This window comes from Leisingera sp. S2M4 (genome assembly GCF_055398055.1).
Map to the genome: position 1 here is coordinate 1,560,036 of NZ_AP040861.1, position 112,019 is coordinate 1,672,054.

Annotated in this window: 105 protein-coding genes and 1 tRNA gene (2 of these 106 cut by a window edge); 44 read left to right on the plus strand and 62 right to left on the minus strand. The window is 63.3% G+C overall.

Annotated features, from left to right (window positions below):
- From galU to cysQ, 3 genes are all read right to left on the minus strand, one after another.
- Positions 1 to 187: the 5' end (the start) of a UTP--glucose-1-phosphate uridylyltransferase GalU gene (galU, locus tag ACZ52D_RS07620; RefSeq protein WP_464443040.1), read on the minus strand. Its footprint begins 707 nt before the window's first position; the window shows 187 of its 894 coding nt (coding positions 1-187); it begins with the start codon at positions 185 to 187; its stop codon lies beyond the left edge, outside the window.
- 178 nt (positions 188 to 365) lie between these two features.
- Positions 366 to 1,166 carry a 3-deoxy-manno-octulosonate cytidylyltransferase gene (kdsB, locus tag ACZ52D_RS07625; protein ID WP_369929817.1) on the minus strand — a complete coding sequence of 267 codons (801 nt, stop codon included), beginning with the start codon at positions 1,164 to 1,166 and terminating at the stop codon, positions 366 to 368.
- Complete coding sequence (gene cysQ, locus ACZ52D_RS07630; protein ID WP_464443041.1) at positions 1,166 to 1,963, minus strand: 3'(2'),5'-bisphosphate nucleotidase CysQ; 798 nt, start codon at positions 1,961 to 1,963, stop codon at positions 1,166 to 1,168. Before cysQ ends, kdsB begins: the two co-directional genes overlap by 1 nt.
- A 112-nt stretch (positions 1,964 to 2,075) precedes the next feature.
- Here cysQ and ACZ52D_RS07635 point away from each other — a divergent pair, with 112 nt between their 5' ends.
- Positions 2,076 to 2,897 carry an ABC transporter permease gene (locus ACZ52D_RS07635; RefSeq protein WP_222454435.1) on the plus strand — a complete coding sequence of 274 codons (822 nt, stop codon included), beginning with the start codon at positions 2,076 to 2,078 and terminating at the stop codon, positions 2,895 to 2,897.
- 33 nt (positions 2,898 to 2,930) lie between these two features.
- Here the strand turns inward: ACZ52D_RS07635 and ACZ52D_RS07640 are convergent, their stop codons facing one another.
- Positions 2,931 to 3,533, minus strand: a complete 603-nt coding sequence (locus tag ACZ52D_RS07640) for an alpha-ketoglutarate-dependent dioxygenase AlkB family protein (RefSeq protein ID WP_464443042.1) — start codon at positions 3,531 to 3,533, stop codon at positions 2,931 to 2,933.
- A gap of 215 nt (positions 3,534 to 3,748) precedes the next feature.
- On the opposite strand from ACZ52D_RS07640, the gene dnaK reads away from it, so the two are divergent.
- The 3 genes from dnaK (at position 3,749) to radC (ending at position 7,816) form a co-directional block, all read left to right on the plus strand.
- A complete protein-coding gene (dnaK, locus tag ACZ52D_RS07645; protein ID WP_222454433.1) occupies positions 3,749 to 5,674 on the plus strand; it encodes a molecular chaperone DnaK in 1,926 nt (641 codons plus the stop codon).
- A gap of 78 nt (positions 5,675 to 5,752) precedes the next feature.
- Positions 5,753 to 6,910 (plus strand): molecular chaperone DnaJ, encoded by a 1,158-nt coding sequence (gene dnaJ, locus ACZ52D_RS07650; protein ID WP_222454432.1) that lies wholly within the window; start codon positions 5,753 to 5,755, stop codon positions 6,908 to 6,910.
- Between the two features lie 141 nt (positions 6,911 to 7,051).
- Positions 7,052 to 7,816 (plus strand): RadC family protein, encoded by a 765-nt coding sequence (gene radC / locus ACZ52D_RS07655; RefSeq protein ID WP_464443043.1) that lies wholly within the window; start codon positions 7,052 to 7,054, stop codon positions 7,814 to 7,816.
- Between the two features lie 15 nt (positions 7,817 to 7,831).
- Here radC and ACZ52D_RS07660 read toward each other — a convergent pair whose 3' ends face one another.
- The 3 genes from ACZ52D_RS07660 to secA form a co-directional block, all read right to left on the minus strand.
- Positions 7,832 to 9,385 (minus strand): phosphate ABC transporter substrate-binding/OmpA family protein, encoded by a 1,554-nt coding sequence (locus ACZ52D_RS07660; RefSeq protein WP_464443044.1) that lies wholly within the window; start codon positions 9,383 to 9,385, stop codon positions 7,832 to 7,834.
- 24 nt (positions 9,386 to 9,409) lie between these two features.
- Complete coding sequence (locus ACZ52D_RS07665) at positions 9,410 to 10,330, minus strand: hypothetical protein (protein ID WP_464443045.1); 921 nt, start codon at positions 10,328 to 10,330, stop codon at positions 9,410 to 9,412.
- Between the two features lie 228 nt (positions 10,331 to 10,558).
- The gene (gene secA / locus ACZ52D_RS07670; RefSeq protein ID WP_464443046.1) at positions 10,559 to 13,267 is read right to left on the minus strand and encodes a preprotein translocase subunit SecA; all 2,709 of its coding nucleotides are present in this window, start codon (positions 13,265 to 13,267) and stop codon (positions 10,559 to 10,561) included.
- A gap of 177 nt (positions 13,268 to 13,444) precedes the next feature.
- On the opposite strand from secA, the gene ACZ52D_RS07675 reads away from it, so the two are divergent.
- Genes ACZ52D_RS07675 through mutT form a run of 3 tightly spaced genes read left to right on the plus strand, consistent with a single transcriptional unit; the run spans position 13,445 to position 15,920 of the window.
- The gene (locus ACZ52D_RS07675) at positions 13,445 to 14,296 is read left to right on the plus strand and encodes a foldase protein PrsA (protein ID WP_369929802.1); all 852 of its coding nucleotides are present in this window, start codon (positions 13,445 to 13,447) and stop codon (positions 14,294 to 14,296) included.
- Between the two features lie 2 nt (positions 14,297 to 14,298).
- Entirely contained in the window at positions 14,299 to 15,525 is a 1,227-nt protein-coding gene (gene argJ / locus ACZ52D_RS07680) for a bifunctional glutamate N-acetyltransferase/amino-acid acetyltransferase ArgJ (RefSeq protein ID WP_464443047.1), read from the plus strand.
- Positions 15,522 to 15,920 carry an 8-oxo-dGTP diphosphatase MutT gene (gene mutT / locus ACZ52D_RS07685; protein WP_464443048.1) on the plus strand — a complete coding sequence of 133 codons (399 nt, stop codon included), beginning with the start codon at positions 15,522 to 15,524 and terminating at the stop codon, positions 15,918 to 15,920. Before argJ ends, mutT begins: the two co-directional genes overlap by 4 nt.
- 482 nt (positions 15,921 to 16,402) lie before the next feature.
- On the opposite strand, the gene infB is transcribed toward mutT, so the two are convergent.
- The 6 genes from infB to pip all read right to left on the minus strand — a co-directional run bounded on the left by infB (position 16,403) and on the right by pip (position 23,744).
- A complete protein-coding gene (infB, locus tag ACZ52D_RS07690) occupies positions 16,403 to 18,877 on the minus strand; it encodes a translation initiation factor IF-2 (RefSeq protein WP_222454424.1) in 2,475 nt (824 codons plus the stop codon).
- 8 nt (positions 18,878 to 18,885) lie between these two features.
- Positions 18,886 to 19,506: an RNA-binding protein gene (locus ACZ52D_RS07695; RefSeq protein WP_222454423.1), complete on the minus strand. Its 621-nt coding sequence runs from the start codon at positions 19,504 to 19,506 to the stop codon at positions 18,886 to 18,888.
- Positions 19,507 to 19,530: 24 nt separating this feature from the next.
- On the minus strand, positions 19,531 to 21,150 hold the full coding sequence (gene nusA / locus ACZ52D_RS07700) for a transcription termination factor NusA (protein WP_464443049.1): 1,620 nt from the start codon (positions 21,148 to 21,150) through the stop codon (positions 19,531 to 19,533).
- Entirely contained in the window at positions 21,150 to 21,740 is a 591-nt protein-coding gene (gene rimP, locus ACZ52D_RS07705; RefSeq protein ID WP_222454421.1) for a ribosome maturation factor RimP, read from the minus strand. The genes nusA and rimP overlap by 1 nt, the downstream gene beginning before the upstream one ends.
- Positions 21,741 to 21,921: 181 nt before the next feature.
- Complete coding sequence (locus ACZ52D_RS07710) at positions 21,922 to 22,767, minus strand: ABC transporter substrate-binding protein (RefSeq protein WP_464443050.1); 846 nt, start codon at positions 22,765 to 22,767, stop codon at positions 21,922 to 21,924.
- A complete protein-coding gene (gene pip / locus ACZ52D_RS07715; RefSeq protein WP_464443051.1) occupies positions 22,764 to 23,744 on the minus strand; it encodes a prolyl aminopeptidase in 981 nt (326 codons plus the stop codon). The genes ACZ52D_RS07710 and pip overlap by 4 nt, the downstream gene beginning before the upstream one ends.
- Positions 23,745 to 23,794: 50 nt before the next feature.
- Between pip and ubiG the strand changes: the two genes are divergently transcribed.
- Positions 23,795 to 24,541: a bifunctional 2-polyprenyl-6-hydroxyphenol methylase/3-demethylubiquinol 3-O-methyltransferase UbiG gene (gene ubiG / locus ACZ52D_RS07720; RefSeq protein WP_464443052.1), complete on the plus strand. Its 747-nt coding sequence runs from the start codon at positions 23,795 to 23,797 to the stop codon at positions 24,539 to 24,541.
- Between the two features lie 314 nt (positions 24,542 to 24,855).
- Here ubiG and ACZ52D_RS07725 read toward each other — a convergent pair whose 3' ends face one another.
- The 4 genes from ACZ52D_RS07725 to ACZ52D_RS07740 form a co-directional block, all read right to left on the minus strand.
- Complete coding sequence (locus ACZ52D_RS07725; RefSeq protein ID WP_222454417.1) at positions 24,856 to 25,296, minus strand: MarR family winged helix-turn-helix transcriptional regulator; 441 nt, start codon at positions 25,294 to 25,296, stop codon at positions 24,856 to 24,858.
- Positions 25,296 to 26,126 carry a carbon-nitrogen hydrolase family protein gene (locus ACZ52D_RS07730; RefSeq protein WP_464443053.1) on the minus strand — a complete coding sequence of 277 codons (831 nt, stop codon included), beginning with the start codon at positions 26,124 to 26,126 and terminating at the stop codon, positions 25,296 to 25,298. Before ACZ52D_RS07730 ends, ACZ52D_RS07725 begins: the two co-directional genes overlap by 1 nt.
- A 16-nt stretch (positions 26,127 to 26,142) precedes the next feature.
- The gene (gene grxC / locus ACZ52D_RS07735; protein WP_464443054.1) at positions 26,143 to 26,400 is read right to left on the minus strand and encodes a glutaredoxin 3; all 258 of its coding nucleotides are present in this window, start codon (positions 26,398 to 26,400) and stop codon (positions 26,143 to 26,145) included.
- An 83-nt stretch (positions 26,401 to 26,483) separates the two neighbouring features.
- A complete protein-coding gene (locus tag ACZ52D_RS07740; RefSeq protein ID WP_464443055.1) occupies positions 26,484 to 27,212 on the minus strand; it encodes a double zinc ribbon domain-containing protein in 729 nt (242 codons plus the stop codon).
- 13 nt (positions 27,213 to 27,225) lie between these two features.
- On the opposite strand from ACZ52D_RS07740, the gene ACZ52D_RS07745 reads away from it, so the two are divergent.
- The 3 genes from ACZ52D_RS07745 to ACZ52D_RS07755 all read left to right on the plus strand — a co-directional run bounded on the left by ACZ52D_RS07745 (position 27,226) and on the right by ACZ52D_RS07755 (position 32,298).
- Positions 27,226 to 28,047: an SAM-dependent methyltransferase gene (locus tag ACZ52D_RS07745; protein ID WP_464443056.1), complete on the plus strand. Its 822-nt coding sequence runs from the start codon at positions 27,226 to 27,228 to the stop codon at positions 28,045 to 28,047.
- Positions 28,048 to 28,153: 106 nt separating this feature from the next.
- On the plus strand, positions 28,154 to 29,215 hold the full coding sequence (hemH, locus tag ACZ52D_RS07750; RefSeq protein ID WP_464443057.1) for a ferrochelatase: 1,062 nt from the start codon (positions 28,154 to 28,156) through the stop codon (positions 29,213 to 29,215).
- 74 nt (positions 29,216 to 29,289) lie between these two features.
- A complete protein-coding gene (locus tag ACZ52D_RS07755; protein WP_464443058.1) occupies positions 29,290 to 32,298 on the plus strand; it encodes an aminotransferase class III-fold pyridoxal phosphate-dependent enzyme in 3,009 nt (1,002 codons plus the stop codon).
- A 93-nt stretch (positions 32,299 to 32,391) separates the two neighbouring features.
- Here ACZ52D_RS07755 and ACZ52D_RS07760 read toward each other — a convergent pair whose 3' ends face one another.
- Both ACZ52D_RS07760 and ACZ52D_RS07765 read right to left on the minus strand, forming a co-directional pair.
- Complete coding sequence (locus ACZ52D_RS07760) at positions 32,392 to 32,574, minus strand: hypothetical protein (RefSeq protein ID WP_222454410.1); 183 nt, start codon at positions 32,572 to 32,574, stop codon at positions 32,392 to 32,394.
- 138 nt (positions 32,575 to 32,712) lie between these two features.
- Positions 32,713 to 33,324 carry a L,D-transpeptidase gene (locus ACZ52D_RS07765; RefSeq protein WP_464443059.1) on the minus strand — a complete coding sequence of 204 codons (612 nt, stop codon included), beginning with the start codon at positions 33,322 to 33,324 and terminating at the stop codon, positions 32,713 to 32,715.
- A 171-nt stretch (positions 33,325 to 33,495) separates the two neighbouring features.
- Between ACZ52D_RS07765 and dalA the strand changes: the two genes are divergently transcribed.
- Positions 33,496 to 33,978, plus strand: a complete 483-nt coding sequence (gene dalA, locus ACZ52D_RS07770; RefSeq protein ID WP_222454408.1) for a divisome-associated lipoprotein DalA — start codon at positions 33,496 to 33,498, stop codon at positions 33,976 to 33,978.
- A gap of 120 nt (positions 33,979 to 34,098) precedes the next feature.
- Here the strand turns inward: dalA and ACZ52D_RS07775 are convergent, their stop codons facing one another.
- The 8 genes from ACZ52D_RS07775 to hslO all read right to left on the minus strand — a co-directional run bounded on the left by ACZ52D_RS07775 (position 34,099) and on the right by hslO (position 43,441).
- Positions 34,099 to 34,626 carry a L,D-transpeptidase family protein gene (locus tag ACZ52D_RS07775; RefSeq protein ID WP_222454407.1) on the minus strand — a complete coding sequence of 176 codons (528 nt, stop codon included), beginning with the start codon at positions 34,624 to 34,626 and terminating at the stop codon, positions 34,099 to 34,101.
- A gap of 67 nt (positions 34,627 to 34,693) precedes the next feature.
- Complete coding sequence (locus ACZ52D_RS07780; RefSeq protein ID WP_464443060.1) at positions 34,694 to 35,503, minus strand: ion transporter; 810 nt, start codon at positions 35,501 to 35,503, stop codon at positions 34,694 to 34,696.
- Position 35,504: 1 nt separating this feature from the next.
- Complete coding sequence (locus tag ACZ52D_RS07785) at positions 35,505 to 36,752, minus strand: class I SAM-dependent RNA methyltransferase (protein WP_222454405.1); 1,248 nt, start codon at positions 36,750 to 36,752, stop codon at positions 35,505 to 35,507.
- A 55-nt stretch (positions 36,753 to 36,807) separates the two neighbouring features.
- Entirely contained in the window at positions 36,808 to 38,655 is a 1,848-nt protein-coding gene (locus tag ACZ52D_RS07790) for an ABC transporter ATP-binding protein (protein ID WP_464443061.1), read from the minus strand.
- A complete protein-coding gene (locus ACZ52D_RS07795; RefSeq protein ID WP_464443062.1) occupies positions 38,652 to 40,490 on the minus strand; it encodes an ABC transporter ATP-binding protein in 1,839 nt (612 codons plus the stop codon). The genes ACZ52D_RS07790 and ACZ52D_RS07795 overlap by 4 nt, the downstream gene beginning before the upstream one ends.
- A gap of 212 nt (positions 40,491 to 40,702) precedes the next feature.
- The gene (locus ACZ52D_RS07800; protein WP_464443123.1) at positions 40,703 to 41,854 is read right to left on the minus strand and encodes a CCA tRNA nucleotidyltransferase; all 1,152 of its coding nucleotides are present in this window, start codon (positions 41,852 to 41,854) and stop codon (positions 40,703 to 40,705) included.
- Between the two features lie 2 nt (positions 41,855 to 41,856).
- The gene (locus ACZ52D_RS07805) at positions 41,857 to 42,429 is read right to left on the minus strand and encodes a CoA pyrophosphatase (RefSeq protein WP_464443063.1); all 573 of its coding nucleotides are present in this window, start codon (positions 42,427 to 42,429) and stop codon (positions 41,857 to 41,859) included.
- 25 nt (positions 42,430 to 42,454) lie between these two features.
- Positions 42,455 to 43,441, minus strand: a complete 987-nt coding sequence (gene hslO / locus ACZ52D_RS07810; protein WP_222454400.1) for an Hsp33 family molecular chaperone HslO — start codon at positions 43,439 to 43,441, stop codon at positions 42,455 to 42,457.
- A 76-nt stretch (positions 43,442 to 43,517) separates the two neighbouring features.
- On the opposite strand from hslO, the gene ACZ52D_RS07815 reads away from it, so the two are divergent.
- The gene (locus ACZ52D_RS07815) at positions 43,518 to 43,961 is read left to right on the plus strand and encodes an NUDIX hydrolase (RefSeq protein WP_464443064.1); all 444 of its coding nucleotides are present in this window, start codon (positions 43,518 to 43,520) and stop codon (positions 43,959 to 43,961) included.
- Positions 43,962 to 43,976: 15 nt separating this feature from the next.
- Here ACZ52D_RS07815 and ACZ52D_RS07820 read toward each other — a convergent pair whose 3' ends face one another.
- Positions 43,977 to 45,248: a PP2C family protein-serine/threonine phosphatase gene (locus ACZ52D_RS07820; RefSeq protein ID WP_222454398.1), complete on the minus strand. Its 1,272-nt coding sequence runs from the start codon at positions 45,246 to 45,248 to the stop codon at positions 43,977 to 43,979.
- A 169-nt stretch (positions 45,249 to 45,417) separates the two neighbouring features.
- Between ACZ52D_RS07820 and ACZ52D_RS07825 the strand changes: the two genes are divergently transcribed.
- A complete protein-coding gene (locus tag ACZ52D_RS07825; RefSeq protein WP_222454397.1) occupies positions 45,418 to 45,741 on the plus strand; it encodes an Hpt domain-containing protein in 324 nt (107 codons plus the stop codon).
- Positions 45,742 to 45,756: 15 nt separating this feature from the next.
- On the opposite strand, the gene ilvA is transcribed toward ACZ52D_RS07825, so the two are convergent.
- Both ilvA and ACZ52D_RS07835 read right to left on the minus strand, forming a co-directional pair.
- Positions 45,757 to 46,983 (minus strand): threonine ammonia-lyase IlvA, encoded by a 1,227-nt coding sequence (ilvA, locus tag ACZ52D_RS07830; RefSeq protein ID WP_222454396.1) that lies wholly within the window; start codon positions 46,981 to 46,983, stop codon positions 45,757 to 45,759.
- An 84-nt stretch (positions 46,984 to 47,067) separates the two neighbouring features.
- The gene (locus ACZ52D_RS07835) at positions 47,068 to 47,979 is read right to left on the minus strand and encodes a hypothetical protein (protein ID WP_464443065.1); all 912 of its coding nucleotides are present in this window, start codon (positions 47,977 to 47,979) and stop codon (positions 47,068 to 47,070) included.
- On the opposite strand from ACZ52D_RS07835, the gene ACZ52D_RS07840 reads away from it, so the two are divergent.
- The 4 genes from ACZ52D_RS07840 (at position 47,978) to msrA (ending at position 50,799) form a co-directional block, all read left to right on the plus strand.
- Positions 47,978 to 49,204, plus strand: a complete 1,227-nt coding sequence (locus tag ACZ52D_RS07840) for an argininosuccinate synthase (protein WP_369929763.1) — start codon at positions 47,978 to 47,980, stop codon at positions 49,202 to 49,204. The genes ACZ52D_RS07835 and ACZ52D_RS07840 overlap by 2 nt on opposite strands.
- Complete coding sequence (locus ACZ52D_RS07845) at positions 49,201 to 49,665, plus strand: DUF1810 domain-containing protein (RefSeq protein WP_464443066.1); 465 nt, start codon at positions 49,201 to 49,203, stop codon at positions 49,663 to 49,665. Before ACZ52D_RS07840 ends, ACZ52D_RS07845 begins: the two co-directional genes overlap by 4 nt.
- A gap of 82 nt (positions 49,666 to 49,747) precedes the next feature.
- Positions 49,748 to 50,026, plus strand: a complete 279-nt coding sequence (locus ACZ52D_RS07850; RefSeq protein ID WP_369929759.1) for an SCP2 sterol-binding domain-containing protein — start codon at positions 49,748 to 49,750, stop codon at positions 50,024 to 50,026.
- A 107-nt stretch (positions 50,027 to 50,133) separates the two neighbouring features.
- Complete coding sequence (gene msrA, locus ACZ52D_RS07855; RefSeq protein ID WP_464443067.1) at positions 50,134 to 50,799, plus strand: peptide-methionine (S)-S-oxide reductase MsrA; 666 nt, start codon at positions 50,134 to 50,136, stop codon at positions 50,797 to 50,799.
- Positions 50,800 to 50,871: 72 nt separating this feature from the next.
- On the opposite strand, the gene ACZ52D_RS07860 is transcribed toward msrA, so the two are convergent.
- Together ACZ52D_RS07860 and ACZ52D_RS07865 are read right to left on the minus strand one after the other, a co-directional pair.
- Complete coding sequence (locus tag ACZ52D_RS07860; protein WP_464443068.1) at positions 50,872 to 51,744, minus strand: ribokinase; 873 nt, start codon at positions 51,742 to 51,744, stop codon at positions 50,872 to 50,874.
- Between the two features lie 6 nt (positions 51,745 to 51,750).
- On the minus strand, positions 51,751 to 54,006 hold the full coding sequence (locus tag ACZ52D_RS07865; protein ID WP_222454389.1) for an NADP-dependent malic enzyme: 2,256 nt from the start codon (positions 54,004 to 54,006) through the stop codon (positions 51,751 to 51,753).
- 263 nt (positions 54,007 to 54,269) lie between these two features.
- Here ACZ52D_RS07865 and mutS point away from each other — a divergent pair, with 263 nt between their 5' ends.
- A complete protein-coding gene (gene mutS, locus ACZ52D_RS07870) occupies positions 54,270 to 56,906 on the plus strand; it encodes a DNA mismatch repair protein MutS (RefSeq protein WP_464443069.1) in 2,637 nt (878 codons plus the stop codon).
- Between the two features lie 100 nt (positions 56,907 to 57,006).
- Here the strand turns inward: mutS and ACZ52D_RS07875 are convergent, their stop codons facing one another.
- Both ACZ52D_RS07875 and hrcA read right to left on the minus strand, forming a co-directional pair.
- A complete protein-coding gene (locus ACZ52D_RS07875) occupies positions 57,007 to 57,570 on the minus strand; it encodes a nucleotide exchange factor GrpE (protein WP_222454387.1) in 564 nt (187 codons plus the stop codon).
- A gap of 9 nt (positions 57,571 to 57,579) precedes the next feature.
- Positions 57,580 to 58,644, minus strand: a complete 1,065-nt coding sequence (gene hrcA, locus ACZ52D_RS07880) for a heat-inducible transcriptional repressor HrcA (protein ID WP_222454386.1) — start codon at positions 58,642 to 58,644, stop codon at positions 57,580 to 57,582.
- A 143-nt stretch (positions 58,645 to 58,787) separates the two neighbouring features.
- Here hrcA and rph point away from each other — a divergent pair, with 143 nt between their 5' ends.
- The 4 genes from rph to ACZ52D_RS07900 are packed head-to-tail and all read left to right on the plus strand — an operon-like array spanning position 58,788 to position 61,617.
- Positions 58,788 to 59,501 (plus strand): ribonuclease PH, encoded by a 714-nt coding sequence (gene rph, locus ACZ52D_RS07885; protein WP_222454385.1) that lies wholly within the window; start codon positions 58,788 to 58,790, stop codon positions 59,499 to 59,501.
- Complete coding sequence (gene rdgB, locus ACZ52D_RS07890) at positions 59,498 to 60,112, plus strand: RdgB/HAM1 family non-canonical purine NTP pyrophosphatase (RefSeq protein ID WP_222454384.1); 615 nt, start codon at positions 59,498 to 59,500, stop codon at positions 60,110 to 60,112. Before rph ends, rdgB begins: the two co-directional genes overlap by 4 nt.
- Positions 60,105 to 61,259, plus strand: a complete 1,155-nt coding sequence (hemW, locus tag ACZ52D_RS07895; protein WP_464443070.1) for a radical SAM family heme chaperone HemW — start codon at positions 60,105 to 60,107, stop codon at positions 61,257 to 61,259. The genes rdgB and hemW overlap by 8 nt, the downstream gene beginning before the upstream one ends.
- Positions 61,260 to 61,263: 4 nt before the next feature.
- Positions 61,264 to 61,617, plus strand: a complete 354-nt coding sequence (locus tag ACZ52D_RS07900) for a YbaN family protein (protein ID WP_417474477.1) — start codon at positions 61,264 to 61,266, stop codon at positions 61,615 to 61,617.
- On the opposite strand, the gene ACZ52D_RS07905 is transcribed toward ACZ52D_RS07900, so the two are convergent.
- The 7 genes from ACZ52D_RS07905 to ACZ52D_RS07935 form a co-directional block, all read right to left on the minus strand.
- Complete coding sequence (locus tag ACZ52D_RS07905) at positions 61,607 to 62,500, minus strand: ParB/RepB/Spo0J family partition protein (RefSeq protein ID WP_369929744.1); 894 nt, start codon at positions 62,498 to 62,500, stop codon at positions 61,607 to 61,609. The two genes, ACZ52D_RS07900 and ACZ52D_RS07905, sit on opposite strands and share 11 nt — an antisense overlap.
- A gap of 25 nt (positions 62,501 to 62,525) precedes the next feature.
- Complete coding sequence (locus ACZ52D_RS07910) at positions 62,526 to 63,335, minus strand: ParA family protein (RefSeq protein WP_464443071.1); 810 nt, start codon at positions 63,333 to 63,335, stop codon at positions 62,526 to 62,528.
- On the minus strand, positions 63,328 to 63,945 hold the full coding sequence (rsmG, locus tag ACZ52D_RS07915) for a 16S rRNA (guanine(527)-N(7))-methyltransferase RsmG (protein WP_464443072.1): 618 nt from the start codon (positions 63,943 to 63,945) through the stop codon (positions 63,328 to 63,330). The genes ACZ52D_RS07910 and rsmG overlap by 8 nt, the downstream gene beginning before the upstream one ends.
- Positions 63,942 to 65,816, minus strand: a complete 1,875-nt coding sequence (gene mnmG, locus ACZ52D_RS07920; RefSeq protein ID WP_464443073.1) for a tRNA uridine-5-carboxymethylaminomethyl(34) synthesis enzyme MnmG — start codon at positions 65,814 to 65,816, stop codon at positions 63,942 to 63,944. Before mnmG ends, rsmG begins: the two co-directional genes overlap by 4 nt.
- 13 nt (positions 65,817 to 65,829) lie before the next feature.
- Positions 65,830 to 67,116, minus strand: coding sequence for a tRNA uridine-5-carboxymethylaminomethyl(34) synthesis GTPase MnmE (gene mnmE, locus ACZ52D_RS07925; protein ID WP_464443074.1), 1,287 nt, complete (start codon positions 67,114 to 67,116; stop codon positions 65,830 to 65,832).
- A gap of 28 nt (positions 67,117 to 67,144) precedes the next feature.
- Entirely contained in the window at positions 67,145 to 68,416 is a 1,272-nt protein-coding gene (gene rho, locus ACZ52D_RS07930; protein ID WP_222454377.1) for a transcription termination factor Rho, read from the minus strand.
- A gap of 174 nt (positions 68,417 to 68,590) precedes the next feature.
- Positions 68,591 to 69,046, minus strand: a complete 456-nt coding sequence (locus ACZ52D_RS07935; protein WP_417474489.1) for a CopD family protein — start codon at positions 69,044 to 69,046, stop codon at positions 68,591 to 68,593.
- A 407-nt stretch (positions 69,047 to 69,453) separates the two neighbouring features.
- Here ACZ52D_RS07935 and ACZ52D_RS07940 point away from each other — a divergent pair, with 407 nt between their 5' ends.
- From ACZ52D_RS07940 to dnaQ, 4 genes are read left to right on the plus strand one after another with little or no spacing between them, the layout of a single operon-like run.
- Positions 69,454 to 70,053: a Maf family protein gene (locus ACZ52D_RS07940; protein ID WP_369929735.1), complete on the plus strand. Its 600-nt coding sequence runs from the start codon at positions 69,454 to 69,456 to the stop codon at positions 70,051 to 70,053.
- Positions 70,050 to 70,883 (plus strand): shikimate dehydrogenase, encoded by an 834-nt coding sequence (locus tag ACZ52D_RS07945; protein ID WP_464443075.1) that lies wholly within the window; start codon positions 70,050 to 70,052, stop codon positions 70,881 to 70,883. Before ACZ52D_RS07940 ends, ACZ52D_RS07945 begins: the two co-directional genes overlap by 4 nt.
- Positions 70,880 to 71,473: a dephospho-CoA kinase gene (coaE, locus tag ACZ52D_RS07950; RefSeq protein ID WP_464443076.1), complete on the plus strand. Its 594-nt coding sequence runs from the start codon at positions 70,880 to 70,882 to the stop codon at positions 71,471 to 71,473. Before ACZ52D_RS07945 ends, coaE begins: the two co-directional genes overlap by 4 nt.
- Complete coding sequence (dnaQ, locus tag ACZ52D_RS07955) at positions 71,466 to 72,194, plus strand: DNA polymerase III subunit epsilon (RefSeq protein WP_464443077.1); 729 nt, start codon at positions 71,466 to 71,468, stop codon at positions 72,192 to 72,194. Before coaE ends, dnaQ begins: the two co-directional genes overlap by 8 nt.
- Positions 72,195 to 72,314: 120 nt before the next feature.
- Here dnaQ and secB read toward each other — a convergent pair whose 3' ends face one another.
- Both secB and ACZ52D_RS07965 read right to left on the minus strand, forming a co-directional pair.
- Positions 72,315 to 72,803 carry a protein-export chaperone SecB gene (gene secB / locus ACZ52D_RS07960; RefSeq protein WP_222454371.1) on the minus strand — a complete coding sequence of 163 codons (489 nt, stop codon included), beginning with the start codon at positions 72,801 to 72,803 and terminating at the stop codon, positions 72,315 to 72,317.
- 58 nt (positions 72,804 to 72,861) lie between these two features.
- Complete coding sequence (locus ACZ52D_RS07965) at positions 72,862 to 73,371, minus strand: FxsA family protein (RefSeq protein WP_464443078.1); 510 nt, start codon at positions 73,369 to 73,371, stop codon at positions 72,862 to 72,864.
- Between the two features lie 114 nt (positions 73,372 to 73,485).
- Here ACZ52D_RS07965 and ACZ52D_RS07970 point away from each other — a divergent pair, with 114 nt between their 5' ends.
- Genes ACZ52D_RS07970 through ACZ52D_RS07980 form a run of 3 tightly spaced genes read left to right on the plus strand, consistent with a single transcriptional unit; the run spans position 73,486 to position 75,791 of the window.
- Positions 73,486 to 74,142 (plus strand): Tim44/TimA family putative adaptor protein, encoded by a 657-nt coding sequence (locus ACZ52D_RS07970; RefSeq protein ID WP_222454369.1) that lies wholly within the window; start codon positions 73,486 to 73,488, stop codon positions 74,140 to 74,142.
- Positions 74,139 to 75,191 carry a murein transglycosylase A gene (mltA, locus tag ACZ52D_RS07975; RefSeq protein WP_464443079.1) on the plus strand — a complete coding sequence of 351 codons (1,053 nt, stop codon included), beginning with the start codon at positions 74,139 to 74,141 and terminating at the stop codon, positions 75,189 to 75,191. The genes ACZ52D_RS07970 and mltA overlap by 4 nt, the downstream gene beginning before the upstream one ends.
- On the plus strand, positions 75,192 to 75,791 hold the full coding sequence (locus ACZ52D_RS07980; RefSeq protein WP_464443080.1) for a Smr/MutS family protein: 600 nt from the start codon (positions 75,192 to 75,194) through the stop codon (positions 75,789 to 75,791). It abuts the gene before it with no gap.
- A gap of 11 nt (positions 75,792 to 75,802) precedes the next feature.
- Here ACZ52D_RS07980 and ACZ52D_RS07985 read toward each other — a convergent pair whose 3' ends face one another.
- The 4 genes from ACZ52D_RS07985 to hslV form a co-directional block, all read right to left on the minus strand.
- Positions 75,803 to 76,915 (minus strand): alpha/beta hydrolase, encoded by a 1,113-nt coding sequence (locus tag ACZ52D_RS07985; RefSeq protein WP_369929722.1) that lies wholly within the window; start codon positions 76,913 to 76,915, stop codon positions 75,803 to 75,805.
- Between the two features lie 78 nt (positions 76,916 to 76,993).
- Positions 76,994 to 78,301, minus strand: coding sequence for an ATP-dependent protease ATPase subunit HslU (gene hslU, locus ACZ52D_RS07990; protein ID WP_222454365.1), 1,308 nt, complete (start codon positions 78,299 to 78,301; stop codon positions 76,994 to 76,996).
- Positions 78,302 to 78,314: 13 nt separating this feature from the next.
- The gene (locus ACZ52D_RS07995; RefSeq protein WP_464443081.1) at positions 78,315 to 79,385 is read right to left on the minus strand and encodes a hypothetical protein; all 1,071 of its coding nucleotides are present in this window, start codon (positions 79,383 to 79,385) and stop codon (positions 78,315 to 78,317) included.
- A gap of 1 nt (position 79,386) precedes the next feature.
- The gene (hslV, locus tag ACZ52D_RS08000; RefSeq protein ID WP_369929718.1) at positions 79,387 to 79,950 is read right to left on the minus strand and encodes an ATP-dependent protease subunit HslV; all 564 of its coding nucleotides are present in this window, start codon (positions 79,948 to 79,950) and stop codon (positions 79,387 to 79,389) included.
- Between the two features lie 231 nt (positions 79,951 to 80,181).
- Between hslV and ACZ52D_RS08005 the strand changes: the two genes are divergently transcribed.
- A complete protein-coding gene (locus ACZ52D_RS08005) occupies positions 80,182 to 80,373 on the plus strand; it encodes a DUF1127 domain-containing protein (protein ID WP_222454362.1) in 192 nt (63 codons plus the stop codon).
- A 167-nt stretch (positions 80,374 to 80,540) separates the two neighbouring features.
- On the opposite strand, the gene trxA is transcribed toward ACZ52D_RS08005, so the two are convergent.
- From trxA to regB, 8 genes are all read right to left on the minus strand, one after another.
- Positions 80,541 to 80,921: a thioredoxin gene (trxA, locus tag ACZ52D_RS08010; protein WP_222454692.1), complete on the minus strand. Its 381-nt coding sequence runs from the start codon at positions 80,919 to 80,921 to the stop codon at positions 80,541 to 80,543.
- A gap of 2 nt (positions 80,922 to 80,923) precedes the next feature.
- A complete protein-coding gene (gene addA / locus ACZ52D_RS08015; protein ID WP_464443082.1) occupies positions 80,924 to 84,277 on the minus strand; it encodes a double-strand break repair helicase AddA in 3,354 nt (1,117 codons plus the stop codon).
- Positions 84,274 to 87,204 carry a double-strand break repair protein AddB gene (gene addB / locus ACZ52D_RS08020; RefSeq protein WP_464443083.1) on the minus strand — a complete coding sequence of 977 codons (2,931 nt, stop codon included), beginning with the start codon at positions 87,202 to 87,204 and terminating at the stop codon, positions 84,274 to 84,276. Before addB ends, addA begins: the two co-directional genes overlap by 4 nt.
- Entirely contained in the window at positions 87,197 to 87,889 is a 693-nt protein-coding gene (locus ACZ52D_RS08025) for a nucleotidyltransferase family protein (RefSeq protein ID WP_464443084.1), read from the minus strand. Before ACZ52D_RS08025 ends, addB begins: the two co-directional genes overlap by 8 nt.
- Positions 87,889 to 88,887: an aminoglycoside phosphotransferase family protein gene (locus ACZ52D_RS08030; RefSeq protein ID WP_464443085.1), complete on the minus strand. Its 999-nt coding sequence runs from the start codon at positions 88,885 to 88,887 to the stop codon at positions 87,889 to 87,891. The genes ACZ52D_RS08025 and ACZ52D_RS08030 overlap by 1 nt, the downstream gene beginning before the upstream one ends.
- Positions 88,884 to 89,360, minus strand: a complete 477-nt coding sequence (gene tsaE / locus ACZ52D_RS08035; protein WP_464443086.1) for a tRNA (adenosine(37)-N6)-threonylcarbamoyltransferase complex ATPase subunit type 1 TsaE — start codon at positions 89,358 to 89,360, stop codon at positions 88,884 to 88,886. Before tsaE ends, ACZ52D_RS08030 begins: the two co-directional genes overlap by 4 nt.
- Positions 89,361 to 89,408: 48 nt before the next feature.
- Complete coding sequence (locus ACZ52D_RS08040; RefSeq protein ID WP_369929706.1) at positions 89,409 to 90,956, minus strand: PAS-domain containing protein; 1,548 nt, start codon at positions 90,954 to 90,956, stop codon at positions 89,409 to 89,411.
- Between the two features lie 89 nt (positions 90,957 to 91,045).
- Positions 91,046 to 92,428, minus strand: coding sequence for a sensor histidine kinase RegB (regB, locus tag ACZ52D_RS08045; protein ID WP_222454355.1), 1,383 nt, complete (start codon positions 92,426 to 92,428; stop codon positions 91,046 to 91,048).
- A gap of 116 nt (positions 92,429 to 92,544) precedes the next feature.
- Here regB and ACZ52D_RS08050 point away from each other — a divergent pair, with 116 nt between their 5' ends.
- Together ACZ52D_RS08050 and ACZ52D_RS08055 are read left to right on the plus strand one after the other, a co-directional pair.
- The gene (locus ACZ52D_RS08050) at positions 92,545 to 93,165 is read left to right on the plus strand and encodes an SCO family protein (RefSeq protein ID WP_464443087.1); all 621 of its coding nucleotides are present in this window, start codon (positions 92,545 to 92,547) and stop codon (positions 93,163 to 93,165) included.
- 77 nt (positions 93,166 to 93,242) lie between these two features.
- On the plus strand, positions 93,243 to 93,797 hold the full coding sequence (locus ACZ52D_RS08055) for an ActR/PrrA/RegA family redox response regulator transcription factor (protein ID WP_222454353.1): 555 nt from the start codon (positions 93,243 to 93,245) through the stop codon (positions 93,795 to 93,797).
- Between the two features lie 363 nt (positions 93,798 to 94,160).
- Here ACZ52D_RS08055 and ACZ52D_RS08060 read toward each other — a convergent pair whose 3' ends face one another.
- Positions 94,161 to 94,757: an HD domain-containing protein gene (locus ACZ52D_RS08060; protein WP_222454352.1), complete on the minus strand. Its 597-nt coding sequence runs from the start codon at positions 94,755 to 94,757 to the stop codon at positions 94,161 to 94,163.
- Positions 94,758 to 94,995: 238 nt separating this feature from the next.
- Between ACZ52D_RS08060 and ACZ52D_RS08065 the strand changes: the two genes are divergently transcribed.
- Both ACZ52D_RS08065 and ahcY read left to right on the plus strand, forming a co-directional pair.
- Positions 94,996 to 95,310 (plus strand): hypothetical protein, encoded by a 315-nt coding sequence (locus ACZ52D_RS08065; RefSeq protein ID WP_222454351.1) that lies wholly within the window; start codon positions 94,996 to 94,998, stop codon positions 95,308 to 95,310.
- Positions 95,311 to 95,507: 197 nt separating this feature from the next.
- Entirely contained in the window at positions 95,508 to 96,896 is a 1,389-nt protein-coding gene (ahcY, locus tag ACZ52D_RS08070) for an adenosylhomocysteinase (protein ID WP_222454350.1), read from the plus strand.
- 341 nt (positions 96,897 to 97,237) lie between these two features.
- On the opposite strand, the gene ACZ52D_RS08075 is transcribed toward ahcY, so the two are convergent.
- Genes ACZ52D_RS08075 through tsaD form a run of 5 tightly spaced genes read right to left on the minus strand, consistent with a single transcriptional unit; the run spans position 97,238 to position 100,433 of the window.
- Positions 97,238 to 97,633 (minus strand): DUF1761 domain-containing protein, encoded by a 396-nt coding sequence (locus tag ACZ52D_RS08075; protein ID WP_464443088.1) that lies wholly within the window; start codon positions 97,631 to 97,633, stop codon positions 97,238 to 97,240.
- A gap of 47 nt (positions 97,634 to 97,680) precedes the next feature.
- The gene (locus tag ACZ52D_RS08080; protein WP_464443089.1) at positions 97,681 to 98,103 is read right to left on the minus strand and encodes an EVE domain-containing protein; all 423 of its coding nucleotides are present in this window, start codon (positions 98,101 to 98,103) and stop codon (positions 97,681 to 97,683) included.
- Entirely contained in the window at positions 98,103 to 98,375 is a 273-nt protein-coding gene (locus ACZ52D_RS08085; protein WP_222454347.1) for a YciI family protein, read from the minus strand. Before ACZ52D_RS08085 ends, ACZ52D_RS08080 begins: the two co-directional genes overlap by 1 nt.
- A 1-nt stretch (position 98,376) precedes the next feature.
- Positions 98,377 to 99,339, minus strand: a complete 963-nt coding sequence (locus ACZ52D_RS08090) for an NAD(P)H-dependent glycerol-3-phosphate dehydrogenase (RefSeq protein ID WP_464443090.1) — start codon at positions 99,337 to 99,339, stop codon at positions 98,377 to 98,379.
- Positions 99,336 to 100,433, minus strand: coding sequence for a tRNA (adenosine(37)-N6)-threonylcarbamoyltransferase complex transferase subunit TsaD (tsaD, locus tag ACZ52D_RS08095; protein WP_464443091.1), 1,098 nt, complete (start codon positions 100,431 to 100,433; stop codon positions 99,336 to 99,338). The genes ACZ52D_RS08090 and tsaD overlap by 4 nt, the downstream gene beginning before the upstream one ends.
- A 90-nt stretch (positions 100,434 to 100,523) precedes the next feature.
- On the opposite strand from tsaD, the gene ACZ52D_RS08100 reads away from it, so the two are divergent.
- The 3 genes from ACZ52D_RS08100 to ACZ52D_RS08110 are packed head-to-tail and all read left to right on the plus strand — an operon-like array spanning position 100,524 to position 104,245.
- Positions 100,524 to 101,234, plus strand: coding sequence for a uroporphyrinogen-III synthase (locus tag ACZ52D_RS08100; RefSeq protein ID WP_464443092.1), 711 nt, complete (start codon positions 100,524 to 100,526; stop codon positions 101,232 to 101,234).
- A gap of 52 nt (positions 101,235 to 101,286) precedes the next feature.
- The gene (locus tag ACZ52D_RS08105) at positions 101,287 to 102,708 is read left to right on the plus strand and encodes a COG4223 family protein (protein ID WP_464443093.1); all 1,422 of its coding nucleotides are present in this window, start codon (positions 101,287 to 101,289) and stop codon (positions 102,706 to 102,708) included.
- A gap of 10 nt (positions 102,709 to 102,718) precedes the next feature.
- Positions 102,719 to 104,245 (plus strand): heme biosynthesis HemY N-terminal domain-containing protein, encoded by a 1,527-nt coding sequence (locus tag ACZ52D_RS08110; protein WP_464443094.1) that lies wholly within the window; start codon positions 102,719 to 102,721, stop codon positions 104,243 to 104,245.
- A gap of 145 nt (positions 104,246 to 104,390) precedes the next feature.
- On the opposite strand, the gene ACZ52D_RS08115 is transcribed toward ACZ52D_RS08110, so the two are convergent.
- Positions 104,391 to 104,477 (minus strand) — tRNA-Leu (locus ACZ52D_RS08115).
- A gap of 215 nt (positions 104,478 to 104,692) precedes the next feature.
- Here ACZ52D_RS08115 and hemN point away from each other — a divergent pair.
- The 6 genes from hemN to ACZ52D_RS08145 form a co-directional block, all read left to right on the plus strand.
- Positions 104,693 to 106,048, plus strand: a complete 1,356-nt coding sequence (gene hemN / locus ACZ52D_RS08120) for an oxygen-independent coproporphyrinogen III oxidase (RefSeq protein ID WP_464443095.1) — start codon at positions 104,693 to 104,695, stop codon at positions 106,046 to 106,048.
- Positions 106,049 to 106,153: 105 nt separating this feature from the next.
- On the plus strand, positions 106,154 to 106,990 hold the full coding sequence (locus ACZ52D_RS08125) for a flagellar motor protein MotB (protein WP_222454340.1): 837 nt from the start codon (positions 106,154 to 106,156) through the stop codon (positions 106,988 to 106,990).
- 123 nt (positions 106,991 to 107,113) lie between these two features.
- Positions 107,114 to 108,421, plus strand: a complete 1,308-nt coding sequence (locus tag ACZ52D_RS08130) for a flagellar hook protein FlgE (RefSeq protein ID WP_222454339.1) — start codon at positions 107,114 to 107,116, stop codon at positions 108,419 to 108,421.
- Between the two features lie 46 nt (positions 108,422 to 108,467).
- Complete coding sequence (gene flgK, locus ACZ52D_RS08135; protein WP_464443096.1) at positions 108,468 to 109,916, plus strand: flagellar hook-associated protein FlgK; 1,449 nt, start codon at positions 108,468 to 108,470, stop codon at positions 109,914 to 109,916.
- Between the two features lie 3 nt (positions 109,917 to 109,919).
- Positions 109,920 to 110,924, plus strand: coding sequence for a flagellin (locus ACZ52D_RS08140; RefSeq protein WP_222454337.1), 1,005 nt, complete (start codon positions 109,920 to 109,922; stop codon positions 110,922 to 110,924).
- Positions 110,924 to 112,019, plus strand: the 5' portion of a protein-coding gene (locus tag ACZ52D_RS08145) for a flagellar basal body P-ring protein FlgI (protein WP_222454336.1). The gene runs 11 nt beyond the window's last position; only the first 1,096 of its 1,107 coding nucleotides appear in the window; the start codon lies at positions 110,924 to 110,926; its stop codon lies off the right edge, out of view. Before ACZ52D_RS08140 ends, ACZ52D_RS08145 begins: the two co-directional genes overlap by 1 nt.

Consider the following 112,019-nt stretch of genomic DNA (forward strand, 5'->3'; position numbering starts at 1 on the left):
CCTTGCCGCGAGAGGTGACAAAGATGAATTCCTTGATCCCAGCGGCGCGCGCCTCGTCGATGGCATATTGCACCAGAGGCCGGTCAACCAAGGTCATGATTTCCTTGGGAACGGATTTGGTTGCTGGCAGAAACCTTGTACCCAGGCCTGCAACCGGGAAAATAGCCTTGGTTACTTTTTTACGCATGATCTTCTCTCAAATCCATGTTCCCGGACGGTTCTTTTGCTTACTCGCAATTTACGAAGCCTCGAACTTGTATTGTATCCGGCCAACTCCCAAAAAAACTTGAAGAGCAGGGCTGAAACGTAGCACGCATGCCGACATTTCTACCAACTTAAGCTCCATCCTCGATACCGATCTCCGGTCACTCATACCCCATTTTTTTCATCATGGCTTCCAGTCGCGGCACATCTTCCGGATTATTCAACTCCCAGAATTCACGTCCGCGGGCTTCCACCTCGACACACAGAACCTTGCGCCCGTTTTCCATGAACCGTAACTGTTCCAACCCTTCAAGCTGCTCCAGTGGTCCGGTCTTCCAATCAGGATATGCTGCCAGCGCCTCCGGGCGGTAGGCATATACACCGACATGGTGATACACCGGCGTTTTTTCGCCATCCGCGAAGCTATCTGCGCAAAACGGCAGCACCTCCTTTGAAAAATAGAGCGCACTATGGTCCGCGGCAAATACCGCTGTCGTACCACCGACGCGGCCAGCCTTGCGATCGGCCAGCAAGCTGTTCAACGTCTCGCCATTGCAACGCAGTACGGGGGTCGCCAGCCCCATGTTCGGCGCCGCGCGCAGCCCTGCCACCAGATCCTCGACGAACCAATGGGGCGTCAGGGGGGCGTCCCCCTGCAGGTTGACTACGATGTCATAGCCACCGCCCAGTTTGGCATGGGCTTCGGCGCAACGCTCAGTGCCGTTGGCGCAGCTCTCGGAGGTCATCACCACTTCGGCGCCGAACCCCTCGGCAGCCTGTTTGATGCGATCGTCATCCGTTGCAACAACAACGCGCTCCACGCCCTGCACGGAGCAGGCCGCCCGCCAGGAGCGCTCCACCAAGGTGCGTTGGACACCGGTTGCCCCGGTCAGCGGAACGAGCGGTTTGCCCGGATAACGGGTAGAGGCGTAGCGGGCGGGAATGACAATCAGAACGGACATCAGGCTTCTTTCAACTCCACGGCCGGAGCGTAAGCGATGAAAAACGGGTTGGCATAGCCCTCTTTACCGTAAACTAGGGGGGAATGATCGTCGAAGCGCACCACTTTTCCGCCGGCACCTGCCAGGACGGCGTGACCCGCCGCGGTGTCCCACTCCATCGTGCGGCCAACGCGCGGATAGAGATCGGCTTCACCGGTGGCGACGAGGCAGAATTTCAACGATGAGCCCGCGCTTTTCATGTCCCGCACGTTGTACTTGTTGATATAGTCGTCGGTTGCCTGATCGCGATGCGATTTCGAGGCCACAACCATCAAGGCGGAATTATCGCTGTCGGCGACCCGGATCGGGCGGGTGTCGCCGATGGTGTCCGGATCAAAGGCTCCGGTTTCCTCGACCGCGGTGCCATCTGCGAGGGTGAAGAACATGCGTTCGCGGGCCGGGGCATAGACCACACCGCGGGTCGGAACGCCGTTCTCGACCAGAGCAATGTTGACCGTGAAGTCGCCACGTCGGTGGATGAACTCCTTGGTGCCGTCCAGCGGGTCAACGATCAGGAAGGTATCGCCGCGCTCCTGGTGGGACTCAGCCTGTTCCTCGGTGACAAGCATCACGTCCGGGAAGGCCGCCCGCAGACCCGCGGAAATCAACGCATCCGCAGCTTCATCGGCTGCAGTCACCGGGCTTTCGTCCGATTTCACCTTAACGTCGAAGTCGTCGGAGTTGTAGATCTCCATGATCTTTGCACCAGCCTCGATGGCCAGACGGCGGATCACGGGCACCAGGTCTTCATAAGTCACGCAGCTCTCCCTGACACGGGTTTAATTGAAAATTTTCCTCTGCCCCCTTATGCTGCGGGGATAACCGAACGGCAAGCAGCCGCTTCATGTCCGAGCAGAGAATACAAACCCGATGTTCCAGCAGCGCACGCAGCAGTCCTCGCTCTCAGGCTTTCTGAGCTTCTGCGAAGTGGTCTTCCATTCCGTGGTGCGCAGCGTTCGTTCAAAGCACAATAACGCCTTGATCGCGCTTGCTTTGAACATCATGCAGGCGGTGATGTTCGTGGGCGCGTTCTACGTGATGTTCGCGGTGCTCGGCCTGCGTGGATCGGCCATTCGGGGCGATTTCCTGCTGTATGTGATGTCCGGCATTTTTCTGTTCATGGTTCACACCAAGACCGTGAGCGCCGTGGCCGGAGCCGAAGGGCCGAGCAGCCCGATGATGCAGCACGCGCCGATGAACACGATGGTGGCCATACTTTCCGCCGCCATTGGCGCGCTCTACGTGCAGGTTCTGTCCCTTCTGCTGATCCTCTTTGTCTACCACGTGGCCTTTACGCCGGTGGAGATCGAGCAACCGATCGCCGCCTTCGGCATGGTCCTCTTGGCATGGATCTGCGGTGTCGCCGTGGGTCTGATCTTTCTTGTGCTGAAGCCTTGGGCGCCCAGCATGGTCAGCATTCTGACGATGATCTATCAGCGCGCCAACATGATTGCATCGGGCAAGATGTTCCTGGCCAACACCTTGCCGAGCTTCATGTTGGCGATGTTCGACTGGAATCCGCTGTTTCACTGTATCGATCAGTCGCGCGGTTTTGTGTTCATCAACTACAACCCGCATTTCAGTTCCTGGCAATATGCCGGCTGGGTCGCGCTGGTGCTGATGGTGATCGGCTTGATGGGTGAGTTCTATACCCGCCACCGGGTCTCGATCAGCTGGAGCGCGCGGCGCTAGGCTGTCAGCGCAAAATCTGTGCGTCCCGGTGGCTCAGGTCACCACGCGCAAGGTCAGGTTGATCCGCCCACCCTTGGGCAGCAGCCGCGACGACTTGAACCGGATCCGGTCGACGCCGTGATAGGTCAGCCGCGCTTCTCCCCCCATCACCACCACATCGCCGGAATTCAGCCAGACCGACTCGGTCTTGCCGCCACGGGTCTGGTTGCCGATGCGGAACAGCCCGTCATCGCCAAGGGAAACGGACACAACCGGATAGGAAAAATCGGCCTCGTCCTTGTCCTGGTGCAGGCCCATCCGCGCGCCCTCGCCGTAATAGTTCAACAGGCAACACTCCGGCTCACGGTCCAGGCCGGTCAGATCCCGCCAGATCGTCAAAACCTGATCAGGAATCGCGGGCCAGTGCCGCCCCGAAGGATGGGCATCGGCGTAGCGATACCCTGTTTCATCAGCGTACCAGCCGAACTGCCCGGCCGAGGTCATCCGCACCGACATCTGCTTGCCGCCGCGCAGCTGCGGTGAAAACAGCGGCGCCGCTTTCAACACCGGCCGCAAGGTCTCGATCAGGGCGACCTGCCGGTCCAGCCCCAGGTATCCCTTGTGGATATCAAATCCGCGCACGCGCAGCAGCGTCATTGCACTTCACCCATTCTTAACCATAGCCCCTGCAAAAAAGCGCATTGATTCACGCTTTGGCGCGTCTCTCTGCGCTTGCAGGGGCGTTTTCTGCTCCCTATATACGCCGGGACGCGGCAAGGTGCAGACCTAACCGCAACTTCAATCGGGGCCGGGATGCCGCAACGGGTTCAGGCCTCGGGTAATCGCCTTGAGTAGTAATAAGGGATCGAAAAATGAGCAAAGTTATCGGCATCGACCTGGGTACCACCAACTCCTGCGTGGCCATCATGGACGGTTCGCAGCCCCGCGTGATCGAAAACGCCGAGGGCGCCCGCACCACCCCGTCGATCGTTGCCTTCACCGAAGACGAGCGCCTGGTCGGTCAGCCCGCCAAGCGTCAGGCCGTCACCAACCCCAACAACACCATCTTTGGCGTTAAGCGCCTGATCGGCCGCCGGTTCGACGATGCGGCCGTCGCCAAGGACAAAAAGATGGTGCCCTATTCCATCGTCGATGGTGGCAACGGCGACGCCTGGGTCGAAGCCCGTGGTGAGAAATACTCCCCGTCGCAAATCTCTGCGTTCACCCTCGGCAAGATGAAGGAAACCGCGGAATCCTACCTGGGCGAGGAAGTCACCCAGGCCGTGATCACCGTGCCTGCCTACTTCAACGACGCCCAACGTCAGGCCACCAAGGACGCCGGCAAGATCGCGGGCCTCGAAGTGCTGCGCATCATCAACGAGCCGACCGCGGCTGCGCTGGCCTATGGTCTCGACAAAGAAGACACCCAGACCATCGCGGTCTATGACCTCGGCGGCGGTACCTTCGACGTGACCATCCTGGAAATCGACGACGGCCTGTTCGAAGTGAAGTCGACCAACGGCGACACCTTCCTGGGTGGCGAAGACTTCGACATGCGCATCGTCAACTACCTGGCGGATGAGTTCAAAAAGGAAAACGGCGTCGATCTGTCCAAGGACAAGATGGCCCTGCAGCGCCTGAAAGAGGCCGCAGAGAAAGCCAAGATCGAACTGTCCTCGACCTCGCAGACCGAGATCAACCAGCCGTTCATTTCGATGGATCCGTCCTCGGGCCAGCCGCTGCACCTGGTGATGAAGCTGACCCGCGCCAAGCTGGAAAGCCTGGTTTCCGACCTGATCAAGCGTTCGATGGATCCGTGCAAGGCGGCCCTGAAAGACGCAGGCCTGTCCGCATCCGATGTGGACGAGGTGGTTCTGGTCGGCGGTATGACCCGCATGCCGAAGGTCATCGAAGAGGTGACCAAGTTCTTCGGCAAGGAGCCGCACAAGGGTGTGAACCCGGATGAAGTGGTTGCCATGGGTGCCGCCATCCAGGCCGGTGTTTTGCAGGGCGACGTCAAGGACGTGGTGCTGCTCGACGTGACCCCGCTGTCGCTGGGTATCGAGACCCTGGGCGGTGTCTTCACCCGCCTGATCGACCGCAACACCACCATTCCGACCAAGAAGAGCCAGGTGTTCTCGACCGCGGAAGACAACCAGAACGCCGTGACCATCCGCGTGTTCCAGGGTGAGCGTGAAATGGCTGCCGACAACAAGATGCTCGGCCAGTTCAACCTGGAAGACATCCCGCCGGCGCCGCGCGGCATGCCGCAGATCGAGGTGACCTTCGACATCGACGCCAACGGCATCGTTTCGGTGTCCGCCAAGGACAAGGGCACCGGCAAGGAGCAGAAGATCACCATCCAGGCCTCGGGCGGTCTGTCCGACGAGGACATCGAAAAGATGGTCAAGGAAGCCGAGGAAAACGCCGAGGCCGACAAGGAACGTCGCGAGCTGATCGAAGCCAAGAACCAGGCCGAATCGCTGATCCACTCCACCGAGAAGTCGGTCGAGGAGCATGGCGACAAGGTCGATCCGTCCACCATCGAGGTGATCGAACTGGCTGTTGCCGCGCTGAAGGACGATCTGGAAAACGAGAAATCGACTGCCGAGAAGATCAAATCCGGTATCCAGAACGTCACCGAAGCCGCCATGAAGCTGGGCGAAGCAATCTACAAGGCTCAGGCCGAAGAAGCGGGTGGCGACGACGAGCCCGCAGCTGCTGACGCCTCCACTGGTCCGGCCGACGACGACATCGTTGACGCGGAATTCGAAGACCTGGACAACGACAAGCGCTAACGGCTGACACGCAGGCCATAGCGGGCCGGTCCGGACACCGGGCCGGCCCATTTTCGTTGAGGCAGATGGGGATATCCGATGTCAAAACGCGACTATTACGACATTCTGGGTGTCGCCAAAGGCGCCACCGCAGAAGAAATCAAAAAGGGCTTTCGCAAGAAGGCCAAGGAACTGCATCCCGACCGGAACAAGGACAATCCGGACGCCGAAGCGCAGTTCAAGGAGGCCAACGAGGCCTATGACGTCCTGAAGGACCCCGAAAAGAAAGCTGCATACGACCGGTTTGGCCATGCGGCCTTTGAAAACGGGACGGGCGGCGGTCAACGCGGTGGCCATGGTCAGGGTTTCGGAGGCGGCGACTTCTCCTCGGCCTTCTCCGATGTCTTCGACGACCTGTTCGGCGACTTCATGGGGGGCCAGCGCGGCGGTGCCGGACGGCAACGAGCCTCGCGCGGGGCGGACTTGCGCTACAACCTGCGGGTCTCGCTGGAGGATGCCTTCAGCGGTCTCCACAAGACCATCAAGGTGCCCACCTCGGTATCCTGTAATGCCTGCGAAGGCACCGGTGCCGAAGGCGGTGTGGAACCGACCACATGCCCGACCTGTTCCGGCATGGGCAAGGTGCGGGCCCAGCAGGGTTTCTTTACCGTGGAACGCACCTGTCCGACATGTTCGGGCCTCGGGCAGATCATCAAGAACCCGTGCAAAGTCTGTCATGGCCACGGCCGGGTCGAGAAGGACCGTTCTCTGTCCGTCAACATCCCCGCAGGCGTGGAAACCGGCACCCGCATCCGGCTAGCCGGCGAAGGCGAAGCCGGGCTGCGCGGTGGTCCTCCGGGCGACCTCTATATCTTTGTCGAGGTCACTCCGCATGCCTTGTTCGAGCGCGATGGCAACAACCTGTATTGCCGGGTCCCGGTGAGCATGGCCAAGGCTGCGCTTGGCGGCTCCATTGAAGTGCCGACCATTGATGGTGGCCGCGGCAGGGTTCAGATCCCGGAAGGCAGCCAGTCCGGTCGCCAGATGCGTCTGCGCGGCAAGGGCATGCCTGCACTCCGTGGCGGCGCCACCGGGGACATGTTTATCGAGCTGGCCGTGGAAACACCGGTGAACCTCACCGCGCGGCAGAAAGAGCTGTTGCGCGAGTTCGAGGACATCTCCGAAGACGCCACCAACCCGGAATCCCGCAGCTTCTTCTCTTCGGTGAAGAGCTTCTGGGATGGTATGAAGGGCTGACATCGCCAGCCGGTCCAAGACCGCTTCGACAATTGAAAGCGCCCCACTCGGGGCGCTTTTTCATTGCCACTTAAGGTTGCAGCCCCAGCCGCAGCTTCACGCGTTAACATTTTGTAAACCATGGCGGCGCCACCATGGCGCATGAAACAGGATTCGGTTTTCCAAGATGTCTCGCTGCCGCTGTTTTCCAGCAGTGACGAAGCGCCGCCGGAACCGCTCACAGCCGGGCGATTGCCCTCCTACATCAAGGATCACCGCGCCCGTCTGCGTGAACGTTTCCGCGAGGGTGGCGCCGCTGCGATGCCGGACTACGAACTGCTCGAACTGCTGCTGTTTCGCTCGATCCCGCGCCGGGATGTGAAGGCTCTGGCGCGGCTTCTGCTGGAGACCTTCGGGGATTTCAACCGCGTGGTGACGGCCTCACCCCAGCGCCTGGCAGCCGTAAAAGGGGTTGGCGAGGCTGTGATCACCGATCTCAAGGTCCTGGAAGCCGCCGCCCACCGCATGGCCCGGGCCAAGGTTATGCAGCGGCAAGTCATTTCCAGCTGGGACGCGCTGCTCGACTATTGCCACACCACCATGGCGCACCGCGAAACGGAGCAATTTCGCATTCTGTTTCTGGATCGCAAAAACGTCCTGATCGCCGACGAGGAACAGGCGCGTGGCACTGTCGATCACGTACCCGTCTATCCAAGAGAAGTTGCCAAACGCGCGCTGGAACTGAATGCCAGCGCGATGATCCTGGTCCATAATCACCCTTCAGGTGACCCGACACCGTCGGACAGCGACATCGCGATGACCGACCAGATCCGGGCCGCCCTGACGGCGTTGGGCATCACCCTGCACGATCACCTCATCATCGGCAAATCCGCCGAGCTCAGCTTTCGCGCGCAAGGCTATCTGTAGGGCCGGACGGGCGGTTCACTTCAGCCAGACCTCGACGCGTCGATTGATCTGGCGCCCCCAGTCACTGTCGTCACAGGCCATCGGCAAGGCTTCTCCGAACCCTTCGGCACGCAGCTCCACCCGGCTGAAATCGGCGGTCTCTGCCGCTTCCACAACCGCATCCCGCACCGCCTCGGCTCGCTTCAACGCGATTCTCCGGTTTTCCTCCGCCCCGCCTACGCCGTCGGAAAAGCCGGCAAAGACCAGCTGCCTGGCGTCATATTCTCCTGCTTCCAGCGCACGGGCCAAATGTTCGATATTGCTGCGGGACTGGGCATCGGGACGCGCGGAGCCAGGCTCGAACCGGAAGGAGACGGTCAGCCGCCGCATCTCCCGCAACGTGCCGACCAGCCGTTGCAGTTCAGCCAGCCCTTCCGCGCCCTCAGCCGCTTGCACCGCATTGGCCAGCCGACTGCCCTGCTGGCTCACCGAAATCCGCTCCGGCGCCTGATCCACGAAACCCGCGCGGCGAATCACCGCTTGCGCGGCAGGCCCCCGCACGTAGGAGAGGAAATCGCGCGCCACTTTCGGCAGCCGCCGCGCCGGAAGATACAGGAACATGGGAACCGTCAGCGGGTAATCCTCCGTCTTTACCGCACGGCGACTGGCCTGCAGCGAAAACCCGCAAGGGCCGGTCAGGGCCAGCATTCGCGACGTGCCTCTCTCGGCGTAACTGGAAATGCCGATGGCGAAGGGATCGACCAGAACGCGCTGAACCAATGTCCTGCTGCGATCATGCCGTTGCACGCGGTCCGAGACCGCCGCACCGGCCGGAGCCATCAGCCGGTCTTCGACGGCCTGCGCCAAACCGGATTCAGCGACCGGCATATGTACCGAAATCGGCGCATCCGGCCCGCCCAGGCTCTTCCAGTTGGTGATCTCGCCAGAGAGCACGGCGGCCAGCTGTGGCACGGAAATATGCTGAACTGGATTGCCGGGCGATACGACCGGAACAAAGGCATCCAGAGCCAGAACCCGGCTGCGCCCCGGTTGGGTCAGGTCGCCAAGCCCGGCCGCCTGCGCGGCCTGCTGCTCATGCGGGCGGATCTCGCGCAGGGCCATTGCCACGTCGGCTTCATCCGCAATCAGAGCGTCAAACCCCGCGTCGGTGTTGCTCACCACGAAGGTAAACCGGGCCGCGGGATTCCGGCCGCGCAGCAGCACCTGGCTGAAATTCCCGTCAGGCAAGGTTTCGCGGCGCGTCTGATAGCCGTTTCGCAATGCAAACCCCTCAACCAGCGCAGGCAGCAACACCTCCGACATGGTGGCGGATCCCGCCAGGGTGATCTCGGCGACAAAACCCGACAGGCTGGGGCAGCCCGGCCCGTCGCAAGTCACGCCGGACCCATCGACCGTCAGTTCCCCGAACTGCGTCTCAACCCGGTAGAATTCACCGTCAAAGCCAAGCAGTGTGCCAGTGATTTCAACCGCGCCATCTGGCGAGGAAAGGGTGACGTCCTCGGCGGCGACACCGCGCGCCAGAGCCGCCAGAAAAAGTGCGGCGCAAACGGCCGCACGGAAAAAGGTCATGTGGATACCTGAAGTTACCGCAAATCAGTTGGAGGCGATTTTCAGGTCTTCCACCAGATTATTCAACACCAGAAAGCTCCCCTCTGCCGAGCAATCGGGCATTGCCATCACCAGGTCGCGGCTGCTGAGCCGCCCATCCCGCAGTTGCAACGCCTGGGCGGCAATGTCGCGCCCGCAATTGATGCCGGTAACCTCCGCCTCGGCCGTCATGGTCACGCTCCCCGCACGGTCCGAAGCCGCCCGAGGCAGGCTGTAGATCTCGGCAATGCGCGGTGCCAGCAGGCTGTCATCACCCAGCCGCATCAGGTGGCCCAATGCGGCCCCGGGCTCTGCGCCGTGCCACAGGTGGCCTGCGCTACCATAGGCAGCGCCAAACTCGCGCGCGTGGATTTCAAAGCCGCTGTTGCCAATCCACTGCAGGACAACCCTGTCGACACTGTCCAGATCATCCACTTGGGCAACCGCAACGGCACCAAGACCGGACCCCGCTTCCGCAATGAACACAGCCGTTTCAGCAAGGGCCGGGACCGACGACTGGAAACGGCCGGTTTCGTCCAACCGGGCCGAGAAACTGATGCCGCTGTGATGGATCGTCACCCGTTCACCAGCCTGGCAAGGCGCAGAGACCGTCAGCTCGACCATGGCCATGGGAGCCGCAACCGCATCCGCCACCATGGCACAGCGCGCCGCGGGCTCTTCCTCTGTCGTCCAAGGTTCTGCGGTCGGTTCAGCCGGTGCGGAGGTCAGCGTAATGTTCTCGATTTCGAGGCGAGTGGGGCCCGGCTCACCCGGCAGTTCCACCGCTGCGCTGATGACCGGCAAGGTCGTGTCCCGCTCCTGCTGGCCGACCTCGGGAGCTTGCACCGAAAACTGCATGTAGGCACCAATGCTCAGCGCGCATGCCAGCGTCAAAGCGGATGTCCGAATCACCTTTTTAGGCAGCATGGGGTCCTCCTGTACCACGGTGGTAAAGGAAGCCTGTCAGAAAATATCGGCCAGTTTGTGGCGGATTGCAGGAGGGTTTCCGGCAAATACGTCAATCTCGCCACTTTTGTTGCGCCCCTGGAAACAAGGGGAAGCAAGGGTGGCGGAGCCGGAGGGTACGGACCGCATCGCCGGGCGGGATCGGCGGCGGGCGGTGTCAGACCGCGCCGCCGCCGCAGGACAGATTCGTCAGGCCAGCTTCCCGTGGCAATGCTTGAACTTCTTGCCCGAACCGCAGGGGCATTTATCATTCCGGGACGGGTTGCCCCAGGTCGAAGGATCATCCTCGACAAAGCCGGCAACAGGCGCTTCCGCCGGTTCTGAAGCGGTGCGCGCTGCATCACCCTGGGCCGCGGCCTGTTGCATGGCAGCCTGCCGCGCCGCCATTTCCATCAACATCTGCTGCTGCTCTTCCTCGGTCATCGGGCGCACGCGGCTCAGCTGCTGGGTGACCTCTTCGCGCAGGGAATCGAGCATGGTTTCGAACAGCTGGAAGCTTTCGTTCTTGTACTCGTTCAGCGGGTCGCGCTGCGCGTAGCCACGGAAGCCTACGACCGAGCGCAGGTGCTCGAGCGTCAGCAGGTGTTCGCGCCACTTCTTGTCGATGGTCTGCAGCAGCACCTGTTTTTCGATGTTGCGCATGTTTTCCGGACCAAAGGCCTCGGCCTTCTCGGCCATCAGCTTGTCGGATGCTTCGACCAGACGCTCGCGAATCTGCTCGTCGTCGACACCTTCCTCAGCCGCCCATTCAGCAACGGGTGCATCGATGCCGAGCATCTCGCGCACCTGCTGTTGCAGCCCTTCCACATCCCACTGGTCGGCGTAGGTCTTGGGCGGCATGTGGACGTCGAGCAGATCGTCAATCACCTCGTGGCGCATGTCGTCGACGATCTCCGACAGATCCTCGGCGGCCATGATCTCACGACGCTGGTTGAAGATTACCTTGCGCTGGTCGTTCATCACGTCGTCGAACTTCAGCACGTTCTTGCGCATGTCGAAGTTGCGACCCTCGACCTTGGCCTGGGCGCGTTCCAGCGACTTGTTGACCCACGGGTGGATGATCGCCTCGCCTTCCTTCATGCCCAGCGACGACAACAGCTTGTCGAGCCGTTCAGAGCCAAAGATGCGCATCAGGTCATCTTCGAGGCTGAGGTAGAAGCGGGTGCGGCCCGGGTCGCCCTGACGACCGGAACGGCCGCGCAGCTGGTTGTCGATGCGGCGGCTCTCATGGCGTTCCGACGCCATCACGAACAGACCGCCCGCATCCAGAACCTTCTGCTTTTCTTCGGCGTGCTTGGCTTCCTCGGCCGCGCGCAGCTCGGCCGGATCCGCGTCCGGGTTAGCGGCCAGCGCTTCCAGGACCTTCATCTCGACGTTCCCGCCCAGCTGAATGTCGGTACCGCGACCGGCCATGTTGGTCGCGATGGTCACCGCGCCCAGGCGCCCTGCTTCGGCAACGATCTGCGCCTCCTGCTCGTGATGGCGGGCGTTCAGCACGTTGTGCGGAATGCCCTCCTTCTCCAGCATCTGGCTCAGCAGTTCGGATTTCTCGATCGAGGTCGTGCCCAGAAGGACCGGCTGGCCCTTCTCATGCGCCTTCTTGGCCTCGGCAATCATCGCCTCGTACTTTTCGCGCGCGGTGCGGTAGACCTGATCGTCCTCGTCGATCCGGGCAATCGGCCGGTTGGTCGGCACTTCGACCACGCCCAGCCCGTAGATTTCCTGGAATTCCTCAGCCTCGGTCATCGCCGTGCCGGTCATGCCCGACAGCTTGTCGTAGAGGCGGAAGTAGTTCTGGAAGGTCACCGAGGCCAGAGTGGTGTTCTCGGGCTGGATCTGAACCTCTTCCTTGGCCTCGATTGCCTGATGCAGCCCTTCCGACAGGCGGCGGCCCGGCATCATGCGGCCGGTGAATTCATCGATCAGCACCACTTCGCCGTCGCGCACGATGTAATCCTTGTCGCGCTGGAACAGCTTGTGCGCCCGCAGCGCCTGGTTCACGTGGTGAACGACGGTGGTGCTTTCCGGATCATACAGCGACGCGCCCTCTTCCAGCAGCCCATGGTCTCGCAGGGTCTGCTCAAGGTATTCGTTGCCTTCTTCGGTGAAGGTCACGCCGCGCGTCTTTTCATCGATCTCGTAGTGTTCCTCCGACAGCAGCGGAATCACCTTGTCGATGGTGGAATAGAGCTCCGAGCGGTCTTCGGCCGGGCCGGAGATGATCAGCGGGGTGCGGGCCTCGTCGATCAGGATCGAGTCGACCTCGTCAACGATCGCGAAATTGTGCTGCTTCTGGAACACCTGGTCCAGCGACGGCTTCATGTTGTCGCGCAGATAGTCAAAGCCCAGCTCGTTGTTAGTGGCATAGGTGACATCGCTGTTATAGGCCGCCATCTTCTCGGCGTCCGGCTGACCCGACCAGATCACGCCGGTGGTCATGCCAAGCTGGGCAAAGACCTTGCCCATCCACTCGCTGTCCCGCTTGGCGAGATACTCGTTGACGGTGACCACATGCACGCCCTTGCCGGTCAGCGCGTTCAGATAGGCCGGGAAGGTGGCGACCAGGGTCTTGCCCTCACCGGTCTTCATCTCGGAGATGTTACCCTGATGCAGGAACACCCCGCCCAGCAGCTGGGTGTCAAAGGCACGCAGGCCCAACGCCCGCTTGGCAGCCTCGCGCACGTTGGCAAACGCCTCCGGCAGCAGGGCATCGAGGCTTTCGCCCCCCAGCGCGCGCTTGCGCAGCTCGTCGGTCTTGGCGATCAAGCCCTCGTCGGTGAGTTTCGAGAACTCCTCCTCCAGCGCGTTGATTTTGGCAATCAGCGGCCGTGTCGCCTTGACTTTGCGGTCGTTCGGCGTGCCGAAAACCTTTTTGGCGATTGTTCCGAAACCCAGCATTTTTTCTCCAGCGATCCTATGTCCGGCCTTTGCATCCGGCAGGCTTGCCGCCCGTGTCCGCAACCCATAAAGAATGGTGGAAAGACGGTCCTGCCGATGGCCTCAAAGCGATGTAAGCGGCAGGGTATAGAGTGTCAACGCCGCGCCCCGCTGCGGCCAAGGAATAGGATGAATTCAATGCGCAAAGGTCTCACTTTTCTGCGGGGCATGACGCTGGCCGCCTCCATGGCGCTCCCCCTGCCCGCGCTTGCGGAACCGCATGCGAATACCGTGGTGGCAAGCGTCAACGGCGAAGACATCACCATTGGCCATATGGTCATGGCCCGCGAAAACCTGCCGACCCAGTACAAGCAACTGCCCGATGACGTGCTGTATAACGCCATCCTCGACCAGCTGGTGCAGCAGACCGCGCTGAAGCAGCAACTGCATGGCGCCGTGCCGAAATACGTGCAGCTGTCGCTCGACAACGAAGAGCGCGCGATGCTGGCCGCCGACGTCATCCAGATGATCATGGAAAAGGCCGTCACCGACGACAAGCTCCGCGCCGCCTATGACGCCAAATATGCGACCGGTGACGGGGGTGACGAATTCCATGCGGCCCATATCCTTGTCGAAAGCGAAGAAGACGCCATTGACGTCAAGAAAGAGCTGGATGCCGGCGCCGACTTCGCCACGCTTGCCAAGGAGCGCTCCACCGGGCCGACCGGGCCGAACGGCGGCGACCTGGGCTGGTTCACCACCGGACGCATGGTACCCGAGTTCGAAGAGGCCGTGCTGGCGCTGAAGTCCGGCGAGGTCTCCGACCCGGTGAAAACGCAGTTCGGCTGGCACGTGATCCTGCTGCACGATCGCCGCAAGACCGAAGCCCCCGAATTCGAGGAGGTGCGTGGGCAGCTGGCGGATGAACTGAGCCAGGCCGCCGTGGAAGACCGCGTGAACGAGCTGACCGCCGCGGCCGAGATCGACCGCCCCGAGATCGACGATCTCGACCCCGCGATCCTCAAGGATCTGAGCCTGATTAGGAACTGATGATGGCAAAAAACCTTCCCGTTTCACCGCTGGCCCCGGCCAGTTTCCCCGACCTCCCCAAGATCGAGGGCGTGCGCTTTGCCACGGCCGCGGCCGGGGTCAAATACCAGGGCCGCACCGATGTGATGCTGGCGGTGATGGATCCGGGCACCTCGGTGGCCGGGGTCTTCACACGGTCCAAGACCCGCTCGGCGCCTGTACTGGATTGCCAGGAGAAACTTGGCGGTGACGCCAGCGCCGGTGCTGCCATCTTGGTGAACTCCGGTAATTCCAACGCTTTCACCGGGCACTACGGGCAAACTTCCGTGGCAGAAATCTCCGCTGCGGTCGCTGATGCCACGGGACTCCCGGCCGAGCGTGTCTTTACCGCCTCGACCGGCGTCATCGGCGAACCCTTGCCGCATGACCGCATCATTGCAAAGATCTCCGAACTTACTGCCGGGCTGGATCCGACGGCACTCGAAGGGGCCGCCAAGGCGATCATGACCACGGACACCTTTGCCAAGGGGGCCAGCGCCACGGTGGAGATCGACGGCAAGACCGTGAAGATCGCGGGTATCGCCAAGGGCTCGGGCATGATTGCCCCGGACATGGCGACGATGCTGGTCTATATCTTCACCGATGCACGGGTCGAGCAGGCAACCCTTCAGGCGCTGCTCAGCGAGATTTGCGATCGCAGCTTCAACTGCATCACCGTCGACAGCGACACCTCGACCTCGGACAGCCTCATGCTCTGCGCCACCGGTGCGTCGGGGGTGGATGCCACCGGCAATGCCGCCTTTGCCCAGGCGTTGGAAACGGTCATGCTGGACCTCGCCCATCAGGTCGTACGTGATGGCGAAGGCGCGACCAAGTTCGTCGAGATCCAGATCACCGGCGCTGCAACGGACCAGGACGCCAAGGTGCACGGCATGGCGATTGCCAACTCCCCGCTCGTCAAGACGGCCATTGCAGGCGAAGACCCCAACTGGGGGCGGGTGGTGATGGCGATCGGAAAATCCGGCGCCGCAGCGGACAGGGATCTGCTGTCGATTTCCTTCGGCGACGTTCTCGTGGCAGAAAAAGGCTGGGTCTCGCCCAACTATCGTGAAGAGCTGGGCGCCGCCGAAATGAAGAAGGAAGAGATCACCATCAAGGTCGATCTCGGCCTTGGTACCGGCAGGGCGACCGTCTGGACCTGTGATCTGACCCATCAGTACATCTCCATCAATGCAGACTACCGGTCATGAAGACGGTTCTGGTTTCCGCGGTCGCACTGATCGACCCTGACGGGCGTGTGCTTCTGGCACAGCGCCCCGAAGGGAAATCCATGGCCGGTCTTTGGGAGTTTCCGGGTGGCAAGATCGAAGCCGGCGAAACGCCCGAAGCCGCGCTGGTGCGGGAATTGCAGGAGGAGCTGGGGATCGACACCTGGGCGTCCTGCCTCGCACCGCTCACCTTTGCCAGCCACTCCTACGAGACCTTTCACCTGCTGATGCCGCTGTTTGCCTGCCGAAAATGGGAGGGTATCCCGCAGGCCAAGGAAGGTCAGACGCTGAAATGGGTGCGGCCGCAGGATCTGCGCGACTACCCGATGCCGCCCGCCGACATCCCGCTGATCCCGATACTGCGGTATTGGCTATAAGATCCCGTTGGTGCCATGCGCGGATGATAAAACGCGTCTGACCTGGCACCAATGCCATCAACTCGACGGCCATGAACCAATTGTTAACCAATTTGTCCGAAATTTGACCGTAGAGCAGACGAGGACAAAGAGGCAGATCTAACCGCAGCGACCTTGATCCGGGAACAATTCAAGGCTCTGCGGAGTTTCATACAGGCATCCCTCTTACGCGGGATCACAGGGTGCGGGCCGCATGTGGCACACGGTTACGACGCACCCTTCGCCTGAGCCGCCACTCACGCTTCCCAGGCAAGAAGGGCAGCCCACCGGGGCTGCCCTTTTTTCGTGTCACGTCTCAATTCCTGTCTGCATGGCATGCCCAACAGCAAATGCGTTTTCAAAGACCGCCAGAGGCCAGAACCCTTGTTGCCCTAGCCTTACGAGAAACGAAAAAGCCCCGGCAGGACCTGCCGGGGCTTCAAACTTTCGCTCGCGGAGAGAGATCAATCCAGCGTGCGGGTCACTTCTTCGCGCTCGAAGATCTCGATCACGTCATTGGGTCGGATATCGTCGTAGTTCTCGAACGCCATACCGCATTCCTGACCCGACTGAACCTCTGCCACCTCGTCCTTGAAACGCTTCAGGGTCTTAAGCGTGCCTTCGTGGATGACCACGTTGTCACGCAGCAGACGCACGCCGGCCGAGCGGCGGGCAACGCCTTCGGTGACCAGACAGCCGGCAACTTTGCCAACGCCGGTGACCTTGAAAACTTCCTTGATCTGCGCGTAGCCGATGAAGTTCTCGCGGATCTCCGCCGACAACAGGCCCGAAGCTGCCGCCTTCACGTCATCCACCAGGTCATAGATCACCGAGTAATAACGGATCTCCACGCCCTTCTGGTTGGCGGTGTTGCGCGCCGACGCGTTGGCACGGACATTGAAGCCCATGATGGGCGCGCCCGAGGCTTCGGCAAGGCCGACATCGGTTTCGGTGATGGCACCAACGCCCGAATGCAGCACCCGGACACGCACCTCGTCGTTGCCGATCTTCTCCATCGCCTGAACGATGGCTTCGGCGGAACCCTGCACGTCAGCCTTGACCAGGATCGGCAGCTCGGAGACGTTTTCGTCTTCCTTCGCCTTGGCCATCAGCTGTTCAAGCGTGGTTGCAGCACCGGCAGCGGCGCGTTTGTCCTTGGCGGCCTGCTCGCGGTATTCCGCGATCTCGCGGGCCTGGGCCTCGGTCTCGGTCACGTTCAGAACGTCACCGGCTTCCGGCGTGCCGTTCAGGCCGAGGACCTCGACCGGAACCGACGGGCCGGCTTCCTGGACGCGCTCACCCTTGTCGTTGATCAGCGCACGGACCTTGCCGTACTGCTCACCCACAACAAAGATGTCGCCCTGGCGCAGCGTACCTTTCTGAACCAGAACGGTTGCCACGGGGCCGCGGCCCACATCCAGCTGCGCCTCGATCACGGCGCCTTGGGCGGCGCGGTCGGGGTTGGCTTTCAGTTCCAGAATTTCCGCTTGCAGCGCAATGGCTTCCAGCAGGTCGTCGAGACCCTGGCCGGTGACTGCGGAGACTTCGACATCCTGAACATCGCCGGACATCGCTTCCACGACCACCTCGTGCTGCAGCAGTTCGGCCCGCACCTTGTTGGGGTCGGCCGCCGGTTTGTCGATCTTGTTGATCGCAACGATCATCGGAACCCCAGCCGCCTTGGCGTGGTTGATGGCTTCGACCGTCTGCGGCATGACCGAATCATCCGCCGCAACAACCAGCACCACGATGTCCGTCACCTGCGCACCGCGCGAACGCATCGAGGTAAAGGCCGCGTGGCCCGGTGTATCAAGGAAGCTGAGCGTCACGCCATCATCGGTCTGCACCTGGTAGGCACCGATGTGCTGGGTGATGCCGCCGGCTTCACCCGCCACGACCTTGGCGTCGCGGATCGCGTCGAGCAGCGAGGTCTTGCCGTGGTCAACGTGGCCCATGATGGTGATGACCGGCGGACGCGGAACCATGTCCTCGTCCTTGTCTTCCACATCCGAAATCACGTCTTCGACGTCGGCGTCGGAAACCCGCACCACGTTGTGGCCGAATTCCTGAATGATCAGCTCGGCGGTGTCGGCGTCGATGGTCTGGTTCTGCGTGACCATCATGCCCATTTTCATGAGCTCCTTGACCACGTCGGCCACGCGTTCCGCCATCCGGTTCGCCAGCTCGGAGACCACGATGGCCTCGGGCAGCTGGACGTCGCGGATAACCTTTTCACGCTCAACCGAGCCACCCATCGCCTTTTGACGGGCGCGTTCCTGCTTGCGCTTCATCGCCGCAACAGAACGGTGGCGTCCACCTTCGCCGCCGGTGGCCTGGCTGAGTGTCAGCTTGCCGGAACGACGGTTGTCATCGCGGCCCTTGCCACGGGCAGGGCGTTGCTCGCGGTCACGGTCGGCTTTACGCGGGGTGGAGGACGGCGCAGGCTTGCTCGGCGCGGGGCGCTCGGCCTTGGGCGCAGCAGCCGGGGCTGCAGCGGCACGCTTGGCGGCTTCCTCTTCCTCGCGACGCTTGCGCTCTTCTTCCTCGGCCTTTTGACGGGCGCGTTCTTCAGCTTCCCGCTGTTCACGCTCCTTGGCTTCCGCTTCGGCGCGGCGGCGCTCACGCTCTTCGGCGCGGGCCTTTTCTTCGGCTTCGCGCTGCGCGGCTTCCTCGGCTTCGCGGGCCTTGGCGGCCTGAAGGGCTTTCAGGCGGCGTTCCATCTCTGCGTCGCTGATGCCGGCAGGCCGACGCCCTCCGGAGCCGGCAGGCACGGCACCGCTGCCGCCCTTGGCCGCACCCGGCTTGGGAACCACGACGCGTTTGCGCTTGGTTTCCACCACGACATTCTTGGTCCGTCCATGGCTGAAACTCTGTTTCACGTTCCCCGGACGGGAACTCCCACGCAGACCCAGTGTCTTTTTGCCGTCACTATCGCTCATAAAGCTACTTATCCTTCCGTGCGGCCCTTGCCGCCCACCATTTCGCGCAAACCTTGCAATCGCTGCGCCTCATCTACAACACGTTTGCTGAGTCCGCCAGAGGCGAGGGCTGCATGTATCACAGTTTGGCGCCCAAATGCCATTCCCAGCTCGTCCGCCGTGAGGCAGCCGATGAATTTACCCTTGTAAGGGGTGCTCAGCTTCGACTTTCCGCGCCCGGAGCCGTCCGAGGCCTGGATCAGAACCCGGGCCTCTTCCTTGGACAGCCAATCCTTGACCTTTTCATAGCCAGCGACCGCGTCGCCGGACTTGCGGGCCAGGCTCAGGAGTTCGACCAGGCGCCGCACGATCTGCCGCTCGACCTCCTGCTCCAGGTTTTCAGGTACCTGGACCTGCGCCTTGAAACCGCGGGCAAACAGTTTCTTCTTAACCGCGGCAGACAAGGCCGCGCGGCTGGAGGAGACATACACACCGCGGCCCGGCAGTTTGCCCAGGACGTCCGGCACGACCTGCCCGTCAGGGCCCATCACAAAACGGATGAGACCCTGCTTGGGTTCCGTCTCTCCGGTCGCGATGCATTTGCGTTCGCTTCCTTCAGACCGGTCTTTCTGTGCGCCACCGCGTGTCATTCAGTACTCCCGTACGAAACCCGATCAGGCTTCGCCTTCCTCTTCGCCACTTTCGCCGTCTTCGCCCTCGGCTTCGGCTTCCAGCTCTGCCGGATCGACCCAGCCCAGCGCGATACGGGCGGTCATCACCAGATCCTGAGCTTCTTCCAGCGTCATGCCGAAGGGCTCGAGGATACCGTCATCCTTGACCCGCTCACCGCCATTGTTGGTCCAACCACCGGCCAGTTCCCAATCCGCGCAGGTGGCGAAATCTTCCAGCGTCTTGACGTCGTCCTTGGCCAAGGCCTCGACCATCTGCGGGGTCAGCCCCTCGAACTGGATCAGGCTCTCTTCTGCACCCAGCTCCCGAGCGGCATCCAAGGCAGCCTTGGCCTGCGCTTCGAGGTAGTCGCGGGCGCGGGCCTGCAGCTCCTCGGCGGTTCCTTCGTCGACACCGTCAATGACGAGAAGCTCGTCCAGCTCGACATAGGCCACTTCCTCGAGGTTGGTAAAGCCCTCGGAGACCAGCAGCTGGGCGAAGAACTCGTCCAGGTCCAGGGTCTCGATGAACAGCTTGGTGCGGGCTTCGAATTCCTTCTGACGGCGGGCCGACTCTTCTTCTTCGGTCATGATGTCGATATCGAGACCGGTCAGCTGCGACGCCAGGCGCACGTTCTGGCCGCGGCGGCCGATGGCGAGCGACAGCTGCTCTTCCGGCACCACAACTTCGATCTTGCCAGCTTCCTCGTCCAGCACCACCTTGGTCACCTCGGCGGGCTGCAGCGCGTTCACCAGGAAGGTCGGCTGATCCTCGTTCCACGGGATGATGTCGATCTTCTCGCCCTGCAGCTCGTTCACCACGGCCTGCACGCGGGAGCCGCGCATACCGACACAGGCGCCGACCGGGTCGATCGAGCCGTCATAGGAAATCACGGCGATCTTCGCGCGCGAACCGGGGTCACGGGCCACGGCCTTGATCTCGATGATGCCGTCATAGATTTCCGGCACTTCCATCTTGAACAGCTCGGCCATGAACTCGGGTGCGGTGCGCGACAGGAAGATCTGCGGGCCGCGCGGCTCGCGGCGCACATCCTTGATGTAGCAGCGCACGCGGTCGTTCGGGCGGTAGCTTTCGCGGCCGATCTTCTCGTTGCGGCGCAGGATCGCTTCGCCGGCACCCACGTCGACGATGACGTTGCCGTATTCCTCGCGCTTGACCAGACCGTTGATGATGGTGCCGGCACGGTCCTTGAACTCTTCGTACTGGCGGTCGCGTTCGGCTTCGCGGACCTTCTGCAGAATCACCTGCTTGGCCGACTGGGCCGCGATCCGGCCCATCTCGACCGGCGGCACTTCCTCGACATAGGTGTCACCGACCTTCGGATCGGCCATGTACTGGCGCGCCTGCTCGACGGTCATCTCGGCCTGGTAGTTTTCCAGATCCTCTTCCGCGACCACGGTGCGCACGCGGGTAAAGGTGGCGCGACCGGTCTTGCGATCAATCGACACCCGAATGTCCATCTCGGCGCCGTAACGGCTTTTGGCTGCGCGCGACAGGCTCTCTTCCATCGCCTCGATCACCAGACCGGGGTCGATCATCTTTTCGCGTGCCACGGCCTCGGCGGTTTGCAACAGCTCCAGCTGGTTTGCAGAGGTGATAGCCATTACTTGTTCTCCTCGTCAGACTCTTCGGTCTCGATTTCGTCGAATGCGTCTTCGTTCAGCGTGCCGGCCTCTTTGCGCTGGCGCAGCATTTCCTTGATCAGTTCATCGGTCAGCACCAGCTTGGCATCGCTCAGCCAGTCAAACTTCAAACCGATGGTCACCGTCTCGCCCTGATCGTCGATGTTGATCAGGACCTCGTCCCCTTCGGTGCCTGCCAGCTCACCCTTGAAGCGGCGGCGGCCGTCGACCAGCTCGGCGGTTTCCAGCTTGGCCTCGTAACCTTCGAACATCTCGAAGTCCTTCATCCGCGTCAGCGGACGGTCGATACCGGGGCTGGACACCTCCAGCGCGTAGGCGTCGAGGATCGGATCCTCGACATCCAGCACAGCGCTGACTGCGTTCGAGATCTGGGCGCAATCGTCCACCTCGATGCCACCTTCAGGCTTTTCCGCCATGATCTGCAGCGTCGTCGACTTTCCGGACATCAGCCGGATGCGCACCAACTCGTAACCCAGATCCTCAATCACCGGAGTGACGATCTCGGCCAGGCGCCGATCAATGGCAGCTTTGGCTATAAGGTCGTTGGTCATCTGACCTCCACTTGGGGTCGCAGGAGCACTCCTGCAAGCACAAAAAAACGGGCGCGCGGCCCGTCGATATTCCCGGTGGAGCCTTGAACCAGGGTTCAACGCGCCGCTGTTGTCAAAGGCATATAGGGGCAATCGGGAAAAACTGCAAGGCTTGTCTTGTTCGCGCCCCGGTCCGGGCCGCTCAGGCGAGCCACCAGCGTTCCGCGATGCGGCCATCGTCCAGCGGTGCGCGCTGGCCGATCCGGCGCGGCAGGCCGACGTTGTGGCGCGCCGCCAGCGCCATGTCGCTGGCCGAGGGGTGGTACAGAAACTCGCCCCGTTTCAGCAGCCCGCGCGGTTCCGGCAGGGCCGCGACATCGACGTAGCCCTCGCGCAGCGCCTCGGCCCGCACCTTTGCATCCGGGATCACGATGATCTCCACCGCGTCGGCCCAGCCCGCAGTACCGGCCTTGTAATGATCCGCCACCTTCGACGCGCGGAAATGACGCCCTTCCTGCACGCGCTCCACCCGGTAGCAGCCAGTGCCCGGAACCGCGCCCAGCGCCGCGGGCAGATCGCCACCCGGCGCGATCACCTGATCCCCGGCGGCCAGAAGATACGGAAGATGCGGGTTCGGCGCAGCCAGTTCCACCAGCAGGCGGTGGCTGCCCAGCGCCGTGGCGTCCTGCAACTCCGCCCCCGCGATGCCCTGCCCCCGTAACGAGGCGGCCGCGTCATCGGCGCTCAGCGCGCGGCCATCATGGAAGGCAACCCCCTGGCGCAATTCGAAGGTCCAGCTACGCGCATCCGGAGCCGATTGCCAGGCGGTGGCCAGCTCGCCGCGCAGCAGCCCGTCGGGGCCAATCTCGGTCAGGCTGTCATAGACCGCACCGCGCGCCGCCTGCTCCAGCAGGCCGCCCTCACGCGGGACCGCCAGCCGCAGGGTGCCGCCCGCCTTTGGGGCCGCATCGACGGAACCGCCCGCCGCCGCCAGCAAGGCGGCCGCAGCACCCGAGGTGAACAGCGCGCGGCGGTCGATGCGCGTCATGACACAAGCTCTCCTGCGATCCGGTCCATGGCCCGGACCAGCTCAGCGCTGATTCCGGGTTCTGACAAAGCATGGCCCGCATTGCGCACCATCTTCAACTCCGCATTTGGCCACAGCTCATTCAATCGCCAGGCCGAAGACGGCGGGCAGATCATGTCATAACGCCCCTGCACGATAATGCCCGGGATATGCGAGATGCGCCCCATGTTGGCAAGGATCTGCCCATCGTAATCCAGGAAGCCCTTGTTGATGAAATAATGGTTCTCCAGGCGGGCGAAAGCGCGGGCGTAGTCGCCGGGGCTTTCGCCGCTGTGACCATTGGAATGCACCGAGGCCAGCGCGTTTTCCCAGGCCGACCAGGCACGACCAAAGCGGACCTCTTCCTCTAGGTTTCCGGAAAACAACCGCTTGTGGTAGGCGCCGATCATGTCGCCCCGCTCATGGTCCGGCACCAGCGCGACGAAGCGAGCCCAGTTTTCCGGCCAGAACTTGCCTGCGCCACCGCCGTAGAACCAGTCCAGCTCGCCCTGCGTCATCAGGAACACGCCGCGCAGCACGATATGGCTGACACGATCGGGATGCGCCTGGGCATAGACCAGCGCCAGGGTCGCCCCCCAGCTGCCACCAAACAGGATCCAGCTCTCAATTCCCAGCTGGCGGCGAATCAGCTCCATGTCGGCCACGAGGTGCCAGGTGGTGTTGTCCTCGCAGGACGCATGCGGGCGCGACCGGCCGCAGCCGCGCTGGTCGAACAGCACGATACGGTAGACATCCGGATCGAAGTAGCGCCGCATCGCCGGGCTGCTACCACCGCCGGGGCCGCCGTGGCACACGACGACGGGGATGCCATTCGGGTTGCCGCTCTGCTCGACATAGATGCGGTGGCCCTGGCCTGCGTCGATCATGCGCTGGTCAAAAGCTTCGACCGGCGGGTAAAGATAATGCACTGCGCGCTTTTGGTCGGGGTATCTATCCATTACTGACCTTAGTGAGACGTCAGACTACAAAAGAGCACACGGAGACAGGAATGCAAGCGCATCAGTCCACGGTCGACCCTGCGGAGATCGCAAAATTCGAGGCGATGGCCGCGGAATGGTGGGATCCAAATGGCAAGTTCAAACCGCTGCACATGCTGAATCCCTGCCGTCTGGATTATATCACCCGCCAACTCGCCGGCGAGTTCGGCCGCGACCTGACGTCACAGACTCCGTTTGAAGGGCTGCGCCTGCTGGACATCGGCTGCGGCGGCGGGCTGCTGAGCGAACCGATGGCGCGGCTGGGCGCCACCGTGGTCGGCGCCGACGCCGCCGAAGGCAACCTGCCGGTCGCCCGCATCCATGCCGCGCAATCCGGGCTGGAGATCGACTACCGCCATGTCACCGCCGAAGCGCTGGCAGAAGCGGGCGAGCAGTTCGACGTGGTGCTGAACATGGAAGTGGTCGAGCATGTCGCCGACCCGCAAAGCTATCTGACCGCGACACAGGCGCTGCTGAAACCGGGTGGGCTGCAGATCTGTTCGACCATCAACCGCAACGCCAAAAGCTATGCCATGGCCATCGTCGGTGCCGAGGTGATCATGCGCTGGCTGCCGCGCGGCACCCATGACTGGGCCAAGTTCATCACCCCGGATGAGCTGTTCGAGTTGCTGCGCAAGGCCGGGCTGACGCCAGTGGATCGCAAGGGGTTCGTGTTCAATCCGATCACCTGGAACTGGTCCATCTCGGATCGTGACCTGTCGGTGAATTACGTCACCGCCAGCACCAAGCCGCGCTGACGCGGGAAACCCCACCAAGAACGGCCTGCGCGTTTCCCACATCCCATCCCCCTATCCCATCGGATAGGTAGTAATCCCTATGCTCTCTTTGGCGGACCGGCATCCTTTGGTAATCTGTGATTGCGAGATCGAATTAGATTTCGCTCCACCCGGAGGATATTCCTCCCGCTCCAAATAGACCGGATCCGCAATCGGCGGATTGCCCCACGGTTATCAAACCGCCACTCACGGATTGATGGGGGACCGACGGGGAGAAGGGCGCCCTTCCTGGGGCGCCCTTTTGGCATCTGGACAGACTTTCCACCTCTGCGGCGTCAGCCGGTGTCTTCCAGCTTTCCGCGCAGTTCCCGCAGGATCGGCAGGGTGGCGCGCACCTTGTCGCTGCCAAGTTCATCGACCACTTCGGAAATCACCGGGATGATCCCCGCCAGCGCCGCATCCCGGGCTTGCTTGCCCGCCGGGCTGATCGCCACCATCTTGCGCCGGGCATCATCCCAATCAGGCCGCACGTGGATATAGCCCGCCACCTCCAGCTTGTTCAGCGTGTTGGTCATGGCACCGCGTGTCACGTGAAACGCCTTGGCCAGCTGAGCGGGCGAGCGTTCCAACCCGGCCCGGCCCAGATGGTTCAGCACCGAAAAATGCGACAGCTCCATCCCCTTGGGGAGCACCTTGCTCAACCGGGCACGGGCGAGCTGATCAGCCATCAGGATTTCGCTGAACAATGAGACTGCCAGGGAATGGTTTTCGTCCATCAGGGTCCGTCGAACTCCCGGTCATGGGTCAAGGAAGGCACGCGTTTGCGCGCTTCTTCCACCTTTTCAAGATCGAGATCAACGATGCATACGCCCGGATCCGTGCCAGCATCCGCCAGCACCTCCCCCCAGGGCGCCACCGCAAGCGAGTGACCATAGGTCCGGCGGCTGGGACCGCGACTGGCGGGATGCGTTCCGGTTTGCGCCGGCGCCAGGACGAAACACCCCGTTTCGATCGCACGGGCACGCAGGAGCGCATGCCAATGCGCCGCGCCGGTCACATGCGAAAACGCAGCGGGAACCGTCAGGATCTGCGCGCCTGCCTTGGCCAGTGCCCTGTGCAGGTAGGCAAAACGCACATCGTAGCAGATCGACATGCCGATTTTCGCAAAGGGTGTTGTCGCCACGACCGCCCGCGTTCCCGGCCGGTAGCCATCCGATTCGCGGTAGGTTTCCTCGGCCGAGACCTCCACGTCGAACATGTGGATCTTGTCGTACCGCGCCACCACGTCGCCCGCTGGGGAGATCAGGAACTGGCGATTGGCAAAGCGACCATCGGCATCACGGGTCTTAACGCCCAATGACCCCAGAAGCAGCCACACGCCATGTCGCGCCGCCGCGTCACGCAGGGCGGCCAGCGTGGGGTCCTCCTCTTCGAGGCGCAACACCTGTTGCTGATGCGTACGACTGCCCGACAGGCAATTGGTCACCTCGGGCGTCAGTACGAAACCTGCCCCCGATGCGACGGCCTCCGCCATCATCCGCTGCACCGTTTTCAGGTTCTCAGCCGGATCATCGGATGACGTCATCTGTAGCAGCGCCGTACGCATGGCAGGTTCTCCGTTCTCAGGCCTTCAGCAAAGGGTCAAGCTTGCCCGCCTCTTCCAGCGCATAAAGGTCGTCGCAGCCGCCCACATGGGTGTCCCCGATAAAGATCTGCGGCACTGTACGGCCACCGTTGGCCCGCTGGATCATCTCCGCTTTGCGCTCTGGCTCTTCCAGCACGTTGACCTCGGAATAGGTCACGCCTTTCTGGTCCAGCAGCCGTTTGGCCGCATGGCAATAGCCGCACAGCGGAGACGTATAGATTTCAACCGGTTTCATTCGCGCTTCCTTGATCTGGTTGGCGATGCTTGTGGAGGAATTGGGTATCCTTTGCAACAATTGCCAGAGTGCCCGCCACAGGCTCACGCGTGCGTGACCCGCGCCAGAACCGCCACGCGCACTTCGGCAGCACCAGCCTGCAGGCAGGCATCGGCACAGGCGCTCAGCGTGGCACCTGAGGTCATGACGTCATCCACGATCAGCACGTTGCGCCCCTGCAGCTGCGCCGCCCGCGCCGGGTGAACCGCGATCGCATCGCCAAGAATGCGATAGCGTTCTTCGCGGGTTTTGCCCTCCAGCGCCGGGGTCCGGCGCGTCCGGCACAATAGGTCCGGGCAATGGGACAACTCTGCCCGATGCGCCAGTGCCCCAGACAGGAGCGCTGACTGGTTGTACTTGCGCCGCATCAGGCGGCTCCAGTGAAGGGGTACCGGGCAAACCAGGGGCTGATTTCGCAAAAGCGGACGCGCAGCACGTTCCAGCCACGCCCCCGCGACCGGTGCGATCTCGGTGCGGTCGCCATGCTTCAGCCCCAGGACCAACCTGCGCCCCTGCCCCTCGTACAGCAATGCCGCACGGCCCTGTCGCCATGGCGGAGGAGCCCGCAGACAGCTGTCGCAATCAATGCGAAACCCGTCCGCCTCTCCGGGCAGGGGAAGACCGCAGCTCTCGCAGGCGGTGCCGACCACGAAATGCACCTCGGACCAACAGGCGCCGCACAGGCCAAAGTCACTGTCCACCAGACCACCACAGCCGATGCACCTTGCTGGGTAGATCAGGGAAACAGCAGTTTGAATTCCGCGCATCAGCATCTAAACAGCCCTCATGACACAAGCACCCACGCAGATCTTCGACCGCGAAACCCTGGCGGCACGCCGCGCCCGGCACCGTCCAGAGGCGCTTTTCCTGCATCAACTGGCCCGCGATGAAGCCGAGGATCGCCTGAGCTTGGTTAACAGAACCTTTACGGCACCCGCCGTAGTCTGCCCGTTTCCCGCCGTCTGGGAGGGTTTTCTGCCCGGCGTAAAACTGGTCCCCGACGACGAGTTGCTCGCCCTCGCCCCCGGCGCGCATGATGTCGTGATCCACGCCATGGGACTGCACTGGGCCAATGATCCGGTCGGTCAGCTGATCCAATGCCGAAGGGCCTTGCGGGAAGACGGCCTGTTGCTGGTGCTCACCCTTGGCGGCCAGACGCTGTACCAATTGCGCGCCGCCATGGCCGAGGCCGAAGCCGCGGTATTGGGGGGCCTGTCACCCCGTGTCGCCCCGATGGGAGAAATCCGTGACCTCGGCGGACTGCTGCAACGAGCGGGGTTTGCCTTGCCTGTCGCGGACGTGGTGCCGCTGACGGCCGAGTATCGCGACCTCACCCACTTGATCCACGATCTGCGCGCCATGGGCGAAACCAACGCGATGGCCCAGCGCCTCAAGCGGCCCGTGCCGCGGTCGCTGTTCCAGCTGGCCGATCACATTTACCGCACCCACTTTGCAACCGCCGAAGGCCGCCTGCCCGCCACCTTTGAACTGGTCTGCCTGACGGGATGGACCCCGTCGGATACGCAACAGAAACCCCTGCGCCCGGGCTCGGCCAAGATGCGGCTGGCGGATGCGTTGAAAGTACCCGAAGGCAAGCTCGACCCTTGATAGGATCCCTTTATGGCTGCCCCAATTTGATCCGATTGGCCTTTCGTACGTAAAGACAGTACCTTCCGCCTGTTCAACCACTCCCAAACCCCACAGGACCTGCCTCATGCTGGACGCTGCCCGGACCGCCAAATGCCCTGCCCACGCCCCTGCCGACCACCCCCCGGTCGCAGATGAAAAGGTCGGCATCCTGCTGGCCAACCTCGGCACGCCGGACGATTACACCTACTGGCCCATGCGCCGTTACCTGAGCGAGTTTCTGTCGGACAAGCGGGTGATCGACTATCCCGCCTGGAAGTGGCAGCCGCTGTTGCAGCTGATCATCCTGGCCAAGCGGCCCTTCGCCTCGGGCGCGGCCTACAAATCGATCTGGAACCACGACAAGGGCGAAAGCCCGCTGATGACGATCACCAAGGACCAGACCTCCAAGATGGCGGAGGTCATGCGGGCGCGCTACGGCGACCGAGTGATGGTCGATTTCTGCATGCGCTACGGCAACCCGTCGACCAAGTCCAAGGTCCGCGCCATGGTCGCGGCCGGCTGCCAGAAGATCCTCTTCGTGCCGCTCTATCCGCAATATGCCGGCGCCACCTCCGCCACCGCCAACGACCAGTTCTTCCGCGCGCTGATGGAGGAAACCTGGCAACCCGCGGCCCGCACCATCGCGCCCTACTTCGACGAACCCGCCTATATCGACGCACTGGCGCGCTCGGTCGAGGAAGCCTACGCCAAGGCCGATAAGCGCCCCGACATCCTGGTCGTCTCCTACCACGGAATGCCGAAACGCTACCTGATGCAGGGCGACCCCTACCATTGCCAGTGCCAGAAAACGACGCGCCTGCTGAAAGAGCGGCTGGGCTGGGAGGACACCGAGATCACCACTACCTTCCAGTCCGTCTTCGGGCCGGAGGAATGGCTGAAGCCCTATACCGTCGACCACGTCGCCACGCTGGCCAAGGAGGGTAAGAAGAACATCGCGGTGATCGCGCCCGCCTTCTCTGCCGACTGCATCGAGACGCTGGAAGAGATCAACGAAGAGATCAAGGAAAGCTTCGAAGAGGCCGGCGGCGAAGACTTCCTCTATATCCCCTGCCTCAACGACGATGCGGATCATATCGCCGCACTCGCCGGGGTAATTGAGCAGAATCTGAAAGGCTGGCTGGACTAATCCGGCTTCCTCGGTCCAAATAGGATCCAATATTGGATCGCCGCAAAATGCGGCAGACCGGGGAGAGTTTTTTAATGACGCTTGCGCATTGGGCGGACGCCCTTGAACGGCATTGGAGAATCAAGGCGGAGCTGAGCCGCCTTGACGGCGAATATGACCTGAATTTTCTGGCCGAGACCGCCGATGGGCAGGGCTATATCCTGAAAGCCATGCGCCCTGGCTGTGCGCATTGGCTGGTCGACATGCAGGTCAAGGCCTTCGCCCATATCGCCGCGCGCCAGCCGGATCTGCCCTGCCCCCTCGTCATCACCGCCACCGATGGCGCGAACCTCGTGACGCTTGCGGACGAAGATGGACAGGACCGGCTCGTCTGGGTGCTGAGCCGCCTGCCCGGGCGCTGCTACGCCAAGGCCGAGCCCAAAACCGATGCGCTGATCCATGAGGTCGGCGAAGTGCTGGGCGGCACGGCGGCGGCGCTGGCTGATTTTCAGCACCCCGGTCTGGACCGTGATTTCAAATGGGACCTTATGCAGGCAGGTTGGATCAGCGATCAGCTGGATTGCATCGCAGACCCCGCCCGGCGCGCGCTGCTGGAGGAGATCGCTGGTAATTTCGCCAAGTTAGAGCCTGATTTGGCCGCCCTGCCGAAACAGGCAATCCACAATGACGCCAATGACTACAACATCATGGTGACGGGCCACCTGACAGAACCGCGCCATGTGTCCGGGCTGATCGACCTCGGCGACATGTGCGCCGCGCCGCGAATCTGCGACCTTGCCATTTCTGCCGCCTATATCGTGCTCGACCATCCGGACCCGGAGGCCGCACTGGCCGCGCTGGTGGCCGGGTATCACGCTGCCAATCCGCTTACGGCGGCGGAGCTGGACATGCTCTGGCCGCTCTTGCGCGCGCGGCTGGCGGTCAGCGTGGTGAACTCTACCCTGATGGCGGCAGAAAACCCGGATGACCCATATGTCACCATTTCACAGGCCCCCGCCTGGCGCTTCCTGGAGGGCTGCAACCTGCACTCCGGTCTGCTACGCGCCCGCCTGCGCGCGGCCTGCGGCCTGCCGTTGGTCGACGGCGCCGATCGGGTGATGGCCTGGCTGCAGGAAAACCGTGGCAGCTTTGCCCCGCTGATGGGGCAGGATCTGAACGATGCCCCGATGGGCGCGCTGTCGGTGGAGGAGTCGACCTGGCCGCAAAACCCGTTCCACATGCCGCTGGACGAAGCCGCCCGTGTCGGCAGGGAATACGAGGACCAGGGCCGCATCTGGCTGGGCTACTACCACGAACCGCGGCTGATCTATGCCGAGCCGGCCTTTCGCAAAGGGCCTTGGAAGGCCAGCAACCGCCGCACCGTGCATCTGGCGGTCGATGCCTTTGCCCCGGCGGGCACCCCGATGTACGCCCCGCTGCGCGGTGAAGTGTTCGTGGCGGAGAACCGCAACGGCCATCTGGATTACGGCGGCGTCATCATCCTGCGCCATGAAACCCCAGCCGGTGATCCATTCTACACGCTGTACGGCCATCTCGACCCCGAGTTCCTGGATCGTTTGAAGCCCGGCGACGTGGTGGAGCAAGGCGCGGAGTTCTGCCGGCTCGGCGCGCCCGAGCAAAACGGCGGCTGGGCGCCGCATGTGCATTTCCAGCTCGCCCTGTCCACCGACGGTATCGAGGCCGACTGGCCCGGCGTCGGCGACCCGGACGAGATGTACCTGTGGCGCGCGCTCTGCCCGAACCCCGCCGCCCTGCTGAACCTGCCCGATGACAAGGTCTGCTATGCGCCCACGGACAAGTCCGCGGTGCTGCGGGGACGCAAGGCGCATTTCGGCGGCAACCTCAGCCTGACCTACAACGACCCGGTGATGCTGCTGCGCGGCTGGAAGCATCACCTGTTCGACGAATGGGGCCGCCCCTATCTGGATGCCTACAACAACGTCCCGCACGTCGGCCACGCGCATCCGCGCATTCAGGCGGTGGCGGCGGACCAGCTCAAGCGGATGAACTCCAACACCCGCTACCTGCACCCGGCCCAGACCGCCTTTGCCGACAAGATCCTGTCGAAGATGCCCGACCATTTCGAGGTCTGTTTCTTCGTCAACTCCGGCACCGAGGCCAATGAGTTGGCGCTGCGCCTCGCCCGCGCCCACACCGGCGCCAAGGGCATGGTCACCCCCGATCACGGCTATCACGGCAACACCACCGGGGCGATCGACCTGTCTGCCTACAAGTTCAACAAGCCCGGCGGCAGCGGCAAGGTGGACTGGGTCGAACTGGTGGAGGTCGCCGACGACTACCGCGGGTCGTTCCGCCGGGATGATCCCGACCGCGCACAGAAATTTGCCGATCTGGTCGATCCCGCCATCCGCGCCCTGCAGGACCGCGGCCACGGCATCGCCGGCTTCATCGCCGAGACGTTTCCGTCCGTCGGCGGCCAGATCATCCCACCCAAAGGCTACCTACCTGCGGTCTATGAAAAAATCCGCGCGGTCGGCGGCGTCTGCATCGCGGATGAGGTGCAGACCGGGCTGGGTCGACTGGGCGACTACTACTTTGGCTTCGAACACCAGGGCGCGCTGCCCGACATCGTGGTGATGGGCAAGCCCATCGGCAACGGCCACCCCCTCGGCGTGCTGGTCACCACCCGCGAGATCGCCGCAAGCTTTGACAACGGCATCGAGTTCTTCTCGACCTTCGGTGGCTCCACCCTGTCCTGCCGCATGGGCAAGGAAGTGCTGGACATCGTCGATGACGAAGGGCTGCAGGACAATGCCAAAGCCATGGGCACACTGCTGCTGGACGGGCTGAAACAGCTGCAGGCGGCGCATCCTTGCGTCGGTGACGTGCGCGGCATGGGGCTGTTTCTGGGGCTGGAACTGATCCGCCCCGACGGCTCCGAGGCAACGGAGATCTGTTCCTACGTCAAGAACCGGATGCGCGACCATCGCATCCTGATCGGGAGCGAAGGGCCCAGGGACAATATCCTGAAAATCCGCCCGCCGCTGACCATCGAGGCGGAGGATGTGCAGATGATTCTCGCCACCCTCGGCAAGATCCTGCGCGAAGTGGAGGCGGCCTGACGGCCCCTCCCGCACCGACTCTGCCCGCCATGCAGCAGGCAACAAAAAAGGCGGTGGAGAACCACCGCCTTTTCCGTAACTGAGTATCGAAACTTAGTTCGATGCAACAGCTGCGCCAACCAGGACCAGCAGCAGCAGCGGCAGAACGATGCCGCTGGAAGAACCCTGGGATTCTTCAACGATGACCGGCGGTTCAACAACCGGCTCGGCCAGGTTGCCTGCAGTGGCGGTGGAAGCGGCAGCGGTCAGCGCAGCGGCGATAACGAGTTTTTTCATGTTAACCTCCAGAATTCGCGCGGCCCAACGATCTGAACCACGCAACCAAGACTTACCTCGTATTTTTTTCTAACCAGCAAATTCGGGGGATTGCAATTGCTTGTTATCACTGCAGCCCTTGCGCTGACGCCGCTGTCGTCAAATTAGCAACACCTGCGTGCCCACCTTGACCAGGTCGAACAGCTCGGCCACGTGTTCGTTGTACAACCCGATGCATCCATTCGAAGATTTGCGCCCGATCTTGCGCGTGTCATGGGTCCCGTGGATGCGGTAATACTTCCAGCTGAGGTACAAGGCATGAGTGCCGAGCGGGTTGTCCGGACCCGGCGGGATGTAGGCCGGCCATTCCGGGTTGCGCTTGCGCATGTTGGGTGTCGGTGCCCAGCCCGGACCTTCGACCTTGCGGGTGACCTTGGTGCGCCCCCGGCGGGTCAGATCTTCTGACAGCGGCACCGAAGACGGGAACAGCCTGTAAACCGACTGATCCTCGGACCAGTAGTGCAAGGCGCGGCTGTCGATATCCACCAGGATCGCGCCCCGGCGCAGGTTGTCGAAATAGGGCTGCCAGGACTTGGCACGAAACGCCGAAATATTGCGTTGCACCGGCGGTTCCGGCTCTGGCGGTGGACGCAGGGGGTCATAGGTCGGCTGCCCATCCGTGTTCTGTGCCAGGGCCGAGGTGGAGATCAGGGCAGCGCTACCGGCAAGAAATTGCCGCCTGCCAAGTGTATCAAATGATTTGCGGGGCATGACTCTATCCAATTTACGCGATCGGGTTCCGGGATCTGGGTATTTTATGGCCGGAAAGCCGCAGTCGCAAATCAATCCGCCGGTCCGGGTCGCATATTTCTGCTGCGCCATTTGCACCCGCGCCACAGGAAGGCTAAGTGCAACGAGCAACTGACAGAACGAGAGTGCCACATGACCCGCGTTTTTCTGCTGATGGCGGCTGCAATCCTGACCGCGGTCGCGGCTTGTACACCGGTAACCGACACCAGTGGTGCCTATCGCATCCGCAATCCCGACAAGGTGCAGCTGAGGATGCTCGATTCGGTCAACGCCCTGCGCGCTGCCGCCGGCGCCCCGGCCGTTCAGCTGAACGCCGAATTGAACGCCGCCGCTGCCACCCATTCGCGTGACATGTCGGTGCAGAACCGCCCCTGGCATTTCGGTTCCGACGGCTCCTCGCCGCTGGATCGGATCACCCGCGCCGGTTACAACGGCACGCTTCTGGGCGAAAACATCTCCGAAACCTATGAAAACGAGCAGCAGACCCTCGCTGCCTGGCTGGAGGAGCCTGCAACCCGAGCAGTCATTCTGGACCCCAAGGCCGTGAACATGGGCTTCTCCTGGTTCCAGGAACCCGGCGGCAAGATCTGGTGGACGCTGGTGATGGCAAACTGACATCAGATGCCCGGCCAGTCCGGGCACTGAAAAAGTCAGGTGTCTGAAGGACGCTCAATCTGCGCAGCCAGCGGTTGCGCAGTTTTTGGTTTCAGCGCGTGACAGGCAGGCGCGACCGGATCAAGGGCGCAGCGCGATGGTCGTGCCTTCATTCACCATCGCGTAGATTTCCTCGATCTCGTCGTTGGACACCGCAATACAGCCGGCGGTCCAGTCATCAACGCGGGCGGCCCGGCGACGCTCCTTGCGATCGATGGGTTCACCGTGGATGAAGATATCGCCCCCCGGCCGTTTTCCCTGCGCCGCGGCCCGCGCGCGGTCACTGGCGTTGGGGTAGGAAATCCCGACGGACAAGTGATAGCGGCTGTTCGGATTGCGGCGGTCGATCACGTAGGTGCCTTCCGGCGTCTTGCCGTCGCCCTCGAACTGCTTGTGTCCAAGTGGCGCGAAGCCGAGATCAACCTTGTATTCCCGCAGCACCGTGTCGTGATGCAGCAGATACATCGTTCGCGCGCCCTTGTTGACCACGATCGAAGTCACCTCGGGGCCATCATAGGTCTTGAACCTGCCGACCCGTGCGCCACCGACGCTGCAACCGGCCAACCCAAGGCTGGCAACGGCGCCGAGTCCGAATGCCCGTCTGTCCATCTGTATTGAGCCTGTTTTCTTATTTGCCTCACTTCAGGCAATAGCGCGAAACCGGCCGTAAGGAAATTCACAATTTCCCGTCACCGTCTCCGAGGCGGTTGATCTTCTGCTCGATCGCGTCGAGCCGGTGCAGCACTTCGTCCCGGTAGGCATCGGTGCGCACACCTTCCTCAGCACCATGGGCATCCTGCATCGAGTTCACGATCAAACCCACCAGCAGGTTAACCACCGCAAAGGTCGTGACCATGATGAAGGGGACAAAGAACGCCCATGCGTAGGGATAGACTTCCATCACCGGCCGCACGATGCCCATCGACCAGCTTTCCAGCGTCATGATCTGGAACAAGGAATAGGCGCTGCGGCCCAGGCCGCCGAACCATTCGGGAAAATCATTGCCGAACAGCTTGGTGGCGATCACCGCGCCGATGTAGAAAATGATCGTCATCAGCAAGAAGACCGATCCCATCCCCGGCAGCGCGGTGATGAAGCCCTCCACCACGCGACGCAGCCGCGGCGCCACCGAGATCACCCGAAGAACCCGCAGAATTCGCAGCGCACGCAGCACCGAAAGCCCCTGCCCACTGGGGACAAGAGCAATGCCCACGATCACGAAATCAAACACGTTCCAGCCGCTGGTAAAGAACCGCAACCGGCGAACATATAGTTTGGCCAGGATCTCCACCACGAAGATCGACAGGCACAGGTAGTCGATCAGATGGATCAACGCGCCGGCCTTCGCCATCACAACCGGGGCGGTTTCCAGGCCCAGCGTGACGGCATTCACCAAAATCACGGCGGTGATGAAACGGCCAAACATCTCACTGTCGAGAAGGGCGGCAAGACGGCGTGTCGGTGTCATCGAGTGGGTATCGGTCATCTCAGTCTTTCAGCGTGAATTTCGCGGCGAGCTCGATATGGGCAGACCAGCGGAACTGGTCAACAACCTGCACCCAATCAAGGCTGTAACCCGCTGCCACCAGCGTCTTTGCGTCACGGGCAAAGGTAACAGGATTGCACGATACATAGGCAATCACCGGGGTCCGCGCCTTGGCCAGCTCGGCCGTCTGCGCCTCGGCGCCGGCGCGCGGCGGGTCGATCACTGCGGCGTCAAAGGCCGCACCAAAAGGATTGAGATCCTCCGGGAGCAATGGATTGCGGAACAGATCCCGCGCTTCCGTGGTGACTTTCTTCACGCCGGTGGCGCGCCGCCATCCGGCATCCAGCGCCGTCACCATGTCGCGCTCGCCCTCGACCGCATGAACCTCTGCCTGTCGCGCCAAGGGCAGCGAAAACGTGCCGCACCCCGCAAACAGATCGACGATGCGGCGCGCACCATGGGTGATTTCCTGCACCGCCGCCAGCAGCGCAGCCTCGCCATCACGGGTGGCCTGCAGAAAGCTGCCGGGAGGCGGGCAGACCTGGGCTGGCCCAAAGGTCTGGGCGGGCGGCTGTTCCATCGCCACGGGTTCATCATCCCATGTCAGCCGGGCAATGTTGTGCTGCTCGGCCAGCTGGGCCAGCGCGATGCGGAGCGGGCCATCTAGGGGTTTGCCCTGGCGCACCAGGATATCCAGCCCGGCGTCGGACATGGTCACGGTCACTGCCAGAGGTGTCTTGCGGCTGGCCCCCGCCAGCGCCAGAGCCTCGGCCACCGGAAGCGCCGCAAGCAGGGTCGGCTCCAGCAGCTGGCACTCCGGGATTTCGGTGATCACCCCGGAGGCACGGCCATGGAACCCCGCCAGCGCCCCTTTCTTGGTGCGGCGCACCGCGAAGGTCGCCCGTCGCCGCGACCGTGAAGGCGATGTGTGGATCGGGTGGAAAACCGTCTCCAGCCCCTGCGCCTGCAAGGCATTGCGCACCACATCCGTCTTCCAGTCGGCCACGAAGGCGTCGCTGGCATGCTGCAATTGGCAGCCCCCGCAGGATTTGTAGTGGCGACACGGCGGCTGCACCCGGTGCTCGCTTGGGGTTTCGATCCGGACGTCGGTCAACCGGTCGCCTTCGACGACCCCGGAGACGGTCTCGCCGGGCAGGCTGCGTGGGACGAAAAGCGGGCCATCGGCGACACCGTCACCCTGGTGGCCCAAACGGCTGATCGTTGCTGTGGTTCTGGCTGCATCAGTCATGGGTGCTCATTACCGCGCCGGACCGCGCAGAAAAAGCGAAATACGTTCAAACCGATCATTCGGCGGCAGCGGTCTGCTCCTCATCGGTGCCAATGAAGCCGCCCGACTGTCTCGCCCAGAAGGCCGCGTACAGCCCGCCCTGCGCCAGCAACTCTTCGTGACTGCCGCTTTCGACGATCCGCCCCTTCTCCATCACCACGATGCGATCCATCTCGCTCAGCGTTGACAGCCGGTGGGCAATGGCCAGCACCGTCTTGCCCTCCATCACCCGGTGCAACGCAGCCTGAATCGCGGCCTCAACCTCGGAATCCAGCGCCGAGGTGGCCTCGTCCAGAACCAGGATCGGCGCGTCCTTGACGATGGCACGGGCGAGGGCGATGCGCTGGCGCTGACCGCCGGACAGCTTCACCCCGCGCTCCCCCAGAAAGGCATCATACCCACTGCGGCCCTCGCCATCCTCCAGCGCGGCGATGAAGGCATGGGCCTCGGCCTTGGCGGCAGCGGCCTTCATTTCTTCGTCGCTGGCATCCGGGCGACCATAGAGAATGTTCTCGCGCGCCGAGCGGTTGAACATGGCGGTTTCCTGGGTGACCATGCCGATCTGGCTGCGCAGGGAATCCTGCGTCACTTTGGAGATGTCCTGCCCATCAATGCGGATCTGGCCTTTTTCGCCGTCATAGAGCCGCAATAGCAACGAAACCAAGGTGGACTTCCCGGCCCCGGAGGCGCCGACGATACCCAGCTTTTCCCCCGGCTTGATGGTCAGGCTGACGCCGCGCACACCACCGACATCGCCGCCATAGGCAAATTCCACATCGTCAAAGACGATCTCGCCCTTGGTCACCTGAAGGGGCTTGGCATCCGGCACGTCCTCGACCCGGTCGTGCACCGACAGGGTCTTCATGCCATTCTCGACCTCGCCGATGTTCGAATAGATCGCCATCAGCGTGAAGCTGACCCAGCCGGTCATCTGCGCAATCCGGATCGACACCGCGCCGGCAGCGACGATGTCGCCCTCGCTGGCCATGCCACCGCGCCACAGCAGCAGCGTGGCGCCGATCAGCAGGACCGGCAGAACACCGGCCAGGCACATCAGGCAGAAACGGAAGCTGGCCGCCAGATACCCGAATTGCAGCGCCTTGTCCCGGAACGTCACCATCGCATCCTGGGCGGTGCGTTCCTCATGATCGGCATGGGCGAACAACTTCACCGTCTTGATGTTGGTGATCGAATCCACAACCTGCCCGGTGACCATCGCCCGCGCCCCGGCCCGCGCGCCGGAGCGTTTGCGGATGCGCGGCAGATACCAGCGGATCAGCGCGAAATACCCCAGCAACCAAACCAGAAACACCGCCGTGATGCGCAGATCAATAGAGCCTAACAAGGCCAAAGACCCCGCCAGTGACGCCAGCGCAAAGGCCACCACGTTGATCATCTCGGTGACGACCGAGGTCACGGCATTGGCGGTTTGCATCTGCTTCTGGGCAATCCGGCCGGCAAAATCCTCGTCGAAAAAGCGCACCGACTGGCCCAGGGTCCAGCGGTTCAGCCGCGACAGCACCAAGGGGTTGACGTTGGGCCCGACGATGATCGCGTTGGAGGCCGCCGACAGGCCGAACAACGCGGGCCTCACCAGCAGGAAGAAGCCCAGCGCCAAGGCAATCACCGCCAGGTTTTCCGCCGAGAAGAACCGCTCTGGCCCGCTGGCGATGGCGGTGTCGATCACCAGCCCCAGAATATAGGCGGTGCCCGCCTCCATCGCGCCGGCCAGTGCCGAGAACCCCGCCGCCAGCCACAGCATCGGCCAGGCTCCGGACAGACACCAGCGCAGGAAGCCGCCCAGCTGCCGCGGCGGCGGCCCGTCAGCGGGGCGGAAGGCGTCGATCAGGTTGCCAATGTTCATTCTGCGGCCTCGATGTTCAGGAACCCGCCAGACTGGCGCGCCCAGAGCTGGGCATAAAGCCCCTGCGCCTGCAATAGCGCGTCGTGGCTGCCCTCTTCAACTATACGGCCCTGATCCATCACCAGGATACGGTCCATCTGCGCGATGGTGGACAGCCGGTGTGCGATGGCGATCACCGTCTTGCCCTGCATCATGCCATACAGCGTCTCCTGGATGGCGGCCTCGACCTCTGAATCCAGGGCCGAGGTCGCCTCGTCTAGGATCAGGATTGGAGCATCCTTCAGGATCACCCGCGCCAGCGTCACCCGCTGGCGCTGGCCGCCAGACAGTTTCACCCCGCGCTCGCCCACATGGGCATCATAGCCGCGACGGCCCTGCGGATCCTCGAGATCGAGGATAAAGTCATGCGCCTGTGCCTGTTTGGCGGCGGCGATCATGTCCTCTTCGGTGGCGTCGGGACGGCCATACAGCAGGTTGTCACGCACCGAGCGGTGCATCAACGCGCTGTCCTGCTGCACCATGCCGATGTTCAGCCGCAGGCTGTCCTGGGTCACGGAGCGGATATCCTGACCGTCGATCAGGATCTGCCCCTTTTCGGCGTCGTAGAACCGCAACAACAGCTTGACCAACGTCGACTTGCCCGCGCCGGAGCGGCCTATCAGGCCGATCTTCTCGCCCGGACGGATGAGGAGATTGATCCCATCCAGCCCCCCGCCTTCCCGACCGTAATGATGCGACAGGTTGCGCAGCTCTATTTCGCCACGGCTCAGGCGCAGCGGCTGCGCATTGGCCGCATCCACCAGGTCGATAGGCTGGGCAATGGTCTCCATCCCCTCGGCCACCACGCCCAATTGACGGAAAAAGGAAGTCAGCGCCCACATGATCCAGCCGGTCATCGCATTCAGCCGCAGCGTCAGCGCGGTGGCCGCCGCCACCACCCCGACCGAGGCGCTGCCCTGCATCCACAGCATCACCGCCCAGCCGACCACACCCACGATCAGCATGCCGTTCAGCGTCACCAGCGCCGCATCCATGATGGTGAAGATCCGCATCTCGGCCTGGAACGTCTTGCGGGTGTCCTCGATCGCGTCGCGGGCATAGGTCAGCTCATGGTCGTGATGGGCGAACATCTTGACCGAATGGATGTTGGAGTAGGCATCCACCACCCGCCCCGTCACGGTCGAGCGCGCGTCCGACGACGCCTGGCTGGCGGGCCCCACCCGTCTGACCGTCCACACCACCAGCAGCGCATAGAGCGCGAACCAGATCGCCAGCGGCAGCATCAGCCGCACGTCCGCCACCATCAACAGCACCGCCGCGCCAACCAGATAGGCCAGCGAAAAGGTGATGGCATCAAACACCTGAAAGATCACCTCACCGGCGGCGGGCGGGGTCTGCATGATGCGGTTGGCAATGCGGCCGGCAAAATCGTTCTCGAACCAGCCGACCGACTGGCGCAGAACATGTTTATGCGCCCGCCAGCGGATCAACGTGCCAAAGTTTGGCAGGATCGCATTGTTCAGCAGCATCACATCCATCAGCTGCAACACTGGTCGCAACACCAGGATGAACAGGCCGACAAGGATCAGCTCGGTGCCGTAGGTCTCCCAGACCTCGACGGGGGTGCCCGACATGATGTCGACCACCCGCCCCATGTAGTAGATCAGCCCGACCTCGATCGCGGCGACGACGACCGACATCAGCGCGGTCAGCACAAAGACGGTTTTGAACGGCTTCGAATATTCGCGCAGGAACGGCCACAGCCGGGTCGGCGGCGTGTCGGTTTCAGCATAGCTGCAATAAGGGTCAATCAGGTTCTCGAAAAAGCGAAACATGCGGATGCTCCAGAGATTGAGCAAAATGGAATACGGATGCAGACAGTGGACAGCCCAAGGCTCCCACGTCGAACGGGGCAGGTCTCAGGCGTTAAAGAAACCAGATCCCGTAATACATCAGCATCCCTCCGTCATGTGGTGGCTACGTCATGCCTACGCAATAAATGCCGTTTTGTCACCCCAAAAGGTTGCATGCCACAACCGCGCCCGCTTCAGCCAAGCGACCGCAGCAGCTCCTCACGGCTGAGACGGAAACCCGAGGCGATCCAATCCGCCTCCAACTGTTTCAATGCGCGTCCCAGCGCCGGTCCTTTCAGATCGGGCAACAGATCCTGCGCCCGCACCGGGAAGACCGCCGCGGCACCCGTTGCAATATCAGTCTCTAACTCGGGCGAAACGGGTTGTTCCAGCAGCGCTGCCCGCAGCAGCATCGCGTCCAGCGCCGCCTTTGCGCCCAGCCGGTAGCCCAGCTCAGCCGCACCGGCCGTATCGACGGCGGCCTCCCGGATCCGGGCCAGATGGGCTGCTTGCGCCTTGCTGAGCCGCAGTGCGTCCTGCAGGTTTTCACCGCCCAGCGCTGCCAGTCGCCGCAGCGCCGAGGCCGGCCGCGCGCCCTCCAGATGCACCAGAGGCGCCAGCGCGCGGTCGTCGGTGCCGGGCAGGATCTGCGCCAGAACACCGGCCTGCCGCATGGCCGCAACTGCCGGCGCGGGATCGGGCGCGCCCAGCAGCTTCAGCATCTCCGCACCGATGCGTTCGCGCGACAGGCTCTGCAGCCCGTCCAGATTGGCCGCAATCGCCGCCAGCGCATCGGCGTCGAATCCCTGCTCGGGGTCGCCGTACCAGGCGTGAAAACGAAAGAAGCGCAGCGAACGCAGGTAATCCTCGCGGATGCGGTTTTCGGCAGTGCCGATGAAACGCACCCGGCGGCGGGTCAGATCCTCCATGCCGCCCAGCGGATCGACCACCTCGCCGTCGGGACGGGCGTAGATCGCATTCATGGTGAAGTCGCGACGCCGCGCATCCTCGGCAATATCGCTGGCAAAGGCCACCACCGCGCGGCGACCGTCTGTGGCGACATCCTTGCGGAAGGTGGTGATCTCATGCGGGATGCCGTCGCGGATCAGCGTCACCGTGCCATGGTCGATGCCGGTCGGCACCGCCTTGATACCCACCCGCTTGGCCAGCGCCAGCACCTGCTCCGGGGTGGCATCGGTGGCGATATCCATATCCGACACCGGTTCCCCCAACAGCGCGTTGCGCACGCAGCCTCCGACGAAGAAGACCTGGGCGCCCTCGGCCGCGACCGCCGCGCAGACGGCCTGCGTGGCCGAGCGATGCAACCAGGGCTGATCAATCCGCAAATTCACTGCATCCGCTCCGCCAGACTGCGCAACATCCGCGCGGTGGCACCCCAGATGTAGTAGGGGCCATAGGGCACCACATAGTAGCGGCGGCGACTGCCCCGCCAACGGCGGGATTCCACGACATAGTTGCCCGGGTCCAGCACATGCTCAAGCGGGACGGAAAACACCTCGGCGACCTCGCCCTCCTCGGGGCGCGGAGAGAACGGCTCGCGGATCAAGCCAACCACCGGCGTGACGGCAAAACCTGTCACCGTCTCATGCGGGGGCAAACACCCGATCACCTGCGGCAAATCCTGCGGCAGGCCGATTTCCTCCCACGCCTCGCGCAGGGCGGCGGCTGTTTCGTCGCGATCACCCGGATCGACCTTGCCGCCGGGAAAGGCGATCTGCCCGGGATGGTGCTTCAGCGCCGACGACCGTTTCGTCAGGATCAGGCGAGGCGCGCCGCTTGTCAGTGAAATCGGCACCAGAACCCCGGCAGGGCGCAGCTTGCGCCCTTCGGGCAACACCGTGCCCGGGTTCAAATCGAAATCGGATGAGCCACGGCCCTGGGTCGCCAGGGCCGCAGCCAACCTGTCGGCAAGATTTCGTGCCGCGTCAGGCACTGGGCGACTGATCCGCGTCAAAGCCCAGCGATGCCGGGTCCAGATCGTAATGGGCGCCACAGAACTGGCAGTCTGCGGTGACCCGGCCATCGTCGGTGGTCATCTTCTCGATGTCCTTGGCCGAATAGATCGACAGGCTCTGTCTGACGCGCTCCTCGGAGCAGGTGCAGCCGAAACGCACCGGCTGGAAGTCATAGACCCGCGGTTGTTCCTCGTGAAACAATCGCACCAAGAGATCCGCCGGAGTGACGGAAGGACCAATCAATTCAAGGTCTTCCACCGTGTTCAACAGCATGGTCACCCGGTTCCAGTTTTCCTCCTGGTCACCGGACACCAGATCACCAGCCTGCAAGGCTTCACCCGTGCCCTCGCCCTGCGCCGCGAAGGGCGAGGCCTTGGGCATATGCTGCAGCATCACGCCGCCGGCGCGCCAGTGCTCCGCCACACCCGGCTCCGCCGATTTTCCAAAGCTGAGCTTGAACATCGTCGGCAATTGCTCGGACTGGGCAAAATAGGTTTCCGCGCAGGCACTGAGAGAGCCCTGAGCCAAAGGCGTGATGCCCTGATAGGGCTGCGTGCCATTGCCCTGATCGATCAGGATCGCGAAATAGCCCTCGCCCACCTGTTCAAAAGGATCGCCGTCGGTCAGGCGGTCACGGTCAAAGCTGGCATAGGCGCGGATCTGGCCGATCTCGCCTTCCTTCTGCGGGGCGTAATAGTCGGTGGCGATCATCCGCACCGCGCCCTTGGACTGCACCTGCAGCGACAGCTTCCAGCGCAGCGAAATGGTCTGGCCGATCAGCGCAGTGAGCAGGGCCATTTCGGCAACCAGCGCTTCGACCTGCGGCGGGTAGTCATGTTGTTTCAGGATACCATCCAGCACGCCATCCAGCCGCGCAACGCGGCCGCGCATATCCGAGGCATCAAGCTGGAAGGGCAGGACGGTGTCGTCCCACGCGATTTTCGAACCAAGAGTCATGGGGTTTCCTTACGCGCCGGGGATTGGCATACCGGGCTATATAGGAAAAACGGCGGCAGAGTGAAGGGGCGAGCCCGTGATCCGGCGATTTGGCAACACTCCTGAAAAGGGACGAACCTATTCCAGAAGGCCCGGCGTCTATGCGCTGCTGCCGCGCAATGGTCGTTTGCTGGTCACCTGCCAGCATGATCCGGGGCCGGATATCCAGTTGCCCGGCGGCGGCATCGACCCCGGCGAATCGCCCCTGCCCGCGCTGCACCGGGAAGTGCACGAGGAAACCGGCTGGAAAATCGCCTTTCCCCGAAAACTGGGTGTGTTCCGTCGCTTTGCCTATATGCCGGAATATGACCTGTGGGCGGAAAAGATCTGCCACATATACATCGCGCGCCCTCTGCGCAGGGTGGGCCCGCCGCTGGAGCCGACGCATCAGGCACTGTGGATGGACCCGGAACAGGCGATACAAGAGCTGGGCAATGCTGGCGATCGCCATTTCGCCACCCTGTTGGCCGATCAGCTCTAGGCTTCGCGGGCCGGGTTACGGCCCCTGGTAGTCGAACAGGGTGGCGGAGACATCGTCCTCCAGACCGTGTTCCTTGCTCATCACCTGGGTCAGGTGCCAGTAGAGATCGTCCAGAAACTCCTTGCCGCCCTGGTCCGGGCTGCATTTGCCGACGAGCTCCAGCAGACCTTCAGGCTCCAGCATGGACCCGTCCTCAAGCCGCGCCTCGGTGAAGCCGTCCGAGAACAACAGCAGGCGATCGCCCTTCTCCATGACGAATTCTTCCTGGGTGTAGCCGATATCGGGCACCAGCCCCACCGGCACGCCCCCCTTGCCGATGAATTCCATTTCACCGCTCTGACGGATCAGCAACGGGTGCGGATGGCCCGCCTGCACCATCTTGACCAAGCCGCTGCGCAAGTCGGCGATGCAGTAAGCCATGGTAAAATATTCTTCGATACCGGTATCGGCGATCAGCCGGGCATTTAGAAGACTGGCGACCTCCTCAGGCTGGCGCAAGGCGTAGAACCGGTTGAACCGCTTTTCCATGCCCACGTTCTGGTCAAAGTAATTCGAGGACAGATAGCCGCCCAGACGCGCTGTCATCATCGCCGAGGTAATGCCGTGGCCGGACACGTCGATGGAATAGAAACCGATCCGGTTGACGCCGGGCGAGAACATCCCCACCAGGTCGCCGCCGATATGGCCACAGGGCTTCAACAGCAGGCTGACGGTGGAAGAGCCAAAGGATTTTGACAGTTCCGGCACCAGCGATTCCTGGATCTTGCGCGCCTGGATCAGGTCCTTGTCGATGGCGTCGTAGACACGCTGCAGTTCCCCCAGCGTTTCCGAGACAATGCGGTTCTTTTCGGACAGCTCGCGCTGCATCCGCAGGATACGCTCGCCGGCTGAAATCCGCGCCCGCAGCTCATCGGAGCTGACCGGCTTGGTCAGGAAATCATCGGCTCCGGCGTCCAGCCCTTCCGCCACCTCGTTCTTTTCGCTCTTCGAGGTCAACAGGATGAAATAGGCGTATTCGGTGCTGGAGCTGGCGCGAAAAGCGCGGCAGAACTCCAACCCGTTCATGCCCGGCATCATCCAGTCGCTGAGAATAAGATCCGGCGTTTCCGCCTGGCAGATTTCCATTGCCGATTCGCCACTGTCCGCCTCGACGACGTCGAACCCCCACTTCTTGAGGGAAGCCACAAGAATGCGTCTTTGCAGTCGGCTGTCGTCGACAACCAGCACACGGCGTATGGATCCGGCCACTGTGTGGTCCTCGTCGTCGATCGAACGTTCTGGCAGCACCGAAGGCACCTCACAAATGGCAAAATCAGAAGATCTCGTGATACTATCGGGCCAGAACTTTAACAGGCGGTGAAGCCTAAAATTTAAGTAGTGCCCTTTCTTTCACTATCTTTTTACTACAATCAACTTAAGAATCCGCACCTGGGAACGGACTTTTGGGAACAGAAACATGATTGACTGGCCGCGCGTAAGCGAGCTGCGCGAAGAAGTTGGCGCTGAAGATTTTGATGAAGTGGTTGAAATCTTTCTGGAGGAAGTGGAAGGCGTCATTAACAAACTGGCCGGGGGCGATCATGGCCAGCTGGAGCAGGACCTACACTTCCTGAAAGGCAGTGCGCTGAACCTGGGGTTCGAGGAATTTTCCGGCCTCTGCCTCGACGGAGAGCGCAAGGCGGCAGACGGCCAGGCGGGCAATGTCGATGTCGCCGCCATCATCGCCAGCTACCAGACCTCCAAATCCAGCTTTCTCAGCGGGTTGAACGAAAAGTTCTGACCCGCCGAGAGGCGCTCAGATCACGAACTGGGCCAGCGTCTCATCGCGGGTGATGTCCGTATACGTCATCCCGGCCGCATCCAGCCGTGCAAACAATTGCTCGAAATTCTCCGGTCTCTTGGTTTCGATCCCGATCAGAACCGAGCCGAAGTTGCGCGCCGACTTTTTCATGTATTCAAAGCGGGCAATGTCATCCTCCGGCCCCAGAATGCCAAGGAACTCTTTCAGCGCGCCGGGCCGCTGCGGCAACCGCAACAGGAAGTATTTCTTTACCCCGGAATAGCGCTGCGCACGTTCTTTCACCTCCGGCAGGCGTTCAAAATCGAAGTTGCCGCCAGACGTCACGCAGACCACGGTCTTGCCCCGGATCCAGGAGCGCACATCCTGCAAGGCCTCGACCGAAAGCGCCCCGGCCGGCTCCAGCACGATGCCCTCGACGTTCAGCATCTCGATGATGGTGGCACAGATCCGGTCCTCGGCAACGCTCAACACATCCGGCAGCGGCACGTCCTTCAGGATGTCAAAGGGCTGTTCACCGATCCGCCCCACCGCGGCACCGTCGACAAAGGTGTCGACCCGCTCCAGCGGCACCGGCTTGCCCGCCTTCAGCGCCGCGCGCAGGCAGGCGCCGCCGTCGGGCTCGACGAACAGGCTGTGCACCGCGTCGCCGAACCAGGAATAGACCCCCGCTGACATGCCGCCGCCGCCCACCGGCAGGATCACGTGATCGGGCACCTCGCCCAGCTGTTCCTCGATCTCGACCGCGATCGACGCTTGGCCTTCGATCACATCGGCATCGTCGAAGGGGGACAGGAAGTGGCCACCTTCTTGCGCGCACCACTCCTGCGCGGCGGCCAGGCAGATGTCGAAATAGTCGCCGACCAGGTGGATCTCGATGTTGTCGCCGCCGAACATCCGGGTTTTCTGGATCTTCTGCTGCGGCGTCGTCACCGGCATGAAGATCACCCCGCGCTTGCCCATGTGGCGGCACATGTAGGCCACGCCCTGCGCATGGTTGCCGGCCGAGGCGCAGACGAACAGCTCCTGATCCGGCTGCTTGCGCATCGCATTCAGCGCGCCGCGGATCTTGTAGGAGCGCACCGGGCTCAGGTCTTCGCGCTTCAGGTAGATGTCGGCGCCGAAGCGCTCCGACAGGTGCACATTGCGTTGAAGCGGCGTGGGCGGGAACACATCGCGCATCGCCGCCTCGGCCTCTCTGGCCTGGGTCTTGAAATCGCTCATGCGCCATTCAGTGGCGCAAGCCCGCCCCCAAGGCAAGGGGCGGGGTTAAAGCATACATAAGAATACCGTCGAAGGCCGCGCCGGTCAGATCGGGCGCCCCTCCACGTAGTGGCCATAGAAGGTGGTGACGACGCTGACGTTGACCAGCGTTGCGACCAGCGTCGCCAGGATCATGAACAGGATGCCAAGCGGCGCAAACACCGCCATCGACAGATCGACAACCACTTGCAGCAGAACGTTGAACACCGCCAGAAGAACCACCAGCATCACGATTGTGGTGGTGGTGCCCCGCGTCTTGTCCCAGGCATCGCGCAGCTTCAGCGGCTGTCCGATTGCCGCTGCCGGCAGAATGGGTGTCAGACGGTAGATCGCCACCGCCATAAACAAGCAAAACAGAATGGCGACCAGCACACTTACCGCTGCGCCGCTTTCGCCTAGGATTCCAGCGGCCAGCACTGCAGTGCCCGCGACCGGAATCAAGAATGCCATGCCAACAAGAAAGAGTAGCAGCGCATTGCCGACATAGGCCAGAATACGATCCGCGCGGAACGCTGGCAGCAGGCCGCTGGGGTACTCCTCCAGCAGCACAAAACGGTGCCAGGATACAAACACCCAGACCTGCACCGCCATCATGACCAAAAACACCACCAGCAGCGTCAGGCCAAAGCCGCCCGCCGCCAGCGCCTGCGACAACGCCTGCTGATCGGCCATCAGCGTCAGCGGCAGCCCCGCGCTTGCCAGCATTGCGTACACTACCGCGAGCCCGATCAGCACTGGCCCGGCAGCGATCCGGACCGCGTAATTCAAATTCCGCATCACCATGCGCACCGAATGCGTAAAAATAGTCCAGCCTTTCATTACGGCCGTCTCCAAATGATTAATTTCTATCGCTCGCACCCTAGACGCAGCGCATGGGGTAGAAAACCCCGGACAACCTTGCTCTTTCAGCCAAAACCCGCTACGCCCCAGTCGTTCTGACCTGAGAGGGAATTCCATGTCCGCGCCCAAGAAAGTTGTGCTCGCCTATTCCGGCGGCCTCGACACCTCGATCATCCTCAAGTGGCTGCAAACCGAATACGGCTGCGAAGTTGTCACCTTCACCGCCGATCTCGGCCAGGGGGAAGAGCTGGAGCCCGCCCGCAAGAAAGCGGAAATGCTGGGCATCAAGCCGGAAAACATCTTCATCGAAGATGTGCGCGAGGAATTCGTCCGCGACTTCGTCTTCCCGATGTTCCGCGCCAATGCGGTTTACGAAGGTCTGTACCTGCTGGGCACCTCGATTGCCCGCCCGCTGATCTCCAAGCGCCTGGTCGAGATCGCCGAAGCCACCGGTGCCGATGCGGTCGCGCATGGCGCCACCGGCAAAGGCAACGACCAGGTCCGCTTCGAACTGGCGGCCTACGCGCTGAACCCCGACATCAAGGTCATCGCGCCCTGGCGCGAGTGGGACCTCACCTCGCGCACCAAGCTGCTGGAATTCGCCGAGGCGCATCAGATCCCGATCGCCAAGGACAAGCGCGGCGAGGCCCCCTTCTCGGTCGATGCCAACCTGCTGCATACCTCCTCGGAAGGCAAAGTTCTGGAAGACCCGGCGGAAATGGCGCCCGATTACGTCTACCAGCGCACCGTCCACCCCGAGGACGCACCCGACAAGCCGGAATTCATCGAGATCACTTTCGAGAAGGGTGATCCGGTCGCCATCAATGGCGAGGCAATGTCCCCGGCAACCATCCTCACCGAACTCAATGAGTACGGTCGCAAGCACGGCATCGGCCGCCTGGATCTGGTCGAGGGCCGCTTTGTCGGCATGAAATCCCGCGGCATCTATGAAACCCCGGGCGGCACCATCCTGCTGGAAGCGCACCGCGGCATCGAATCCATCACCATGGACCGTGGCGCGATGCACCTGAAAGACCAGCTGATGCCCCAGTACGCAGAGCTGATCTACAACGGCTTCTGGTACTCGCCCGAGCGCGAAATGCTGCAGGCCGCGATCGACGCCAGCCAGACCCATGTGTCCGGCACCGTGCGGGTGAAACTGTACAAGGGCTCTGCCAACACCGTTGGCCGCTGGTCCGAAAACTCGCTGTACTCCGAGGCCCATGTGACCTTTGAGGAAGACGCAGGCGCCTACGACCAGAAGGACGCGGCAGGCTTCATCCAGCTGAACGCGCTGCGCCTGAAACTGCTGGCCGCCCGCGAGCGCCGGATCAAGAAGTGAGCGAGTACGACGACATAGACGGCGATTTCGAGGATGATTTCGCGGAAGAGCTGGAGATGTTCGTCGAGGCTCAGGACACTGTCTGGTCAGATGTCCTGAGCGAACTTGCCGCCGGCAAAAAGACGAGCCACTGGATGTGGTTCGTCTTTCCCCAGCTGGCCGAACTGGGCAAATCCCACATGGCACAACTCTACGGGATCGAAGATCTCGCGGAGGCCAAGGCCTATCTCGACCACGACCTCCTGCGTGCGCGGCTTCAGGAAGTCTGTCAGCTGATGCTGGCCCACGCCGACAGAGATCCCGCTGCCATTCTCGGCGCGGTGGACGCGAAAAAGCTGCGCTCCTCCATGACGTTGTTTGCAGCCGTGCCCGATGCGCCGGGCGAATGCAGCCAGGTTCTGGATGCATTCTACGGCGGCGCGCCCTGCCCGCTGACCCAAGACGCCCTTTCCGCAACGTAACCCGCGCAACTCCCGCTGGGTAAGGATTGAGCAGCGTATCAAGCCTGCCTAACCCTTGCTGCAGCCAAGGGAGGTACAGGGCATGGAAGAGATCGCAGCCGACATCCGCAAGAATCTGGACAACCGTCCCTTTGACGGCTCGCTGAAATTTGACTGCGGCGCTGACGGGGTGATTGTTCTCGCCGATGGTACCGCCAGCACCGAAGACCGCGACACCGATTGCACCCTGCGGCTCAGCCCGGAAAACCTGACCAAGCTTCTGACCGGCAAGCTGAACCCGGCCACCGCGGTGATGATGGGCAAGATCAAGCTGTCCGGCGACATGGGCGTGGCGCTGAAACTCAGCAAGCTGATCGGCTGACCCGACACTGGTCACTTGCGATCACCAATCGGTGACTCCCCCCGCCCGAGGCTTGAGCCCGCCCCCCCCCGCAGGCAGGCTGGCCGCAACCGGAGCTGGAGGCAAGAATGCGGTTTCTGAACCAGATAAAATCCGTGGCCCTGGTGGGGCTGATCGTGCTGGGCTGCGTGGCGCGGGCGCATCCCGTGCAGGCGCAGGAGACCCAGACGCTGACCGTCGCCGGCGGCTGTTTCTGGTGCGTCGAAAGTGATTTTGAATCGGTGCGCGGCGTGACCGAGGCCGTGTCTGGCTATACCGGCGGCAGCACCAAGAACCCGACCTACAAATCCGTGACCGGTGGCAACACCGGCCACTACGAGGCGGTTCAGATCAGGTTTGATCCGTCGAAAGTCTCACGTCGACAGTTGCTGCAGATGTTCCTGCGTTCTGTCGATCCCACCGACGCGGGCGGCCAGTTCTGCGACCGCGGCGACAGCTACCGCACGGCTATATTTGTCTCTAACAAGGCTGAAAGGGCTTTGGCGCAGGAGGTGATCGCGCAGGCGCAGGCGGAACTGGGGCAAAAGATCGTCACCCCCGTTCTGGACAGCAGCCGGTTCTACCGGGCCGAAGACTATCATCAGGACTATTACAAGGGCGACAGCCTGGTGTTCACCCGATTTGGCCCGAAACGGCAGGCTGCGGCTTACAAACGCTATCGCCAAGCCTGCGGGCGCGATCAACGGGTGCGCCAGCTGTGGGGCGACGCGGCCCCCTTTGCCGGTGGGTATTGAAGGCAAAACCACCCATGAGGTGAGGCCAATACTTCCAAGTTTCCTACAGCCAGAAAAGTGCGGATCTGCGGCTCAGAACTGCGTGTCGGCAACTTCCTGACGGGTCGGGATCACATCCGCGGTGCCGCGCCGCGTGACCATCAGCGCGCCGGCCCGCGCGGCCTCTGCCATGGCGTCGGCCATTGAAAGCCCCCGGTCCAGTGCCGACAGAACATAGCCGGTAAAGGTGTCGCCGGCGCCGGTTGTGTCAACCGCGGTGACCGGCAGGGCCGGCACATCCAGCACCGCGCCGCTGGCCCCGTCGATATGCCGCGCGCCCTTGGCGCCCAGCGTGATGATCACGTCGCGCACCCCCAGGTCGGCCGGGGTCTTGCCGGTGGCCTGCCGCAGCTGTTCCGCCTCGACCTCGTTCAGGATCAGGAAGTCGAGATGGGGCAAAACTGCCTGCACCGCCGCCGCATCAAAGGGCGCCGCCGCATAGCAGACCCGCAGTCCTTTTGCCTTGCCGCGCTCGGCCGCCTCGGCCTGCAGGTTTGTCTCGTTCTGCAAGACCAGGATGTCACCGGGCGCCGCCTGGGCAAAGGCGCGGTCCAGCTGCGCCATGGTCAGCTCCCGGTTGGCCCCGGGATAGAGAATGATCAAGTTCTCTCCGTCCCGGTCCACCGCGATGATGGCATGGCCAGTCGGCGTATCCAGCCGGGCGACATGCTCCACATCCACGCCATAGTCGGCCAGCCGCTCAACCGCCCAGACACCATCCGCCCCGACCGCGCCGATGTGCTTCACCTCGCTGCCGGCGCGGGTGGCGGCCACTGACATATTGGCCCCCTTGCCCCCCAGGAACTTCTGCAAACCGCCGGCGGCCAGTGTCTCCCCCGGCGCCGGCAGATGCGGCATGGCATAGACCATGTCCGCGTTGATCGATCCCAGGTTCAAGATGGCCATGCCGGATCACCCGATGTTGCAGGCGGCCAGAACCGCCATGTTCAGGATGTCATTTGCGGTCGAGGTCGTCGAGCAAATCTGAATCGGCTTGTCGATGCCCGACAGGATCGGGCCGACCACCGTGGCACCGCCCATCTCCTGCATCAGCTTGACCGAGATCGAGGCCGAGTGCCGGGCCGGCACGATCAGGATGTTGGCAGGACCGGTCAGGCGCTGGAACGGGTAGGCCTCCTGCGCGGCGGCGTTCAGCGCCACATCCACGGTCATCTCGCCTTCATACTCGAAATCCACCCCGCGCTGATCCAGGACCGCAGGCGCACGGTGCATCTTCTCGGCCCGCTCCGACACCGGGTAGCCGAAGGTCGAGAAACTGACGAAGGCAACCCGCGGCTCCAGACCCATGTGGCGGGCGACGCCGGCAGCCCGTTCAGCGATGTTGGCCAGGTCGTTCTCGTCCGGCCATTCATGCACCAGCGTGTCGCCGATCAGCACGATGCGGCCCTTGTGCAGCAGCGCGGTGACCCCGGCAGCGCCATGGGCGGCGTCGGCGTCAAAGACATGGTTGATGCGATCCAGCACATGCGCCGACTTGCGGGTGGCCCCGGTCACCAGGCCATCGCCATGCCCATGCGCCAGCATCAGCGCCGAGAACACATGCCGGTCACGACCGACCAGGCGGTGAATGTCCTTGCGGTCGTGACCCCTGCGGTTCAGCCGGTCGTACAGGAAGTCCTTGTAGGTCTCGAAATGCTGCGTGTTGGCGGCGTTCACCACCTCCAGCTCACGCGCCGCATCACCCAGGCCGGCTTCCTCGAGTTTGGCCTTCACGTCGTCGGGCCGACCGACAACCAGAGCCTTGCCGAAGCCGGAGCGCTGATACATCACCGCCGCGCGCAGCACCCGCGGGTCGTCGCCTTCGGCAAAGATCATCCGGGACTGGGCGGCCCGCGCCCGTGCGTTCAGACCGCGCAGCACCGATTGCGTGGGGTCCATGCGGCCGCGCAGACCATGTTCATAGGCATCCATGTCCACGATCGGACGGCGCGCAGCGCCGGTGTCCATCCCCGCCTTGGCCACCGCCGGCGGGATGCGGTGGATCAGACGCGGGTCGAAGGGCGTCGGGATGATGTAGTCGCGTCCGAACGACAGCGACTTGCCATAGGCCAGCGCCACCTCATCCGGCACATCCTCACGCGCCAGCGCGGCCAGCGCATGAGCGCAGGCGATCTTCATTTCGTCATTGATGGCGCGGGCATGAATGTCGAGCGCGCCGCGGAACAGGTAGGGAAAGCCCAGCACGTTGTTGACCTGGTTCGGATAGTCCGAGCGGCCGGTGGCGACGATGGCATCGACGCGCACCTCGTGGGCTTCCTCCGGGGTGATTTCCGGATCCGGGTTGGCCATGGCAAAGATCACCGGGTTGTCGGCCATGGATTTCACCATTTCCTGCGTCACGGCCCCCTTGACCGACACCCCCAGGAAGACGTCCGCACCGCGCATTGCCTCTTCCAGCGTGCGCAGCTCGGTGGTGATGGCATGGGCCGATTTCCACTGGTTCATGCCCTCGGTGCGGCCCTGGTAGATCACGCCCTTGGTATCACAGACGATGCAGTTTTCGTGCCGCGCACCCATGGCCTTCAACAACTCGATACAGGCAATGCCGGCGGCCCCCGCACCGTTCAGGACGATCTTCACGTCCTCGATCTTCTTGCCCGACAGGTGCAGCGCGTTGATCAGACCGGCCGCACAGATCACCGCGGTGCCGTGCTGGTCGTCGTGAAACACCGGGATGTCCATCTCTTCCTTGAGACGCTGCTCGATGATGAAACATTCCGGCGCCTTGATGTCCTCAAGGTTGATGCCGCCAAAGGTCGGCCCCATCAGCTTGACGGCCTCGATGAATTTGTCCGGATCCTCGGTATCCAGCTCGATGTCGATCGAGTTCACGTCGGCAAAGCGTTTGAACAGGACCGACTTGCCCTCCATCACCGGCTTAGAGCCGAGCGCGCCGAGGTTGCCAAGCCCCAGAACCGCGGTGCCGTTCGAGATCACCGCGACCAGATTGCCCTTGTTGGTATAGTCGTAGGCGGTCTCCGGGTTGGCCGCGATCGCTTCACAGGGAACTGCAACGCCAGGGCTGTAAGCCAGCGACAGGTCGCGCTGGGTGGTCATCGGGACGGTTGCGTTTATCTCCCATTTGCCGGGAGACGGTTCCAGGTGAAACGCCAGTGCTTCTGCGTCGGTGATCTTTGTTTTGGGCATTTGGTCCTAGTCCTCTTCGCAACGCCCTCGTCTTACCCCAGCGTCGGGCGCCTCTCAATCCGGGGTTTCAAGAATCTCTATCTTCGGAATTCAGATAAAAACAGCGAAACTCCTGTGAATTTCCCTGCTTTTTTGCCGCAGTTCCGTCTCCATCCACCGTCATTCGCCACCCTCCTTGCCACGTCTGCGCACCCGCACATCCGGGTTTTCCTCGGCCTGCCTGCATTGTAGAAGTCGGGCAAAGACGGACCGGGGGAATTTGCATGACCGTTACGCCCATGATGGCGCAGTATCTCGAAATCAAGGCAGCGCATTCGGATGCGTTGCTGTTCTATCGGATGGGCGATTTCTACGAGATGTTCTTTGACGATGCCATCAACGCCGCCGAGGCGCTGGACATCGCCCTGACCAAACGTGGCAAACACAACGGAGAGGACATCCCCATGTGCGGCGTGCCGGTCCACGCCGCCGAAGGCTACCTGCTGACGCTGATCCGCAAGGGGTTCCGGGTGGCTGTCGGGGAACAGCTGGAAAGCCCCGCAGAAGCCAAGAAACGCGGGTCTAAATCGGTCGTAAAGCGCGACGTGGTGCGATTGGTAACCCCGGGCACCCTGACCGAAGACTCCCTGCTGGAGGCCCGCAGCCACAATTTTCTGGTCGCCTATGCCGAGCTGCGCGAGGAAGCCGCGCTGGCTTGGGCGGATATTTCGACCGGCGCATTTCACGTGATGCCGATCGCCCGCGTGCGCCTCTCCCCCGAGCTTGCACGACTGGCCCCGTCGGAGCTGCTGGTCGCCGACGGGCCTGCGCTGGACACGGTCCGCCCGCTGGCGAATGAATACAAGATCCCCCTCACTCCGCTGGGCAAGGCCAGCTTTGACAGCACCGCGGCCGAGAAGCGCATCTGCACGCTGTTCAACGTCAGCGCGCTGGACGGCTTCGGCACGTTTACCCGCGCGGAAGTGTCCGCGATGGGGGCCCTGATCGACTACCTGGAGATCACCCAGAAGGGCAAACTGCCGCTGCTGCAACCGCCGCAGCAGGAGGCGCAGGACCGGGTGGTGCAGATCGACGCAGCAACCCGTCGCAACCTTGAGTTGACGAAATCACTCTCCGGTGGCCGCGCCGGCTCGCTGCTGTCCGTGGTGGACCGCACCGTCACCCCCGGTGGCGCCAGACTGCTGGAGCAACGGCTTTCCAGCCCCTCGCGCAACCAGGATGTCATCCACCGACGCCTGTCCGCATTGGACCACGTGGTAGAGCACAGCCAGCTGGCCCAGGATCTTCGCGATGCATTGCGCAAGACCCCGGACCTAGATCGTGCCCTGTCGCGACTGGCACTGGAACGTGGCGGTCCCCGCGACCTTGCCGCCATCCGCAACGGCCTCGCGCAGGCGGAACAGATCGTCGATCGCTGCAGGGACCAGGACCTGCCACAGCTGATGAGCGCGGCGATTGCCGATCTGCAAGGGTTTGATGATCTGCTCTCCCTTCTGGACGCCGCCCTGATTGCCGACCCGCCGCTGCTGGCGCGCGATGGCGGCTTCATCGCCGCAGGATATGATCCGGAGCTGGACGAGGCTCGCACCCTGCGCGACGAAGGGCGGGGCGTCATCGCGGCGATGCAGCAGAAATATGCCGAACAGGCCGGCGTTGCCTCGCTGAAGATCAAGCACAACAACGTGCTGGGCTATTTCATCGAAACCACCGCGACCCATGCGGACAAGATGATGTCGCCGCCGCTGAACGAGACCTTCATCCACCGCCAGACGACCGCCAACCAGGTGCGCTTCACCACGGTGGAGCTGAGCGAGATCGAGACCCGCATCCTGAACGCGGGCAACCTGGCTCTGGAGATTGAAAAGCGGCTCTACAAAAGGCTGACAGACGCAATCCTGGCGTCAGCCCCGCAGTTGAATACCGCCGCCCGCGCCCTTGCCGAACTGGATCTTCTGACCGCGCTGGCCGATCTGGCCCGCGGCGAAGGCTGGACCCGCCCGCAGGTCGACAACAGCCGCGCGTTCCACGTGGAAGGCGGACGTCACCCGGTGGTCGAACAGGCCCTGCGCCAACAGGGCGGCGAGACCTTCGTCGCCAACGACTGTGATCTCAGCGCCGATGACGGGGCCGCGGTCTGGTTGCTGACCGGTCCGAACATGGCGGGTAAATCGACCTTCCTACGACAGAACGCGCTGATTGCCCTGCTCGCGCAGATGGGCAGCTACGTGCCGGCGGAGCGCGCCCATATCGGCATCGTCAGCCAGTTGTTCAGTCGCGTCGGTGCCTCTGACGACCTCGCGCGCGGGCGCTCCACCTTCATGGTGGAGATGGTCGAAACCGCCGCAATCCTGAACCAGGCCGACGATCGGGCGCTGGTGATCCTTGATGAAATCGGCCGCGGCACCGCGACCTATGACGGCTTGTCGATCGCCTGGGCGACCCTGGAACACCTGCATGAGGTGAACCGGTCCCGCGCCCTGTTTGCCACCCACTACCACGAATTGACCCAACTCGCTGCCAAACTGGAGGGCGTCGACAACGCCACCGTTGCGGTCAAGGAGTGGGAAGGCGAGGTCATCTTCCTGCACGAGGTCCGCAAAGGGGCAGCCGATCGCTCCTATGGTGTGCAGGTGGCGCAGCTGGCCGGGCTGCCGGCCTCGGTCGTGACGCGCGCCCGCGACGTGCTGGACATGCTGGAAAAAGGCAGCCGGGAAGGTGGCGGCAAGGTGCAGATCGACGACCTGCCGCTGTTTGCCGCCGCGCCACCACCACCACCACAACCCAAGCCAAACGCTGCGCCGTCGCCGGTGCTGGAACTCCTGGACGGCATCCACCCGGACGATCTGTCCCCGCGTGAAGCACTGGAAGCGCTCTACAAGCTCAAGGAAGCCGCGAGGTAAAACAAAAGCGGCCCCCTCGGGGACCGCTCCTTCATCTTTCCCAAAATACTCCCGCCGGAGGCGCAGGCCCGCCAGGGCCTCAACGCCTGCCGGGGTGGGATCAGCTGTCCGGTGTCGACGACACCCCGACCTGCGCGGCCCGCAGCAGCCGATCATGCAACATGAAACCTTCGGCGGAAACCTGGATGATCTCCCCCGCCTTGGTTCCCGGCACCGGAGCCTCGAACATCGCTTCATGCAGCTGCGGGTCGAACTTGTCGCCGACCTCCGGCGAAACGATGCGGATGCCGTGCTTCTCAAACACGCCCAGCAACGAGCGCATGGTCAGTTCGACACCTTCGATCAGCGCAGCAGCCACTTCGCGCTGCTCGTCGGTCGCCGATTCAATGGCCCGTTTCATGTTATCGTAGACAGGCAGCATATCGCGGGCCAGTTTCGAGCCACCGTAATTCTCCGCTTCACGGCGCGCCTTGTCGCCACGCTTGCGAGCATTTTCGGCATCTGCCAAGGCTCGCATGAACCGGTCTTTCAGCTCATCCCGCTCTGCCCGGAGCGCGTCGATTTCCAGCGAGGCGTCATCAAACTCCTCCGTTTGCGCCGCCATCTCCTCCGCCTCGGCGGCTGCGATGTCATCCAGAAAGTCTTCGTCCTTGAGCTCTGCCATGTTTCACCTCTAACTCCGGTCGGACAACAGCTTGCCGACCAGTTGTGCCGTGTAGTCCACGATCGGCACAATCCGTCCGTAATTCAGGCGCGTCGGGCCAATGACACCCACCGCACCGATGATCTTTCGATCCGCGTTCATATAGGGAGACACCACCAAAGAGGAACCCGAAAGTGAGAAAAGTTTGTTCTCCGAGCCGATAAAAATGCGTACACCCTCACCGTCCTCGGTCAGTTCCAGGAATTCGGCAATGTCCCGCTTACGTTCCAGATCGTCGAACAGGGTCCGAATGCGCTCCAACTCCTCGGCCGCACCGGTGTCAGCCAGCAGATTCGACCGCCCGCGCACGATCAGCCGCGCACGATCGCTGCCGTCATCCTCCCAGGCGGCCAGGCCGCTTTCGATCATCTCATGCGCAAGGCTGTCGATCTCCTGACGCCGGGCCGAGATCTCGCGCTGAATCTGGCGCTGAACATCGCTCAGCGTGCGCCCCTCGATCAACGAGTTCAGGAAATTCGCGGCCTCCCTCATCGAGCTTGGGGTCTGGCCCGGTGGTGGCTTAAACAGGCGATTTTCCACGTGACCATCGGAAAACACCAACACCACCAAGGCCCGATCATGGGCCAGGGACACGAATTCGATGTGGCGAATCTCCGCCTCATGCTTGGGCGTCAGAACCAGCGAGGCGCCTCGGGTCACCCCGGAGAGGGCCGCCCCGACACGATCCAGCATGCTGCCAACATCGCCGGCGTTGCGCCCCAACGTGGCATCGATCTTTTCGCGATCGTCGACCGCCAGGTCCTCGACCTCCAACAACCCGTCGACGAACATCCGCAGGCCCAGCTGCGTCGGCACCCGGCCGGCGCTGACATGCGGGCTGTCCAGCAGACCCATGAACTCCAGATCCTGCATCACGTTTCGGATTGTTGCGGCGCTGACCTTCTCGCTCAGCGATCGGCTCAGCGTGCGGCTTCCCACCGGGTCGCCGCTCTCCAGATACGTCTCGACCACCGTCCGGAACACCTCCCGGGAACGGTCGTTCAGATCCTCCAGAATGTTGTTCGGCTCACTCATCGGTCTTCCTGCGCTAAATCCGTTCTAAACATAGGAACCCGGTATCGGAATGTCATTAAAGAGCAGATGTCCAAAAGGTCAATCGGGCTTGCATCGCCGTTGGTCAGAGCGCTATCCCCAAGCCAACAGAAAAAGGAAATGACATGCGACCCTCTGGAAGAAACCTGAATGAGATGCGCCCGGTTTCGATCGAGACCGGCTTTACCAAACACGCAGAGGGCTCCTGCCTGATCAAGGTAGGCGACACCCACGTGCTGTGCACCGCCACCATCGAAGATCGCGTACCTCCCTTCATCAAGGGCACGGGCCTCGGCTGGGTCACCGCCGAATACGGCATGCTGCCCCGCGCCACCAACACCCGCATGCGCCGCGAGGCGGCCTCGGGCAAACAGGGCGGCCGCACCGTCGAGATCCAGCGCCTGATCGGCCGCGCCCTGCGCGCCGGCGTTGATCGTGTTGCCCTGGGCGAGCGCCAGATCACCGTCGACTGTGACGTGCTGCAGGCCGACGGCGGTACCCGCTGTGCCTCGATCACCGGCGGCTGGGTGGCGCTGCGCCTGGCGGTGAACAAGCTGATGAAGGCCGGCGACGTCAAGATCGACCCGCTGCTGGACCCGGTCTCGGCCGTTTCCTGCGGCATCTACGCGGGACAGCCGGTGCTGGATCTGGACTACCCCGAGGATTCCGAAGCCGGCGTCGACGGCAACTTCATCATGACCGGCTCCGGCAAGTTGATCGAAGTGCAGATGTCCGCCGAAGGCGCGCTGTTCTCCCGTGACCAGATGAACGAGCTGATGGACCTGGCCGCCAAGGGCACCGCCGAGCTGGCCGAGATGCAGAAGGCTGCCTGCGCATGACCCGCAAACTGGAAGGCGGCAAGCTGCTTGTCGCCACCCACAACAAGGGCAAGCTGGCCGAGATCACCGAGATCCTGGCGCCTTACGGCGTCAGCGTCATCGGCGCCGCGGAAATGGATCTGCCGGAGCCCGAGGAAACCGAGGACACCTTTGTCGGCAACGCCCGGATCAAGGCCCACGCGGCGGCGCAGGCCACCGGCCTCCCTGCCCTGTCGGACGATTCCGGCATCACCATCGACGCGCTGAATGGCGCGCCCGGCGTCTATACCGCCGATTGGGCCGAAACCCCGAATGGCCGCGATTTCATGCAGGCGATGACCCGCGCCAATGACGAGCTGAACGCCGTCGGCGCCGAGGCACCGCGCACCGCGCAGTTCCGCTGCACGCTGGTGATCGCCTGGCCAGACGGTCACGACGAGGTGTTCGAGGGCGTCATGCCCGGCCAGCTGATCTGGCCCATCCGGGGCGAACATGGCTTTGGTTACGATCCGATGTTCATGCCTGATGGGCACGATCTCACCTGCGCGGAAATGGATCCGGCCGAAAAGCACAGGATCAGCCACCGCGGCAAGGCTCTGGCAAAGTTCGTGGAGGGCTGTTTCAGTGGATGACTGGCGCAACGGGGGCTTTGGCCTCTACGTGCATTGGCCCTTTTGCCAAGCCAAATGCCCCTATTGCGACTTCAACAGCCATGTCTCTGCCAACATAGACCAGAAAGCATGGGCTAGAGCCTATTTGGCAGAACTCGACAGACTCTCGGAACAGCTTTCCGGCCGGGTTCTGAACTCGATTTTCTTCGGCGGCGGCACCCCATCTCTGATGCAGCCAGACACCGTTGCGGTAATCATCGAACGCGCACGTGAAATCTGGCCTTTTGCCAATGATATAGAGATATCTCTTGAAGCGAACCCAGGCTCTGTCGAGGCTGGACGCTTTGCCGGGTATCTCGACGCCGGCGTGAATAGGGTCTCGATGGGAATTCAGGCTCTGAACGACACGGATCTTCGCCGTCTTGGTCGCATCCACAGCGTCGCCGAAGCCCGTGCCGCTTTCGATATCGCCCGCAACTGTTTCGACCGCGTCAGCTTTGATCTGATCTATGCGCGACAGGGTCAAACCCTCGACGCCTGGCAGGCAGAACTGCACGAGGCGCTGTCGATGGCGATCGACCATTTGTCACTATATCAACTCACGATCGAGGATGGCACCGCCTTTGGCGACCGCTATGCCCGCGGCAAGTTGCGCGACCTTCCCGCGGATGACACCGCCGCGGACATGTACCACGCCACGCAGGAGATCTGCTCCCAATACGGCATGCACGGCTACGAGATTTCCAACCACGCCAAGCCCGGCGCGGAATCCCGACACAACCAGATCTACTGGCGCTACGGCGACTATGCGGGCATCGGTCCCGGCGCGCATGGGCGGCTGACATTGAATGGCGTCCGCCACGCTACCGAAACCCATCTCGCTCCGGGCGCCTGGTTGCAAGCTGTTGCCGCCGGCAATGGGGAATCCCTCCGCGACGCCCTATCCAATCAAGATGCTGCAGCCGAATACCTGATGATGGGGATGCGCCTGACCGAAGGTCTGGATATGGCACGATATGCCCAGCTATCGGGTCAGGAATTGCCCCAAGATCGGCTTCAAGACCTTGTAGAGCTGGGTATGGTCACTATCTCAGACAACAGGCTTTGCGCGACCCTGCGGGGCCGTGCCCTATTAAACGCGGTTCTCCGCGAGCTCCTGGTGGATTAGAAACATGCGCCTTGTCTATGCCGGCCTTGGACTCCTCAGCGTTGCCCTGGCCGTCATCGGCGTGGTGCTTCCCCTGCTCCCCACCGTCCCCTTCCTGCTGCTCGCAGCCTTCTGCTTTGCCAATTCATCAGAGCGTTTGCATGGCTGGCTGTTGGACCACACGGTGTTCGGCCCGATGATCGTTGACTGGCAGGAGCACGGCGCCATCCGACCAGCCGCAAAAAAGGCGGCAACCGTGTCGATTGCCGCCGTCTTTCTGATTTCCATCGCACTGCAGGCGCCAGGCTATGTGATCGGGATCCAAGCCGTGGTTCTTACGGCCGTCCTGATCTTTATCTGGTCCCGGCCTAGCGGCTGAGGATATTGCAGAGCTCGTCGAGCTGGTCCAGGGTTTCGTAGCTGATCGTCACCGAGCCCGCTTCTCCGCCCGGCTTGTGATCGATGGAGACCTTCATTTTCAGAACCGCAGACAGATCCCCTTCCAGGGCACGGGTATCTGCGTCCTTTTCCTCGGACTTCTTCGACTTGCGGGCTGGCTTGATGCTCCCGCCTGCGGCGGCCTTCTTGACCAGCGCTTCGGTGGCGCGCACGGACAGCCCACCTTTGACGATCTTCGCCGCAAGTTCCGACGCGTTGTCCGAGGTGATCAGCGCCCGGGCGTGGCCAGCCGACAGCTTTCGCTCCTGCACTAGCTGCTGCACGTCCTCAGGCAAATGCAGAAGCCGGACCAGGTTGGCAATATGGCTGCGGCTCTTACCGAGCGCTTCCGCCATCTTTTCCTGGGTGTGGCCGAACTTGTCCATGAGCTGCTTGTAACTCTGCGCCTCTTCCATGGCGTTGAGGTCCGAGCGCTGGATGTTTTCGATGATGGCCACTTCCATCATCTCGAGATCCGAGTAGTCCCGGATCAGGACCGGTACTTCGTGCAGCTGCGCCGCCTGTGACGCGCGCCAGCGCCGTTCACCCGCAACGATCTCGTACTTGCCATCGGATGTCGGCCGCACGATGAGCGGCTGCAAAACACCCTTTTCCTTGATCGATGCCGTCAGATCATCAAGATCTTCCTGCAGGAACTGCCGACGCGGCTGGTTCGGGTTGGCAACGATTTTCTCGATGGGAACCAGGATCTCTGCGTTGCGCGGAGCTTCCGCCTGGGTGCTCACCGGCTCGGGGTTCACATCCGCCATCAAGGCTGACAATCCTCGGCCCAGACCACGCGGTTTTGCCTTTTTATCTGCCATTGGTGCCTCCGGTATTCTTCTTTCATTATGCCGCTATCTTGTGATGTTTATTCAGGATTTCCTCGGCCAGCGCCCGATACGCCTTGGCCCCCAGGGAATTGCTATCGTACTGGAGAACCGGTTGCGCATAGGAAGGAGCCTCGCTGACCCGTACATTGCGTGGGATCTTGGTCCGGAACACCAGATCGCCAAGGTTTTCCCGCGCGTCGAGTTCGACCTGCTGGGACAGGTTGTTGCGCCGATCGTACATCGTCAGCACCACCCCCTCGATCCGCAGGTTTGGGTTAGCGGACTGCCGCACCTCTCGAATGGTCAGCATCAGCTGCGTCACCCCTTCCAACGCAAAGAACTCGCTTTGCAAGGGAACCAGGACAGAATGCGCTGCCACCATCGCATTCACCGTGAGCAGGTTCAGGGATGGCGGGCAGTCAATCAGGACGTAATCCCACTCATACTCATCCATCGCGGTCTGCCGCAGGGCATCATGCAAAAGAAAGCTGCGCTTTTCGTTGGTGAAAAGTTCGATGTCTGCCGAGCTCAGATCGACAGTGGCGGGAATGATGCAAAGATCTTCGATATCCGTTTCCCGGATCACGTCCTTAAGGTCCGCATCTTCAACCAGAAGATCATAGGTGGTGAGCTCTCGATCGGTTGGTTCAATGCCCAACCCAGTGGACGCGTTGCCCTGGGGGTCCAGATCAACGACCAAAACGCGGAGCCCGCATTCCACCATGGCCGCTGCCAGGTTAATGGTCGTTGTTGTTTTCCCGACCCCCCCTTTTTGATTTGCAATGGCGATGATCCGAGGCCCGTCAGGACGCAAAAAATCAGACACGTACCACTCCCCTGATGTTCAGGATTACTGCTTCTGGTTCTGTCAAACTTTTAACGGGTTCAGCGTCAAACCGCCATTGCTCACGCGCGTTATCCACTTCTTTTTTCCACTGCTCGCCCTTAGGGAACAGCGCAACGCCGTCAGCCTTCAGATGGCGCTCGGAAAGCCCGAGCAGCATGGAAAGATCCGCCAAGGCCCGGGCCGACAGGACATCGGCGTTCTGCGGCGAGGCCTTTTCTATGCGCTCCGCCAGAACGGTGACTTTTGCCCCGCATTCTCTGGCTGCCGTGCGCAGGAAGGCCGATTTTCGTTGATCGCTTTCAATCAAGGTCACGGTCATATCCGGCGCCTCATCAGCTGCCAGGATCGCAATGATCAAGCCCGGGAAGCCACCCCCACTGCCAATATCAACCCACTTTTCGGCAGGTTCGACGCAGCGAAACACCTGGACGGAATCGGCGATATGCCGGGTCCAAAGCGCGTCCAGGCTTGCGCGGGAGACGAGGTTGATCCGCGGATTCCATTTCCGGATGACCGCGTCAAACGTTTCAAGCCTCTCCAATGTTTCACGTGAAACATGGAGCTGCTCCAACAACTGTTTATCCATCATGCGCTGCGGCCTTGCTTGCGAACCGGTTTCCGCAGTCGCGCCAGAAGAAGCGCCAGCGCGGCCGGAGTCATGCCGTCAATTCGGGCCGCTTGTGCGAGCGTCTCCGGTCGAACCCGGCTCAGCTTCTGTTGCAATTCCCAAGACAGGCCTTCAATCCCTTCGAAGGAGAAGTCCTTGGGAATGGCATAGCCTTCGTCTCGCTTCAGTGCGGAGACTTCCCGCTCCTGCCTTGCAATGTAATTCGCATAAAGCGCGTCGCGTTCGACTTGCCGGCGGATGTCCACAGACACATCTTCCAGCGCCGGCAGTAGACGCACGACATCCTCAAAATTTACGTCCGGGAATGCCAAAACATCCAGGCCGCTCCTCTTGTTGCCGTCCTGATTGACCCGAATGCCAGCTTCGGAAATCTGCTTGGGCGTAAACGTCTGGCTCTCCAGAGCATCTCGCGCGGACGACAACTTCTCTTGCTTGTCCAGAAACGCCTGCTTCCGGCTCTCACTGACGCAGCCCAGCTCCAGGGCAAGGGGTGTTAGTCTCTGATCGGCATTGTCAGCCCTCAGGGACAACCGAAATTCAGCCCGGGACGTGAACATGCGATAGGGTTCGCTCACGCCGTTTGTGGTCAGATCGTCAATCATAACCCCGATGTAGCTGTTCGAGCGTCCGAAGATGATCGGATCTTTCCCGAAACTGCGTAGCGCGGCATTCAGCCCTGCCACCATCCCCTGCGCCGCAGCCTCTTCATAACCGGTGGTTCCATTGATCTGCCCGGCCAGGTACAGCCCCGGCACGTCCTTGACGGCCAGTTCGAGCGACAGTGCCCTAGGGTCTACGTAGTCATATTCAATCGCGTATCCCGGTTGCAGGATCTTGGCCTCTTCCAATCCAAGGATGGAATTTACATAGGCTTCCTGCACGTCGATCGGCAGGCTGGTGGAGATGCCATTGGGATAGACCGTATGGTCAGACACCCCTTCCGGCTCCAGAAAGATCTGATGCGAATCCTTGTCGGCAAAACGGACGATCTTGTCCTCGATCGATGGGCAATAGCGCGGACCAACACCTTCGATATGACCGCCGTACATGGCCGAGCGGTCCAGGTTTTCCCGGATGATGTCGTGCGTTTTTGAATTGGTATGGGTGATCCCGCAGGACAGCTGCGGAATATTGGTACTCTTGCTCAGAAATGAGAAGAACACCGGATCGTCATCGCCCGGTTGCTCATCAAGGATTGACCAGTTGATCGTACGGCCATCCAATCGCGGCGGTGTGCCGGTCTTCAGACGTCCCAAAGGCAGTGCAAAGTCATCAAGGCGTTCAGCCAGGCGCACCGAAGGGTTGTCGCCCATACGGCCACCGGGGCGGGATTTATCCCCGATATGGATGACCCCACGCAGGAAGGTGCCCGAGGTAAGCACGACAGATCGACAGGAGATCTCGCTGTCATCAGCCAGGCGCACGCCAACGACGCTGCCGTTGTCCATCAGAAAGTCGACAACCTCGCCCTCAACGATCTGGAGGTTGGCCTGCGCTTCCGTCAGCTTCAGCATCTCCCGCCGATAGACCTGGCGGTCCGACTGCGCCCGGGGTCCCTGCACCGCCGGCCCCTTGCGCCGGTTCAGCAGACGGAATTGCAGGCCGGCCATATCGGCGACACGACCCATCACCCCGTCCAGCGCGTCGATTTCCCGGACCAGGTGTCCCTTGCCCAACCCGCCAATCGCCGGGTTACAGGACATCACCCCGATGCCCTCCTTGCTGAGGGTGACCAAAGCCGTTTTTGCGCCCATACGCGCGGCCGCATGCGCCGCTTCGGTGCCGGCGTGACCGCCTCCGACGACAACTACATCAAACGCGGGATGTTTCACGTGAAACACTCCTTTACTTTCCCAGGCAGAAACTTGAGAAAATCTCATCCAGAAGATTTTCTACGCCGATACGGCCGACCAGAAGTTCGAGCGCCCGAATGGCTGATCTCATTTCCTCGGCAGCAATATCATAGAACTCGGGGCCGCGCTGCAAGATTTGTTGCGCTTCCGTCAAACTCTCCAGTGCTGTCAGCATCGCATCGCGATGGCGCGCCCGGGTGGCAATGCCGGCCTGGGCGCTTCGATTGGTCAGCACCTTGGACACATGGGCGATGAGCGCATCCATCCCCTGCCCCGACCGACCAGAGATCGCGCCGTCCGGATCACTGCGCAAATCCGCCTTTGGCCTCAGCCGGATATCGCCCTCGCGCAATTCCACATCAAGGACTTCATCATCCTCTGCCAGGAACACTCGAAGATCCGCCTCGTCCGCGCGCCGGCGGGCAAGGGCGATGCCAATCCCCTCAACATGATCGTCCGTCTCACGAAGGCCGGCCGTATCCAGCAGGGTCACCGGCAACCCCGCAAGATCCATTCGAACTTCGATGATGTCGCGGGTCGTGCCGGCATATTCCGAAGTGATGGCCGCCTCTCTGCCGGCCAGCGCGTTCAGCAAGGTCGACTTTCCGACATTTGGGGCGCCGACGATGGCCACCTCGAAACCGGATCGGATACGCTCGGCAATCTTGACGGCGGCCGTTTCGCTTTCCAGATCCTTCTGAACGTCGGACAGCAGGGCGGTAACCTCGGGTGTCACATCGACCGGGACTTCTTCGTCGGCAAAATCGATGGTGACTTCGATCAAGGAGGCCGCGCGGATGAGCTTCTCCCGCCAGGATTCAGCCAGTTTGCCCAACCCGCCGGCGAGGATAACCTGCGCCTGCTTTCGCTGGGCTTCGGTTTCCGCATCGATCAGATCGGCCAGGCCCTCAACCTGCGCGAGGTCCAGGTGGCCATTTTCCAGGGCGCGGCGGGTGAATTCACCCGGCTCCGCCATTCTCAGCCCTTGTACCTCCTGCAAGGCATTCAGCACCGCAGAGACAACCGCAGTGCTGCCATGTGTTTGAAATTCCACAACATCTTCGCCAGTGAAGCTCTGTGGTGCAGTAAAACTGAGCACAAGCGCCTGGTCCAGCGGATCGCCTGCTGCGTCGCGCAGCGTGCAAAGCGTCATGCCCCGCGCCGGCAAGGTCCGACCGCAAAGCTCCGCGCCGGCGGCGAGCGCCTGCGGTCCAGAAACGCGGATCACCGCAACACCGGCTTTCCCTTGGGCAGAGGCCAGCGCAAAGATCGTGTCCATGAGGTGGCCTTTCTTTCTGCCGGCCCGGTCAGGTGTTCATAGAATCGAAGAATTCGGAGTTTGTCTTGGTCTGCTTCAGCTTCGACAGCAAGAACTCAATCGCATCGGTGGTGCCCATCGGGTTCAGGATACGACGCAGCACAAAGGTCTTCGCCAAATCGCCCTTGTCGACCAGCAGGTCCTCTTTTCGGGTGCCGGATTTGAGGATGTCGATCGCCGGGAACACGCGTTTGTCGGCAATCTTGCGGTCGAGCACGATTTCCGAGTTACCGGTGCCCTTGAATTCTTCAAAGATCACCTCGTCCATCCGGCTGCCGGTGTCGATCAGCGCGGTGGCGATGATGGTGAGCGAGCCGCCCTCTTCGATGTTCCGGGCCGCACCAAAGAAGCGTTTCGGCCGCTGCAGGGCGTTTGCGTCGACACCACCGGTCAGAACCTTGCCGGACGACGGCACGACGGTGTTGAACGCCCTACCAAGTCTTGTGATCGAATCGAGGAGGATCACAACATCTCGTTTATGTTCCACCAGGCGCTTGGCCTTTTCGATGACCATTTCCGACACGGCCACGTGGCGCGTCGCCGGCTCGTCGAAGGTGGAGGAGACGACCTCCCCCTTCACCGAGCGCTGCATGTCGGTCACCTCTTCCGGGCGTTCGTCGATCAGCAGCACGATCAGGTAGCACTCCGGGTGGTTCTTCTCGATCGAATGCGCGATGTTCTGCAGGATCACCGTCTTACCGGTGCGCGGCGGCGCCACGATCAGCGACCGCTGGCCTTTACCAATGGGGGCCACCAGGTCGATCACGCGGGCCGAACGGTCCTTGATGGTGGGATCCTCGATCTCCATCTTCAGGCGCTCGTCGGGATACAGCGGTGTGAGGTTGTCGAAGGCGATCTTGTGACGCGCCTTTTCCGGCTCCTCGAAGTTGATCTTGGTGACATTGGTCAGGGCAAAATAGCGCTCGCTGTCCAGCGGTGCCTTGATCTGACCTTCAACCGTGTCGCCGGTGCGCAGGCTGTACTGACGGATCATGTCGGGCGAGACATAGATGTCATCCGGGCCCGGCAGGTAGTTCGCCTCGGGCGAGCGCAGGAAGCCGAATCCGTCCTGCAGCACTTCCAGCACGCCGTCGCCGCCGATTTCCCAGCCTTCGTCTGCGCGTTCGCGCAGGATCTGGAACATCATTTCGCCCTTGCGCATGGTGGAGGCGTTTTCGATCTCCAGCTCTTCCGCCATCGCCAGCAGGGCTTTGGGGCTTTTTGCTTTCAGATCGGACAGATTGAGGGATTGCACGGTCATATAGATACGGCCTCTACTCCCCCGCTTAACCGAGGGTTTGTCAGACGACAGGTTAGGAAAACACGGATGCCCGGACGGGCGCGTTGCGGCCCATACATAGGGACTCGTTCCGGGTGAGTCAAACGCCGGCTGCGTCAGCTTCACCGCCACAGCCCACCTCTGCGCCGCGCTGCGTCAGAATTTGAAGATTACGGATACCACGATCACCACCATCAGCAGCGTCGGCACTTCGTTCATCAATCTGTACTGCCGCCCGGTCAGCCGGTTCTGCCCGGCGCGGAAGTCGCGGTGCCGCAGCAGGAGCCAATGGTGAAACCAGGTCATCGCGATCACCGCAACACCCTTGGTCCAGGGCCAGACATAGCTCCAGTCGACCACACCGGGGGTCAGCACGATGAACAGCCCCGCAGCCCAGGCCACATGCATGGCCGGTCGCATGATGAGGCGCAGCAGCTTGTCCTCCATGGTCAGGAAGATTGCAGGTGCATCCTGAACCTTCTCTGCTTGCTCCACGTGATAGACGAACAGACGGGGCAGATAGAACAGCCCGGCCATCCAGCTAAGCACTGCCATGATGTGCAGCGACTTGGCGTATGGGTAGAGCGTGAACATCAGGTTGCTCAGGTCCATCGGTGTTCTCCCCGGTCTGATCGGACCACCCTAATAATTAAATGAATATTAGAAGGATGATGTTTTTGTAGGGTGCATTGAATCCAGTGGATAAGTGACTCTTCCTCCGCTTATCCCCAGTAGGGATAAGTTTCCAGCACTGCGGGACCAGTCCGGGGAAAAATCCGCCGGCGCCATAAATTTAAGGGCGGTTAAGGAATGTGCCGTCTTTATGGCATTGGGGATAACCGTGGGAAGAACCGGGAAAACCGGGATATCCACGGATTCCAAGTTATCCAGATTCACAAAGGACGACTCAGCCGGCTGAATCCTGAGGTTCGCGTCAAGCCCTCGAGTCTTTACTTGGGCGCGGAAAACCATACAAAACGTCCTGCACTCTTCAGCGTCTTTCCCACGGGGTTTTCCACATGACTGCCCACATCGTTCTGGCATCCGGTTCCGAAATCCGCGCGCATTTGCTGCGTCAGGCGGGGGTGGCTTTCGACGTCGATGTGCCCCGAATGGACGAGGCCGCGATCAAGGCCGCCCTGCTGGCGGAGGAAGCGCCGCCGCGCGATATCGCTGACGCGCTGGCCGAGGCGAAGGCCCGCAAGATCAGCATGCGCCACCCGGGCCGGCTGGTGCTGGGCTGTGACCAGGTGCTGGATTTCGAAGGCCGCCTGTTGTCGAAACCCACCAGCGCTGCTGAAGCGCTTGAGCAGTTGAAGGAAATGCGCGGCAAACGTCACATGTTGCTGTCGGCGGCGGTGATCTACCGGGATGGCCAGCCGATCTGGCGTCATGTCGGGCAGGTTCGGCTGCTGATGCGCAAATCCTCGGACGCTTACCTGGCCGATTATGTCGAGCGCAACTGGGACAGCATCCGCCATGCGGTCGGGGCGTACAAGCTGGAAGAAGAAGGTGTGCGACTGTTTGCCAGTATCGATGGAAATTACTTCAACGTCTTGGGTTTACCGCTGATGGAGCTTATCAGCTACCTCGGGCTGCAAGGGGTGATCGACCAATGACCATGACCAAAATACCGCTCGCCGGCGTGATCGGCTGTCCGATCGCACAGTCCAAGTCGCCACAGTTGCACCGGCACTGGCTGCAGCAGCATGGCATCGTCGGCCATTATATACCCATGCACGTGGAGCCAGAGGATCTGGCGGACGCCATCCGGATGATGCCCAAGATGGGCTTTGTGGGGGCCAATGTGACGATCCCGCACAAGGAAGCGGTGATGGGTATTGCCGATCAGGTGACCGATCGCGCCAAGGTGATCGGTGCCGCCAACACTTTGATCTTCCGCGAGGACGGCAGCATTCTGGCTGACAACACTGATGGCTATGGTTTCATTACCAACCTCCATCAGGGCGCGCCGAACTGGGACCCGCAATCCGGGCCGGCCGTGGTTCTGGGGGCCGGCGGCGCCTGTCGCGCGGTTGTTGCATCCTTGCTGGAGGCGGGGGTCCCCGAGATCCTGCTGACCAACCGCACGCGTGAGCGGGCCGAGCAGCTGCGCAGCGAATTCGGCGACCGCATCCGGGTCGAAGACTGGATCCAGGCTGGAAATATCATCGAGGAGGGCGCGCTGGTGGTCAACACGACATCCCTCGGCATGACCGGCAAGCCCCGGCTGCGGGTGCCGCTGGACGGCCTGCGCCAGGACGCCGTGGTGACGGACCTGATCTATGCGCCACTCAAGACCGAGCTCCTGTCCTATGCCGAAGAGGTCGGTTGCACCGTGGTCGATGGGCTGGGCATGCTGCTGCACCAGGCAGTCCCGGGTTTTGAACGCTGGTTCGGAGTGCGCCCGGAGGTCGACGCCGACACGCGCGCCGCGCTTCTGGCATGAGTTTCAGCCTCGGTCTCACCGGCTCCATCGGAATGGGCAAGACGGCCACCGCGCAGCTGTTCGCGGCGCAGGGCTGCGCCGTGTGGGATGCCGATGCCGCCGTTCATCGGCTCTATGCCGCTGGCGGTGCGGCGGTTGCGCCGATGCAGGCGAGCTTTCCCGACGCCATCGAGGATGGCGCGGTCAGCCGCCCTGCCCTGAAGCGCATCATCGCGCAGGATCCCGATGCCCTGCGACGGATCGAGGCCATCGTGCATCCGCTGGTGGCCGAAGACCGGGCGCAGTTTCGCGCGACGGCGGCCAGCGACATCCTGGTGTTCGACATTCCACTGCTCTTCGAGACCGGCAGCGATGCCGAGATGGATGCAGTGGCCTGTGTGACCATCGACGCGGAAACCCAGCGCCGGCGCGTGTTGGCGCGTGGCACCATGACATCCGAGCAGTTTGAACATATCCTGCGCAAACAGATGCCGATCGAGGAAAAGCGCGCCCGCGCCGATTACCTGATCGAAACCGATACCCCGGACCACGCCGCCGCCCAGGTGGCACAGATCCTTGCCGACATCAGGAGCCGCCTGAGCCATGCGTGAAATCGTTCTCGATACGGAAACCACCGGGTTCGACCCGTTCTCCGGCGACCGCATCGTCGAAATCGGTGCCGTGGAGCTGCTGAACCACATGCCCACGGGAAACACCTTTCACGAGTACATGAACCCGGAGCGGTCCATGCCGGCAGAGGCCTTTGCCGTGCACGGTATCGGCCCCGACCTGCTGGAGCCGCCGCAGAAACCCGAACCGGGTGCCGTGACCCTGCGCGACAAGCCGGTGTTTGCCAAGATCGGTCAGAAGTTTCTGGATTTCGTCCAGGATTCCAAGCTGATCATCCACAATGCCAGCTTCGACATGAAGTTCCTGAACTTCGAGCTGGAGCGTATGGGCCTGCCCAAATTGCCGATGGAACAGGCGGTGGACACGCTGGCGATGGCGCGGCAGCGGTTTCCCGGCTCGCCGGCAACGCTGGATGCGCTGTGCCGCCGCTTCAATATCGACAACTCGAACCGGACGTTGCACGGCGCGCTGCTCGACTCCGAGATCCTTGCCGATGTCTACCTGGAGTTGATCGGCGGCCGACAGCCGGATTTCGGCCTGTCCACCCAGACTTCGTCCAAATCGGTCGAGGTCGAAGATGACTGGCGCCCGCAACCTCGCCCCGCGCCCCTGCCATCACGGCTGACCGCCGAAGAGCAGGCATCCCATGCGGAGTTCGTCGCCAAGCTGGGCGAAGACGCGCTGTGGAACCAGTCAAGTTGACCTGATGGCACCCGTGGCAGGTTGCCAGTACGCGGCCAGCACGCGCGCGTGGGTCGGCAATAAAAAACGCCGCTGGGGTGCAGCGGCGTTTCCTGTCTTGCGACCTGATATGCGACGACTTTACTGGGTCTGCGCTGCCGCGGCGGCCTCGGACTGGCGACGGGCCAGCTCGTTGCGGTAGATGGCCACGAAATCTATGTTGTCGAGGTTCAGCGGCGGGAAGCCACCATCGCGGGTCACGTCCGACACGATGCGGCGCAGGAACGGGAAGGTCTGGCGCGGGCATTCGATCAGCAGGAACGGGTGCAGCTGGTCGTCCGGCACGCCGACGATGTTGAAGACGCCGACATATTCCAGTTCCAGGATGAACAGCACCTGGCCGCCGTCCTTGTTCTTGGACTCGACCGTCAGCTTGGTGATGACTTCATACTGGTTTTCGACCGAGCGCTTCTTGGCGTCCAGGTTCACCTGAACGCTGACGTCGGGCTGCACTTCACCGCCGGAGCCTTTTTGCGCCATGACGTTTTCGAACGACATGTCGCGGATGAATTGGCCCAGAATGTTCATCTGGACCTGAGGCTGCTGTTGGGCTTCGCCGTTTTCGGCCATGGAGTTGCTCCTGCAAATAAATTCTTTTGCCCGTGCTTAGCAGCTTGGTTCGGCTATCTCAACGGGGGCCGTCGACCCAGCCCGAAGGGCCGTCGCGGCGCTCACCGGGCGTCACGTCCTCGTAGTCGCCATCGATCACCTCTCCGCGACCGCGGGGATGGGCGGAGCCGCCCGGATAGTGGCGGCCCTGCATGCTGCCCGGTCCCATCTGAAACTGCGCCACGGTGATCTTGGAGCGCAGGTAACGGAACATCGCGAGGCGGACCGGCGGCATCAGCAGGGCAAAGCCGACGGCATCGGTGAAAAAGCCCGGCGTCAGCAGCAGCGCGCCGGCAAACAGGATCATCGCGCCATGGGCCAGCGGCTCGGCCGGGTCCGACAGCTGCTGGAACGAAGACCTCAACTGCCCCATCGCCAGCCGCCCTTGCGTTTTCACCAGCCAGGTGCCCAGCACCGCGGTCAACACCACGATGGCCAGGGTCGGCCACAAACCGATGGCGCCGCCAACCTGAATGAACAGGGCGATTTCAATGATGGGAACCATCAGAAACGCAAGAAATAGATACATTGGCTTTCCTTGAGATCATTCGCCGGAGCGGTAGACTTGCCCCCGCCCGTCACCTACATAAGGTCTGAACGCTTTGGTTTCAAACAAAGCACGAACGCCTAGCATGAGGTTTCCATGGAGTCGCCTGTGATTCAGCTTTTGGTTCTGGCAGGAATTGCCGTGTTTCTGATCCTGCGCTTGAAAAGCGTGTTGGGAACACGCGAGGGCTTTGAAAAGCCACCTGTGCCCCAGTCCGAGGCGCGCAGCCGACGCCCTGATCTGGAAGTGATCGAGGGCGGACCTGACCGTGACATCACCGATTACGTCGCGGAAGGCAGCCCGCAGGCCCAGGCTCTGGCCGAGATGAAACGCGCCGAACCCTCGTTCCAGGTGCAGGACTTCGTGCAGGGGGCCCGCGGTGCCTACGAGATGATCGTGATGGGCTTTGAACATGGCGACCTCGACAGCATTCAGCCCTTCCTGGCCGAGGATGTCTTTGACAGCTTCGTCGAGGCTGTCGCCCAGCGGGAAGACAAGGGCCTGAAGATCGAGGCAGAATTCATCGGCGTGCGAGAAACCACCCTGGCGGATGCCCAGTTTGACGCCCAGACCGGGCGTGCGGAAATCACCATGCGTTTCGTGGCCGAGCTGACCTCGGTCGTGCGGGATCGCAGCGGCAACATCGTTGAAGGCGATCCGAAGGCCGTGAAGCGCCAGAAGGACACCTGGGTCTTTGCCCGTGACATGGGCAGCGACGATCCCAACTGGCAACTGGTTGCGACGGACGCATGATTGCGGCGCTTCGTGGGGCACTTGGGGTCGCTGCCGTGGCAGCGGCCGCGATGACCGCCTCCGAGGCGCAGTCCGACACCGTGTACAGCATCCTCGACTTCTCGCAACTGGATGGCTGGGCCGAAGATGACCACGCCGCTGCTCTGCAGACCTTTCTGGGCACCTGTGGTGATCTGAAGGATCCCGACTGGAAGGCATTGTGCAAGGCCGCGCGAGCGCAGCCTCCCGAAGGTGCGCGGTCTTTCTTTGAGCTGTTCTTCCGGCCGGTCATGGTCGAGGATGGCACCCCTGCCCTGTTTACCGGCTATTTCGAGCCCGAGCTGAACGGCGCACGGCACCGCAGCGCACGCTATCGCTATCCGGTCTACCGGATGCCGCCAGAGGCCCGCGGCAAGGACCAGTGGCTCAGCCGGCGCGAGATCCTGGAAAGCGGCGTCATGGAAGGGCGCGGTTTGGAAATTGCCTGGGTGGATGACCCGGTGGAGCTGTTCTTCCTGCAGATCCAGGGCTCGGGCCGTATCCGCCTGCCGGATGGTTCGATGATCCGGGTCGGCTACGGCGGGGCCAATGGCCACCCCTATCGATCCATCGGACAGGAGCTGGTCCGCCGCGGCATCTACAACCTGCACCAGGTCAGCGCGCAGGTGATCAAGTCCTGGGTGCGCCGCAACCCCGTGGAGGGGCGCGAGCTTCTGTATCACAACCCCTCCTACGTCTTCTTTCGCGAGGTCCGTAGGGTGGCCGCCTCTAAGGGGCCGCTGGGGGCAATGAACCGCTCTGTCACGCCGATGCGCAGTATCGCGGCTGATCCGGCCTACACGCCTCTTGGGGCGCCGGTCTGGGTGGAAAAGGACGGAGAGATGCCGCTGCGTCGCCTGATGATCGCGCAGGACACCGGTTCGGCCATCAAGGGCGCGCAGCGTGCCGATATATTCGTCGGGACTGGCGATGCCGCCGGCGAGACTGCGGGCACCATGAAAGACCCGGGGCGGATGGTGCTGCTGCTGCCGATCCAGCGGGCCTATGCGATGCTGCCGGAAGATCTTTGAATGAGCCGCCGGAAGCTGACAGAGGATGAGATAGATCTTTGGAAAAAGGTCGCAAGCCAGACCGAGCGCCTGTCGCCGGCCTCGAAATCCGTGTCGCCCTACCCTGCCCAGCCTTCAGCCAAGACCAGCAAGCCGCGCGAACCGCAGGTGTCGCCGCTGCCAGATCAGTTCGAAATCGGCAGCCGGGCCCGCTCCAAACCGGTGAAACATGACCTGAAGCCCTCGCTGGCGCGCAGCCTGGCGGGCGAACCGGTGCAGATGGACGGGAAAGCCTTCCGGCGGATGAAGCGTGGCAAGCTGCGCCCGGAAGGCAAGCTGGACCTGCACGGCATGCGGATTGATGCGGCCCACCCCGCCCTGACCCGGTTCATCCTGTCATCACAAGGGGTTGGCAAGCGTCTGGTGCTGGTGATCACCGGCAAGGGCAAGGACCGGGACGAGCCGGGCCCGATGCCGGTGCCGCGCGGGGTGTTGCGCCACAAGGTGCCGCAATGGCTGTCGCTTCCGCCCTTGGCCCAGGCGGTGCTGCAGGTGACGCCGGCCCATGTCAGCCACGGCGGGAGCGGCGCCTACTACGTCTATCTCCGTCGCAACCGCTGACGGGATTTCCGTTACCGCTCCTCTGCGACGGTATCTTTCAGAGAGACCTTGATCGCATTGTTGCGGATCACGATCTGACCGGGCAGCAGCTTCTGCAGCACGTCTGGATTGCGGGCAAAGGCGGCGTTTGTTTCACGTGCACCATTCAGCAGCGCAATCAGCGCCGGCGAGGAAGCGGCCACGAAATGCTTTGATTCCGCCTCATCGGCAAAGGCGGTGGTATCGATGAATTCAATCGGCAGGTCGCTGATTTCCTCGATGCTGGTGAGGTTGCCCAGCCGGCCGCGGTTGTCCAGCCCCCGCAGGCGCTGGGACAGGGTCAACACCCGGTCCTTGCGGGAGGAGAAAATCAGGAAGGGCTGCGGCACTTCGGCGAATTTCTCCATCTGCGACTTGAACACGTCCACATCCAGATCGGGCGACATCAGGATCACGCCGCCAAGATGGCGTGCGGTCCAGCCGGGCGACTTGATCTCGATCTGGCGCAGCGTTTCCATCGTCAGGAAGCCACCCATGGAATGCGCCACCACGATGACCCGGCGCGCGCCCGAGTGTTGCAGGCTGCGCAGAAGATGTTCCAGCCCATCACGCGAGTAGAGCGCGCTGTCGCCGTCATAGGCATAGCCAAGCGCCTTGCCCTTGCTGGGCCAGGAATAGATGACCGTGGCGCCGGGAATTTCGATGTCATGGGTCAATTGCGCCGCGCGAAAGGCGGTTTCGGCCTGGGTCGAGTTGTAGCCATGCACAAAGACGGTCACGTCGCGCTGATCGGCGGGCAGCTTGGCCAACTCACGACGCAGCCTGGCGGAAAACGCGGCTTCGCTCTCGAACTGGCGCCGGCCGGCCATGGTGAATTCGGTTGCCGGATCGGGGTCCGAATAGCCGAATTTCAGGGAGCCGGGCTTGTGCTCCGGCGGGATGGAGACGGTCAGTTCCAACAGGCTCATGCCGTCGGACCGCTGGGCACCGAAATTGCCATTTGGCAGCGCGCCACGGTTGGTCGCGGCAAAGACAGTCTTCGGGGTACCCAGTTCCAGCGCTTCCGGCACCGTCGGGGTGAAACTCCTATCCGTGCAAGAGGCCAGCAGCAGCAGGATACCGCAGGCAAGACGCAGCGCAGTCATGTTTCACCCTCAATAAATTGGCGGCAGGCTACTGCACCTGCCGCCAATGTCAAAGCGTATGAACGTGAAACCGCGCCCTTACAGAACGTAGCGGCTGACATCAGCCGAGCGTCCCAGCTCACCCAGGTTTTTCATCACGAACGCAGCGTCCACGGTCACGGTTTCGCCACCTCGATCCGGCGCGGTAAAGGACAGTTCCTCGAACACCCGTTCCATCACCGTGTAGAGACGCCGTGCGCCGATGTTCTCGACCGTCTGGTTCACTTCGGCCGCGATGCGCGCCAGCGCTGCAATGCCGTCTTCGGTGAAGGTCACGGTGACCTCCTCGGTCTCCATCAGCGCCGTGTACTGGCGGGTCAGCGCGTTGTCGGTTTCCGTCAGGATGCGTACGAAGTCCTCTTCGGTCAGGGCGCGCAGGTTGACGCGGATCGGCAGCCGGCCCTGCAATTCCGGCAGCAGGTCCGACGGCTTGGCGATGTGAAACGCGCCGGAGGCGATGAACAGGATGTGGTCGGTCTTCACCGGTCCGTGCTTGGTGCTGACGGTGGTGCCTTCGATCAGCGGCAGCAGGTCGCGCTGCACGCCCTCGCGGCTGACGTCGCCGCCGCGGGTTTCCTGGCGCACGCAGACCTTGTCGATCTCGTCAAGGAAGACGATGCCGTTCTGCTCCACCGATTCCACCGCGGTGCGGGTGACGGTTTCGTCATCCAAGAGCTTGTCGGCCTCCTCGCTGATCAGGATTTCATAGCTTTCGGCGACGGTCAGTTTCTTGCGCGTGGTGCGCCCGCCCATGGCCTTGCCGAACAGGTCGCCCAGGTTCAGCATGCCCATGTTGCCGCCCGGCTGGCCGGGGATTTCGAACATCCCCATCGGGTTGGAGGTATCGGCCACGTCCAGCTCGATCACCGTGTCGTCCAGCTCGCCCGATTTCAGCTTCTTGCGGAACATCTCGCGGGTGGCTTCGCGCGCGTCACTGCCGGCGATCGCCTCCAGCACCCGGTCCTCGGCCGCCTTGTGGGCATTGGCCTTGACCTCCTCGCGCATGTATTCGCGGGTCTGGGCGATGGCGTTGTCGACCAGGTCGCGGATGATCTGCTCCACATCGCGGCCGACATAGCCGACCTCGGTGAACTTGGTGGCCTCGACCTTGATGAAAGGGGCGCGGGCCAGCTTGGCCAGGCGGCGGCTGATCTCGGTCTTGCCGACGCCGGTGGGGCCGATCATCAGGATGTTCTTCGGGTAGACCTCGTCGCGCAGGTCATCATCCAGCAGCTTGCGCCGCCAGCGGCTGCGCAGGGCGACCGCAACGGCGCGCTTGGCTTCCTTCTGGCCGATGATGAAACGGTCCAGCTCCGAGACGATTTCGCGGGGTGTCAGATCGGTCATGGGTATCTTCGCTTCAATGAGAGGGGGGCAGCCGGTCTAGCGGCAGCACGTTGGAGAGGGGCGCAAGCAGCGCGGCGCGGATGCGGCTCCAGAAGGCGCCCAGGATGACGAGAACAAGGCCCAGCACCAGGATGGTCATCGCAGCGCCGTCGCTGCTGAACACGGTGCCGGCCAGCGTCACGCTGTAGCCGATCGCGGCGATCAGGAACGACCGCCGGTCGATCACGATGGCGACCAGCGCAAAGAACAGCAACACGCCCAGCAGCAGCAGATTGGCGCTCTCGGTGCCCTTTGCCAGCAGGCTCAGCGCGATGGTGTTGACCAGCGCGGGCGCGGCAACCACATGCAGCCAGAACCCCTGGGCAGAGCGCCGGGTGACACGATGCGGATCGCTGAGATCAAAGACCATCGCCATGGCAAAGACCGCAAGCCCCACCGCCAGGGTGATCCAGGCAAAGGGGCCGCTGGCGGACAGCAGGAACAGATCGCCGAGGCTGGCCGGGGTGCCGGCCCGGATCGCGCCCATCAGCAGCGCGAGGCCAAAGACGCCCATGGCGATCAGCGCCATGGCGAAGGGCACCCGGAAACGCAGCCAGAACAGCGCCACCGCCGCCGTCGCCAGGGCGAAGGGCAGCGGCAGGCTGGTGAAATCATTCTGCGCAATCATGAAGGGTTCGGCAAACTGCGCGGTCAGGCCAATGCCGGCATTGGCGGCCCACATCACCGACAGGGCAATCGCGGGCGCGATCATGCGGCGGCGGCGGATGAAGTATTCCGCCAGCCCCCACAGCACCGCGGCGCCGAGGGCGGCGGAATAGACTGCCTTGGCCTGGTAGCCACCGACCGAGCCGGCCAGATCCACCGCGGTCACGCCGGCCCAGCCCGAGGCCAGGATCAGCAGGCCAATGACGATGAAGATCTCGTTGAACCCCTTGAACAGCTCAAAAGGTTCGTCGCCCGGCGCCAGATTTTCGCGCGCGCCACGGCGGCTGTGGGCCAGCGCCATCAGCGTCGCCGCCTGGGCCTCGGTCAACAGGCCCGAGCCGACGGCGGCGCGCAGGTCGTTCTGGTCCAGCTGGGTCACCTCAGCGGTCCCCGCCGATGGTTTCCACGGTCAGGTTGCCATTGGTGTAGACACAGATATCGGCGGCAATCGCCATCGCCTCACGGGCGACGGTTTCGGCCGATTTGTCGCTGTCCATCATGCCGCGCGCCGCTGCCAGGGCAAAATTGCCGCCCGAGCCGATGGCGGCCACGTCATGCTCCGGTTCCAGCACGTCGCCGGCGCCGGTGATGACGAACATGTCGCTGCCGTCGGTGACGATCAGCATCGCCTCCAGCTTCTGCAGGTACTTGTCGGTGCGCCAGTCCTTGGCCAGCTCGACGCTGGCGCGGGCCAGCTGGCCGGGGGTTGCCTCTAGCTTGGCTTCCAGCCGTTCCAGCAGGGTAAAGGCATCGGCGGTGGAGCCGGCAAAGCCCGCCACCACGTCAAAGCCGCCCGGCGACAGGCGGCGTACCTTGCGCGCCGTGCCCTTGATGACTGTTTGTCCCAGCGACACCTGACCGTCGCCGGCAATGACCACCTGGCCATCTTTCTTGACACCGATGATGGTGGTGCCGTGCCAGCCGGGAAATTGATCGTCTGCCATGAATGTCTCCGTTTGTTGCCCCTTATATGGCCGTAACCCCGCGCCGGTACAAGTGAACCCCAGCCGCGGCCGGTGACGGCCGGCAGGCCGCTGCCGGGTGGCGACCGTTGCTGCCATGCAGCGAACGCAGAGCGGGGCTGAGAATCCAGCAATTGTGGGACTCGGCCTCAAGTCCTAAATCAGCCTCACAACCGGCACAGGGTCGGCTGTTTCTTTGAAGGATATGCGCAAATGACGACCGCGAACATCTACGCGCCGCTCGGAGCAGTCACCGTTCTCCGCGTGGTTGATGCCATCTTGAATGCCAAGAGCAACCTGATCGAGTGGAACGAAAGCCGCCGGACCCGCAAGCTGCTGTCGCAGCTGTCCGATGCACAGCTGGACGACATTGGTCTGACCCGTTCGGACATTGCGGCGCTGTAAGCAGTCACCTGCTCGCGCCTGTATCAAGAGCCGCCCCGCATGGGCGGCTTTTTCATGTTTGCATCCCGGATTTTGTTCGCTGGCCGCAGTCGGCGGCAAATAAAGTCGCAAATAAAAAGGGCTGCCCGCGCGGGACAGCCCTCTTATGGTCCGGTTTCGGTGCCGGATCAGATGGATTCTTCGATCCAGCTCTGCAGGGCGGCCTTGGGTGCAGCGCCCGCGCGGTTCGAGACGACCTGACCATCCTTGAAGATGAACAGCGCCGGGATGCCGCGCACGCCCATGGCCGCAGCGGCGTTGGGGTTGTTGTCGACATCGACCTTGGCAATCTTGACCTTGCCGTCGAATTCCGCGGCCAGCTCTTCGAGAGCGGGGCCGATCTGCTTACAAGGGCCGCACCATTCGGCCCAGAAATCCACCACGACGGGGATATCGGAGTTCTTGACTTCAGCGTCAAAGGTGGCGTCGGTGACGGCTACGGTGGACATATGCATGTCTCCATGAGTGTGTGGCAACTGGAGTTGGAACCTAGGTACGGCTTTACGGATCGTCAAGGTTCCGCGTAGCGTCGCAAGGCCGCAATCACGAGCTCGTGCGGCAGTGGCATCAGCTGCGCCGTCCGGGTCCACAAGATTGCGGTTTCGATCGCCCGCTCCGGATAGATCTGCGCCAGCGCATGGGCATAGGCGCCCATCTGGCGCAACAACCCTTCGGGACACTGCTGCGGTGAGGCCGGCACGGTGGCATTGGATTTGAAGTCCACCGCCAGCACCCGGTCCGGGCTGACGATCAGGCGGTCGATCACCCCATGTATTCGCACCCCGTCCAGATCCGCGCTCAGCGGCACCTCGGCCAGGGCCTCGGCGGCAAAAACGGGCGCCAGCGCGGGCTGGTTCAGCACCGCCTGCGCCTCGGCGAGCAACTCGGCGCTGTCGGCTGCATCCTGCAACAGGTTCTGCGCCAGCTGCGGCCAGCTCTCCTTCGGCTGGCCAGGCAGGTGCTCCAGCAGCAGATGCAGGCGGCTGCCGCGGGACTTGGCGGCGTCCTCGTCCAGGCCTTGCTCGCCGGGCAGCGCCTTGGCGCCGCCCAGATCAGACGGGCTGATCGCGGCCGCCGGCGCCACATAGGGCTCGGCAGGTTTGCGAAACAGCTCCGGCAGGCTATGGGTGACGGTCTCGGCAGTCGGCGGCACCACCAACGGCAACCCGTCCCAGTCGCCGTGATGCAGCCGCAGACCGGTCTGCCCACCCAGATCGCATTCGACCGCACCGCCGTCCTTCATGGCGGTTTCCACCATGCGGTACCAGCTGTCCCCGGCCTCGCCGACATCGCCGGCCGCAGCCACGATCAGCCACTTTTCCGCCCGTGTCAGAGCCACATACAACAGCCGCAGGCGTTCGTTCTGCAACTTCTCCTGCGCCGCCTCGCGCGCCTCCTGCATGGCGGTCGGCATCTGCTCCTTCGGCAGCCGCCAGACCGGGGTGCCCTCGGCCAGCATGATCTCGGCATCGCTTGGCGCGCGCCGCTTGCCGGTATCGGGCAGGATCACGATCGGCGCCTCCAGCCCCTTGGAGCCATGCACCGACATCACCCGGATCATGTTGCCGGCCGCGCCCATCTGCCGCTTGATCTCCAGATCATCGGTCTGCATCCACACAAGGAACCCGGTCAGGCTGGGCACATCGGTGCGTTCATAGGCCAGCGCCTGCGACAGCAGTGCGTTGATGCCGTCCTCGGCTTCGGTCCCTAGCCGCCCCAGCAGTTTCTGCCGCCCGCCGTGCCGGGTCAGGATGCGTTCGATCAGATCGAAGGGTCGCAGGAAATCGGCATTGGCGCGCAGGTCGTTCAGCACCGCCATGGTTTCGGGAAACTCCGCCGCGCGGGCGCGCAGGGCCGGCCACAGGTACCTGTCCTCCCGCCGGTGGGCGAGATCGAACAGCGCCGGCTCGCTCCAGCCGAACAGCGGCGATTTCAGTGCCTCGGCCAGTGACAGGGAGTCTTCGGGCAGCGCCAGAAAGCGCAGCAGCGCCGCGATGTCCTTCACCGCCAGCTCCGCCCCGACCTTCAGCCGGTCGGCGCCGGCGATGGGCAGCTCGGCATTCTTGCAGGCGCGGATGATTTCCGAGAACAGATCCGAGCGCCGCTGCACCAGGATCAGGAAGTCGCCCGCCTGCACCGGTCGCCGACAAAAGCTGCCGGGGCTGTCGCCATCTTCGGGAATGGTGACGCCGTCCGCGATCATCTGCTTGATCGACTGCGCGATGCGCTCCGCCAGGATCACGGTGTGATGGCGGCTGCTGGGACGGTCGACCGGGCTGGTCCAGTCGGGATCCTCGTCATCCTCCACCTTCTCGACCACCGGCCACAGGTCAACGCGGCCCGGCAGGTCGGATTTGAAGGCATGGTGCAGCGCATCCGGGCGAAAGCCGGCGCGGGCGCTGTCACGGAACACCAGGTCCACCAGTTTCAGGATCGCCGCGGAAGAGCGGAACGAGAAGTCCAGCGAGGCATCCTGCAACCCGGCCCCGGTTTCCGCCAGCCGCCGTCCGAATTCCTTCTGCATTCGGTCAAAGGCATCCGGGTCGGCCCCCTGGAAGGAATAGATCGACTGCTTCTTGTCGCCGACCACGAAAATCGTGCGCTCCACGTCCGAGCGCGCGCCCTCGCCGGCGGTGAATTCCTGGGCCAGCTTCTCGATCACGTCCCATTGCACCGGGCTGGTGTCCTGCGCCTCGTCCACCAGGATGTGGTCGATGCCGCCGTCCAGCCGGTACAACACCCAGGCGGCGACGCCGGGGTCGTTCAGCAATTGCCGCGCCTTCAGGATCAGATCGTCAAAGTCGAGCCAGCCGCGCAGCTGCTTGCGGCGCTCGTACTCCGGCAGAAAGGCGGCGGCGAACCGGTGCAGATCGTGGCTCTTGCGCACCGCCGTCAGCGCCAGACGCCGCGCGCGGGCGTCCTCGACGCGGCGCATCAGCGGCTCCAGCCGGTCCATCAGCGCCACATTGGCTTCGCGCAGCTTCTTGGTCGGGAACTTGCCGATCTTGGCGGTGAACGGCTCCTTGGCGCCGGCGCCAGTCAGAAAAACACTCTCTAACACGGGTAAATCCGCCAGTGTCGGTTCGCTGATGCCGGCCAGCTTGTCGGCTGCGCGCTGGTCGGTGGTGCCGCCTTCGGCCAGCATGGTGCGGGTGGCTTGCAGCAGCTCCGCTTCGCCCCCCAGGAACACCAGCGCCTCCAGCGCCGCCTCGTCAAAGCCTTCGGGCAGGCCGAACAATTCCAGCAGCCCGTTCCTGTCCACAGGTTCGGAAAAATCGGCGCGGCGCTGGCAGACGGCGGCGGTCAGTGTCTCGAAATCGCTGTCGCTGACATGGCGGGTCAACGCGTCCAACAGCTCCGCCTGCGGCCCTTCGGCAAAATCCTCCATGATCTCGGCGCGCAGCAGCTGGCCCGCGCGGTCGTCCATCTCGGCAAACTGCGGGCTGACGCCGGCCTCCAGCGGAAAGCGGCGCAGCAGGGAGGCGCAGAAGGAGTGGATGGTCTGGATTTTCAGCCCGCCCGGAGTTTCGATCGCGCGGGCAAACAGCGTGCGCGCCTGGGCCAGTTCCGCCGGCCCGGTGCTGACCTCCCCCAGATCGGTGAGGGCGGCGATCAGCGCCGCATCGTCCAGCATCGCCCATTCGCCCAACCGCTTGAACAGCCGGTTCTGCATCTCGCTGGCGGCGGCCTTGGTGTATGTCAGGCACAGGATATGCTGCGGCTGCACGCCCTTCAGCAACAGCCGCGCCACCCGGTCGGTCAGCACCTTGGTCTTGCCCGAGCCCGCATTGGCCGCCAGCCAGGTCGAGGCATCGGGACGCGCGGCGCGGAACTGCGCCTCGGACGCCTTGTTGCGGGTCATCATGCCAGATCCTCCGGCTGCGGTGTGGCGCTGCGGTCCCATTCGCCGTAGCGGGCCAGGTGGTCGTATTCGCCGGCAAAGTCGTCCTTATGCACCATGCGGCGGCTCGAATAGCCTTGTTCAGGCTCGAAATAGGCACTGATCAGGGTGCGCAGATCCTCCCAGATCTTGGCCGGCGGCTCGTCCTCCAGCGGTGCGCGCACCTCGCTCAGCTTGCTGCCCAATCCGATGAACAGCGCGCGGGCGACCTCGGCGGGACCGATGTCGGCAAAGGCGCCCTCTTCGGCCATCGCGGCCTCGATCAGCAGCTGCTTTTCGAACTTCTTTTGCTGTGCTTCCGAGGGCGGCGCGCCGGTCTTGTAGTCGTAAAGGTGCAGAAAGCCGCGGTCGTCCATGTCGATGCGGTCGGCGCGGCAGGCGATGGTGAAATCCAAGGGATCCAGTCGGGCGCTGCCCTCGGCCTCAAAGGCAACAGGCCGTGCGCGGGACTGGCGTTCGCGCTCGGCCAGCACGAAATCGGCGGCGATCCGGCGGATGCGGGCCTGCCACAGGATGCGCGCCACCGGCCAGGGCACATGTTCCTCCAGCAATTCGCGGGAGGCGGCGGTCAGGGCTTCGGGCGTCAGTGTTTCCGGCGCCTCCAGACTGTCGCGGATGAACTTCTCGAATACCTCGTGCACGACGATGCCGCGCAGCAGCGCGTCCGGTTCCTGCACCAGCGGGTTCAGCGGTTTCAGCCGCAACACGTGTTTGGCATAAATCGCGTAAGGGTCGCGGATCAGCCGCGGGATCTCGGTGATCGTCAGCCGCCGCGGTCGCGCTGCAACCGGCGGGCGCGGCGAGGGGCGCGGCGCCTGCGGGATCGGCGTCGGGGCCTCCAGCGCCTCGGCCCAGCCCAGCCACTGCGCCCCGCGCGCACGCATCTGCGCCAGCGCCTCGGGGCCGCCCTGGGTCGGCAGGCCGGACAGCAGGTTGGTCATCCGGTTGAGCCAGCGCGACGGCACCGTGTCGGCCTCCTCGCTGCGTTCCGCGCGGGTCAGCCAGACCTCGGGCGCGGCGATGGCCTGCTGGAAGTCATGCGCCGACAGGCCGATGCGGCGCTCGGGCAGCAGCAGCCCCGCCTGGTTGCGCAGCTGCCGGTTCAGCCAGGGGTCGGGGGCGGCGGCCTCGGGCCAGCTGCCCTCGTTCAACCCGCCGAGGATCACCAGGTCGGCCCCCTGCACGCGGGCCTCCAGCGTGCCCCAGATCATGATCGAGCCATAGGGCGCATCGCGGTCTCGCACCTCTCCCTGGCTCAGCAGCGCGCCGAGCAGATCGGCAAAGTCGCGCGCGGTCATGGCGCCGCCGTATTCCGCCTCAGCCTGCAAATTTTCGATGCAGGCCAAGGCTTTCTGACCTGCCTTCTTGTCCCATAGCGTGCCCGAACCCGCGGCCTGGCTGCCGGCGGCGAGCCGTTCCGCCAGCGCGCGCAGGCGGGCAACCCAAACGCTCAGCGGCTGCTCGCCGGGTTGGTGCTGGCCGGCAAAGCAGTCCGCCAGCCAGTCTGTCCAGCCGGGTGTCAGGCTGCGGCCCTCGCCGAATTTGGCAAAGGTTGCCGCGTCCGGGAAGGGCGGGCCGTTGCGGCGCAGGTGCAGCTCCAGCTCGCGGGTCTGGCGCAGGTGGTCGCCGCGGGCGGCCCCGTCATGGGTCAGCGGGTGCTTCAGCAGCGTCAGCAGCGCATCGCTGGCCAGCGGCTTGCAGAACAGCCCCGCCACATGGCGCAGGAACCGGCCCGGCGGCGACAGCTGCAACGGCTGGCCGGCGGAATCATCGGGCAGGATGTCCCAACGGTCCAGCGCCGCCGCGACCTGCCGGGTCAGCATCCGGTCGGGGGTGATCAGCGCCGCGGTCTGGCCGTCCTCCGCCGCCTTGCGCAGCCGCAGCGCAATCGCCAGCGCCTCGGCGCGCGGGCTGGGCGCCTCGACCAGGGTGACGTCCCGGGTGGCAGCATCAAGGCCGGTTAGCTGCGGCCCTTCGCTCATCCAGGCGTCGGTCACCGGGGCAGGGCGCAGCGCCAGCGACAGGAGCCGGTTGCGCGGCGGCGAGGCGGGCTCGCAATCGGTCCAGCGCTGTACATCGCCCGGCGCCAGCTCCAGATCCTTCATCAGCTTGTGGAACCGGTACTGCGGGTGGTCTTCGGAGATCATCGGATCATCGAGCCCGGCCCAGACATGATCGGGCTGGTCAAAGTCGAACCCGGGCAGGATCACCGCGCCCTGTGGCAGCCGGGCAATCGCCTCCATCAGCATCAGCGTGGTGCCGCGCGAGCCTGTGGAGCCGGCGAGGATGATGGGGTGCTGCGGCGGGTTTTCCTGCCATTGGTCGATCAGGTTCAGGACCACTTGCCGCTGCCGAGCCTGCGCGTCCATGGCGCCATCATGCAGGCCAGTGAACTCATCCGCGATGCCGATGAAGGTCTGGGCGCGGGCCCAGTGGCCGGACATGTCAGAGACATCGAGCTGCCGGATCGTATCGGTGCTGACACCTTCGCCCTGCATTTCGTCGATCAGCGCCGCCAGGCTGTCGGACAGATCGTAAAGCGAGGCGCGCGCCGCAAGGTCGGGCTGCGCGTCGAGCAGTTTCGCGATCAGCTGCGACAGCTCCAGCCGACGGCGCAGGGGCGGCAGCGGCGGCGGCAGCCCGTCCAGCGTGGCGCGCTGCGCCAGATCGGTCAGCATCAACATTCGCGGCAGCAGCCGCGGCGGCCCCTGGTCGAACAGCACCCGCACCCGCCGCGCCATGCGGGCGGTGTTGACGATCAGCTCCGTCCGCGCCAGCGCCTCGGGCGGCTGGCCCTCGCTGCGCTGGCACAGGCCGGTGACCAGCGCACGGGGGAAATCGACGCCGCAGGGCACGGCAAAGACACGTGGTTTTGGGGTCGGGTCAAACATCATCGGCTGCAATCAGATCCTCGGCCAGGGTGATCCCTTCGGGGTGGCCCACATCGCACCAGCGGCCGGGATATTCCAGCGCAAACAGGCGGTTGTTCTCGGCCATCCGGTTCCACAGGGCATTCAGCGAGAAAACACGCTCCGCGACCGCGTGCAGCGCATCGGTTTTCAGGATCTGCACGCCGCCATAGACCAGGTCGCCGCCGCGGCTGATGCGCCCCTCGCGGTCGGCGGAGAAATCGCCGCTGCCCTTGCGGCCCACCGCGCGCGCCAGCGGCACGCAGACCAAAAGCGCATCCATCCGCGCCGGGTCCCAGGCGTCACGCGCCAGCTGCAAGGGGTTTGGCCCCTTCCAGATCGCGTCGGTGTTCATGGTGAAGACCGGCCCATCCCCCAGCAGCGGCAGCGCCGCGCGCAGCCCGCCGCCGGTGTCGAGGATCTCCTCCGCCTCATGGCTGATCTGCACGCCCCGCGGCTCCAGATAGGCGCGCAGAGGCTCTGGCAGGTAATGCAGATTCGCAACAATGCGCTGCGGGCGCAGCTCCTCGGCCAGCGCCAGCGCATGGCCGATCAGCGGCTTGCCCGCCACTTCGATCATCGGCTTGGGGCGGTCGCGCGTCAGCTCCCGCATGCGGGTGCCGAACCCGGCGGCAAACAGCATCACGGCGTCAGGCGTGCAGGGCATCAGGGCTTCAGCCTTTCGAGGTTTTCGGGCGTCGGGGCGGGCAGGGCGCTGCGCAGCATTTCTGCCGCCGACGCCATCGCCGGATGCTCCAGCCCGCGCATCAGGTGGTCCCAGACCCGCGGCATATACCCGAGGTATTGCGGCTTGCCGTATTCGCGGCTGAGCCGGGCAAACACCCCGAGGATGCGCAGGGCGCGCAGCACGCCCAGCACCGCATAGGCGGTGCGGAAACCGGAGCCGTCGACGCCGGTGGCGGCGATGTAGCGGTCGATCATCTGCATCTCGATGGCGGCGGGCACATCGCGGCGGGCGTCCTGCAGCAGCGACATCAGGTCAAAGGCGCAGTGGCCGGCGCGGGCGTCCTGGAAATCCAGCATGCCGACACGGGCCACGCCGTCGCGGTCCGGCAGCCACAGCAGGTTCTCGGCGTGAAAATCGCGCTGCACCAGCACCGCATCGCCATGCAGCGTGTTGCGCAGGATGTCTTCCAGTTGGTCGGTGAACCGGGCCTGCAGGCGGGCATCGGGCGCGCCAAGGATGGCGTCGCGGTACGCGGGCAGGACCAGCCCGGCCAGTTCCGCCAACACCCGCGGGCCATAGGGCTCCAGCTTGGGCAGGGGGGCTGCGTGCAGCGCCACCAGCGCATCCGTCGCCGCGGCATAGAGGGTCTGTTCCAGCTCCGGCTGACGGCGCACGACGCGCGCGAACAGATCGTCCCCCAGATCCTCCAGCAGCAGGAACCCGTTGGCCTCATCCTGCGCCAGGATCTCTGGCGCGCTGAGGCCCTGTTCGCGCAAGTGTCTGGCAATGCGGACAAAGGCGGCGATGCTTTCGCCCTTTTCGGGCGGTGCATCCATCAGCACCACGCTGCGCCCCTCGGCACTGCGCAGCCGTTCATAGCGGCGGTTGGAGGCATCGCCGGCCAGCGCGCCGCGCTGCCAGTCGGCATAGGGGGTCTGCGCCAGGAACTGGCGGCACAGGGTCTCGCGCGGGCTCATGCGGTGATCCTTTCGATCAGCGGCTGCCACTTGGGGTCGCTCCACGCGAACCGGATCTCCCGCTGATCGTCCGGGCCGGGGACCAGCGACAGGGTCAGATGCAGGGCATGGGCGGGGGTCAGCTCGGCCAGCCGATCAGGCCATTCCACCAGGCAGATCGCGCTCTCGAAGGCCTCGGTCAGGCCCAGCTCCTCAAGCTCGTCCAGCGATGACAGCCGGTAAAGATCGCTGTGCCACAATTCGCCCGCGGGCACGTCATAGGTCTGCACCAGCGTGAAGGTGGGCGAGGGCACATCCTCGGGCACGTCCATCAGCGACTGGATCAGGTGGCGGCAGAAATGGGTCTTGCCGGCGCCGATCACGCCCTCCAGCAACAGGCAATCGCCGGGGCGCAGGGCTCCGGCGATCGAGGCGGCCAGATCGGCCGTTTCTTCGGGTGAATTCAGCCTGCAGGCCGCGGTATGTCTCGTCATTGCGGTACAATGGCGTTGCCGCGAAGCTGCTGCAAGCGGGTTTCGACCCTAGCCCTGGCTGATGGCGGGGAAGCGTTCCTGATCCGTCGGCAGCACATTGGTTTCCGGGGTTCGGAAGCTGACCATGGTGGCCCCGTTCTGGATCGCCGAGACCTTGCAGATCAGCTTGGTGCCGTCGCGCAGTTGCACGCGGGACCACCAGGCATCGCGGGCCTCGCAGCCGGCCACGAAGTCGCGAATCTCGCCCCAGACCGGGGTCGGTGTGCTGGTGTCCTGCCAGATGCGGCTGGCATCCATGATCGACACTTTGGCAAAGGTTGCATCCGGGTCCATCCGCCACAGCTCGCGATAGGCGCTGTTGGAAAAGCTCATGGTGCCATCGGAGGAGAACACCGCGATCGCCTCCTCCATCTGGTCCATGATCGACTGGCCCACCTCCAGCTCGGAGCGGAACTGGCGCGTCAGGGTCACTTCGGCGGTGATGTCCTCGAACAGGAAGGCGACGGCACCATCGGGATGCGGACGGCCCGACACCTTGTAGACGGAGCCCGACGGCAGCGACCAGGTTTCCTGGTAACGACCTTCTGCGGCGGCCTCCAGAAGATCCGCCATCTGGTGGCGCCAGCTGGAATAGCTCTTGGGCTCCGGCATCATCCGCTGATCGCGCAGGCGGTCAAAGAAGGTCAGCAGGTTGGGCCGAGAGGACAGGAAGTTGGCCGGCAGCGCGGTCAGGTCGATCAGCACCGGGTTGAACAGCACCAGCTGACGGTTGCGGTCAAAGATTGCGAGGCCGATCGACAGCTGGGCAAAGGTCTTGGCCAGGGTCTGTACGAAGTTGCGCTGCGCCACCTCGGCATCGACCACCGCGTTCACGTCGACCGCGTGGCACAGCCAGCCGGCCTCGGTTTCGGTGGTAGAGACGTTGTACCACAGTTTCTTCTGGCTATCGGGCAGCGGGATGCTGATCCGCTCCGGCTTGCCGCTGGTCATCGGGTCCTCGAGGTCGGTAAACAGCGGCTGGGCAAAATCGGCATCGCGGCCGCGGATCTTCTGGCTCAGGTCATCATAGGCGAGGTTCGACCAGGTGACGTTGCCTTCCTCGGACTGCAGCCAGACCGGGTAGGGCGCCTGATGCACGGCAGCACGCAGGGTGGTCAGCTCCTGGTCCAGCGTCTTGTTCTTGTCTTCCAGGTCGCTGCGGCGCAGCTGAACGCGGGTGACGCCGTCGATCCATTCGCAATGGGCCTCGCGGTTTTCGGCCGAGGCGGTGCCGGACAACACCAGGGGGCCGACATCCCGCAGGAAACCGGGCGACTGTGGCAGGCCGGGATAGCTGCGGGACAGTTGATCGCGCAACATGCTCCAGTCAAAGTTCTCCGCCTGGTCGCCGATGAACTTGCGGGCGCCCGAGGACCAGCCGATCAGGCTGTTGTCATCAAACAGGAAGACCGCATCGCTGCGGCTATCGCCGACCAGCAGATCATGCTCCATACCGCGGCGGCGAGGATTGGGCGACAACCACCACACCGCAGCCGCTGCCGTTGCCGCACAGAGGGCCACCAGTCCAAACCATTCGATCGAAGCGAAATTCTGCATCTTGTCCTGCCCAGTTCAGATCTCGTTTACCGGTATGGTGCGCTAATAAAGGTTAATTCATGTTTAATTGGTTGCCTAAAAGTGAATAGTTAAATTTCTAAAGGTAAATTTTTCCCAATGACAGGGCCGCCATCCTCCATCGCGTCGATTTCCTTGCGCGGCCAGGTGACGGTGACCACCGCGCCGCGGCGGTCGGTGGCGTGGTCGGCCTCGCGGCCATTGGCGAATCGCAGCCGCGCGCCGGTGCGTTCCAGCAGCGTCTTGGCGATGAACAGACCCAGGCCCATGCCTTCGTATTCGGGGCGTTGATGGTGTTCGCTTTCGCCCTTGCGCCGCCGCACGAAGGGATCGCCGATCCGCCCCAAGAGCTGCGGCGGAAAGCCTTTGCCGTCGTCGCTTATGCGCAGCACGATGGTGTCATCATCCCAGGCCGCGGTGATCCAGACCGTGGACTGCGAGAAATCCACCGCGTTCTGCACCAGGTTGCGCAGCCCGTGGATGATCTCCGGCTTGCGCAGCACGGTGGGCTGCTGAAAGTCGCCGCCTTCCAGCGGTGCTTCGTCATAGAGCACTGCCTTGCCGCGGTGCATATGCGGCTCGGCGGCCTCGTTCACCAGGGCCGAGAACGGTGCCTGGCGCAGGTGCAGATCGTCATTGCCGGCGCGACCCATGCTGCGCAGGATGTCGCGGCAGCGGTCGGCCTGCGCACGGATCAGCGCGGCATCCTCGCGCAGGTCGGGGCGGTCGTCCAGCTCCTCGATCAGCTCGGCGCTGGTCAGCTTGATGGTGGCCAGCGGCGTGCCCAGTTCATGCGCGGCGGCGGCGACGACGCCCCCCAGATCGGTCAGTTTCTGTTCGCGCGACAGCGCCAGCTGGGTTGCGCTCAGCGCGTCCGACATCAGCCGCATCTCGTTGCTGACCCGGAACGAATAGGCGCCGATGAACAGGATGGCGATGACGATGGCGATCCAGTTGCCGAAGATGAAGACATCCGGCACCCGCAGGACGAACCCGACCTCGGTGCGCAGCGGCAGGTGGAATTCGGCCATCAGCGTCACCAGGATGATCGCGGTGGCACCGATGATCAGGGTCGAGCGCAGCGCCATCACCGCCGCCGAGATCGTCACCGGCCCCAGCACCAGCAGCGCGAAGGGGTTGTTCAAGCCGCCGGTCAGATACAGCAGGAAGGCCAGCTGGAGGAGATCGAACAGCACCATCAGGAAGTTCTCGAACTCCGTCAGGCGCTTGTTTTCCGGAAATGCGAAGATGGCCACCAGGTTGCCGACCGCAGAGACGCCGATCGCCAGGTAGCACAGCAGCAGCGGCAGCTGCAGTTGAAAGTGGTACTGGGCGACGGCGATCGCCGCCAGCTGGCCGGTGATGGCGACCCAGCGCAGCAGGATCAACGTGCGCAGGCGGATCCAGTTGCTGTGTTCCTGCCCGCTTGTCAGCCGGAATAGGCGGTTGATCATCGGCCTGGGTGCTCCCGTAGATGTGACGCCGTGCAGCAGTTGCATCGGTCGCATTTCTTGATAGGTCTGCCGCCGACAACGATCAACAACCCTTGCCTGACCATAGGTGTGACTACATGACCCGTCTTTATGCAATTCTTGCCGCTGTTTGCGTTGCCTCCCTGCTGGGCGCCGGGTGGTTCCTGACCCGCACCGAGGACAGCGGCGACGGGTTGGCACAATGTCGCAGCAGCCAGATTGCGGCGGGCGGCGACACCATTGGCGGCCCCTTCGAACTGGTCAATGCCAAGGGCGAAACGGTCACCGACAAGGATGTGATCACCGAGCCGACGATCGTCTATTTCGGCTACACCTTCTGCCCCGACGTCTGCCCGATGGACGCGGCCCGCAACGCCGAAGCGATCGATGTGCTGGCCGAGCGCGGCTACAGCGTGACGCCGGTGTTCATCTCGGTCGATCCGGCCCGCGATACGCCTGAAGTCGTTGGAGAATATGCCGAAAACCTGCATGAAAAGATGATCGGCCTGACCGGGTCGGAGGCGCAGGTCAAGGCCGCCAGCCAGGCCTACAAGACCTACTACCGCAAGAACGAGGGCGATGACGACTACTACCTGGTCGATCACTCCACCTTCTCCTACCTGGTGCTGCCCGAACAGGGCTTCGTCGAGTTCTTCCGCCGGGACGAAACCCCCGAGCAGCTGGCCGACAAAACCGCCTGCTTCATCGAAAACAGCTGAGGCGGATAGCTGTTTGACCTTTTCCCTCGCCCGGACATACTCTGGCGAGACTTTGAAACCTACGCGGAGGACCGGGCATGACGGAAACTGCTCTGCAGGAGATCGGGCCGGACAAATCGCTGCTGCTGGTCGATGACGACGAGCCGTTCCTGCGGCGTCTGGCCAAGGCCATGGAGAAGCGCGGATTTGAGGTGGAGACCGCAGGTTCGGTTGCCGGCGGCAGCGCCATCGCCACCGCCCGCCCGCCGGCCTACGCAGTGGTCGACCTGCGGCTGGAGGACGGCAACGGCCTCGACGTGGTCGAGGTGCTGCGCGAGAAACGCCCAGACAGCCGCGTGGTGGTTCTGACCGGCTACGGTGCCATTGCCACCGCGGTTGCCGCGGTCAAGATCGGCGCCACCGACTACCTGTCGAAACCGGCCGATGCCACCGACATCATGAACGCGCTCCTGGCCAGCACCGACGAGCTGCCGCCGCCGCCGGAAAACCCGATGAGCGCCGACCGCGTACGCTGGGAGCACATCCAGCGCATCTACGAGCTCTGCGATCGCAATGTGTCAGAGACCGCGCGGCGCCTGAACATGCACCGTCGCACCCTGCAGCGGATCCTGGCCAAGCGCAGCCCGCGCTGATCCCGAACCTCTGCTGTCCGCCTCTGCGGCAGGCGCCCGAACCGCGCCTGTCGATCTACGGGCAGGTGTTGCGCGACCGGCGCACGCTGCCTTTACGCGGTATTCTTCGATGTCTGTCATGGTCGGGCTTGATCGCGGTCAACGCCGGGCCTGACACTCCCGGTCTTTCTTGGAAACGGATCCGCAGGTGCGGGCCGTGCAGCGACAACGTTTAGCACGCGGGCGGATACGCCCGTCCACCTCCGCCCCGTGGCGGCGCCGCCATTCTTGCCTTGCTTCAGATCCCGCAGGGACCCGGCAGCATACAGCAGTACTGAAAGACGCGTTGACCGACCGGGCAGAGGCCTTGGGCTGACCGCGCTGTTACATCTGTGCGATCAGCTGATGATGCCGCGCCACGAAATCCTGCCGCACCTCGACCGGTGGGCGCAGGTGAATGTCCAGGCTGCCGGTGATCTCCGCGTTCGGGCGGCCAAAGAACTTGGTCGCTTCGGCCTCTGAAAATCCGGCGATCTGCACCGCTTCCATCCAGGCGCTGACCTTGTCGGCGCGCTTGATCTGCGCCTTCACCGTCTTGGGCAGCGCTGCGGGCAGGCCAAAGCGGATGTGGATCGCGGCCGTCAGCCGCTGGTCCAGCTCACCATAGCCGGGGCCGACGGCGGCTTTCACCGGAGAGATCATGTCGCCGATCACATATTCCGGCGCGTCATGCAGCAGCGCCGCCAGCCGCCATTTCACCGGCGCCTTGGGCTGCATCCGGGTAAAGATCTCCTCGACCAGCAATGAATGCTCCGCCACCGAATAGGCGAAATCGCCCCGCGTCTGCCCGTTCCAGCGCGCCACAAAGGCCAGCCCGTGGGCGATGTCCTCGATCTCGATATCCATCGGGGTCGGATCCAGCAGGTCCAGGCGGCGGCCGGACAGCATCCGCTGCCAGGCGCGGGCAGGTTTTGCGGGCATGAATTTCATCCTGATCACTGTGACATAAGGCCGTGCCTACCCGCTGATCGGGGTGCGGGCAATGGTCCTGTCGCGCGCGGGACGGACCGAAACCGCAGGCCACCATACGCGGTGTTTATGCCCCGTGAGTTTGAAACCGGCGCTGTTCGACCCAATATCATTGGTATGAAGGGGCTCCGCGCCCCCTTTCGCGGCAACCCCTTTTCCTCACGTGGCATGCACAGGAAAGGAGATTGCCATGTTTAAGCGCATATTAGGGGTATCACTGTTGTTCGGTATGGCTGCGACCGCACCGCCTGCCCTGGCAGCCAGCTGTGGCGACCGCACCGCCATGACGGAAAAACTGCAATCGGGATATTCCGAGCGGCTGACCGCCGGCGGATTGCAAACAACCCGGCCCCAGGCCACCGTGATCGAGGTCTGGTCATCCGATGAAACCGGTACCTTTACCGTTCTGGTCACGCATCCGAATGGGATCAGCTGCGTCGTGGCGACCGGCTCCTCGTTCTTCCATATTCCGGACTCCGAAGCCGAGCCGGGAACCCCCAGCTGACGTCTTGCGCCCCTCTGGCGCGGCCAGTTTGCCTCGGTGATTTTGCCACCGCGGCGTATCTTCGCGACTTTCTGAACATCCTGTCCAGGTTGGATGCCGGGCCGCCGTGTCCCGGTTGCGGGTATCTTCGTTGAATATAAACACCTGCGGTGCTACGCCCTGCTGCAAGTGAACTCGTAACCGGAATGGAGCAAACTATGGCCGGGGATTATATCGTCAAGGACATCTCGCTGGCAGCCTATGGCCGCAAGGAGCTGGACATCGCCGAAACCGAAATGCCGGGGCTGATGGCCCTGCGCGAAGAATACGGCGACAGCAAGCCGCTGAAGGGCGCGCGCATCGTCGGCTCGCTTCACATGACCATCCAGACCGCGGTGCTGATTGAAACGCTGGTGGCGCTGGGCGCAGACGTGCGCTGGGCGTCCTGCAACATCTTCTCGACCCAGGACCACGCCGCCGCCGCCATCGCCGAAGCGGGCATTCCGGTCTTTGCCGTCAAGGGTCAAAGCCTTGAAGAACATTGGGATTACCTCGACAAATCCTTCATGTTCCCGGAAGGTCCGAACCTGATCTTGGACGACGGTGGCGACGCCACCCTGTACGTGCTGCTGGGCGCGCGCGCCGAGGCCGGCGAAGAGATCATCCCGGTGCCGCAGTCCGAGGAAGAAACCGTCATCAAGGCGCAGATCCAGAAACGCATGAAGGAGTCGCCGGGCTGGTTCACCAAGACCCGCGACGCGATCCTGGGCGTCTCCGAGGAAACCACCACCGGCGTTCACCGCCTGTATGATCTGCAGAAGAACGGCCAGCTGCCGTTCCCGGCGATCAACGTCAACGACTCGGTCACCAAGTCGAAATTCGACAACAAATACGGCTGCAAGGAATCGCTGGTCGACGGTATCCGCCGCGCCACCGACACCATGATGGCCGGCAAGGTCGCCGTGGTCTGCGGCTATGGCGATGTGGGCAAGGGCTCTGCCGCCTCGCTGCGCGGCGCCGGCGCGCGCGTGAAAGTGACCGAAGCCGACCCGATCTGCGCCCTGCAGGCCGCGATGGATGGCTTCGAGGTGGTGCTGCTGGAAGACGTCGTCTCCTCCGCCGATATCTTCATCACCACCACCGGCAACAAGGACGTGATCCGCATCGAGCATATGCGCGAGATGAAGGACATGGCGATCGTCGGCAACATCGGCCACTTCGACAACGAGATCCAGGTCGCAGCGCTGCGGAACCACAAGTGGACCAACATCAAGGACCAGGTCGACATGATCGAGATGCCCTCGGGCAACCGCATCATCCTGCTCTCTGAGGGCCGCCTGCTGAACCTCGGCAACGCCACCGGCCACCCGTCCTTCGTGATGTCGGCCAGCTTCACCAACCAGGTGCTGGCCCAGATCGAGCTGTGGACCCGCGGCGACAAGTACGAAAATGACGTCTACATCCTGCCCAAGCATCTGGACGAGAAGGTCGCCCGTCTGCACCTGGGCCGCATCGGCGTCAAACTGACGGAACTGACCCCCGAGCAGGCCGCCTATATCGGCGTCAAGCCCGAAGGCCCGTTCAAGCCAGAACACTACCGTTACTGACGGGTCCTACCCGCACGAAAAAGGGCGTCGCCGGAGCAATCCGGCGGCGCCTTTTTCGTTCAGGGGCCGACCGATGGCGCAGCCGGTTTGTCCATGGGCACCGTCGGGCCTGCACCATTTGTCTCGCATTGTCGGGGTTATTGCTTTGCGGAATCGCGGGGAGATGAGGTATCTCTTAGGAACCGGCCAGGACGGCCAGGAACCAGATTTTCAGACGCGTGTGGTGGATATGGGCACGCGGGGTGGAAAGGGAAGGTCCTGTCTGTCCGCAGGGTCTTCCCTTTTTCAGTTTCAGGCGTTGGCATGCGGTGCGGTCGTTTGCGACGGCAATCGCAGCGCTCTCAGAACAGCGTCAGCACCAATCCCGCCGCCGCACAGGCCAGCGTGGCATAGCCGCCGTCGATCACCGTCAGCATCACGGGGCGGCCGCCATAAAGGTTGTTCAGCGCGATCCACGGGGTGATGAAGAACAGGCCGATTCCCAGACCGCTCACCAGCCCGGCACCCAATGTGTCGATGCCCGACAGGGTGAACACGTGGCGCATCATGCCCACCACGATCAGCTGCAATACAAAGGCCAGCGCGTATGTCATCGGATTCTGGCTGCCCTTGGGCTGCCCGTCCGCGTCGCATTCCACGCCGGAGGCCGCGATCCAGGGCTTGGCCAGCGCGCCGTAGTAGCCGGCCCCGATGCCAAAGGACACCGCTGTCGCGACAATCACACTTAGAAATTCCATGTCGTACTCCCCAATGGTTTCAGCCACTTGCGGAGTAGAGTGCCAGATCAATCCGGATCTGTCTGCCCCAGCGCGCAGATGGCCTGCCATTCGGCCTCGCTGACCGGCTGCACCGACAGGCGGGAGTTCTTGACCAGAACCATCTCCTCCAGCCGCGGATCCATCTTGATCTGGTCCAGGCTGACAGGCTTGGCAAAGCTGCGCACCGCCTTGATGTCGACGCACTCCCAGCGGTCGTCCTCGGTGGTGCTGTCGGGATGCGCCTCGGCGCAGACCTCGACGATACCGACCACGGATTTTTCCTTCTGCGAATGATAGAAGAACCCGCGGTCGCCCAGTTTCATCTCGCGCATGAAATTGCGCGCCTGGTAGTTGCGCACGCCGTCCCATTCCTCGCCCGCGTCCCCCTTGGCCTGCTGGTCCTGCCAGCTCCAGGTGGAGGGTTCGGATTTGAACAGCCAGTAGCGCATCAGCCGATGACCTTTTTCCAGGTGATCAATTCGACAGCCTCGAACAGGCCTGCCTTGTTGTAGGGATCATTGTCGGCCCAGGCCTGGCCTGCCGCCATGTCCTCGACGTCCAGAATAACCAGAGAGCCGGCCATATTGCCATCCTGATCCAGCAGCGGGCCGGCCTGGGCGACCACGCCGGTGTCCTTGATGTAGGCCAGATGGGCGTCGCGGTTGTCCAGACGGGTCTGCAAATGGCCGGGTTTGTCACGGGCGATCAAGGCGATGAGCATTTTATTCCTCTTTTAGCGGTCTTTTAAGTAAATGGGCCGCTGCCTCCTCGATCGTCAACTCCTGATCCAACAAATTGGTTACCGTCCGGGTGATCGGCATCTCCAGTTTCAGCTTCTCGGTCTGTGCCGCGACGGCGCGGGCGGTGGCGGCGCCCTCCACCGTGAGCGAGGCATCAAAGCTCTCGCCGCGTCCGATCGACAGGCCCAGCCGGTAGTTGCGCGACAGCTCCGAACTGCAGGTCAGCGTCAGGTCGCCAAAGCCCGACAGCCCGGCCAGTGTCTCGGGCCGGGCGCCGCAGGCCAGCGCCATGCGCTGCATCTCGGCATAGCCGCGGGTCATCAGCGCGGCGCGTGCGCTGTCGCCGAGGCCGGCCCCGATGACGGCCCCGCAGGCGATGGCCATCACGTTCTTCAGCGCGCCGCCCAGCTCGGCGCCGATGGTGTCGGTGGTGCGGTAGAGCCGCAGGTTCGCGGTGGTCAGCTGCTGCTGCAAGTCGCGGCCACGGTCGGCATCGGCGCAGGCCAGCGTCAGCGCGGTCGGCAAGCCACGGGCGATGTCGGCGGCAAAGCTCGGCCCGGTCAGCAGCGCCGGGGCGGCGTCCGGCAGCACATCGCGCATCACAGCGATCGGGCCCAATCCGGTGTTCAGCTCGATCCCCTTGCAGCAGGCAACCAGCGTCTTGCCCGCCAGCAGGCTGTGGTGGTCAATCAGCGCGCCGCGCAGCTTTTGCATCGGCACCGCCAGCAGCAGCACGTCGGCGGCCGCCGCGGCCGCCAGATCGGCGGTGACGGTCAGCGCCTCGGGCAGGGCCACTCCGGGCAGCCGGGCCGTGTTGCAGCGGTCGCGTTGCATCTCGGCGGCGGCCCCGGCGTTGCGCGCCCACAGGGTGACCGGCCCGTTTCCGGCCAAAGAGATCGCCAGCGCGGTGCCGAAGGCCCCTGAGCCCAGAACCGAAACAGTCATGCCTTTGCTCCCTTGCGGCCCGATCCGATCAGCGCCGGGCTTGCCGTGTCCAGCGGCCAGCGCGGTCGTGCCGTCAGGTCCAGCCCGTCGCGCGCGCCCGCCCGGAAGCGTTCCATCCCGGCATAGGCGATCATCGCCGCATTATCCGTGCACAGCCGCAGCGGTGGTGCGGTGAAGGCGGCTTCGGCCTCGGCGCAAACAGTCTCTAACGCGGCGCGAATGGCGGTATTTGCCGCCACGCCGCCGGCCACGGCGACCGTGGGCTGGGCCGGGTTCTCGTCCATGTACAGGCGGATCGCGCGGCGGGTTTTCTCTGCCAGCGTGTCCACCACCGCCGCCTGGAACCCGGCGCAAAGATCGGCGCGGTCCTGCCGCGTCAGCCCGCCCTTTTCTGCCGCGATCTGATCGCGCATCCGCATCAGCGCGGTCTTCAGCCCCGAGAACGACAGGTTGCAATCGGGCCGGTCCAGCAGCGGGCGCGGAAAGCGGAAGCGTTTGGGGTCGCCGCCTTCCGCCTCGGCCTGCACCGCAGGGCCGCCCGGCTGCGGCAGGCCCAGCAGGCGCGCGGTCTTGTCAAACGCCTCGCCCGGCGCATCGTCGATGGTGCCGCCCAGACGGGTGAAATCCTCAGGTCCGCGCACCAGCAGGTACTGGCAGTGCCCGCCAGAGACCAGCAGCATCAGGTAGGGATAGGCGATGCCATCGGTCAGCCGCGGCGTCAGCGCGTGGCCCGCCAGGTGGTTGACCCCGACCAGCGGCAGCCCGGTGGCGGCGGCGATGCCCTTGGCGCACATCACGCCCGACATCACGCCGCCGATCAGCCCCGGCCCGGCGGTGACGGCGACCGCATCCATGTCCTTCAGCGTCAGGCCGGCCTCGGCCAGCGCATCGCGCACGCAGATGTCGAGCTTTTCAGCATGGGCGCGGGCGGCGATTTCCGGCACCACGCCGCCAAAGGCGCTGTGCAGCTCGGTCTGGCCGAACACGATCGAGGACAGAACCTCGGGCCGGGCGCCTTCGGTCTGCCGGACGACCGCGGCGGCGGTGTCGTCGCAGCTGCTTTCCAGCCCCAGGATGTTCAGGGTCTTTGTCATGGTGTTACCGTTGCATCGAATTGTCGCCGGGGCTACCACCTAAGCGGCCTGCAAACAATCCCGGGAGCCTTGCCGATGGTCCCATTGCTGATGACACGTCCAATGGAGGCGGCAAGGCGGTTTGTGGCCGGATTGCCCGATGACCTGCGGGCCGGGCTGCAGGTGACCCATGCCCCGTTGATGGAGATCCACCCCCGCATCGCATCCCTTGATGTAAGCGCCTTTCGCGGGGTGATCTTTACCTCCGCCAATGCGGTTGCAATCGCTTCACGTGAAACCGCGGCGCGTCGGCCCGCGTTTTGCGTCGGCCCCCATACCACAGCGGTCGCCCGCCAGGCGGGGTGGCAGGCGGAGTGTGCCGGCGCCTGCGCGGAGGAGCTGATCGACACGCTGCTGTCACGGCGCCCCCCGGCGCCATTGTTGCATCTGCGTGGGGCGCATGGTCGCGGCGCGGTGGCCGAGCGGTTGAGCGGCGCGGGCTTGCCTTGTGAGGAGCAGGTTGTCTACGATCAGGCCCTGTTGCCGCTGAGCGAGGCTGCGAGACGGCTGATCGCCGGGCCGACCGGCGTGATCGTGCCGCTTTTTTCACCCAGAACGGCGCGTCATTTTGCCAGCCAATGCGGAGATGCTGGCAATTTGCATCTGGTCGCGCTCAGCAAGGCGGTGGCTGAACCGTTAGAGTGCTTGAACTTCAAGACGTTGCGCGTAAGCGGAGCAGCAGATAGCAAAGCAATGACACAAGCGGTGCGTGATGCCGCAGACGCAGTGTCGCGGCTTGAGGGGAGCGAAGGCGCGGAGTAGTGTCCGGCCTATTCGCAGGAACGTATTTCAGGAATCGAGTGGGGAGACCGGCGTGGCTGACAAGAAAACTCCGGAAGAGGTGACAGAGACCGACCGCGGCGACGCCCAGCCGGGAACGGACACGGCTGCCGGTCAGCTGGGCGAGGCGACCACCGAAAAAGAGGTGCTTGACCCGGAAACCAAGCCGGAGTCCGTCTCTCCCGAGACCGAGACCGAGACCGAGACCGAGACCGAGACCGAGACCGAGACCGAGACCGAGACCGAGACCGAGACCGAGACCGAGACCGAGACCGAGACCGAGACCGAGACCGAGACCGAGACCGAGACCGAGACCGAGACCGAGACCGAGACCGAGACCGAGACCGAGACCGAGACCGAGACCGAGACCGAGACCGAGACCGAGACCGAGACCGAGACCGAGACCGAGACCGAGACCGAGACGCCAGAGGTGGTCTCTGGCGCGGAGGCCCCGGCAGAGCGGGTGGTGGAAAAGCGCGGCGGTTTTGGGGCCGCGCTGCTTGGCGGTGCGGTGGCGGCGGTGATTGGCTTTGTTGCCGGTCACGGCGGGGTGCTCGACAGCGTGTTGCCGCCGTCGTTGCAACGACCGGCCTCGGTTGATCCGCAAGCCTATGCCGACAGCCAGCAGGCGTTGCAGGCCCAGATCGCGGAGATGCAGGCACGGCTCGAAGGGGCCAGCCAGCCCGACCTTGCGCCGCTGGAGCAGCGTGTCACCGCGCTTGAGGAGGCGCAGCCTGCCGGGCAGGACGCCGGTGCGGTCGAGGAACTGGCTGCCACGGTGGCCGATCTGGCCACCCGGCTGGAGCGGCTTGAGTCGCGCCCGGCGATGGATGCGGCCTCGCCGGAGACGGTCGCCGCCTTCGAGGCAGAGCTGGACAAGCTGCGCCAGAGCCTTGCGGCCCAACGCGCTGAAGTCGAGGACATGCTGGCCAAGGCCGAGGAAATGGAAGCCGCCAGCGCTGAAGCCGCTCGTATCGCCAGCGCCCAGACCCAGCTGGCGCGCCTGCGCTCGGCCCTGGACAGCGGCACCGCCTTTGCCGAGCAGGTGCAGGCGCTGGAAACCCTGGACGTTGATGTTCCGGACGCCCTGTCCGGCGTGGCGGACAGCGGTGTTGCCACGTTGTCGGCGCTTGGCAGTGGGTTTGTCCCGGCGGCGCGCGATGCGCTGGCCCGCGCCCGCGAGGAAACCAAGGGCGGCGGCAGCCTGATGGATTACGTGAACCGGCATCTGGGGGCGCGTTCGGTCACGCCGCAGGAAGGCGACGACCCGGATGCGGTCCTGTCCCGTGCCGAAGCTGCGGTGGCCAAGGGCCAGTTGCAGCAAGCCTTGGATGAACTGGCGGCGTTGCCGGAGACCGCCCGCGCGGCGCTCTCGGGCTGGGAAGCCTCCGCCAAGGCCCGCATTGCCGCTGTGGATGCCGCAGCCGAACTGGCCCGCAGCCTGCAAGCCAAATAAGGAAACCGTCATGCTTTGGTCGTTGTTGAAGATCCTCGTATTCGTCGCAATTGTTGCGGTCCTTGCTTTTGGCGCGCGCCTGCTGATGGAAACCGCCGGCGGGGTGCAGATCACCTTTGCGGGCACCGAATACACTCTGAGCGCTTTGCAGTCGGTGATCGCGCTGGGCGTCCTGGTTTTCGGGGTGTGGCTGTTTCTCAAGCTGCTGTCGCTGCTGGTGGCGACGCTGCATTTCCTGAACGGTGATGAAACCGCGCTGTCGCGCTACTTCGACAAGGGGCGCGAGCGCAAGGGCTACAAGGCGCTGTCTGAAGGTCTGATGGCGCTGGCCTCGGGCGAGGGGCGCTTGGCGCTGACCAAGGCGGAGCGGGCCGAGAAATACCTGCAACAGCCGGAGCTGACCGACCTGCTGGTGGCTCAGGCCGCCGAGATGAGCGGCGACACCCGCAAGGCTTCCGAAGCCTACAAGCGGCTGCTGTCGAACCCGCCGACGCGCTTTGTCGGGGTGCGCGGCATCATGAAGCAGAAGCTGTCGGAAGGCGATGACGAGACCGCCCGCCAGCTGGCCGAAAAGGCGCTGGCGCTGCGGCCCAAACACGCCGAGGTGCAGGACACGCTGCTGCGGCTGCAGGCCCAGGCCGAGGATTGGGCCGGCGCGCGCAAGACCCTGTCGACCAAGCTGAAGACCGGCACCCTGCCGCGCGACGTGTTCAAGCGCCGCGATGCGGTTCTGGCGCTGTCCGCCTCGCGCGGGCTTGTCGAGGAGGGCGCCACGCTGGAGCAGCAGGAGCAGGCGATCGAGGCCAACCGGCTGTCGCCGGACCTGGTGCCGGCCGCGGCGATGGCGGCGCGGGCCTATCTGGCCAAGGGCAAGAAACGCCCGGCGGTGAAGGTTCTGAAAAAGGCCTGGGAGGCGCAACCGCACCCCGATCTCGCGCATGCCTTTGCCGAGGTGGAACCGGACGAGACTGCCGCCGAACGCGTGAAGCGGTTCGACCAGCTGGCGCGGCTCAACCCGCACCATGATGAAACCCGGCTGGTGATGTCCGAGCTGAACATCGTGGCCGAGGATTACCCCGAGGCGCGTCGCTGGCTGAGCGATCTTTCCGAGCGGGCGCCTGACGCACGGGCGCTGACCTTGATGGCGGCTATCGAACGCGGCGAAGGGGCAGACGACAAGGTGGTTCAGGGCTGGTTGACCCGGGCCTTGACCGCGCCGCGCGGGCCGCAGTGGGTCTGCGACAGCTGTAACCATATCCATGCCGACTGGGCGCCGGTCTGCGAACATTGCAGCAGCTTTGACACGCTGACCTGGAAGCGGCCTGAGACGCCCGAAGTTGCCAGTGTCGCCGCGGCCCACATGCTGCCGCTGATCACCGGACGGGACGCGGCGGCCGACGCCGCGGCTGCTGCGGATGCCGAAATCCTGGCACCGGTGCAGGAGGCTGAACCGACCGCGGAGCCCGATGCGGAGGCTGCCGACCCGGACACGGCGGAGGCGGGGGACCAGCCCCGAGAGGGCAAGGAAACAGCCTGACGATATCTGCGGGGCGGGCTTTGGGCTCGCCCCGTTTCACGTCGGCGCGCGGGACGGGCCGTTATTGCCGCAAGGCGATTCGAAGCCACGCGTCTAGGCGCAAGCCGATCGCAGCTTTGCAGGATGATTTTCGATTTTCGGGGAATGGTGCCCAGGAGAGGACTCGAACCTCCACGTCCATACGGACACTAGCACCTGAAGCTAGCGCGTCTACCAATTCCGCCACCTGGGCAGGTGTCGTGAGGGGCCGTATAAGGCGCAATGCCAAGGGCGTCAAACGGAAAATGAGGCTCTGACCGAGAAATCTATCGGCGCGGTTCAAGTGGCTTTTCCCGATTGTTCCCAGTGCCTTGTTCGACCGCATGCGCGGGCGGAAAAAATCGCTGAAAAATGGCGGATTTGATCCTGCGCAAAGTGCGCCACCGTCAAAAGAGGCATGCAGCAGTCATGAAACAGATTGACCGCCTCAAAGCCCTTGGGCTGTTCGACAGCCGGGTGCCCCGCTACACCTCCTACCCCACGGCGCCGTTGTTCTCGGCCGAGATCGGCGCGGCCGAACAGGCGCGCGCCTTGCAGCAACTGGACCCGGATGTGCCGGTCTCGGTCTACCTGCATATTCCGTTCTGCGAGCGCCTGTGCTGGTTCTGTGCCTGCCGCACCCAGGGCACCCAGACGCTGAGCCCGGTGGAGAGTTACCTGGACACGCTGGTAAAGGAGATCCGCCAGGTTGGAACCTTGTTGCCCAAGGGGGTGCGGATGGGGCGGATGCACTGGGGCGGCGGTACGCCGACGATCCTGACCCCGTCGATGATTGGCCGCCTTGCGCAGGCGGTGAAGTCGGTGTTTGCACAGACCGAGGATTGGGAATTTTCCGTCGAGATCGACCCGACGCTGGTGGATCGGGACAAGATCGCCGCGCTGGCTGCGGAAGGCATGAACCGGGCCAGCATCGGGATTCAGGATTTCGACCCTTTGGTGCAGCAGGCCATCGGGCGCATGCAGCCCTTCGAGGTGACACGCAGCTGCGTCGACGACCTGCGGGCGGCGGGAATACGGTCGCTGAATGCGGATCTGGTCTATGGCCTGCCGCATCAGAGCGAGGCCCGCATGGCGGACACGGTGGACAAGGTGCTCAGCCTCGATCCGGACCGGATGGCCCTGTTCGGCTATGCGCATGTGCCCTGGGTCGCCAAGCGGCAAAAGCTGATCAAGGAAGACAGCCTGCCGGATGATCAGGCGCGGTTTCAGCTGGCGGGTCTCGCCGCGGCGCGCTTTGCCGCAGCAGGGTATGAGGCGATCGGCATAGACCATTTCGCCAAGCCGACGGACCGCCTGGCCCAGGCGGCGCACCACGGGCAGCTGCGGCGGAACTTCCAGGGCTATACGGATGATGCCTGCCCGACGCTGATCGGGTTCGGGGCCTCTTCGATCTCGCGGTTTGATGGCGGCTACCTCCAGAACGCGGCCGCCACACCTGCCTATATCGAACGGGTCGAGGCCGGGCAGCTGGCCGCCGCGCGTGGCTATCTGATGACGCCGGAGGATCGCCTGCGCGGTCGTGCGATCGAGATGCTGATGTGTGATTTCCGCCTCGACCGGGCGGAGCTTGCGCGCGGTCACGGCACGGCGGCGGCAGCGTTGGACGACATCTTGCAGGCGTTGGCGGAGCGGTTCGGAGACCTGCTGCGGTTGACCGACGAGGCGTTGGAAATCCTGCCGGAAGGCCGTCCGCTGACCCGCATCATCGCCAGTGCCTTTGATGCCCATACGCCGGAGGGGGTGCGTTACAGCCAGGCCTCCTGAGCCGCCGCCCCCTGCGCCGAAGAACTGCCGGCAAGTTTAATTGTTAAGGCACATTTAACAGCCTGGCTGCTATCCCGGACGTGGGTGAAAATAGTGGTGGTGGATATGAGCGCACAAAGCAATGTGGCGCCCATTATCATCAAGAAGAAAAAGTCAGGTGGTGGCGATGGCCATCACGGTGGCGCGTGGAAGGTGGCTTACGCCGACTTCGTGACCGCGATGATGGCCTTCTTCATGTTGATGTGGCTCCTGAATGCGACGACAGAAAAACAACGCAAGGGTCTGGCGGATTACTTTTCGCCGTCGATCCCGCTGAGCCGGGTGTCCGGTGGCGGCAATGGTGCGTTCCAGGGGGACAGCATGTTCACCGAGGACATCAAGCCGCAATCGGGCACTGGCGCCACCGATATCAACCCCATGGATGCCCAGCAGGCCCAGGGCGATACCGGTATTGATGCCAGCGACAAGCAGGACGCGGAGGACAGCAAGTTCCGCGCCATCGAAGAGCAGCTGTCCGGGCGCGGTGGCGAGAGCATGATCTCGATCGCGATGGCGCGTCATATCGTGACCCGCGTCACCGACGAAGGGCTGATCATCGAATTGTTCGCAACGGATGATGTGCCACTGTTTGGCGAGGGCAATGCCGAGCCGACGCCCCTGTTCCGCGACCTGGTGCGGATGATCGCGCGGGTTGCCGGCACGACTGGCAGCAATGTCGCGGTCGGTGGTCACATCCGCTCGCATCCCGTTGTTCTGGCCAACAATCCGGTCTGGGAACTCTCGCATGCGCGGGCGGACCAGGCGCGGCGGTTGCTCGAATCAGGCGGCTTGTCGGCGCGGCGGATCGACCGGGTGACCGGCCATGCGGACCGTGATCTGGCGGTTGCGAATCCGATGGCGGCCCGCAACAACCGGATCGAAATCATCCTTCTTCGCGACTAACCGGCTGAATTTGCTGGAAGCGGCGGCTGACAGATAGGTCATATTTGATCTGTTAGCCGCCCGTTAATCGCTCTTGCGCTAGCTGTTGCATCAGAATGATTAGATGCAGCAGAAAGGCGTGCTATGACCATTTCTTCGTCGCTGAACGCGGGCGTTTCAGGATTGAGCGCCAACGCCAGCCGGTTGGCCTCCATTTCGGATAACATCGCCAACTCTTCGACCCGTGGATACAAGCGGGTTCAAACCGACTTCCATTCCATGGTCAACGCAGGTTCCGGCGGAACCTATGCGGCGGGTGGCGTACGCACGACCAACGTGCGGCTGATCGACGAGCGCGGTCCGCTGGTGACCACCAACAACGCCACCGACCTTGCCGTGCGCGGCCGCGGCATGCTGCCGGTGGCATCCGTCACGGATATCGAGGCGGGCGTGAACCCGACGATGATGTTGACCACCACCGGGTCGTTCCGGACCGATTCCAACGGTTACCTGACCACCGAATCCGGGCTCGCCCTGATGGGGTGGCCGGCCAATGCCGATGGCTCCGTGACCAACGCGGCCCGCGACAGCAGCGATTCGCTGGAGCCGGTCCTGATTGATCTGAACCGGCTGTCTGCGGAACCGACCACCGAGATCAGCCTGACCGCGAACCTGCCGGCCTCGGCCACCGACGTGGGCGCATCCGGTGCGCCGGAAGAACAGGTGGTGCGCTACTATGACAGCATGGGCCGCGCCGAAGAGCTGACCATCACCTACACGCCGACCGTTGCGACCGCGCCGGCCACAACCGGCAGCAACGAGTGGACCATGCAGATCGTCGATTCTGCCAGCGGTGCGACGGTGATCGGGGAATACACGTTGACCTTTGATGACAGCGCCACCTCGGCCGGCACCCTGCAAAGCGTGACCACCACCACGGGCGGCGCCTATGATGCAACTGCCGGGTCCGTGACCATCAACGTGGCGGGTGGCCCGATCGAGATCAACATCGGCGTGATCGGCGAGCAGAACGGCATGAGCCAGCTCGGCGAGGACTTCGTGCCTGGCACCACCGAAAAGGATGGCACCCCGGTCGGCTCCTTCGTGTCGGTTGAGGTCAATGAAACCGGCGAGGTGATCGCCAAGTATGACTCCGGCGACTCGCGGGTGATCTACAAGGTGCCGCTGGCCGATGTCTCCAACATCAACGGCATGAAGGCGCTGGACTCCCAGACCTACGAGCCGACCGACGAGGCCGGCGACTTCTACCTGTGGGATCCGGGTGAAGGCCCGACCGGGGAAATCCTGAGCTATGCCCAGGAAGAATCCGCCGTCGACGTGGCAACGGAACTGACGAACATGATCCAGACCCAGCGGGCCTATTCGTCGAACGCCAAGGTCATCCAGACCGTGGACGAAATGTTGCAGGAAACCACCAACATCAAGCGCTAAGGCGCTTGATGCTTCCTGATCCCGGTTTCACGAAAGCAGGCTGAACATGTCTATTTTCTCTGCCCTTAACAGCGCGATGAGCGGTCTGAACGCGGCAAGTCGTTCCTCGCAGGTAGTCTCTGAGAACCTGTCCAACGCCTTGACGCCCGGCTATTCGCGCCGGGTTCTGGACGTCAACAGCCCTGGCGTCGGTGTCACCGGGGTCCGGATCGGAAATGTGCAGCGCATCACCGACCCGGTGATCATGGCCAACCGTCGAGTGGCAGAGGCCGAGTATGGCGCGGCCAAGGCGCAGTCCGACTTCTTTAGTCGCATGTCCGATCTGGTCGGCACCGTCGACGACGAAATGTCCCTGGCGTCGCAGATGTCGGAGTTCCAGTCGTCGCTGATCGAAGCCGTGTCCCGACCGGATTCGCAACCTCGGCTGAATGATCTGTCGGTACGGGCCAACGCGCTGGCCGAATCGATCTCGCGCACCGCCGAGGGGCTGAGGGACCTGCGCATCAATGCGGATGGCGCCATCGGCAGCCAGGTGGACACCGTGAACCAGGCGCTCAAGGATATCGAGAAGCTGAACGCGCGCATCATGGTGGTCGAGGCCGGCGGCATGGACGTGGCCTCGATGAACGACCAGCGCGATCAGCTGATCGACCAGATCAACGAGATCATTCCGGTCAACGTGGTGCGCCGCGACAACGGCCAGATTTCGCTGTTCTCGACCGGCGGCGTGATGCTGCTGGATGGCCGCGCCTCCGAGCTGAGTTTCAGCCGGACCCGCGATATCATGCCCCATATGACCATCGACAACGGGATGATCTCGGGGCTCGAGGTCAATGGCAAGCCGATCGATACCGGTCCGAACGGTCCCTTGCGCGGCGGTACCCTGACCGCGCAGTTCGAAATCCGCGACGTGACCTCGCTCGAGGCGCAGGAGGATCTCGACGCGATGGCCAAGGACCTGATCGAGCGGTTTCAGGACCCGGCCCTCGACGGCACCATCGGAACGGGGGATGCCGGGATCTTCACGGACGACGGCAACTTCTTTGACCCCGCCAACACCGTCGGGATCGCCAATCGGATCGAGCTGAATGACCTCGTGTCCTTGAGCGGCTCCGCCGAGACCTGGCGCTTCCGCGACGGGCTGTATGCCACCGCCCCCGGTGACCCCGGCGATTCGAGCCTGTTGCAGGCCTATACGGACGTTCTGGGCGAAACCCGCAGCGTCTCGTCGATCGGGCTGGGGACCGCCAACATGTCGGCCGCGACGCTGACGGCCAACCTGTTGTCCCGTTTCGCGCAGGACAGTGAGACGGCCGCGCGGTCCTCGACCTTTGCCGCCACCAGCTACAACGAGATGAGCCAAGCCGAGCTTGCGCTTGGGGTGGATACCGATGCCGAGCTGCAGAACCTGATGCTGGTCGAGAAATACTACGCTGCCAACGCGCGGATGATTTCCGTGATCGACGAACTGATGGATACGCTGATTAGGATGTGATGCATGATTTTGAATTCTTTTGGAGACATGGCGCAGCATCTCTTCCTGCGCAGCCGCAACACCGAACTGAAAAACACCGTCGCCACCCTCTCGGATGAGTTTTCCACCGGCAAGTCCGCCAATCTGACGGAGCGTCTTGGCGGCGATTACACCTATCTGGCGGATCTGGAAAACAACCTGAACAAGCTGGAAAGCTACATGGTCGCCAATGGCGAGGTGCAGCTGTTCGCAACGGCGACGCAGAACAGCCTGACCACGGTGCAGAACCAGGTGCAGGATCTGCGCAACGACATTCTGCGGCTATCGCCGGCGATGGACATTGCCAATGCCGAGCAGTTTGGCACCCAGGCCAAGCAACGCATGTCCAGTGCCATCAGCCTGTTCAACTCCGAGGTGGGCGGCCGCACGATCTTTGCCGGCACCGCCACCGATACCAAGCCGCTGAATGGCGCCGATACCCTGATGGCCAGCATCCTGACCGAAGTGTCGGGCCTGACCACCAGCAGCGACATCATTCAGGAGGTGAAGGACTGGTTCGCCGATCCCGCCGGGTTCGACAGCGTGATGTATCGCGGTTCCGACACGGATCTGCGTCCGGTCACGGTGGGCGAAGGGCAGCAGGTGTCCATGGGGATCCGCGCTGACGATGACAATCTGAAGCATACGCTGCAAAGCTACGTGATCGCCGCGCTGGCCAATGAACCGGCCCTGGGTCTTGCCGATGACGTGCGCATCGACCTGGTGATCGAATCCAGCACCGAGATGACCGAAAGCGAACAGCGGCTGATCAGGCTGCAGGCGGATGTCGGCTTCATCGAAGGGCAGCTGGAGGCGGTCAACACCCGCAACGAGGCGTCCAAGACCAGCCTGAGCATCGTCAAGAACAAGCTGGTCTCGGCCGATCCCTACGAAACCTATACACGGCTGCAGGAAGCGCAGACGCAGCTCGAGGGTCTTTACACGATCACCTCGCGCAGCTCGCAGCTGTCCCTGCTGAAGTATCTCTGATGATGGTCTTTTTCCGCATACTCCTCAGCTGCCTGCTGCTGATTCCCGCCCTCGCGCAGGCCAATACCATCCGGCTCAAGGACCTGGTCGAATTCGACGGGGTCCGGGGCAACGACCTGGTGGGTTACGGCCTTGTGGTCGGGCTCGATGGCACCGGGGACGGGCTGCGCAACTCGCCCTTCACCGAGGAAATCATGTCCAACATCCTGGAGCGGCTCGGGGTCAACGTGACCGGCGAGCAGTTCCGCCCCAAGAACGTGGCCGCGGTTTTCGTGACCGCGACGCTGCCGCCCTTTGCCCGGGTGGGCAGCACCATTGACGTGACCGTGTCGGCGATCGGCGATTCCAAGAGCCTGCTGGGTGGTACGCTGATCATGACACCGCTGAACGCGGCGGACGGTCAGATCTACGCTGTGGCGCAGGGCACCATCCTGGCCGGCGGCGCCGTGGCCGAAGGGGCCGCGGCCACCGTGACACAGGGTGTGCCGACCGCCGGGGTGATCCCGTCCGGCGCGCGGGTCGAACGCGAGATCGACTTTGACCTGGCATCGCTCAGCTCCATGCGGCTGGCGCTGCGGGAGCCGGATTTCACCACCGCCGGGCGCATCGAACGCGCGATCAACAACGAGTTCGGTCGCAACGTGGCCCTGATGCGGGACTCCGGTACCGTGGAAGTCGACATCAAACGCACCAACGCCCGTTCCACGGCCCATGCCGTCGGGCGGATCGAGAACATTCTGGTGGAACCGCAACGCAAGGCGCGGGTCGTGGTCGATCAGCGCTCGGGCACCATCGTCATGGGCAGCGATGTGCGGATTTCCCGCGTCGCCGTGGCCCAGGGCAACCTGACACTGCGGATCGAGGAAACACCGCTGGTGGTGCAGCCGAACCCCTTTGCCGACGGGGAGACGGTGGTTGTGCCACGTACCGGCGCCGCCATCGAGGAAGAAGAGGGCGTGCAACTGGCCGAGGTGCCGGAGACCACCTCCCTGTCCGAAGTGGTGTCGGGGTTGAACGCGCTGGGCGTGTCGCCGCGCGACATGATCGACATTCTGAAGAGCCTGAAAGCGGCGGGCGCGCTGCATGCGGAGTTCG

What these genes read in the sequence shown, in the direction of transcription:
- ACZ52D_RS07740 (WP_464443055.1), bottom strand. Translation starts at nt 27,212, where the DNA reads ATGCTGATGCGCGGAATTCAAACTGCTGTTTCCCTGATCTACCCAGCA.
- ACZ52D_RS07875 (WP_222454387.1), bottom strand. Translation starts at nt 57,570, where the DNA reads ATGGCAGAGCTCAAGGACGAAGACTTTCTGGATGACATCGCAGCCGCC.
- ACZ52D_RS08125 (WP_222454340.1), top strand. Translation starts at nt 106,154, where the DNA reads ATGAGCGCACAAAGCAATGTGGCGCCCATTATCATCAAGAAGAAAAAG.
- argJ (WP_464443047.1), top strand. Translation starts at nt 14,299, where the DNA reads ATGGCAAAAAACCTTCCCGTTTCACCGCTGGCCCCGGCCAGTTTCCCC.
- hemN (WP_464443095.1), top strand. Translation starts at nt 104,693, where the DNA reads ATGAAACAGATTGACCGCCTCAAAGCCCTTGGGCTGTTCGACAGCCGG.
- rsmG (WP_464443072.1), bottom strand. Translation starts at nt 63,945, where the DNA reads ATGATGGATAAACAGTTGTTGGAGCAGCTCCATGTTTCACGTGAAACA.
- hslV (WP_369929718.1), bottom strand. Translation starts at nt 79,950, where the DNA reads ATGGCAGACGATCAATTTCCCGGCTGGCACGGCACCACCATCATCGGT.
- ACZ52D_RS07795 (WP_464443062.1), bottom strand. Translation starts at nt 40,490, where the DNA reads ATGTTTCGCTTTTTCGAGAACCTGATTGACCCTTATTGCAGCTATGCT.
- ACZ52D_RS08040 (WP_369929706.1), bottom strand. Translation starts at nt 90,956, where the DNA reads ATGCAGAATTTCGCTTCGATCGAATGGTTTGGACTGGTGGCCCTCTGT.
- ACZ52D_RS07905 (WP_369929744.1), bottom strand. Translation starts at nt 62,500, where the DNA reads ATGGCAGATAAAAAGGCAAAACCGCGTGGTCTGGGCCGAGGATTGTCA.
- ACZ52D_RS07865 (WP_222454389.1), bottom strand. Translation starts at nt 54,006, where the DNA reads ATGCCCAAAACAAAGATCACCGACGCAGAAGCACTGGCGTTTCACCTG.
- ACZ52D_RS08030 (WP_464443085.1), bottom strand. Translation starts at nt 88,887, where the DNA reads ATGAGCCCGCGCGAGACCCTGTGCCGCCAGTTCCTGGCGCAGACCCCC.
- addA (WP_464443082.1), bottom strand. Translation starts at nt 84,277, where the DNA reads ATGATGACCCGCAACAAGGCGTCCGAGGCGCAGTTCCGCGCCGCGCGT.
- secB (WP_222454371.1), bottom strand. Translation starts at nt 72,803, where the DNA reads ATGGCCGAAAACGGCGAAGCCCAACAGCAGCCTCAGGTCCAGATGAAC.
- ACZ52D_RS07635 (WP_222454435.1), top strand. Translation starts at nt 2,076, where the DNA reads ATGTTCCAGCAGCGCACGCAGCAGTCCTCGCTCTCAGGCTTTCTGAGC.
- ACZ52D_RS07755 (WP_464443058.1), top strand. Translation starts at nt 29,290, where the DNA reads ATGACGCTTGCGCATTGGGCGGACGCCCTTGAACGGCATTGGAGAATC.
- ACZ52D_RS08090 (WP_464443090.1), bottom strand. Translation starts at nt 99,339, where the DNA reads ATGACTGTTTCGGTTCTGGGCTCAGGGGCCTTCGGCACCGCGCTGGCG.
- ACZ52D_RS07840 (WP_369929763.1), top strand. Translation starts at nt 47,978, where the DNA reads ATGTCCGCGCCCAAGAAAGTTGTGCTCGCCTATTCCGGCGGCCTCGAC.
- ACZ52D_RS07785 (WP_222454405.1), bottom strand. Translation starts at nt 36,752, where the DNA reads ATGACTGATGCAGCCAGAACCACAGCAACGATCAGCCGTTTGGGCCAC.
- flgK (WP_464443096.1), top strand. Translation starts at nt 108,468, where the DNA reads ATGTCTATTTTCTCTGCCCTTAACAGCGCGATGAGCGGTCTGAACGCG.
- tsaD (WP_464443091.1), bottom strand. Translation starts at nt 100,433, where the DNA reads ATGACAAAGACCCTGAACATCCTGGGGCTGGAAAGCAGCTGCGACGAC.
- mutT (WP_464443048.1), top strand. Translation starts at nt 15,522, where the DNA reads ATGAAGACGGTTCTGGTTTCCGCGGTCGCACTGATCGACCCTGACGGG.
- dalA (WP_222454408.1), top strand. Translation starts at nt 33,496, where the DNA reads ATGACCCGCGTTTTTCTGCTGATGGCGGCTGCAATCCTGACCGCGGTC.
- ACZ52D_RS07935 (WP_417474489.1), bottom strand. Translation starts at nt 69,046, where the DNA reads ATGGACCTGAGCAACCTGATGTTCACGCTCTACCCATACGCCAAGTCG.
- ACZ52D_RS07710 (WP_464443050.1), bottom strand. Translation starts at nt 22,767, where the DNA reads ATGACGCGCATCGACCGCCGCGCGCTGTTCACCTCGGGTGCTGCGGCC.
- ACZ52D_RS07675 (WP_369929802.1), top strand. Translation starts at nt 13,445, where the DNA reads ATGCGCAAAGGTCTCACTTTTCTGCGGGGCATGACGCTGGCCGCCTCC.
- ACZ52D_RS08025 (WP_464443084.1), bottom strand. Translation starts at nt 87,889, where the DNA reads ATGCCCTGCACGCCTGACGCCGTGATGCTGTTTGCCGCCGGGTTCGGC.
- mnmE (WP_464443074.1), bottom strand. Translation starts at nt 67,116, where the DNA reads ATGGACACGATCTTTGCGCTGGCCTCTGCCCAAGGGAAAGCCGGTGTT.
- rph (WP_222454385.1), top strand. Translation starts at nt 58,788, where the DNA reads ATGCGACCCTCTGGAAGAAACCTGAATGAGATGCGCCCGGTTTCGATC.
- ACZ52D_RS07760 (WP_222454410.1), bottom strand. Translation starts at nt 32,574, where the DNA reads ATGAAAAAACTCGTTATCGCCGCTGCGCTGACCGCTGCCGCTTCCACC.
- addB (WP_464443083.1), bottom strand. Translation starts at nt 87,204, where the DNA reads ATGTTTGACCCGACCCCAAAACCACGTGTCTTTGCCGTGCCCTGCGGC.
- ACZ52D_RS08140 (WP_222454337.1), top strand. Translation starts at nt 109,920, where the DNA reads ATGATTTTGAATTCTTTTGGAGACATGGCGCAGCATCTCTTCCTGCGC.
- ACZ52D_RS08100 (WP_464443092.1), top strand. Translation starts at nt 100,524, where the DNA reads ATGACACGTCCAATGGAGGCGGCAAGGCGGTTTGTGGCCGGATTGCCC.
- ACZ52D_RS07745 (WP_464443056.1), top strand. Translation starts at nt 27,226, where the DNA reads ATGACACAAGCACCCACGCAGATCTTCGACCGCGAAACCCTGGCGGCA.
- dnaK (WP_222454433.1), top strand. Translation starts at nt 3,749, where the DNA reads ATGAGCAAAGTTATCGGCATCGACCTGGGTACCACCAACTCCTGCGTG.
- ahcY (WP_222454350.1), top strand. Translation starts at nt 95,508, where the DNA reads ATGGCCGGGGATTATATCGTCAAGGACATCTCGCTGGCAGCCTATGGC.
- ACZ52D_RS07775 (WP_222454407.1), bottom strand. Translation starts at nt 34,626, where the DNA reads ATGGACAGACGGGCATTCGGACTCGGCGCCGTTGCCAGCCTTGGGTTG.
- rdgB (WP_222454384.1), top strand. Translation starts at nt 59,498, where the DNA reads ATGACCCGCAAACTGGAAGGCGGCAAGCTGCTTGTCGCCACCCACAAC.
- dnaQ (WP_464443077.1), top strand. Translation starts at nt 71,466, where the DNA reads ATGCGTGAAATCGTTCTCGATACGGAAACCACCGGGTTCGACCCGTTC.
- hslO (WP_222454400.1), bottom strand. Translation starts at nt 43,441, where the DNA reads ATGACTCTTGGTTCGAAAATCGCGTGGGACGACACCGTCCTGCCCTTC.
- hrcA (WP_222454386.1), bottom strand. Translation starts at nt 58,644, where the DNA reads ATGAGTGAGCCGAACAACATTCTGGAGGATCTGAACGACCGTTCCCGG.
- msrA (WP_464443067.1), top strand. Translation starts at nt 50,134, where the DNA reads ATGCGGTTTCTGAACCAGATAAAATCCGTGGCCCTGGTGGGGCTGATC.
- ACZ52D_RS07980 (WP_464443080.1), top strand. Translation starts at nt 75,192, where the DNA reads ATGAGCCGCCGGAAGCTGACAGAGGATGAGATAGATCTTTGGAAAAAG.
- kdsB (WP_369929817.1), bottom strand. Translation starts at nt 1,166, where the DNA reads ATGTCCGTTCTGATTGTCATTCCCGCCCGCTACGCCTCTACCCGTTAT.
- ACZ52D_RS08005 (WP_222454362.1), top strand. Translation starts at nt 80,182, where the DNA reads ATGACGACCGCGAACATCTACGCGCCGCTCGGAGCAGTCACCGTTCTC.
- ACZ52D_RS07835 (WP_464443065.1), bottom strand. Translation starts at nt 47,979, where the DNA reads ATGGAATTCCCTCTCAGGTCAGAACGACTGGGGCGTAGCGGGTTTTGG.
- ACZ52D_RS07660 (WP_464443044.1), bottom strand. Translation starts at nt 9,385, where the DNA reads ATGACCTTTTTCCGTGCGGCCGTTTGCGCCGCACTTTTTCTGGCGGCT.
- ilvA (WP_222454396.1), bottom strand. Translation starts at nt 46,983, where the DNA reads ATGAGCGATTTCAAGACCCAGGCCAGAGAGGCCGAGGCGGCGATGCGC.
- regB (WP_222454355.1), bottom strand. Translation starts at nt 92,428, where the DNA reads ATGATCAACCGCCTATTCCGGCTGACAAGCGGGCAGGAACACAGCAAC.
- ACZ52D_RS07970 (WP_222454369.1), top strand. Translation starts at nt 73,486, where the DNA reads ATGGAGTCGCCTGTGATTCAGCTTTTGGTTCTGGCAGGAATTGCCGTG.
- ACZ52D_RS07965 (WP_464443078.1), bottom strand. Translation starts at nt 73,371, where the DNA reads ATGTATCTATTTCTTGCGTTTCTGATGGTTCCCATCATTGAAATCGCC.
- rho (WP_222454377.1), bottom strand. Translation starts at nt 68,416, where the DNA reads ATGACCGTGCAATCCCTCAATCTGTCCGATCTGAAAGCAAAAAGCCCC.
- ACZ52D_RS07780 (WP_464443060.1), bottom strand. Translation starts at nt 35,503, where the DNA reads ATGACCGATACCCACTCGATGACACCGACACGCCGTCTTGCCGCCCTT.
- infB (WP_222454424.1), bottom strand. Translation starts at nt 18,877, where the DNA reads ATGAGCGATAGTGACGGCAAAAAGACACTGGGTCTGCGTGGGAGTTCC.
- tsaE (WP_464443086.1), bottom strand. Translation starts at nt 89,360, where the DNA reads ATGACGAGACATACCGCGGCCTGCAGGCTGAATTCACCCGAAGAAACG.
- ACZ52D_RS07900 (WP_417474477.1), top strand. Translation starts at nt 61,264, where the DNA reads ATGCGCCTTGTCTATGCCGGCCTTGGACTCCTCAGCGTTGCCCTGGCC.
- ubiG (WP_464443052.1), top strand. Translation starts at nt 23,795, where the DNA reads ATGCAAGCGCATCAGTCCACGGTCGACCCTGCGGAGATCGCAAAATTC.
- ACZ52D_RS07665 (WP_464443045.1), bottom strand. Translation starts at nt 10,330, where the DNA reads ATGCTGCCTAAAAAGGTGATTCGGACATCCGCTTTGACGCTGGCATGC.
- ACZ52D_RS07765 (WP_464443059.1), bottom strand. Translation starts at nt 33,324, where the DNA reads ATGCCCCGCAAATCATTTGATACACTTGGCAGGCGGCAATTTCTTGCC.
- ACZ52D_RS08075 (WP_464443088.1), bottom strand. Translation starts at nt 97,633, where the DNA reads ATGGAATTTCTAAGTGTGATTGTCGCGACAGCGGTGTCCTTTGGCATC.
- ACZ52D_RS08130 (WP_222454339.1), top strand. Translation starts at nt 107,114, where the DNA reads ATGACCATTTCTTCGTCGCTGAACGCGGGCGTTTCAGGATTGAGCGCC.
- ACZ52D_RS07850 (WP_369929759.1), top strand. Translation starts at nt 49,748, where the DNA reads ATGGAAGAGATCGCAGCCGACATCCGCAAGAATCTGGACAACCGTCCC.
- coaE (WP_464443076.1), top strand. Translation starts at nt 70,880, where the DNA reads ATGAGTTTCAGCCTCGGTCTCACCGGCTCCATCGGAATGGGCAAGACG.
- secA (WP_464443046.1), bottom strand. Translation starts at nt 13,267, where the DNA reads ATGCTGGGTTTCGGAACAATCGCCAAAAAGGTTTTCGGCACGCCGAAC.
- mutS (WP_464443069.1), top strand. Translation starts at nt 54,270, where the DNA reads ATGACCGTTACGCCCATGATGGCGCAGTATCTCGAAATCAAGGCAGCG.
- ACZ52D_RS08055 (WP_222454353.1), top strand. Translation starts at nt 93,243, where the DNA reads ATGACGGAAACTGCTCTGCAGGAGATCGGGCCGGACAAATCGCTGCTG.
- ACZ52D_RS07825 (WP_222454397.1), top strand. Translation starts at nt 45,418, where the DNA reads ATGATTGACTGGCCGCGCGTAAGCGAGCTGCGCGAAGAAGTTGGCGCT.
- ACZ52D_RS07725 (WP_222454417.1), bottom strand. Translation starts at nt 25,296, where the DNA reads ATGGACGAAAACCATTCCCTGGCAGTCTCATTGTTCAGCGAAATCCTG.
- nusA (WP_464443049.1), bottom strand. Translation starts at nt 21,150, where the DNA reads ATGGCTATCACCTCTGCAAACCAGCTGGAGCTGTTGCAAACCGCCGAG.
- ACZ52D_RS07695 (WP_222454423.1), bottom strand. Translation starts at nt 19,506, where the DNA reads ATGACACGCGGTGGCGCACAGAAAGACCGGTCTGAAGGAAGCGAACGC.
- ACZ52D_RS07790 (WP_464443061.1), bottom strand. Translation starts at nt 38,655, where the DNA reads ATGAACATTGGCAACCTGATCGACGCCTTCCGCCCCGCTGACGGGCCG.
- dnaJ (WP_222454432.1), top strand. Translation starts at nt 5,753, where the DNA reads ATGTCAAAACGCGACTATTACGACATTCTGGGTGTCGCCAAAGGCGCC.
- mltA (WP_464443079.1), top strand. Translation starts at nt 74,139, where the DNA reads ATGATTGCGGCGCTTCGTGGGGCACTTGGGGTCGCTGCCGTGGCAGCG.
- ACZ52D_RS07640 (WP_464443042.1), bottom strand. Translation starts at nt 3,533, where the DNA reads ATGACGCTGCTGCGCGTGCGCGGATTTGATATCCACAAGGGATACCTG.
- ACZ52D_RS08110 (WP_464443094.1), top strand. Translation starts at nt 102,719, where the DNA reads ATGCTTTGGTCGTTGTTGAAGATCCTCGTATTCGTCGCAATTGTTGCG.
- ACZ52D_RS07985 (WP_369929722.1), bottom strand. Translation starts at nt 76,915, where the DNA reads ATGACTGCGCTGCGTCTTGCCTGCGGTATCCTGCTGCTGCTGGCCTCT.
- ACZ52D_RS08065 (WP_222454351.1), top strand. Translation starts at nt 94,996, where the DNA reads ATGTTTAAGCGCATATTAGGGGTATCACTGTTGTTCGGTATGGCTGCG.
- grxC (WP_464443054.1), bottom strand. Translation starts at nt 26,400, where the DNA reads ATGAAACCGGTTGAAATCTATACGTCTCCGCTGTGCGGCTATTGCCAT.
- pip (WP_464443051.1), bottom strand. Translation starts at nt 23,744, where the DNA reads ATGGATAGATACCCCGACCAAAAGCGCGCAGTGCATTATCTTTACCCG.
- radC (WP_464443043.1), top strand. Translation starts at nt 7,052, where the DNA reads ATGAAACAGGATTCGGTTTTCCAAGATGTCTCGCTGCCGCTGTTTTCC.
- rimP (WP_222454421.1), bottom strand. Translation starts at nt 21,740, where the DNA reads ATGACCAACGACCTTATAGCCAAAGCTGCCATTGATCGGCGCCTGGCC.
- ACZ52D_RS08080 (WP_464443089.1), bottom strand. Translation starts at nt 98,103, where the DNA reads ATGCGCTACTGGCTGTTCAAATCCGAACCCTCCACCTGGAGCTGGCAG.
- hemH (WP_464443057.1), top strand. Translation starts at nt 28,154, where the DNA reads ATGCTGGACGCTGCCCGGACCGCCAAATGCCCTGCCCACGCCCCTGCC.
- ACZ52D_RS08085 (WP_222454347.1), bottom strand. Translation starts at nt 98,375, where the DNA reads ATGCTCATCGCCTTGATCGCCCGTGACAAACCCGGCCATTTGCAGACC.
- ACZ52D_RS07945 (WP_464443075.1), top strand. Translation starts at nt 70,050, where the DNA reads ATGACCATGACCAAAATACCGCTCGCCGGCGTGATCGGCTGTCCGATC.
- hslU (WP_222454365.1), bottom strand. Translation starts at nt 78,301, where the DNA reads ATGACCGATCTGACACCCCGCGAAATCGTCTCGGAGCTGGACCGTTTC.
- ACZ52D_RS07860 (WP_464443068.1), bottom strand. Translation starts at nt 51,744, where the DNA reads ATGGCCATCTTGAACCTGGGATCGATCAACGCGGACATGGTCTATGCC.
- ACZ52D_RS07940 (WP_369929735.1), top strand. Translation starts at nt 69,454, where the DNA reads ATGACTGCCCACATCGTTCTGGCATCCGGTTCCGAAATCCGCGCGCAT.
- ACZ52D_RS08050 (WP_464443087.1), top strand. Translation starts at nt 92,545, where the DNA reads ATGACCCGTCTTTATGCAATTCTTGCCGCTGTTTGCGTTGCCTCCCTG.
- ACZ52D_RS08060 (WP_222454352.1), bottom strand. Translation starts at nt 94,757, where the DNA reads ATGCCCGCAAAACCTGCCCGCGCCTGGCAGCGGATGCTGTCCGGCCGC.
- ACZ52D_RS07730 (WP_464443053.1), bottom strand. Translation starts at nt 26,126, where the DNA reads ATGCGTACGGCGCTGCTACAGATGACGTCATCCGATGATCCGGCTGAG.